Annotated in this window: 90 protein-coding genes (1 of these 90 running past the window's edge); 40 read left to right on the top strand and 50 right to left on the bottom strand. The window is 43.0% G+C overall.

The window, feature by feature from the left end; genetic code table 11:
- Both QO187_RS00450 and QO187_RS00445 read right to left on the bottom strand, forming a co-directional pair.
- Positions 1 to 206: the 5' portion of a YbeD family protein gene (locus QO187_RS00450; RefSeq protein WP_057762424.1), read on the bottom strand. The gene continues 85 nt to the left of window position 1, outside the view; the window shows 206 of its 291 coding nt (coding positions 1–206); its start codon is at positions 204 to 206; the stop codon falls past the left edge of the window.
- Between the two features lie 541 nt (positions 207 to 747).
- Positions 748 to 1,707, bottom strand: coding sequence for a bestrophin family protein (locus QO187_RS00445; RefSeq protein WP_101204779.1), 960 nt, complete (start codon positions 1,705 to 1,707; stop codon positions 748 to 750).
- A 694-nt stretch (positions 1,708 to 2,401) separates the two neighbouring features.
- On the opposite strand from QO187_RS00445, the gene QO187_RS00440 reads away from it, so the two are divergent.
- Complete coding sequence (locus tag QO187_RS00440) at positions 2,402 to 3,901, top strand: SulP family inorganic anion transporter (RefSeq protein ID WP_371546621.1); 1,500 nt, start codon at positions 2,402 to 2,404, stop codon at positions 3,899 to 3,901.
- A gap of 272 nt (positions 3,902 to 4,173) precedes the next feature.
- Here the strand turns inward: QO187_RS00440 and QO187_RS00435 are convergent, their stop codons facing one another.
- The 7 genes from QO187_RS00435 to QO187_RS00405 form a co-directional block, all read right to left on the bottom strand.
- On the bottom strand, positions 4,174 to 4,482 hold the full coding sequence (locus QO187_RS00435; protein ID WP_101204781.1) for a helix-turn-helix transcriptional regulator: 309 nt from the start codon (positions 4,480 to 4,482) through the stop codon (positions 4,174 to 4,176).
- Between the two features lie 543 nt (positions 4,483 to 5,025).
- Positions 5,026 to 5,556 (bottom strand): DUF2798 domain-containing protein, encoded by a 531-nt coding sequence (locus QO187_RS00430; RefSeq protein WP_205963279.1) that lies wholly within the window; start codon positions 5,554 to 5,556, stop codon positions 5,026 to 5,028.
- 30 nt (positions 5,557 to 5,586) lie between these two features.
- Positions 5,587 to 6,381: a siderophore-interacting protein gene (locus QO187_RS00425; RefSeq protein WP_134292143.1), complete on the bottom strand. Its 795-nt coding sequence runs from the start codon at positions 6,379 to 6,381 to the stop codon at positions 5,587 to 5,589.
- A 16-nt stretch (positions 6,382 to 6,397) separates the two neighbouring features.
- Entirely contained in the window at positions 6,398 to 6,841 is a 444-nt protein-coding gene (locus QO187_RS00420; protein WP_134292144.1) for a MarR family winged helix-turn-helix transcriptional regulator, read from the bottom strand.
- A 352-nt stretch (positions 6,842 to 7,193) separates the two neighbouring features.
- The gene (gene rpoD, locus QO187_RS00415; RefSeq protein ID WP_371546618.1) at positions 7,194 to 9,116 is read right to left on the bottom strand and encodes an RNA polymerase sigma factor RpoD; all 1,923 of its coding nucleotides are present in this window, start codon (positions 9,114 to 9,116) and stop codon (positions 7,194 to 7,196) included.
- A 530-nt stretch (positions 9,117 to 9,646) separates the two neighbouring features.
- A complete protein-coding gene (locus QO187_RS00410; protein WP_371546615.1) occupies positions 9,647 to 11,830 on the bottom strand; it encodes a DNA primase in 2,184 nt (727 codons plus the stop codon).
- A gap of 139 nt (positions 11,831 to 11,969) precedes the next feature.
- Positions 11,970 to 13,151, bottom strand: a complete 1,182-nt coding sequence (locus QO187_RS00405) for an outer membrane protein assembly factor BamD (RefSeq protein WP_160022955.1) — start codon at positions 13,149 to 13,151, stop codon at positions 11,970 to 11,972.
- Between the two features lie 750 nt (positions 13,152 to 13,901).
- On the opposite strand from QO187_RS00405, the gene QO187_RS00400 reads away from it, so the two are divergent.
- Both QO187_RS00400 and QO187_RS00395 read left to right on the top strand, forming a co-directional pair.
- Positions 13,902 to 15,137 carry an RluA family pseudouridine synthase gene (locus QO187_RS00400; RefSeq protein WP_227543644.1) on the top strand — a complete coding sequence of 412 codons (1,236 nt, stop codon included), beginning with the start codon at positions 13,902 to 13,904 and terminating at the stop codon, positions 15,135 to 15,137.
- A 40-nt stretch (positions 15,138 to 15,177) separates the two neighbouring features.
- A complete protein-coding gene (locus tag QO187_RS00395) occupies positions 15,178 to 16,056 on the top strand; it encodes a polyphenol oxidase family protein (protein WP_134292149.1) in 879 nt (292 codons plus the stop codon).
- 234 nt (positions 16,057 to 16,290) lie between these two features.
- On the opposite strand, the gene QO187_RS00390 is transcribed toward QO187_RS00395, so the two are convergent.
- Complete coding sequence (locus QO187_RS00390) at positions 16,291 to 17,544, bottom strand: YeeE/YedE family protein (protein WP_134292150.1); 1,254 nt, start codon at positions 17,542 to 17,544, stop codon at positions 16,291 to 16,293.
- 803 nt (positions 17,545 to 18,347) lie between these two features.
- On the opposite strand from QO187_RS00390, the gene QO187_RS00385 reads away from it, so the two are divergent.
- The 5 genes from QO187_RS00385 to guaD all read left to right on the top strand — a co-directional run bounded on the left by QO187_RS00385 (position 18,348) and on the right by guaD (position 26,698).
- A complete protein-coding gene (locus tag QO187_RS00385; RefSeq protein ID WP_101204790.1) occupies positions 18,348 to 18,965 on the top strand; it encodes a flavodoxin family protein in 618 nt (205 codons plus the stop codon).
- 773 nt (positions 18,966 to 19,738) lie between these two features.
- Positions 19,739 to 21,445, top strand: coding sequence for a xanthine dehydrogenase small subunit (locus tag QO187_RS00380; RefSeq protein WP_101204791.1), 1,707 nt, complete (start codon positions 19,739 to 19,741; stop codon positions 21,443 to 21,445).
- Between the two features lie 95 nt (positions 21,446 to 21,540).
- Positions 21,541 to 24,114, top strand: a complete 2,574-nt coding sequence (xdhB, locus tag QO187_RS00375) for a xanthine dehydrogenase molybdopterin binding subunit (RefSeq protein ID WP_101204792.1) — start codon at positions 21,541 to 21,543, stop codon at positions 24,112 to 24,114.
- Positions 24,107 to 25,078 (top strand): XdhC family protein, encoded by a 972-nt coding sequence (locus QO187_RS00370; RefSeq protein ID WP_101204793.1) that lies wholly within the window; start codon positions 24,107 to 24,109, stop codon positions 25,076 to 25,078. The genes xdhB and QO187_RS00370 overlap by 8 nt, the downstream gene beginning before the upstream one ends.
- Positions 25,079 to 25,300: 222 nt before the next feature.
- Positions 25,301 to 26,698 (top strand): guanine deaminase, encoded by a 1,398-nt coding sequence (gene guaD / locus QO187_RS00365; RefSeq protein ID WP_101204794.1) that lies wholly within the window; start codon positions 25,301 to 25,303, stop codon positions 26,696 to 26,698.
- Between the two features lie 110 nt (positions 26,699 to 26,808).
- Here the strand turns inward: guaD and QO187_RS00360 are convergent, their stop codons facing one another.
- The 6 genes from QO187_RS00360 to uraD all read right to left on the bottom strand — a co-directional run bounded on the left by QO187_RS00360 (position 26,809) and on the right by uraD (position 32,057).
- Entirely contained in the window at positions 26,809 to 27,336 is a 528-nt protein-coding gene (locus QO187_RS00360) for an ureidoglycolate lyase (protein WP_101204795.1), read from the bottom strand.
- Positions 27,336 to 28,448 carry an allantoicase gene (alc, locus tag QO187_RS00355; RefSeq protein ID WP_101204796.1) on the bottom strand — a complete coding sequence of 371 codons (1,113 nt, stop codon included), beginning with the start codon at positions 28,446 to 28,448 and terminating at the stop codon, positions 27,336 to 27,338. Before alc ends, QO187_RS00360 begins: the two co-directional genes overlap by 1 nt.
- 113 nt (positions 28,449 to 28,561) lie before the next feature.
- A complete protein-coding gene (puuE, locus tag QO187_RS00350) occupies positions 28,562 to 29,542 on the bottom strand; it encodes an allantoinase PuuE (protein WP_101204797.1) in 981 nt (326 codons plus the stop codon).
- Positions 29,543 to 29,622: 80 nt separating this feature from the next.
- A complete protein-coding gene (locus QO187_RS00345; RefSeq protein WP_101204798.1) occupies positions 29,623 to 30,978 on the bottom strand; it encodes a urate hydroxylase PuuD in 1,356 nt (451 codons plus the stop codon).
- Between the two features lie 111 nt (positions 30,979 to 31,089).
- Positions 31,090 to 31,458 (bottom strand): hydroxyisourate hydrolase, encoded by a 369-nt coding sequence (gene uraH / locus QO187_RS00340; RefSeq protein WP_101204799.1) that lies wholly within the window; start codon positions 31,456 to 31,458, stop codon positions 31,090 to 31,092.
- A 77-nt stretch (positions 31,459 to 31,535) separates the two neighbouring features.
- Positions 31,536 to 32,057: a 2-oxo-4-hydroxy-4-carboxy-5-ureidoimidazoline decarboxylase gene (uraD, locus tag QO187_RS00335; protein ID WP_101204800.1), complete on the bottom strand. Its 522-nt coding sequence runs from the start codon at positions 32,055 to 32,057 to the stop codon at positions 31,536 to 31,538.
- Positions 32,058 to 32,580: 523 nt separating this feature from the next.
- Between uraD and QO187_RS00330 the strand changes: the two genes are divergently transcribed.
- On the top strand, positions 32,581 to 33,246 hold the full coding sequence (locus QO187_RS00330) for a TetR family transcriptional regulator C-terminal domain-containing protein (protein ID WP_057759606.1): 666 nt from the start codon (positions 32,581 to 32,583) through the stop codon (positions 33,244 to 33,246).
- 142 nt (positions 33,247 to 33,388) lie between these two features.
- On the opposite strand, the gene QO187_RS00325 is transcribed toward QO187_RS00330, so the two are convergent.
- The 5 genes from QO187_RS00325 to tolQ all read right to left on the bottom strand — a co-directional run bounded on the left by QO187_RS00325 (position 33,389) and on the right by tolQ (position 38,978).
- Positions 33,389 to 34,795 (bottom strand): nucleobase:cation symporter-2 family protein, encoded by a 1,407-nt coding sequence (locus QO187_RS00325; protein WP_101204801.1) that lies wholly within the window; start codon positions 34,793 to 34,795, stop codon positions 33,389 to 33,391.
- Positions 34,796 to 35,275: 480 nt separating this feature from the next.
- Positions 35,276 to 36,568, bottom strand: coding sequence for a translocation protein TolB (locus QO187_RS00320; RefSeq protein WP_371546603.1), 1,293 nt, complete (start codon positions 36,566 to 36,568; stop codon positions 35,276 to 35,278).
- Between the two features lie 136 nt (positions 36,569 to 36,704).
- Positions 36,705 to 37,727, bottom strand: coding sequence for a cell envelope integrity protein TolA (locus tag QO187_RS00315; RefSeq protein WP_371546600.1), 1,023 nt, complete (start codon positions 37,725 to 37,727; stop codon positions 36,705 to 36,707).
- A 73-nt stretch (positions 37,728 to 37,800) separates the two neighbouring features.
- Positions 37,801 to 38,259 carry a protein TolR gene (gene tolR, locus QO187_RS00310; protein ID WP_160021950.1) on the bottom strand — a complete coding sequence of 153 codons (459 nt, stop codon included), beginning with the start codon at positions 38,257 to 38,259 and terminating at the stop codon, positions 37,801 to 37,803.
- On the bottom strand, positions 38,256 to 38,978 hold the full coding sequence (gene tolQ, locus QO187_RS00305) for a protein TolQ (RefSeq protein ID WP_160021948.1): 723 nt from the start codon (positions 38,976 to 38,978) through the stop codon (positions 38,256 to 38,258). Before tolQ ends, tolR begins: the two co-directional genes overlap by 4 nt.
- A gap of 628 nt (positions 38,979 to 39,606) precedes the next feature.
- Between tolQ and QO187_RS00300 the strand changes: the two genes are divergently transcribed.
- The 3 genes from QO187_RS00300 (at position 39,607) to QO187_RS00290 (ending at position 45,610) form a co-directional block, all read left to right on the top strand.
- Positions 39,607 to 40,902, top strand: a complete 1,296-nt coding sequence (locus tag QO187_RS00300; protein WP_101204806.1) for an NCS2 family permease — start codon at positions 39,607 to 39,609, stop codon at positions 40,900 to 40,902.
- A gap of 740 nt (positions 40,903 to 41,642) precedes the next feature.
- Positions 41,643 to 44,906 carry a bifunctional proline dehydrogenase/L-glutamate gamma-semialdehyde dehydrogenase PutA gene (putA, locus tag QO187_RS00295; protein WP_101204807.1) on the top strand — a complete coding sequence of 1,088 codons (3,264 nt, stop codon included), beginning with the start codon at positions 41,643 to 41,645 and terminating at the stop codon, positions 44,904 to 44,906.
- Positions 44,907 to 44,917: 11 nt separating this feature from the next.
- Positions 44,918 to 45,610, top strand: coding sequence for a 1-pyrroline-5-carboxylate dehydrogenase (locus QO187_RS00290; RefSeq protein ID WP_101204808.1), 693 nt, complete (start codon positions 44,918 to 44,920; stop codon positions 45,608 to 45,610).
- A gap of 192 nt (positions 45,611 to 45,802) precedes the next feature.
- On the opposite strand, the gene QO187_RS00285 is transcribed toward QO187_RS00290, so the two are convergent.
- Positions 45,803 to 46,975: a cupin domain-containing protein gene (locus QO187_RS00285; protein WP_101204809.1), complete on the bottom strand. Its 1,173-nt coding sequence runs from the start codon at positions 46,973 to 46,975 to the stop codon at positions 45,803 to 45,805.
- A 190-nt stretch (positions 46,976 to 47,165) separates the two neighbouring features.
- On the opposite strand from QO187_RS00285, the gene QO187_RS00280 reads away from it, so the two are divergent.
- Positions 47,166 to 47,351, top strand: a complete 186-nt coding sequence (locus tag QO187_RS00280) for an NF038104 family lipoprotein (RefSeq protein WP_057759633.1) — start codon at positions 47,166 to 47,168, stop codon at positions 47,349 to 47,351.
- A 213-nt stretch (positions 47,352 to 47,564) separates the two neighbouring features.
- Here the strand turns inward: QO187_RS00280 and purB are convergent, their stop codons facing one another.
- Entirely contained in the window at positions 47,565 to 48,956 is a 1,392-nt protein-coding gene (gene purB / locus QO187_RS00275; protein WP_101204810.1) for an adenylosuccinate lyase, read from the bottom strand.
- Positions 48,957 to 49,168: 212 nt separating this feature from the next.
- Positions 49,169 to 50,395: a tRNA 2-thiouridine(34) synthase MnmA gene (mnmA, locus tag QO187_RS00270; protein ID WP_101204811.1), complete on the bottom strand. Its 1,227-nt coding sequence runs from the start codon at positions 50,393 to 50,395 to the stop codon at positions 49,169 to 49,171.
- Between the two features lie 260 nt (positions 50,396 to 50,655).
- Between mnmA and ispF the strand changes: the two genes are divergently transcribed.
- The 5 genes from ispF to QO187_RS00245 all read left to right on the top strand — a co-directional run bounded on the left by ispF (position 50,656) and on the right by QO187_RS00245 (position 56,277).
- Positions 50,656 to 51,159: a 2-C-methyl-D-erythritol 2,4-cyclodiphosphate synthase gene (gene ispF / locus QO187_RS00265; RefSeq protein ID WP_101204812.1), complete on the top strand. Its 504-nt coding sequence runs from the start codon at positions 50,656 to 50,658 to the stop codon at positions 51,157 to 51,159.
- 257 nt (positions 51,160 to 51,416) lie between these two features.
- Positions 51,417 to 51,767 (top strand): Grx4 family monothiol glutaredoxin, encoded by a 351-nt coding sequence (gene grxD, locus QO187_RS00260; RefSeq protein ID WP_057759647.1) that lies wholly within the window; start codon positions 51,417 to 51,419, stop codon positions 51,765 to 51,767.
- A 267-nt stretch (positions 51,768 to 52,034) separates the two neighbouring features.
- Complete coding sequence (locus tag QO187_RS00255; RefSeq protein WP_101204813.1) at positions 52,035 to 52,583, top strand: hypothetical protein; 549 nt, start codon at positions 52,035 to 52,037, stop codon at positions 52,581 to 52,583.
- A gap of 600 nt (positions 52,584 to 53,183) precedes the next feature.
- On the top strand, positions 53,184 to 55,079 hold the full coding sequence (mnmG, locus tag QO187_RS00250) for a tRNA uridine-5-carboxymethylaminomethyl(34) synthesis enzyme MnmG (protein WP_101204814.1): 1,896 nt from the start codon (positions 53,184 to 53,186) through the stop codon (positions 55,077 to 55,079).
- Between the two features lie 238 nt (positions 55,080 to 55,317).
- Positions 55,318 to 56,277 carry an AEC family transporter gene (locus QO187_RS00245; RefSeq protein WP_101204815.1) on the top strand — a complete coding sequence of 320 codons (960 nt, stop codon included), beginning with the start codon at positions 55,318 to 55,320 and terminating at the stop codon, positions 56,275 to 56,277.
- Positions 56,278 to 56,387: 110 nt separating this feature from the next.
- Here QO187_RS00245 and QO187_RS00240 read toward each other — a convergent pair whose 3' ends face one another.
- The 5 genes from QO187_RS00240 to katG all read right to left on the bottom strand — a co-directional run bounded on the left by QO187_RS00240 (position 56,388) and on the right by katG (position 64,136).
- A complete protein-coding gene (locus tag QO187_RS00240) occupies positions 56,388 to 56,552 on the bottom strand; it encodes a hypothetical protein (protein ID WP_156410686.1) in 165 nt (54 codons plus the stop codon).
- Between the two features lie 48 nt (positions 56,553 to 56,600).
- Positions 56,601 to 57,602 carry an LLM class flavin-dependent oxidoreductase gene (locus tag QO187_RS00235; RefSeq protein ID WP_101204816.1) on the bottom strand — a complete coding sequence of 334 codons (1,002 nt, stop codon included), beginning with the start codon at positions 57,600 to 57,602 and terminating at the stop codon, positions 56,601 to 56,603.
- Between the two features lie 346 nt (positions 57,603 to 57,948).
- Positions 57,949 to 60,423, bottom strand: a complete 2,475-nt coding sequence (locus QO187_RS00230) for a membrane-bound PQQ-dependent dehydrogenase, glucose/quinate/shikimate family (protein WP_101204817.1) — start codon at positions 60,421 to 60,423, stop codon at positions 57,949 to 57,951.
- Positions 60,424 to 60,627: 204 nt separating this feature from the next.
- Positions 60,628 to 61,557, bottom strand: a complete 930-nt coding sequence (locus QO187_RS00225) for a LysR substrate-binding domain-containing protein (RefSeq protein ID WP_057759664.1) — start codon at positions 61,555 to 61,557, stop codon at positions 60,628 to 60,630.
- Positions 61,558 to 61,952: 395 nt separating this feature from the next.
- Positions 61,953 to 64,136 carry a catalase/peroxidase HPI gene (gene katG, locus QO187_RS00220; protein ID WP_101204828.1) on the bottom strand — a complete coding sequence of 728 codons (2,184 nt, stop codon included), beginning with the start codon at positions 64,134 to 64,136 and terminating at the stop codon, positions 61,953 to 61,955.
- A 783-nt stretch (positions 64,137 to 64,919) separates the two neighbouring features.
- On the opposite strand from katG, the gene QO187_RS00215 reads away from it, so the two are divergent.
- From QO187_RS00215 to QO187_RS00195, 5 genes are all read left to right on the top strand, one after another.
- Complete coding sequence (locus QO187_RS00215; protein ID WP_101204818.1) at positions 64,920 to 66,836, top strand: MFS transporter; 1,917 nt, start codon at positions 64,920 to 64,922, stop codon at positions 66,834 to 66,836.
- 50 nt (positions 66,837 to 66,886) lie between these two features.
- The gene (gene prmC, locus QO187_RS00210) at positions 66,887 to 67,759 is read left to right on the top strand and encodes a peptide chain release factor N(5)-glutamine methyltransferase (RefSeq protein WP_101204819.1); all 873 of its coding nucleotides are present in this window, start codon (positions 66,887 to 66,889) and stop codon (positions 67,757 to 67,759) included.
- A 47-nt stretch (positions 67,760 to 67,806) separates the two neighbouring features.
- Complete coding sequence (locus QO187_RS00205; RefSeq protein WP_371546733.1) at positions 67,807 to 68,610, top strand: ThiF family adenylyltransferase; 804 nt, start codon at positions 67,807 to 67,809, stop codon at positions 68,608 to 68,610.
- Positions 68,611 to 68,780: 170 nt separating this feature from the next.
- On the top strand, positions 68,781 to 70,124 hold the full coding sequence (locus QO187_RS00200; protein WP_101204821.1) for an AarF/ABC1/UbiB kinase family protein: 1,344 nt from the start codon (positions 68,781 to 68,783) through the stop codon (positions 70,122 to 70,124).
- Between the two features lie 126 nt (positions 70,125 to 70,250).
- On the top strand, positions 70,251 to 71,516 hold the full coding sequence (locus QO187_RS00195) for a YbfB/YjiJ family MFS transporter (RefSeq protein WP_371546586.1): 1,266 nt from the start codon (positions 70,251 to 70,253) through the stop codon (positions 71,514 to 71,516).
- On the opposite strand, the gene QO187_RS00190 is transcribed toward QO187_RS00195, so the two are convergent.
- A complete protein-coding gene (locus QO187_RS00190; RefSeq protein WP_201571451.1) occupies positions 71,513 to 72,001 on the bottom strand; it encodes an Lrp/AsnC family transcriptional regulator in 489 nt (162 codons plus the stop codon). The genes QO187_RS00195 and QO187_RS00190 overlap by 4 nt on opposite strands.
- Before the next feature lie 221 nt (positions 72,002 to 72,222).
- Here QO187_RS00190 and leuA point away from each other — a divergent pair, with 221 nt between their 5' ends.
- Positions 72,223 to 74,007: a 2-isopropylmalate synthase gene (gene leuA, locus QO187_RS00185; RefSeq protein WP_160021915.1), complete on the top strand. Its 1,785-nt coding sequence runs from the start codon at positions 72,223 to 72,225 to the stop codon at positions 74,005 to 74,007.
- A 217-nt stretch (positions 74,008 to 74,224) separates the two neighbouring features.
- On the top strand, positions 74,225 to 74,860 hold the full coding sequence (locus QO187_RS00180; RefSeq protein WP_201571455.1) for a hypothetical protein: 636 nt from the start codon (positions 74,225 to 74,227) through the stop codon (positions 74,858 to 74,860).
- 129 nt (positions 74,861 to 74,989) lie between these two features.
- Here the strand turns inward: QO187_RS00180 and accC are convergent, their stop codons facing one another.
- The 5 genes from accC to tnpA form a co-directional block, all read right to left on the bottom strand.
- On the bottom strand, positions 74,990 to 76,351 hold the full coding sequence (gene accC / locus QO187_RS00175; protein WP_201571460.1) for an acetyl-CoA carboxylase biotin carboxylase subunit: 1,362 nt from the start codon (positions 76,349 to 76,351) through the stop codon (positions 74,990 to 74,992).
- A gap of 125 nt (positions 76,352 to 76,476) precedes the next feature.
- Complete coding sequence (gene accB, locus QO187_RS00170; protein ID WP_101204416.1) at positions 76,477 to 76,899, bottom strand: acetyl-CoA carboxylase biotin carboxyl carrier protein; 423 nt, start codon at positions 76,897 to 76,899, stop codon at positions 76,477 to 76,479.
- 240 nt (positions 76,900 to 77,139) lie between these two features.
- Entirely contained in the window at positions 77,140 to 78,507 is a 1,368-nt protein-coding gene (locus QO187_RS00165) for an MATE family efflux transporter (RefSeq protein ID WP_201571461.1), read from the bottom strand.
- A 385-nt stretch (positions 78,508 to 78,892) separates the two neighbouring features.
- The gene (locus tag QO187_RS00160) at positions 78,893 to 79,372 is read right to left on the bottom strand and encodes an EVE domain-containing protein (protein WP_201571848.1); all 480 of its coding nucleotides are present in this window, start codon (positions 79,370 to 79,372) and stop codon (positions 78,893 to 78,895) included.
- A gap of 158 nt (positions 79,373 to 79,530) precedes the next feature.
- Positions 79,531 to 79,929: an IS200/IS605 family transposase gene (gene tnpA / locus QO187_RS00155; protein WP_201571847.1), complete on the bottom strand. Its 399-nt coding sequence runs from the start codon at positions 79,927 to 79,929 to the stop codon at positions 79,531 to 79,533.
- Positions 79,930 to 80,003: 74 nt separating this feature from the next.
- Here tnpA and QO187_RS00150 point away from each other — a divergent pair, with 74 nt between their 5' ends.
- Both QO187_RS00150 and hemW read left to right on the top strand, forming a co-directional pair.
- Positions 80,004 to 81,311 (top strand): RNA-guided endonuclease TnpB family protein, encoded by a 1,308-nt coding sequence (locus QO187_RS00150; RefSeq protein WP_201571846.1) that lies wholly within the window; start codon positions 80,004 to 80,006, stop codon positions 81,309 to 81,311.
- Positions 81,312 to 81,449: 138 nt separating this feature from the next.
- The gene (gene hemW / locus QO187_RS00145) at positions 81,450 to 82,760 is read left to right on the top strand and encodes a radical SAM family heme chaperone HemW (protein ID WP_201571854.1); all 1,311 of its coding nucleotides are present in this window, start codon (positions 81,450 to 81,452) and stop codon (positions 82,758 to 82,760) included.
- Between the two features lie 101 nt (positions 82,761 to 82,861).
- Here hemW and QO187_RS00140 read toward each other — a convergent pair whose 3' ends face one another.
- Positions 82,862 to 83,002, bottom strand: a complete 141-nt coding sequence (locus QO187_RS00140) for an entericidin A/B family lipoprotein (RefSeq protein ID WP_101204419.1) — start codon at positions 83,000 to 83,002, stop codon at positions 82,862 to 82,864.
- Between the two features lie 257 nt (positions 83,003 to 83,259).
- On the opposite strand from QO187_RS00140, the gene QO187_RS00135 reads away from it, so the two are divergent.
- Positions 83,260 to 83,820: a tRNA (cytidine(34)-2'-O)-methyltransferase gene (locus tag QO187_RS00135; protein WP_201571845.1), complete on the top strand. Its 561-nt coding sequence runs from the start codon at positions 83,260 to 83,262 to the stop codon at positions 83,818 to 83,820.
- A gap of 135 nt (positions 83,821 to 83,955) precedes the next feature.
- Here QO187_RS00135 and QO187_RS00130 read toward each other — a convergent pair whose 3' ends face one another.
- From QO187_RS00130 to tusD, 4 genes are all read right to left on the bottom strand, one after another.
- Positions 83,956 to 84,300: a TusE/DsrC/DsvC family sulfur relay protein gene (locus tag QO187_RS00130; RefSeq protein WP_227673282.1), complete on the bottom strand. Its 345-nt coding sequence runs from the start codon at positions 84,298 to 84,300 to the stop codon at positions 83,956 to 83,958.
- 8 nt (positions 84,301 to 84,308) lie between these two features.
- Positions 84,309 to 84,638: a hypothetical protein gene (locus QO187_RS00125; protein ID WP_201571843.1), complete on the bottom strand. Its 330-nt coding sequence runs from the start codon at positions 84,636 to 84,638 to the stop codon at positions 84,309 to 84,311.
- A 54-nt stretch (positions 84,639 to 84,692) separates the two neighbouring features.
- Positions 84,693 to 85,016: a hypothetical protein gene (locus QO187_RS00120; protein WP_101204423.1), complete on the bottom strand. Its 324-nt coding sequence runs from the start codon at positions 85,014 to 85,016 to the stop codon at positions 84,693 to 84,695.
- 67 nt (positions 85,017 to 85,083) lie between these two features.
- Positions 85,084 to 85,551, bottom strand: coding sequence for a sulfurtransferase complex subunit TusD (gene tusD, locus QO187_RS00115; RefSeq protein WP_201571842.1), 468 nt, complete (start codon positions 85,549 to 85,551; stop codon positions 85,084 to 85,086).
- 408 nt (positions 85,552 to 85,959) lie between these two features.
- On the opposite strand from tusD, the gene glnE reads away from it, so the two are divergent.
- The 6 genes from glnE (at position 85,960) to QO187_RS00085 (ending at position 94,341) form a co-directional block, all read left to right on the top strand.
- Positions 85,960 to 88,824 (top strand): bifunctional [glutamate--ammonia ligase]-adenylyl-L-tyrosine phosphorylase/[glutamate--ammonia-ligase] adenylyltransferase, encoded by a 2,865-nt coding sequence (gene glnE / locus QO187_RS00110; RefSeq protein ID WP_201571840.1) that lies wholly within the window; start codon positions 85,960 to 85,962, stop codon positions 88,822 to 88,824.
- Positions 88,825 to 89,187: 363 nt separating this feature from the next.
- A complete protein-coding gene (locus QO187_RS00105; RefSeq protein WP_201571838.1) occupies positions 89,188 to 90,117 on the top strand; it encodes a branched-chain amino acid transaminase in 930 nt (309 codons plus the stop codon).
- A 106-nt stretch (positions 90,118 to 90,223) separates the two neighbouring features.
- Complete coding sequence (locus tag QO187_RS00100; RefSeq protein ID WP_102092851.1) at positions 90,224 to 91,060, top strand: glycosyl transferase; 837 nt, start codon at positions 90,224 to 90,226, stop codon at positions 91,058 to 91,060.
- Positions 91,061 to 91,133: 73 nt separating this feature from the next.
- Positions 91,134 to 92,000: a glycosyltransferase gene (locus tag QO187_RS00095; RefSeq protein WP_201571836.1), complete on the top strand. Its 867-nt coding sequence runs from the start codon at positions 91,134 to 91,136 to the stop codon at positions 91,998 to 92,000.
- A 65-nt stretch (positions 92,001 to 92,065) separates the two neighbouring features.
- Entirely contained in the window at positions 92,066 to 93,160 is a 1,095-nt protein-coding gene (locus QO187_RS00090) for a glycosyltransferase (protein ID WP_201571834.1), read from the top strand.
- A gap of 47 nt (positions 93,161 to 93,207) precedes the next feature.
- Positions 93,208 to 94,341, top strand: coding sequence for a glycosyltransferase (locus tag QO187_RS00085; protein WP_102092854.1), 1,134 nt, complete (start codon positions 93,208 to 93,210; stop codon positions 94,339 to 94,341).
- On the opposite strand, the gene QO187_RS00080 is transcribed toward QO187_RS00085, so the two are convergent.
- The 4 genes from QO187_RS00080 to QO187_RS00065 form a co-directional block, all read right to left on the bottom strand.
- Entirely contained in the window at positions 94,338 to 95,105 is a 768-nt protein-coding gene (locus QO187_RS00080; protein WP_102092855.1) for a hypothetical protein, read from the bottom strand. The genes QO187_RS00085 and QO187_RS00080 overlap by 4 nt on opposite strands.
- A gap of 83 nt (positions 95,106 to 95,188) precedes the next feature.
- On the bottom strand, positions 95,189 to 96,202 hold the full coding sequence (locus QO187_RS00075) for an NAD-dependent epimerase (protein WP_201571833.1): 1,014 nt from the start codon (positions 96,200 to 96,202) through the stop codon (positions 95,189 to 95,191).
- On the bottom strand, positions 96,202 to 97,368 hold the full coding sequence (locus tag QO187_RS00070; protein WP_201571832.1) for a nucleotide sugar dehydrogenase: 1,167 nt from the start codon (positions 97,366 to 97,368) through the stop codon (positions 96,202 to 96,204). The genes QO187_RS00075 and QO187_RS00070 overlap by 1 nt, the downstream gene beginning before the upstream one ends.
- An 83-nt stretch (positions 97,369 to 97,451) precedes the next feature.
- Positions 97,452 to 98,462 carry a Stealth CR1 domain-containing protein gene (locus QO187_RS00065; RefSeq protein ID WP_201571831.1) on the bottom strand — a complete coding sequence of 337 codons (1,011 nt, stop codon included), beginning with the start codon at positions 98,460 to 98,462 and terminating at the stop codon, positions 97,452 to 97,454.
- A gap of 260 nt (positions 98,463 to 98,722) precedes the next feature.
- Between QO187_RS00065 and QO187_RS00060 the strand changes: the two genes are divergently transcribed.
- Positions 98,723 to 99,895: a glycosyltransferase gene (locus tag QO187_RS00060; RefSeq protein WP_227673281.1), complete on the top strand. Its 1,173-nt coding sequence runs from the start codon at positions 98,723 to 98,725 to the stop codon at positions 99,893 to 99,895.
- A gap of 52 nt (positions 99,896 to 99,947) precedes the next feature.
- Here the strand turns inward: QO187_RS00060 and QO187_RS00055 are convergent, their stop codons facing one another.
- The 4 genes from QO187_RS00055 to aspS all read right to left on the bottom strand — a co-directional run bounded on the left by QO187_RS00055 (position 99,948) and on the right by aspS (position 104,793).
- On the bottom strand, positions 99,948 to 100,805 hold the full coding sequence (locus tag QO187_RS00055) for a hypothetical protein (RefSeq protein ID WP_201571830.1): 858 nt from the start codon (positions 100,803 to 100,805) through the stop codon (positions 99,948 to 99,950).
- Positions 100,806 to 100,901: 96 nt separating this feature from the next.
- Positions 100,902 to 101,702, bottom strand: coding sequence for a glycosyltransferase (locus tag QO187_RS00050; protein ID WP_201571829.1), 801 nt, complete (start codon positions 101,700 to 101,702; stop codon positions 100,902 to 100,904).
- A gap of 150 nt (positions 101,703 to 101,852) precedes the next feature.
- Entirely contained in the window at positions 101,853 to 102,899 is a 1,047-nt protein-coding gene (locus tag QO187_RS00045; RefSeq protein ID WP_201571828.1) for a lysophospholipid acyltransferase family protein, read from the bottom strand.
- Between the two features lie 67 nt (positions 102,900 to 102,966).
- The gene (gene aspS / locus QO187_RS00040) at positions 102,967 to 104,793 is read right to left on the bottom strand and encodes an aspartate--tRNA ligase (protein WP_201571850.1); all 1,827 of its coding nucleotides are present in this window, start codon (positions 104,791 to 104,793) and stop codon (positions 102,967 to 102,969) included.
- Positions 104,794 to 105,167: 374 nt separating this feature from the next.
- Here aspS and sohB point away from each other — a divergent pair, with 374 nt between their 5' ends.
- From sohB to QO187_RS00015, 5 genes are all read left to right on the top strand, one after another.
- Positions 105,168 to 106,148, top strand: coding sequence for a protease SohB (sohB, locus tag QO187_RS00035; protein ID WP_201571827.1), 981 nt, complete (start codon positions 105,168 to 105,170; stop codon positions 106,146 to 106,148).
- Positions 106,149 to 106,406: 258 nt separating this feature from the next.
- The gene (locus QO187_RS00030; protein WP_227526716.1) at positions 106,407 to 107,657 is read left to right on the top strand and encodes an acyl-CoA dehydrogenase family protein; all 1,251 of its coding nucleotides are present in this window, start codon (positions 106,407 to 106,409) and stop codon (positions 107,655 to 107,657) included.
- Positions 107,658 to 107,898: 241 nt separating this feature from the next.
- Positions 107,899 to 109,143 (top strand): phosphotransferase family protein, encoded by a 1,245-nt coding sequence (locus tag QO187_RS00025; protein WP_201571826.1) that lies wholly within the window; start codon positions 107,899 to 107,901, stop codon positions 109,141 to 109,143.
- Between the two features lie 48 nt (positions 109,144 to 109,191).
- A complete protein-coding gene (locus tag QO187_RS00020) occupies positions 109,192 to 109,956 on the top strand; it encodes a histidine phosphatase family protein (RefSeq protein ID WP_201571824.1) in 765 nt (254 codons plus the stop codon).
- 122 nt (positions 109,957 to 110,078) lie between these two features.
- Entirely contained in the window at positions 110,079 to 110,948 is an 870-nt protein-coding gene (locus QO187_RS00015; RefSeq protein WP_201571822.1) for an SDR family oxidoreductase, read from the top strand.
- A gap of 89 nt (positions 110,949 to 111,037) precedes the next feature.
- Here the strand turns inward: QO187_RS00015 and QO187_RS00010 are convergent, their stop codons facing one another.
- Entirely contained in the window at positions 111,038 to 112,738 is a 1,701-nt protein-coding gene (locus QO187_RS00010; RefSeq protein WP_201571820.1) for an AMP-binding protein, read from the bottom strand.
- A 641-nt stretch (positions 112,739 to 113,379) separates the two neighbouring features.
- The gene (locus QO187_RS00005; RefSeq protein ID WP_102092208.1) at positions 113,380 to 115,077 is read right to left on the bottom strand and encodes an AMP-binding protein; all 1,698 of its coding nucleotides are present in this window, start codon (positions 115,075 to 115,077) and stop codon (positions 113,380 to 113,382) included.
- Between the last annotated feature and the right edge of the window lie 266 nt (positions 115,078 to 115,343).

Raw genomic sequence — 115,343 nt, 5'->3', positions numbered from 1 at the left:
ACCCGTGCTGAGTGAAAACGACCCGTTTTAGACGGCTTAACTTCGATAGACGCCAAATCAAAATCAGGGAATTGGCTACCCAAAATTAGCTTCACTTCATTAAGCAAACTCTCACGCTCGCCTTCATGACCGATGATGCTCAGTGGGTAGTTCATCGGGAACTCCCAAAGCTCTGGGTTTTGAATATCAGTCTTTTTGCCTACCAATGCGCCTTTATTTGGCGTCAGGTCAGTGACTTTAACTGACGGCTGATTGCTGGTTGGGTTATTTGTGCTGTTGTCGTTGTTGTCTTTTGAATCATCACTCATGATATGAGCCTCGCTTATATAGGTAAATAGGAAAAAGTTAATCAGTCATTAGTAGTAAATAAGTAAGTAACTAACATTAAGTCATTCGAAAATCGCTGCTATATGCATTCAATTAGTTAGACATCTGCTCAAATCATGCCAAAAGCATAACGCAAAAATCTGAGACAGGCTCAGTATGGTCGTAAGTGGCACTTAAATCAGTCAAGCTATAGTCGATTCAATTTAAAAGTAGTACAAGGCAACCGAGTGTAGATGTAACTGTGATACTTCAAGCGAGGTTAACGCTGTCATACTTTTATAGTGGAATGGCTATATTAGGCAGAGAATATATGCACTGTTTATAGTGGTCTATAGGTGATTATTCAAGTGAAGTCTGTATTTAGTCCGTTTCATCTTGAAGTAGTAAGCTAAATGGCTTTTATTAAAACTATTATAAAAGCTATTGCAAATAGCCATTGATAGGAGTGATATCAGGCGGAATATCCGTCTCTCCCAATGCTTCTCTTAGATTAATCTCGATAGTGCGTGACAAGGCAGTCAAAGGTAACTGGTTAGCGGCCAAACCAAAAGGCTCTTCTAACTCTTCACTAAGCGCATCCAGACCAAAAAAAGTATAAGCAATCACCGCACAAACCAACGGGGTTGCCCAACCGAGTGATGCCACCAAACCGAAGGGCAACATAATGCAATATAAATAGGTCGTGCGATGTACCAGCAGCATGTAAGCAAAGGGCAGTGGTGTGTTATGAATGCGCTCGCACGCTGCCAGTACAATTGTCATAGAGGTCAGGCGTTCATCCATATTTTGTATGACTTGTTCCGATACCAGTCCTTGACGCCGAATATCGCCAAGCTGTTTACCCATTAGGCGCATTATATAATCAGGTACGTTTTTCGCTTGGCGCATACGGTCATGGTGTATCGCTGCAACAAGAGGCTCGATATCCGCCCAAGGTGGCGTACCACGCAATCGGTGGCGCACAGCATGGGCAAAAGAAATGGTCAGATATACCATCGTTCGCTGAGTATCGTGTGCAGTCGCATTGTCATCCTCGCCATCATCTATGGCATTCGCATCGTCATCATCTATAAAAGACAGCACTTGGCGCGTTAAGCTACGAGAGTCATATACCAGCTGACCCCACAGTCCGCGCGCTTCCCACCAACGCTGATAACTGGCATTGTTTCGAAACCCAAGAAACAACGATAAGGCAATCCCGAGCAAGGTAAACGTTGCCATACCATAATAAGGAAACGAGTCAGGCATCCAGTGCTGAATAATCGTGATGAGCGTACTAAGAATAGTAATCAGCAAAATTTGCGGATAAATTTTTGGAATGATTGATCCACGTAGAGTGAAAAATATCTTAAGGGCATTGGGTGTTTGCCGGACAATCATGTCAGTTTCCTAGCGATGGGGTATATGTAGACACTATTAAATGTCACGTGTGATTCTAATATAGAAATGAGTTCTGTAAAGCCCAAAAGGCTATAAATTTATTCAAACTAAAGAGTAAGGTGATTACTTAAGCTTGATAATTGAGATAGCTATAGGAGTTAAATCCTCGCCAAAAGAGCGATGTTTTTATTAATCTACTTTATGTATGTTAAAATGATGCAAAATATCACTTCTTAACTCTATAAAAGCTGCCACCACAAAGATGAATACGCCACCCTAGCTGTACCCCTCCTCAGTAATGATTGCTTCCTATAGCAATTACTCTTATAAAGCGTCTGACGCTTTTTCTTGTGCGCACGCACTGCTTTAACGTTTGTATCACTATTCGATATATCTAGTGGATCATAAAAATTATCCCACTAAAAATATGTTATGACGATAACTCGATAACTATGCTCGTTCACATTTTTATATTTATCATTTGATAGGCAATGGGCAACGTGTCTGGATATCAAAGGGTATAAACAGAGATGTGCCTAGATAGCAAAGGATCTAAATAAAGATGTGTCAGACTTTTCATGTGAGATGATTTTTAACTACTTTTTAGATACTTTCCAATTAGATATTTTCTAAATAATGATTAGATACCTCGTTTATTGACAGACTAAAGCAGTTCCCCAAAACTGAGTTAAATATGTTAAATACAATTAAAGAGCATTGGCTATCCAATGTGAGAGGCGATGTCTTGGCTGGCATGGTCGTCGCTTTGGCGCTTATCCCTGAAGCGATTGCGTTTTCTATCATTGCCGGTGTCGATCCCCAAGTAGGGCTTTATGCCTCGTTTTGTATCGCGGTAGTGATTGCGTTTGTCGGTGGTCGTCCAGCGATGATTTCGGCGGCGACTGGTGCGATGGCGCTACTAATGGTGACGCTGGTCAAGGATTATGGATTGCAGTATTTGTTAGCAGCCAGTGTGCTGACAGGTGTTATACAGATTATCTTTGGCTTCTTAAAGCTAGGTAATCTAATGAAATATGTGTCGCAATCCGTAGTGCTCGGCTTTATCAATGCCTTGGCTATTTTGATTTTTATGTCACAGGTTCCTGAGCTGATGCCGCAGGCAGGTTCAAACCTAGTACACGTATACGGTCTTGTGGCGCTAGGTCTAGTCATTATCTATGGCTATCCATATATTCCAAAGATCGGTAAAGTGATTCCATCGCCATTGGTCAGTATTGTACTGGTCACGGCTATAGCTATCTTATTAGGTGCAGAGGCTCGAACCATCAATGATATGGGTCAGCTACCTGATACCCTGCCGATGTTTTTGATACCTGATATCCTGTTGAACTTAGATACGTTGATCATTATTTTCCCGTACTCTATCAGTTTGGCGATAGTGGGCTTACTTGAGTCTATGATGACCATGACTATCGTAGATGATTTGACCGATACCAAAGGCGACCGTACGCAAGAGTGTAAAGGCCAAGGTATTGCCAATGTGGTTAGTAGCTTTTTTGGCGGGATGGCAGGCTGTGCGATGATTGGGCAGTCGATCATCAACGTCAAATCAGGCGGCTATACACGTCTTTCTACTTTAGTGGCAGGCGTATTTTTATTATTGATGGTAGTGTTCTTAAGCGATTGGCTAAAGATTATTCCAATGGCCGCATTGGTCGCTGTGATGATTATGGTGTCTATCGGTACTTTTAACTGGGGTTCATTTAAAGAGCTAAAAACCAAGCCGCTGCAAAGTAATGTGGTCATGATTACGACCGTTGCTGTGGTGGTCGCAACGCATAACTTGGCCTATGGTGTATTGATTGGTGTATTGCTCTCAGCACTGTTCTTTGCCAATAAGATTGAGCGCTATATGAGCGTGCATAGTCACATGGATGAAGCAGCGCAAACGCGTTATTATCGAGTTGACGGACAAGTGTTTTTTTCATCAGCAGAGCGTATGATTGACTCCTTTGATATTAAAGAATCTGTCTCTAAAATAGTTATTGATGTATCGCGCGCGCATTTTTGGGACGTGACAGCAGTCGCCGCCATAGATAAAGTCATCATTAAATTTCGCCGCGAAGGCACGGAGGTAAAGCTCATCGGTTTGAACGAGGCGAGCCAAGCGATGATAGATAATTTCGGTGTGCATGATAAACCAGATGCTGAGCAAAGCTTAGGTGCGCATTAAATTAGCTATGTATCAATAGTGTCATATTGATAAATACAAAAAAGCTGAGTATATCTCGGCTTTTTTTGTGCAGATTAAAACCTGATTAGAAGACTATATTCTTTTATGGATAAATATCTTAGAAGCTAATAGGACGGCAGAAAGGAAGGGGTAGCTAGAAGGGAAGAAGTAACAGGTTTGGATGATGCGGTATGGAGATAGTTAATCGTTATATTGAAATATCTAGATGTTTTGTAACAAAGAAAAATAGCTCTATAGATTATGAGAATTTTTTAAAGCTTCAACAGCTCTTTTTCAACTTCATTGAGAAATGCTTCGATATTAGCTTCATGACGCTGATAAAACGTCCATTGTCCATGGCGTTCGGACGTAACCAATCCTGCTTTTTTTAACACACCCATATAGTTTGAAATGGTTGATTGCGACAATCCAGCTTTTTCTTGGATGTAGCTGACGCATACACCATCCAGATTAGCATGCTCTGGTAATGACGCTGGAAAGTTTGATCTGTCTTTCAACCACTTTATGATTTGGCGACGCATGGGGTTGTTAAGTGCAGATATTATGTTTTCTGTATTCATAAAATGTGTGATATCGATACCTAGTTAATAATCAACAACTGTCAGAGTGGAACATTAGGTTTTTAGTTTACTCATTATAAGTATAAACACTAAAGCGGTGTAGATTCTATTTACCGCCAATGTGCCAACCATATACAAATAAACGGCTACTAGTAGGATACTGCTTATAACTAGCGTTTATATTCTGACTATACGTTTCTATAACAGTAGAGTATACAGCCAAAACTAAATTAATTATGACAGTTGTACTGTCTAGTCATCGGAATATTGTCGAATAGTAACAATATATGATGGACAAAAAAAGACTGTTTCAAATCGAACTTAACACTAAACGTTGTTACGCCTGACTTATTAAATACACGTTATTTCTTTGCCAAACTAGCAGTAAAATAGTATTAGAAAGCTTCTGACATAACAAGGGCGTGTTGAATATTCAACACGCCCTTGATGCTTTATGTTCTTAAATTTTATTAAGCTTTTTTATTAATTTGGTTAGCATCGCGGTAGAGTACCGAAAAACCTAATAAGCATAGTTGTGATATCTTAGCTTTTTAGAAATGCCTCAATTTTTGGTTTAATAGTCATAGAAACAATGACCATTAATGTCAATCCTACTGGTAATGCAACTAGAAATCCTTCTAACCAGCCATTCAAAAATGCTGTCTGATTAGCAAAACCGATCGTCTTTGAGGCAGTACTAAAGGCCAGCATAGACTCCATTATGCAAGCCATCACTACACCTGTGATGAGATTGCGTTTGTACGCTTTGGTATTAGGTAGCTTGTGATTAATAAATTTTGTGACCAGACCCATCAGTAAGAAGCCAATCGGCATAATCGCATACGCTGCAAGTAGCGCTCTAGACCAGTCTATAAAAAATGTATCGGAATATCCGACATTCATATAGGTCATCACACCTGTTAAGAGACCACCTATGACAGTCATTAAGGCAAGTATTAATAACACTTTGTAGAGCAACGGTGTTTTTTTAGTGCCATCATTCTTAGCGCTACCACTTTTAGAACCATCAATGAGCAGGGTCTCGGTATTTACTGGCATAGCATTTGGAGCCATCGTTATTTTCCTATCATAAAGAGCGTTTAATTAGTCGGTGTTTTTTTCTGCCTGTCGATCGCTTACAGATTGGTCTTCTGCAACACCTGCTTTCCAATAAGAAAAGGCATATAGCTCATCCTTAGACCACTGTTGCTCGACCTTTAGGTAATGACGAAGGGCTTTGACAGATGAGAATTCGCTAGCGATATAAGCAAAACGGCTCTGCTCTGCAGTTGGCAAATCGAGAGATTTTACTGTGTCGATTAATTGACTGCCTTGCGTTGGATCTGGGTTATGTAACCATGTCATGGTGATATTGGCCGCTGTCGACAACTCTTGCTCATCTTCTGCACCGTGTACTTCGATGATGCATTGACCAGTCGCGCTGGCAGGCAAGGTTTCTAGTATTGAGCCGAGCACTGGTATCGCTGTGGCATCGCCAATCAGTAGAAAATTATCTGCATCGGGACAAAGCGCTTTGGTTTTAGGCTTCATTAAGATGCCAATCTCGTCACCAACCTCAGCATGAGTAGCCCAGCCTGAAGCGGGCGCCTCGTCACCATGAGCGACAAAATCAATCCAGATCTGTTGTTTTGCTACATCAGCGCCGCGATGAGTATAAGTGCGAACAACGAATGTAGTATTGTCATTTAGGTCAATTGGCTGAGCTTTATCGACAGGAATAAGCACTTTGTTGTTTGCGCCAACTGTCATGGTCGCGATATTGGCAATAGTATCTGCTTGGCCTGTGAGGTATATACGAATGTAGTGCGAAGTAATCATTTGCTTGTGAGCAACGGTCATGATTTCACGCACTGGTTTTTGATTTATTGTGTTATTCATATGGATCTTTCCTTACTTATTTATCGATAGTCTTGCTGGTGCTAACGTTGTCTATCATGGTGCGACTGACACGGAAAAATAAGGCAAGCTCTACGAGGCTTAAATCTTTCGTTAATTGCTGTCTTGTCCATTCTTCTGCTGCATCAAGCTTTGTCATAACCTCTTCGCCTTTAGGGGTCAGCTGTAGTAACTGGCTGCGACCATCAAGCGGGTTGTCTGTCTTTAATATTAGCTCAGCCGCCAATAGGTCATTTAAGGCGCGGGTGATTTGGGCTTTGTCTCGCTGCATGTGTTTAGAGATAGATAGCGCAGTGCTATTCGGGTTATAGCAGACACCTTTTAAGGTTCTGATATTAGTCACGGACAACTCGACACCTTGCTGACGAATGCCTTCTAGCAGTAGATTGGTATAGGTATGCATCAATTGATGTAGTGTTTCGCTCAATGAATTGTTAGACATAAAAACTCTTTAATATAGTTGATAGAAGCAACTATATAGAATAAGGTTGATAGTGTCAACTATAAAGTGGTTTTTGAAGGAGTGTGTTTATCTAAACTTGGATAATTTTGAATAAGAGAAGATAGTAGAAGGTAAAGTAAATAGGGGTGTATATTGAACAAGGAGCGCTTGGGCTAAAGAGATTTATAACTAGAAGACTTTGTAATTAATAAGCTTTGTAATTAACAAATGCTGTGATTAATAAGTTCTAGAATTAAAAAGCAGGCATAAAAAAAGCTGAGATATACTCAGCTTTTTTATTTTTAACGATTATCAAAAGCCTATTAGCTAGGCTCAATATTTTTCTGAAAATTTAGTCATTTTCAAGGAAAGAGCGCAAGTGTTCAGAGCGTGATGGATGACGCAATTTACGCAATGCTTTTGCCTCGATCTGACGAATACGTTCACGCGTCACATCAAACTGCTTACCAACTTCTTCTAGCGTATGATCCGTTGGCATATCGATACCGAAACGCATTTTTAAGACACGTGCTTCACGCTCAGTCAGGTTACCCAGTACATCACGCGTCGCTTCTTGTAGACCAGCAGCCGTTGCATCATCCACAGGACTTGAGATTGTACCATCTTCGATGAAATCACCTAGGTGTGAATCTTCATCATCACCGATTGGGGTTTCCATAGAGATAGGTTCTTTGGCAATCTTAAGCACTTTACGGACTTTAACTTCGTCCATCTCTAAGCGTTCGCCTAATTCCTCAGGCGTTGGCTCGCGACCCATTTCCTGTAGCAACTGACGTGAGACACGGTTTATCTTGTTGATGGTCTCAATCATATGCACAGGAATACGGATGGTGCGCGCTTGGTCAGCGATAGAGCGAGTAATCGCCTGACGAATCCACCAAGTAGCATAGGTCGAGAACTTATAACCACGGCGATATTCAAACTTATCAACGGCTTTCATCAGACCGATGTTACCTTCTTGGATAAGATCCAAGAACTGTAGGCCACGGTTGGTATATTTTTTGGCGATAGAGATAACTAAACGTAGGTTAGCTTCAACCATCTCTTTTTTCGCGCGGCGAGCTTTTGCTTCACCAACTGCCATACGACGTGCCACATCTTTCATATCGTGGATTTTCATGTCGAGCTGCTGCTCATAATCACGGATACGACGTTGAAGTAAAATGACGTCATCAGTGACTTTTTCTAGCGTACCAGCAAATGCAGGCTTACCTTTGATACGTTCAATCAACCAATCAACATTGGTTTCATTGCTAGGGAAGGTCTTACGGAACTCTTCACGCGGCATACGACCACGGCGAATCACCAAACGCATGATTTGACGCTCTTGCTTACGCACGTCGTCATAGACGTCATGCATGATCGCCATGACTTGATCTGACAAGCGGTTGTTTAGCTTCAACATCATAAAGCGTTCAGCAAGTAGGGCATATGCTGTATCAGCCTGTACGCTACCACGGCCATAATCAAGCAATGCTTGCTTGGCTTTAATGAATAGATGCTCAATCTCTTCTAGACGCAAACGAACCTCTTCTGGATCAAGGCCGCTGGTTTCTTCTTCAGCTTCTTCTTCAACGTCGTCTTCGTCTTCGTCTTCCTCATCAAGCGCGGCTGCTTTCGCATTGACCTTAGCTTTGATAACCGGTGGGTTTTCTTTTTCTTCTTTGATGCGTTCACGCTCTTCTTTCGCCGCTTCCTTTGCTTCTTGAGCTGCGATTTTGTCTTCTTCGGTCTCAGGGTCTAAGAAACCAGTGATGACGTCAGATAGCTTTTTTTCGCCGTCTTGGACTTTTTGATACTCGTCAAGGACAAACTGTACGGTACCAGGCCAGTAAGACATGGCATGCTGTACATCACGAATACCTTCTTCGATACGCTTAGCAATGGCAATCTCACCTTCGCGAGTTAGTAGGTCAACCGTACCCATTTCACGCATATACATACGTACAGGATCAGTGGTACGACCAGGCTCAGTTTCAACAGAGGCGAGTACTGCCGCTGCCTCATCTGCTGCCATATCATCATCACTTGAATCATCGTTCATCAAGATGTCATCGGCATCAGGAGCTGATTCAAAGATTTTGATACCGACATCGGTCAGCATTTGCACAATGTCTTCGATCTGATCGCTTTCGGTAATAGAGTCGGGCAGCTGGTCATTCACCTCAGCGTAGGTAAGATACCCTTGCTCTTTGCCCATTTGGATTAAGGTGGCCAGTTGAGATGTGGACTTAGAAACTGACTTATCGTTCATAAATACTCGCTTACTTGCATCGGACATTTTTATATTGTGACTCGCTATCGCTCGCTCTTTGCGTTGATCTTATCAATCGATTGATCAAAATATGGCGTAGAGGTTGTCAATAATATCAAAAATGAGTTGATATGAATAAAGGCTCAAAACACTACAATAACAATGCTGATAAACAGCTAAAAATTAGAAAAGCTAAAAAGACTTCAATACAGTACCTAAAAAAATATAGTACTTAAAATTTAATACTCAAAAATAGTATCTAAAAGCGGATACGTAAAAATAATACCTAAAATTTGTGCTTAACGATGCATGCTCACAATCATTCACTAAGCAGTGCTGTCAATATACAGCGACACAGTTTAACACAGACCACAGTCGTCAAGCACGAGCTAGTGATAGCTACCGACCATTTTTTACTGATTATTTGTCATCAGCTAAATGATTTGGGAGCGACTCATGCTACTGGGCATAATCATTAGTAGTGGGGGCAGCTGCTAGACTTTTAAAGGGTCGACATTTGAAATTAAACATTAAGACTGCACAGTGACCATCTGTGCCGATTGCTCTGCCTGCTGTGCCCGTAGCCAATCATTTAATAATTGGGTTTGTTTACGAACGATCGCAAGCTTAATATGATCTGGGTTCTGTATCAGCTCTTGTATTTTTTTCTTCATGTTGCGATCAAGCAGCTGGCTGACTAGCTCTTCGATTAAGCCATCAAGCCCCAAAATATTGCGCGCAGTTAGCGCTTTGTAGAAGCCGCCCCAATTACGGCTAAGCATATCTTGAGTCGCAGGTCTTACGTTTGATAAGATAAAATGCGCCGCTGCATTGACGTCTTTTGGTAGGTAATTAAGACAGCGCTTGATAGTGCTTACGATGTCTAGCAGAGCAGCATCTTGCAAGTCTTCCCACGCAAGCGGACGCAGTGTATCAGGTGATGCTTTTTGTTTGATATGAGCAGGTAGGTGTAAGCCATTAATCCCTGACTGTTGCCAAATCGACTCAATAGGGTCGTCGATTAACGCGCGCGGCTGAAACAAAAAGCACAGCTGCAATTGCTGACTGATGGTCATATCACCATCAAAATCTAGCAGCGCATCTTTGGCCTCGACATTCTGACTGCGCCTACCGCCAAGCTTTTGATAAACGTCATTGTTGAGCAAATAGCGAAAGCTACTGCCTTTGGGTAAGGCGGTCGTCAACGAGCGTACTTGGGACATGAGCTTGGCTTTGCCTTCAGCCAGACTCATGTCATAACGCTCACTCAAATACGCAAAAATATACTGTGATAGCGGCATGGCATTAGCGATTTGCTCACGCATGGCATCGCTGCCCTGACTCTTAATAAAAGTATCAGGATCATGATTGTTCGGCAGGGTTAAAAACCGCAGTTCTTTATCATCGGCCAATACAGGCAGTGCAACTTCAAGTGTACGCCAAGCGGCTTTTTGGCCTGCACTATCCCCATCAAAGCTCAAAGTAAGCGTTGGATTGAGTGTCAGTAACCGCGATATTTGGCTTTCATTAATCGCTGTGCCCATCGAGGCGATTGCCCCATAGATACCCGCTTGATAAAGGGCGATCACATCCATATAGCCTTCGACCACCAGCCAGCTGTCTGCGCGCTGCTGACGCGATTCATAATAGCCGTATAGTACGTGCTGCTTATGAAAGACGGGCGAGTCTGAGGAGTTGATATATTTAGGTTTTACTTCGTCATCGAGCGCTCGACCGCCAAAACCAATAGTGCGGCCTTGGTTATCACGAATTGGGAAGATGACTCGGTCGCGCAATAGATCGTAGTCGCGGCCAGACTCTGATTGACGTACCAATCCTAAGGCTTTTAGACCATCAATATCCTGCGGAAATTGATGCTCAAGATGCTGCCAACCAAATGGCGCATAGCCCAGACCAAAGGTCTCAAAGATGTCTTCGGTGATACCGCGTGATAAAAAGTAGTGCTTGGCATGGGGATGCGTGGTCAGATTGTGCTGATAAAACTGCTGGATTTGCTCTAGCAGCTCATATAGATTGCCATCTTTATCATCGTTTTGGTCAATACCATGAGCGTCCTGCATACCAGCGCTAGTATCGGTATCTGTCAGCCAAGCTGGTGGATAGCCACTATCATCTGCATGGTTTGGCGTATACGGCTCTGAGGAATACGAGTCCATCGAATAGGGCGCTGAATCATAAACGTCTAACGGTGGAAAATTCTCGTAGCCTTGATTGTCATCATAAATGGGCTGGTCGATGTAGTTTTGGTCGCTTTGGGCGACATTGTTTTGATGACTGTCTTTATGTGCACCATCTTGATTTACTTTGCTATGTTCTACAGTTGGGTTAGGTACATTGTGCACAGGCGGCGGTGCAATAGGTTTGGGTGCGCGACGTTGATAACTAACGTTTTGCTGTTCTTCTTTGGGTACTTCAATGCCTGTTTGCTTTGATAGTTCATTAACAGCTTCAATAAATGTCAAATTTTCATAATCACGCAAAAAACTGATGGCATTGCCACCGACGCTACAGCCAAAGCAGTGATAGATGTTTTTTTGTGGATTGACATAAAAGGAAGGCGATTTTTCACCATGAAAAGGGCAGCAGCCTTTATATTCACTACCAGCCCGTTTAAGCGTGGTGTGTTTGCCAATGATGCTGATCAGGTCAGCTTGGCTATTTAGTTGTTCAAGAATATGGTTAGGAATGCTCATACAAAAAACAGTTTACCATAGGTCGATTATGTTGGGGCAGAGGTAATAAGGTGCTGCTAGAAAAATAAGGCCAACATAATGTTGACCTTATTATCAATGAATACAGACTGTGTTAGTTAGGCTAAAAGACTTAACGTAATCAATTATTATCCATATCATTCACACTGTCGTCATTTAGTGTAGTGCGACGTGTCGGATTGGTATTTAGTGGATCGACGTTGGCTTCTCTTGCAGTTGAGCCAGTACTTGATTGGCTGGTCACGCGCTCAGCTGACGCTTCAGGCAGACCTAAGCCTACGCTAATACCATTACGCGCAGCAGCATTATTGGCGACTGAAGTATTGGCAGGCGTCGTGTTAGTCCCTGCTAGTCTCAACTGGGCTGCATTACGAATCATTTGTGTCTTGGTGGCGCCGTTATACTCGCCAGACGCGACTGATTTGTCAGTCGTGTTCGAACGACCAAGCTTGCCAAAGGTAATCTTATTGAGCCAAGTACGGTCACGTTTGGTGCTTAATTTCACACTACCATTACTGGTTAGCATTTCTGGATAGTTGATCTGCAACAGTGTTTTGTATTCATTGGCCAAATCGGTTAGACCAAGTTTTTCATGGCTATAAGCTAATACCGCAAGAGCATCTGGGGTTGACTCACTTAGCGGGTAATACTGGAATACCCACTTGGCACGGTTAACCGCTGCTACATAAGCTTCACGCTCGATATACCAATTGGCTGCACTCATTTCGCTCTCAGCAAACTGGTTATAGATGAACGTCATACGCTGAGCGGCATCTGGTGCATACGGGCTGTTTGGATATTTATTGATAAGCTCTTGGAAGTTGGCAAAGGCAATACGCAAATACGCGGTATCACGCTCAGCTTGGTTCAGTTTAAAGAGCTTTAGGCTTTCAGATGAACCTTCCATATTGGCAACGCCGCGCACATAGTAGGCGTAGCTGACTTGTGGGTTAGACGGGTAGAGACGGATAAACTGCTCAGCACTTGCTGCCGCCATCTCATACTTGTCGCCTTCGTATTGTGCATACATCATATCAAGCAAAGCTTGCTCAGCGTACTGTCCGGTTGGGTAGAATGTACGCAGATTGGTCAGCTCTTCGATACCTTGGATATAGTGACCTTTGTCAATCTGATTGACGGCCTCCTTATAATACCCTTGCTCTGATTTTTCAGCTGTTTCTACTGCCTCGCCATCTTTGGCGCCAGTTAGATTTTTGAAAGTCTGGCAACCTACCAGATTGACGCTAAGCGCCAGTAGGGTTATTGAGGACAGTTTGATAAACGTATTGCCAACAGCTTGCATACTTCTTCTCCGACACAAGACGCATAATAGCAGCGGCGCTATCATGCTATATAAAAGGTTAGTGATAAAAAACGACGCTAAATAGTCAGCGATCCACCAGCAAAAATTTTTTATCGAATGCAGTTTTTGTTATGACGTATTGTACTGATAGATTGGGTTCGATACATAGCGCTTGTATAGTAAGTCTGTCATAGACCACATGCATTTAACCATAATCAAACGGTTTAAATGGCAAATACGATCAACAAAACCCAATGCTATTTTTATACTGTATCTAAATACGGCATTCGCATACAGTGCCATAGCATACAGCAAAACATGGCTATACTTTATAGAATAACATTTGCTACGTCTATTTTTTCGCCATCTATATTGTATAGGCAGTTTAACATGAGCGGCTGTCACGAGCGATATCGAATGTCGCTAGCATGAGTAAATATACAGTAAATTACAGCAATGTCATGTTCTAGAGAGTTAAGCGATGCATCTTACAGCCCAAAGGTATGCTCAAAAATTATCAGATAGCATGCAGCTTCTATAGGGCTTATGCGTGTGACATGATACACTAGAGCGATATTGTCTCCGCTTTTTTGTACCTTGAAGATTGTTATCTGCTATTTATAGGTAAATGACGATAATCAAAAAACGACAATTTTTTATACTGCTATTTATAATACTATCTTCGAAGTCACCTCACAAAACACTGTTAGGGACTTTTCCATGTATCAATCCGCTATGAATAATGATGCCATGACTACCAATTTATCACCGAATCAATCGCTAGATACTGATTCATCAGCACAAGAGTCACCAATGCCAAATGAAGTTTTGAACAATAATGAGCTACCTGATAATCAACCAATGATGAGTGAGCAAGTGCATGATGATGCTCTTGATAATGAAGAGTTGCTCATCGATGATGGTAATGATCTGAACGATAGCGACATTGATGATAATGATATTGATGACAGCGATATGGATGGTGACGACGATGAAGTCCCAGTAGCGGGACAAGCTGTACCAGTGATTGTAGATATGACGCATGTAGTCACAGAAGATCAAGCTGGTCTGCGTATTGATAAGGTCGCCTCACAAGCGTTTTCAGACTTTTCGCGTGTACAATTACAGAACTGGATTACTGACGGTAGTCTGCTCTATAACGGCAGTGTCCAAAAACCGAAAGTCCGTGTCAAAGCAGATGACGTATTGCATCTATCAACGACGTTACAGCAGCATGGTGAAGACCAGCCAGAAAACATAGATATCGATGTTGTCTATGAAGACGACGACGTATTAGTAATCAATAAACCTGTCGGTATGGTGGTTCATCCAGGCGCGGGTAATCAAAACGGCACCTTGGTCAATGCATTGCTATATCATTATCCTCAGCAGCATCATTTACCGCGTGCAGGTCTCGTACACCGTATTGATAAAGACACCTCTGGATTGCTATTGATTGGCAAAACCAAACCTGCTCAGATGGCACTGATGGAACAACTAAAAGACAAGTCTGTTTATCGTCACTATAAATGTGTCGTAGCAGGGGACCAAGCAAGCTTATCTCGTCATCGTCGTATCGATGCGCCGATTGGCCGACATCGCAATCAGCGTACTAAAATGACGGTGATGACCGCTGGCCGCGAAGCGGTAACGCATCTACTAAATGTCACGCCATTGAACGAAAACTACTGTCTACTAGATGTGGGGCTTGAGACTGGACGTACGCATCAAATTCGTGTGCATCTAAGTCATATTACTTATCCATTAGTCGGTGATCGTGTCTATGGTGGACGTCGTCAGTTGCGCTCTGGATTGACAGAGGCTCAGCGCCAAGCTATTAATAATTTCCCGCGCCAAGCATTGCATGCCTATACGTTAGGATTTGTGCATCCGACGACAGGTGAGGACATTGAAGTCACGACGCCACTACCTGAAGATATGCAAAAACTGATGGCCGTACTAAGCGACGGTTATTATGAAGAGTAAACGCTAACATTTACTAGATGAGAGGTGAGAGCGAGCAGCCATGACGAACACGTTCCCAATGACAATGATTGCGCAAATTGATGATGTGGCTGTTTTTCAGACAGCTGCTTTTGCGCATGATGATATTGATGACTCTGCTGCTAAAAACCAGCGTACAGGGTTTGAGGGTCAGTCAAATTATGGCGAGCTGAATTTAGGCCTTCATGTCAATGATAATGCACTGCAAGTATTAGATAACCGCATGAGTCTATTGGCTGCTATCAATGAGCAGCTGACAGGTAAGTCTGCACAGAACGAGCAGCATGTGGCTATTAATCGCTTACATTGGGTCAGTCAGGTTCATGGTAAACGTATTCATGATGTCGATGCTACTACGTTGAATATGGCGCCAATGTCTGCTGATGCGATGGTCAGTCAACAAAGCGGTCGCGGTCTGGCAATCATGACGGCAGACTGTGTACCGATTGTCTTATATCAACCTACCAGTGGCAAAATCGCAGCGATTCATGCAGGCTGGCAAGGATTGGCCTGTGGTGTGATACAAGAGACTGTCAACCGCTTTACTGATTCAGGCCCTATACAAGCTTGGATAGGAGTGTGTATCAGTCAGGAAAACTATGAAGTAAATACAGACGTTCGCGATAAGCTATTGGCTGGGTGTATAGCCAATCAGACGTTGCCAGAGGCCCATATCGATAACTTTGTGTCGCTATTTTCTATATCGTCTTATGATGACAAAATAAAGCTGGATTTACCGAAGCTTGCTGCCATGCAGTTAGAAGCTGCCGGTGCTATAGTTGTGAATGACTTGCCTGTTGACTGTAGTTACGCAAATACTCACTATTACTCGTATCGCCGTCAGACTCATATGCACCAGCCTGCCACGGGTCGGATGGCACTAGTCATCGTTCGTTGTTAGCAGCTTTATAGTCAGCGAACTACTAAACCGCTACGGTGTTACCCTTCCTAGAGGTACTATATGTACAATCTACGGTCGGCTGCCTTGTAGCTGTTTTAGATTTCTTTAACTATATAATAATGAGTAGTGGAAACAAAGTGATAAACAATAAAAAAACAGCAGATTATTCTGCTGTTTTTTATTTGAGTGCTACATTTGTATTAATACAAGGTCTGTATTAACACGAAATTTGTATTAACAAACGGAGTCGCTAGATTTCGGCACTGATAGGCCAAATAGAGGACGTAAATACAGTGCCAAGAACGTACCTGCCATTGCCAGTATGCCCCAGATATAACCATGTAGGCTAAAAGAAGCGATACCACCAAAGTAAGCACCGATATTACAACCGAACGCGAGACGTGCGCCATATCCCATCATCAATCCGCCAATGACTGACGCTGCAAAGTTACCTGCAGTAATTTTAGTAAACTTAAACAAACCACCAGCAGCAGAGGCGATAAACGCGCCAATGATGATGCCAATATTCAATACAGTGGTTGAGTCAGCAAAGATAGAGGCCTCAAGCGCTGCTGCATTAGCACCTTGCCAATAGCCCCAGCTTGCCACATTCATGCCAAAGCCGCTTGCAATTTTAGAGCCCCATAATGTAAATGCCGAGGTAATGCCCCACGGTTGACCACGTGTAAGTAATGTCAGACCGTTAAGTAAAGCCAGAACGATTGCGGCAGCAAATAGCGGCCAAGAACCACGGAAGATTCGTTTCCAGCCAGACTCAGAAGGTACGGGTGCCATCTTTGGTGCGTTTCTTTTTTTCTCAACGACTAATGTTACCCATGCGATAATGCCGAATATGGCTAGCGACACCAGCCATGCCCCTGTATATCCAAGACCTGTAGAAGTTGCCAAAGAGAAAGGTGCATAAGCGGGCATCTCTTCTGTCCAGAATGGCAAGTGATAAGCACCAATCGTGGCACCCACTATGAAGAAAATAAAGGTGATGAACATAACAGAGCGTCCACCGCCTACTGCATAGAGCGTACCAGAGGCACAGCCGCCACCAAGTTGCATGCCGATACCAAATACAAATGCGCCTACGACTAGACTGACCCCTAATGGCGCGACATAACCTGCGACAGGACCGCCAAATAGCGTCGTGCCATAAGCAAGGATTGGCGCAAATAGCGTAACAGCCACTGCCAACATTAGCATGTGTGAGCGCATCGCCTGACCGTTGCCCACTGACATCATACGTCTAAAAGCAGAGGTAAAGCCAAAGCGGGCATGAAAAAGGGTATAGCCTAACAAAAGACCTATCCCAAGTAGCAATGATTGAGAGATATGTTGAGTGGCTAATAGATACGCGAGCACTATCAATCCTACGATGCCACCACCCATAGTCAAGGGTTTTTGCGGTGCATTTAAGGCCAGCTCATCTCTGACGATAGGATCTTTTGTGTCGTTTACAGGTTGAACGAGAGTAGTCAAGGTAATAGCTTCCTTATCCGATGATGTTATCAGATATCATTTTTATAAGAATTTATATGAGTATAGTTGCGCAGGTTTGCAGAATTGGAAACTGTACGGCTGTTAATTCGATTGATTTGGTTTAGCAGTAAGAAGCGCTACATCATAATCCTATTGTCATTAATGTAAATACGAAGTGGTTAGAAAAAGTAGAATTAGTATATGATGATATGGAATAAATAAACCGCTGTGTATATGACCTTATATCAATAGTTATCAATAGTTATCAATAGTTATCAATAGTTATCAATAGTTATCAATAGTTATCAATAGTTATCAATAGTTATCTATAGTGCTGATAATTATAGGTTTATTAGGTATCAGGAATTTGTTTGTGTCACATTATCAGTTAACGCGACTGACCCATTTATACAAAATATATTAAAAGTATATGTGATCTGATTAGCCAGACTTTAATAAATAACTTAAAAACAAAAATACGTCTGATACAATGGGCTTGAATTCAATGAAGGTCGTCGCATATATACTGGTATGTATACGCTGACGTATAGAGACTATGTAATTAAAGACAGTGCAGTTAAAGACTATGCGATTGCTCTATCATTATTGATGTTTTTACCAGTTAAATTGACTCAAAGAAACGTTGCTCGGCTCGATTCTATTGTATCGCCTGAAAGCTTAAGAGCTTGAGCTATCGATAAGCATTTATTGTGAAAGTGAGGCCACTAACTATCGATTGTGGCTAAGTATCCAATATTTTGTAAGTTTTACTATTCAACCAATTATTTATTATTAGAGTACGTATGAATACACCTGCTAAATCGTCTAACACCTCTACATCTACTGATAACACGCCTAATGTCTCAATCGCTGTTATCTTCCATAGTAATTATGGTCATACCAAGCGTGTCGCTGAGGCGATAGTACAAGGTGCGCATCAGCAATTGCCAGCCGCGCAAGCCAAGGCTGTCGATGTGTATGATGTTGATTGGGATTATTTAGATCAGGCAGATTTGCTGGTTTTTGGTAGCGCAGTGTATATGGGCAGTGTGACGGCTGAGTTTAAGACCTTTATGGATGAGACATCCAAGCGTTGGTATCATCGTAAATGGGAAGGCAAGTGGGCAGCAGCGTTTGCCAATTCGGGCGGTCTGAGCGGTGATAAACTTGCTGTATTGCAGCAGATTTCTCTATATGCGATGCAACATGGTATGAATTGGATTGGTCTGCCATTGATGCCAACAGGTCATGAAGCTCATGACTTAAACCGTCTGTCTAGCTTTTTGGGTTTAATGACTCAATCGCTTGATGGTCCACCTGAAGAGACACCAGGTTCGGGCGATATTGATACTGCTATTTGGTTTGGTGATCATCTGGCCAAAACGATTATTAAGCATCAACCAGCTGATGCTAAGCTATAAAAACAGCTAGAACCGACAGAGCGATCGAATAAAAAAGCAGACATTATTGATGTCTGCTTTTTTTGTGCCAATTTTTATTGAGCGATAAGTGCGATCAAGCGCTAGGCTTTTATTGAGCAATAAGCTTAGTAGGGGCGGGCTTCACGGGGATAGGACTGTCAACGAATTGAAATGATTGACAACCTCCTAGTAGCATCGTTGCTACTAGCAAATAGGTAAAGGCAAATGACTTCATAGTAATATCTCAAAAACGATTTCAGCCCAACGATATATCACGACTAATCATCATTAGTAATAATAGTAGTGTAGAGTCAGGCTTATTTGCAGACATTATATATAAAAATCAGCTGCTGATAGCAGTTTAAAGGAGATATATGTATTCGGTACTGTTCTTACGCAGGCTATCTCGCTGTTTGTAATATGGCTTATCTAACGCTCAGCTTTACTCGCTATATATAAAATTAGCCAACTGTTTGATAGTACCTATAGGCATTTTAACGGGTTGTGTTATAAATAAGAATAGTGATAATATGTTGAAAGCTGACCAAATAGTCAAGTATCCTATAGTACGAGTTTTCTAACAAATTTGTTCGATGAATGCTCATATTTGCAACCAGCTTACTTGATATAAAAAAGTGCGTTGTGCTGATTTTTTTATCTCTTAAGAATGTGTTAGCAAGATACAAACCAAGTGCTTACGTTCAGCATTTGAGCCATCAAATTCTTTAAGCCTTATGCTTATCTTCATTATTTTATTTTAGCCGAGTCTTGCTATGATTAGTTTTTACTTAAATGGGAAACGCCACGAGCTAACCCAGCTTAACCCTAATACGACGGTGCTTGAGTATCTACGATTGCATGAAGGCCAAACGGATACGAAGGAAGGTTGTGGTAGTGGTGATTGTGGTGCCTGTACTGTGATGGTTCAGCGCCTGCCTAATGCTAGCCAGCCAGCGCTTAGTGATGAAAATGGCGACGAAAAAAATGCTACGCCACCGTTCTATACGATTAACTCTTGCATTACGCTAGTGTCGCTCATGGATGGTCATCATCTGATGACGGCTTCTTATTTGGCAGATAATCCTGAGCATCATCCAGAACGTGCTCTGCTGCATCCAGCGCAGCAAGCGATGGTTGAATATCACGGGTCGCAGTGCGGTTTTTGCACGCCTGGGTTTGTGATGTCGCTGGCTTGCGTTTACGAAAACAATCGTATGCAGACAAGTCCAGAAGCAGCAAGTCAGAACGATGCCAAGCAATTAAGTTACGATGAAGTGGTTGCATCAATATCTGGCAACTTATGCCGCTGTACAGGTTATCGTCCGATTATCGAGGCGGGCCTACTGATGAGCGATATCGGTCAGCAGAGAGAAGCAGAGCAGTCGGCGGTGAAAGACTTGACGATCAGTCTCACAACAGATGCTATGGCAAGTACAAAAGAGTCGATAGTCTCTGAACATGTGCCAGCTGAAACTAAATTAAACAATGCAGAGTCGAATGATATTGCACCTGCACTTAATGATGCTGGGCGACAGTTATATATGCCCAAGTCACTAGATGAACTTAATCAAGTATTAGCGGCCAATCCACAGGCTACGATTTGGGCAGGTGGTACGGATTTGGGACTGAGTGTAACCCAATATTTGGTTGATCACGAGGTCATTATCCAGCTTTCAGCTGTCGAGGCATTAAAGTCATGGTCATTATTTGACGCAAAGTCTGACCCAAGCAATGAAGACTCGAATAACGAGCAAGCTCCTAGCCAAATACTAATACTAGGTGCTGGCATGAGCTATCAGCAGATGTTGCCTGTGCTTAAGCAGTATTTCCCAAGCTTTGCTCAAGTATTTGAGCGTATTGCCTCTCCGCAAATCCGTAATATGGGTACCATCGGCGGTAATATAGCCAACGCTTCTCCAATTGGTGATTTACCACCGATTTTATTGGCGTTAGATGCGTCAATTCATCTGCGTCATTGCGCGCCTAATCGTAAAGAATCAGATAATAGCAATGAGATTTATACGGATGAGATCATACCTTTATCAGAATTTTTCTTAGATTATAAAAAGACCAAACTGCAAGCAGGCAGTTACGTAGTCGCTATTCATATTCCTCTGATGCATGACAATCAACACTTATTTATTCATAAAATTAGCAAACGCTACGAAGATGATATTTCAGCGTGTCTATTGGCTGCGCGAATCGATGTATCAGCAGATGGCATGACGATAGAGAATGCAAAGCTTGGGCTTGGTGGCATGGCTGCCATACCGTTATTAGCTACAACCTGTCAGCAAGCGCTCGTTGAGCAAGCGGCTGAAGTTGCGAGTTTTGAGCAAGCAGCACAAGTCTTGTCTGCAGACGTTACGCCTATGACCGATGTCAGAGCCAGCCGTGAATATCGCTCACATGTGGTACAGCGTCTACTGGTGAAGTGCGGTAAGCAATTGGTAGCAGGTAGACAGACTGAGACTGCTTAATTAGCAGAGTTGTAAATTGCTAATACCGCCTTATCGTTATATTTGCCAAGAATAAAAGAGCATTAATAAAAGCGTCCTAATAAAAGAGATCCGCCATGAGCCATCATTCGTCTTTATTTGACAGTTATAGTATCCGCCGCGTGCGTCCGCCAAAAAACAAAATTGGTACCTCGGCTAAGCATGATAGTGCGATTAGCCATGTCATGGGGACGGCGACTTATGTGGATGATATTGCAAAACCGCAAGGCACGCTACATCTGGCAGTAGGTAAAAGTAGCCACGCTCACGCACGTGTATTGAGTATGGACTTGAGCGCTGTTAGAGATGCGGATGGGGTGGTAGATGTCTTAAGTTTTAAAGATTTGCCTGCGCAGACGGATATCGGTGCGGTGTTCGACGGTGAGCCACTGATGGTGGATGACATCACAGAGTATGTGGGTCAGACGTTATTTGTAGTAGTAGCGAGCAGTCATCGCGCTGCCAAAAAAGCGGCTACCAAGGCAGTGGTGGAGTATGAGCCATTGCCAGCAGTACTTAGTATTGATAAAGCGCTAGAGCAAGAGTTGTTTGTGCGTCCGAGTCATTTTATGAAGCGTGGTGACGCGGCGACTGCACTTGAGAACGCACCGATTCGCATTGAAGGTCATATTCATATGCGCGGGCAAGAGCACTTTTATCTCGAAGGCCAAGTGTCTTATGTGGTGCCTTGTGATGATGGCGGGTTAGAGGTGTACACGTCATCGCAGCATCCAAGCGAAGTACAACAGCTGGTCGCCGAAGTGACGGATTTACCATTTCATGCGGTAAACACAGTCGTGCGCCGTATGGGTGGTGGGTTTGGTGGTAAAGAAACGCAAGCCGCTGCTTGGGCGTGTCTATGCGGTATCATCGCCAAACGCCATAATGTCCCTGTCAGTATGCGTCTAGATCGTCAGGATGACATGGTGGTGACGGGTAAGCGTCATGAGTTTGCCAATCGTTACAAAGTCGGCTTAGACAAGTCTGGTCGTATATTGGGCGTTGATATGCAACTGGCTGGTTTGTGTGGTTACGCGCCAGATTTGTCTGATGCTATTGTCGATAGAGCAATGTTCCATTGTGATAATGCCTATTATTATCCAGCTGCTCATGTAGCAGGTCATCGCTGCAAAACGCATACCGTATCCAATACTGCCTATCGAGGGTTTGGTGGTCCGCAAGGTCTAATGACTGCTGAGTATATGATGGACCATATTGCCTATACGCTAGGGCAAGATCCATTACAAGTGCGCTTAGCAAACTTATATCAAGATGGTCAAAGTACCCATTACGGTCAGACGATTGAGCATTTTGATTTAGCGACCATCATGACTAAGTTGGCAGACGATTGCGATTATGACAATCGCCGTCAGCAAATCCTAGAAGCCAATCAAAAAGCTGCCGCTGAAGGCAGTGACAAACGCTTGGGTCTTGCTCTAACGCCAGTAAAATTCGGTATTTCATTTACGGTGCAGACGCTTAATCAGGCAGGTGCATTGGTACATATTTATACTGATGGCAGTATCCACCTCAATCACGGCGGTACGGAGATGGGGCAAGGGCTATATATTAAAATCGCCCAAATTGTTGCCAATGAATTTGACGTTGATCTGGATACAGTCAAAGTATCAGCGACGCGTACCGACAAAGTACCTAATACCTCACCAACTGCCGCGTCATCAGGTACAGACATTAATGGCAAGGCAGCGCAAAATGCTTGTCTAAGCATTAAAGCTCGCATACTTGAATTTGCTGCTGAGCATTTCGACGTAGCGCAAGAAGACATACGTTTTGAAAAAAATCATGTCTATATTGGCGATAAAGAAACGCTGACTTTTGCTGAGATGATTCAACTATCGTACCAAAACCGTATCAGTCTATCGTCCACTGGCTACTATAAAACGCCGAAGATATTTTACGATCGCTCTAAAGCATGGGGACGTCCGTTCTTCTACTTTGCCTTGGGTGCAGCCTGTGCTGAGGTTGAGATTGATACCTTGACGGGCGAGTACAAAGTACTACGCTGTGATTTGTTACATGATGCAGGACAATCGATTAACCCTGCCATTGATATTGGGCAAATTGAAGGGGGTTTTGTGCAAGGTATGGGTTGGCTCACGGCAGAAGAGCTGATCTGGAATGATAAAGGTAAGCTCGCATCTGATAGTCCTGCTAATTATAAAATTCCAACCGCGCATGACTTGCCTAAGCAGTGGAATGTCAAATTGTACGATCGTAAAAACGAAGAACAAACTATCTATAACTCTAAAGCCGTTGGAGAGCCGCCGTTTATGTTGGCAGCCAGTGTTTGGTGTGCCCTTAATAATGCAGTCGCGAGCCTTGGTGATTATAAAAAGAATCCAGAGCTGACCATGCCTGCGACGCCAGAAGCGGTCTTAAAAGCAGTGATGCGCATGCAAGGCACATCGTGGGATTTAACAACTAAAGTAGATACAGATACGGTTGATAGTTTAGTAAAAGGCGCAGAAGAGAACAGTGACCTATACAACGAGAAGGCAATGCCGCAAGACGTACGTCATGCTAAAGACATCGATCCAAAAGAAGTCGAAGGCAAACAAACTGATGACCAGCCTAACGCGATAGAACATCCAAATGTAGCAGGGGCAAGAGGTCCTGCGCACAGTGAATGAGTCGTTAGCACCGCCAGCCGTCTGGTACGAAGGTCTAGCGCGATATCAGCAGCGAGGTATCGCTCACGTGTTGGCGACGGTCGTAGCCGTAAATGGATCTGCGCCTCGAGCGCTCCAGGCAAAGATGATCGTCACGCAAGATGGCATCGTAGATACGCTGGGCGGCGGCGGCCTAGAGCACGATGTTATCAACACGGCACGGCAACTACTGAACGGTGAAATAGCGGCAACGGTATCAAAAGAAGTCAAACCCAAAGTTGCTGAAACTAATGATGACAGTACGTCAGTATCCTCTAAAGCGGTGCGCCGTGATGCTGTCTACACCAAGCACTACCCGCTAGGTGCAAAGTTGGCACAGTGTTGCGGTGGTAGCGTAACTGTTATGTTCGAATGCTTCAATGTAACGCCGCCGATGTCAGTACTAGTGTTTGGTGCAGGGCATGTAGCATCAGCGCTAATGACCATCCTCGCTGAGCTACCTTGTCAGGTAGATTGGGTGGACAGTCGCCCAGAGATGTTTAAGCGGTACTTAGTTGATGAATCTACTACTAATCCATCCACACTTTATAACTTACCAGTGCATATCCGTCCGCATATCGATGATGAGCCTGTAGATTTTGTGCGCCCATTTATCGAGCAGGGTGGTCAGCGTTTTATTCTGGTTATGACTCATGACCATAGTGTTGATTTTGAGTTAGTACGGGCGGCATTAGATACTATTTCTGATACTAGCTCGTCTGAGGAACAATGTTCAGATACTTTGACACCTTACATAGGTTGCATTGCCTCGGCAACCAAAGCCAAGCGTTTTAGAGATCGTTTGATGCAGCGTGGCTACAGTGAGCAACTGGTCAATCAGTTGGTTATGCCAATTGGATTGAAAATTGGCGGAAAAGAGCCGATGGCGGTGGCGGTTTCTATCGTGGCACAGCTCCTACAACAGTATCATCAAGCTATTTCTTGAACGGTTCCCTTCATATAATTTTTATACTTGTTATTAAATCATTGGTGGTGTGTCAAAAAGTATGCTGATTAAAACTTGAACAGTTTTTGAAGCCTTGAAAGCCCTATAGAATCAGAGAACTTAGCATAGATTTTTTATTGGCTTCTATCGCCAGCATACTTTTTAGAACACCACCAAATCATTAAAACGCTCAGGACTACCAAGCCATTGTGAGATCTACGAATGACCCTACATATTTATCAAGCTCGACTGCTGCACTACTTGACCGAAAGCGATCGTACTGAGCGTACAACCTCTGATCATTTACAGACATTAGCTGTGGAACGAGACATTACGTTGCTACCAGTGATTGAAGGTGTACAGGTTTATCCTGAATATATCGCTGATGGTGCGCTTGTCGTAGATGGTGTGACAGGGTGCATTGTAGAGTATGGTCGTAGTGAAACTATACTGTCAAAGTATGCAAATGAAGAGGGTAGGCTAGCAGTCAAGGTGCATGACTATCGCGATAAATTGATCATGCCAGGTTTTATCGATACTCATGTACATTATCCGCAAATAGATATGATTGCTGCTTATGGTGAGCAATTACTTGACTGGCTTAATAATTATACTTTCGTCACCGAGGCCAATTTTGGCGATCCAAAAGTAGCGCATGATACGGCACAGTTCTTCTTAAACCAGCTGCTGGCAAATGGTACGACGAGCGCCATGGTGTTTTCTACCAGCCACCCTGAATCAGTGAACGCATTTTTTACTGAAAGCCATCGGCTCAACACCCGCATGATCACAGGCAATGTCTTGATGGACCAAAATGCGCCTGATAATTTGTGTGTACCTGCTGAGCAAGGTATTCGAGACACCCAAAACATCATTGATAATTGGCATGAGCGTGGTCGTCAGCATGTAGCGATTACCCCGCGCTTTGCTATTACTTCGACACCCAAGCAACTACAAATGGCAGGTGAGCTGTATGCCAGTTACGAGAGTGTTTATCTGCAGACGCATCTAGCAGAAAACCGTGATGAAATTGCCTTTGTGAAACAACTGTATCCCACTCATAAAGGCTACCTAGATGTCTATGATACGATGGGATTACTGGGTCGACGCACCACCTTGGCACATGGTATTCACCTTGAAAAATCGGAGTATGAACGCTTACGCGATACTGGTACGCAGATATCACACTGTCCGACGTCCAACCTGTTTTTGGGTAGTGGATTGTTCGATTTACCCAAGACGTTAAGTTATACTGGTGTCAGTATCGCCACTGACGTTGGAGCAGGGACAAGTCTGTCGATGCTGACGACTCTGTCAGAAGCGTATAAAATCCAACAACTACAAAGCAATCAACTATCCGCTCATCAAGGGCTGTACCAAATTACGTTGGGTAATGCCCAGTCGCTATTATTGGACAATAAAATCGGTAACTTTATGCCCAATAAAGAAGCAGATTTTGTGGTTATCGATATGGGTGCAACGGAATTGCTTGAGCGACGTATGGTGCAGACCAAAACACTGGAAGAGCAGTTGTTTGTACTAATGATGCTAGGCGATGATAGAGTAATTGATCAGACAGTCATCGCTGGCGTGAGTCGCTATCGTAAATCTATGTCTTGATAAACTAGCGAAAAATATGAATAACGAAAAAGCCCCGTTTATGTTAAACATAAACGGGGCTTTTATTGGTTTGATTTGTGCTTATGGGATAGCTTGGCGGTGTTCATTTTCTAACTGACGTTTTCTAATTCAATAGACACATGCCAATCCGTGATATCAATCTCATGACAGTTATCACCCTCGCCATTGATACGATCAATAACTAAAAAGTCACTGTCACGCCCGAGAGCGAGTAGAGGGTGATGCCAGACATTGGTATCATACTGTACGGCTTGATTAGATTTTGCATAAAACACTGCTAGATCATTAGCTGAATGCGGCGGCACGCCAGCTTTGGCGACGACGACAATATAATCTTGCCCCTCCATAGATACAAATGCCTGTGTTCCAAGCGGATGGTATTCCATGACCGAGAGTGCAATCGGATTCTCACGTTTCTTGGCCCGAAAGATACTCATACCAACTGAGCCACCATCAAGCTGACTTTTGGCAAGTGCATGATGGCGAACCGCATAGCCATTGTTGATCTCATAAGTGTTGTCAGCGGTTTGCTCACAGGTATCATAGCGCTCGATGACCGAGCCATAAGGTGCAAAATTTGCTTTGGTCAAAGGTATCGCTGTTAATGTGACAGACATTATTTTGCCTCTTTACTATTAGTGTCAACCTCAGCAATCCTGCCATACACGCGTACACGGCTGATGCCGCCATCTGGGAAGATATTGACCCGAATATGAGTAACGGGTTTATTAAGTTGAAGCTTGTCTTTACCAAAGTTATGAACGGCATTGGCATTGGTTTTCTGCGGCTCAAGCAATGTCTCCCAAAACATACTCTGAGTCACTAAGGTTTGTTCGGGTGTATTTGGTGAGTAGGCGGCTTGAATCGAAACTTTATCAGGATAGTTGCCTTTGAAATGTGCCGTATCTATCTCGATAGCGTCAACGATACCTGCTTGACCTAGCGCGATAATGCACCAGTCATTGCCTGGCTCACGGCGACGACGGGTCTCCCAGCCATCACCCATATTAGGTGCTTTAGTCGGTAGTAGTAAATTACTAGCCGCACCAAAATGTGCGTCGTTACTAGCAATGGCACGACCACCATTTAACGCGCCTGCCAAGTCAAGTGTCTCGCCTTGTGTATTTAGGCTGGCATCAAGTTGGATATCACCATAGACACGTAGTCGGGCAACGCCGCCATCTGGATAAATATTCAAACGAATATGGGTCACGGTTTGCCCATGATCAATCTCGACAAGCTCATGATTGTGACCTTGCAATGGGGTCATACCTACTAGCGCCTGCCAATTTTTACCATCCCAGTCTTTTTTGCTTAGACTGGCAAGCTCAGTTTCATCTTGCTGTAGCAGATCTGGCGCGTATAAGGCATCGACACTGGCGGAAGAGGGGAAGTTACCTGTAAAATGACTGGTATCGATATCTAGACCAGCTATTTTGGTTGGGCGCGCCAGTTGAATCACTAAATAATCGTAACCCAAATGGCGCTTGCGACGTGTTTCCCAGCCGTCCATCCATTTACCGTTGTCATCGAACTTACCAACCACAAAGATAGGCGCATCAGGATTTAGAATACGGCTTTTATCCGCAAAAAAATCATCGGTGGCGAATAGCGATTTTGCGCCCAAACGACTGTCGGCGACGTTTGATTTTTTGGTAAATGCTGGCAGGGCATCAGGTAGATTGTTTGCAGAGATAATTTGTCCAACTGCTGAAGTATTTTGACTCACAATGATTCCTTTTTAATAACGGTGTGTGTTGATAGTGTGGGTGCTATCTTATTTATTAATCTATGCCAATTCGTACGCGCTTAGCTAAGCAGAACTAGAACAATAGCCTAAGCTTACATCCAGTTAGCAGTGTTGTCTGACGTAGCAGGATGGTTTTCGTACCAGTGTTTAGCGATATCATCACGGCGGCATATCCATACGTCGGGCTTATTGGTGATATAACTCAGAAACTGCTTTAGCGCTTTGATGCGTCCTGCACGCCCAATAATGCGGCAATGCAAGCCAATGGTCAGCATTTTAGAGGTGTGTGCGCCTTCTTCGTATAAGGTATCAAAGCTGTCTTTGAGATACTGATAGAATGGTTCAGCATGGGTGAATCCCGGGCTAGAAGAAAAACGCATGTCATTGGTCTCTAGGCTATAAGGGATGACCAAATGTGGTTTACGCGTGATCATATTGCCGTCTTGGACCTTTACATTGAGCCAATACGGTAACTCATCACCGTACGAGTCAGAGTCATAGGTATAGCCGCCTTGCTCGGCAACCAGTTCACGAGTATTTGGACTATCGCGTCCTGTATACCAGCCGAGAGGTTGTCCGCCTAGCATACGTTTAAATATTTGGGTAGCACAGCGAATGTGTTCGCGCTCCGTCTCACGGTACATATCCTGATAAGTAATCCAGCGTAGACCATGACTGGCAATTTCATGACCATCTTCTAATACACGCTCGATGATATGCGGGGTCTTTTCAGCAGCGGCAGCACAGGTAAACGTGGTGATTGGCACGCCGTACTCTTTGAATACATCTAATACACGCCATACACCGACACGGCTACCGTATTCGAATGCAGATTCAATAGACTGGTGACGGTTGTTAAATTCTGGTGTGCCTAAGATATCAGACAAGAAACGCTCTGATTGCCCATCGCCATGGATGACGCTATTTTCTGCACCTTCTTCGATGTTTAATACAAATTGTACGGCGATTTTTGCGCCACCTGGCCAGTTCGCTTTTGGTGGGTTGCCAGCATAGCCTTTTAGGTCGCGGGGATACGTACTGATATCAAAGTCACTGGTAATTTTTTTGCTCATTATCTATATTCCTATATCGCTAGAGCCTTAGATATTTATTTAAATATTGCTTGTAAAGGACAGTTATTTTTTATCAAAAATTAAAGTGATGATGCATAGGCCACGAGCTGTTGGCGCTCCGCATCCGTCAGCTGAGTAATATTACCAAGCGGCATATAGCCAGTCTGTACCGCAGTGACGATTTTCGCTTTATGAATTTTTAAGTCTTCTGGTGTTTGCAAAATGATTCCTGCTGGCGGCGCGGCAAAGCCTTGCTGTGTCGGTTGTACCGCATGACAGGTGCTACAGCGCGTATGCACGACATCCATCATGGCGTCATCTGCTGACGCGCTCACTGGTACGGCTTCAGCAATAGCGGCATCATTGTTAACGCTATTAGTAGCATTACTATTAGAATTGGTATTAGCGTTAGCAACAGCATCAGTGCTTGAGTCAGTAGTCGCGCTTGTAGCTGGCGGCGTGCTATCAGTTGTCGTAGGTGCTACTGAAGTAGTAGCAGGCATTGCTGGCGCTGGCTCAATCGGCTCAGGTCGCATCCAGATAATTAATAATACAGTTAATACGGCTGGAATGACCAAGTAGCGCGGTTTTTTATGACCCAAATGCTTTTGGTTAAAGTAATGACGGGCAGTCGCGGTGATGATACCGACGAAGACCAATACCAACCAACCTTTCTCATGAGCATACATCATTGGGTAATGGTTGCTGATCATGGTAAAAATCAGCGGTAGGGTAAAGTAGTTATTCATCAGTGAGCGATTTTTGGCTTGTAATGCCAATTCAGCCACTTCTTTACCTGGTTTTTCGCCGCGACGCACACAGTCAACGAGCGCACGCTGAGCCGGCATGATACCGAAGAATACGTTACCTACCATCACCGTGCCCAAGATGGCACCGATATGAATAAACGAAGCGCGATCACTAAATAGCTGATAAGAGCCCCAGCTCGCGATGACCAGCAAGATAAAAATCAAGGTACTAAAGATAAACGCGTTTTTACCCAAATGACTGCGTACGATCACTTCATAAATGAAGTAACTGCCAAATAAGAAAAGCAAGCTGGTGGCAATGGCACCGATACTAGTAAACGGCACTTTGCTTGGGTCAATTAGGTAGGCAGTTGCATTGGCATAATAGACGATAGACATCATCGCCGCACCCGTCAGCCAAGTGGTATAAGCTTCCCATTTAAACCAATGTAGCGTCTTTGGCATCTCTTCGGGTTCGAGTTTGTATTTGGCAATCTCATAAAACCCGCCGCCATGGACGGCCCAAAGATCACCCGAAATGCCTTTGTCTGTTTTCCACTGTGGCGGTTTGCGTAGACTTAGATCTAGCCACACAAAATAAAACGATGCACCAATCCATGCCACCCCAGCGATAACATGAAACCATCGGAAAAATAAACTCAACCATTCGAGAAGATAGGCGCCCATGTAATAAATGTCCTTTAATATGACAGTGTCTTAATAAAATGTCTTGGTAATTTCTTTTGATAGTATTTCTTGAACACTAATAACAAAGCAGAGAGCTAAACAGCGCCAAAGCTACGATCCGCGATAGGTACTATAACCGTGCGCACTAAGCAGAAGTGGCACGTGATAATGACTGGCATCGTTTACCACAAAGTCGATAACCACTTGCGGGTAAAATGCTGTCAACTGCTGAGCATTAAAATAAGACTGAGTATCAAACGTTACGGTATAGCGGCCAATATTTAGCTGATGCTCTGTGCTATCGATGGCTGTATCAAACTGCCAAGCGTCTGGTGTGACACGGCCATCACTATTGGTTGTGCCATGTGCCAATAATGTGGCGGCACCGTTGTCTCGTATGCGGTGTAAGGTAACGGCGACATCAGCCGCAGGTTTGCCAAGATGAGTGTCTAAGATATGTGATGATAGGGTGGCAGACATAATGCTTCCTTTAAATTTGTGAGAAATATAAATAGGATAAAAATGCTAGTCTAACTCTGCGACTACTATTTGCCTGTCTAAGCATTGTCTAGTAGTTTGTTTAAACGTAGACGCGTAATTTTATTTTGCTCAGCGGCTGCATTGGCAAGCTCTGTGGCACGATCATTAGGCAAGCGCGCTAATAGTAGATCCAGCATTTGCTGCGCGCTTTTACCCGTCGCAAAGACAATAAAAATAAAACCAAATTTATCAAGATAGTCGCGATTTCCTTTGGCAAGTGCTTCGAGGACTTCGTCTGCTGCATCGTTAGCGCCTGATTGTTCGTGTGCGGCGCTACTTTGTGTGTTGCGGTATTTCTCTTTTAGAGATGCTACGTTGCCGATTTGTGGATGCCCATCAAACGCTTCTAATAAGTTAGCCTCATCATTTTGTACTTTGTTCCAGATAGCGTCGCTACTTGTTAGCAGTGCATCAACGTCTACAAAAGGGCGGGCGTCTGCAAGCTTATAAGCCCAGCTTTTACTGGTGCAGCAAGTCAATAGCTGAGCGATGGCGACTTCTTGTGATAAATCGTTGAATTGCGCTAAGGTTAAGCTCACGATGACATCCTTTTCTAATAGGGTAGCCCGTTATCTGTGTCGGGCGATAAATGTTTGATAGAGGTTTATACCTTATGGTTATTTGCATAAACTTACAGGTATAAGCAGTAATCTTGATAAGCAGCGGCTGTTTCAGTTTTATGGCTGCTTTGATTAAGCTAATCGCTATTAATTTGCATAAAATCAAAAGTCGATAATCTATGTGTTCGTAGTCAGAGCTTTGGCGCTTATATACGCTTTGCATAATTTCAAGTTATAGTGAACTGACAATATGAAACAGATTTGCTAAGGAAACACTGATATTTTGGCCGTCTAAAACGTCTGGCAAGAGGTAGTTAATGACGGCGTAATTGATTTACAGTTCCCATTTTGCTAAAACCTGACTAATTGGTCAACTGTTTTGTGCGAAATATTTTTATTTAACAGGTTATGCTGCTCAAATCTATGTGTTTATATAAGAATACATAGCAAAATATAGCGACTATTTTGTCGAACCTGTCTCTTAGAGTGAGATACCACTGCTATGACTCAAAACAATCAAAAGGAAGAAACCTCAGTGACTGATACGCCCTCGCACCGTAGCCAACAAGCCATTCGCGCACAGAATCAAGCGCTTATCTTAGCGGCAGCTGAAGAAGAGTTTGTGCTTCAGAGCTATCGCGGCGCTACGATGCAGGGCATTGCTGATAGAGCAGGCTTACCTAAAGCCAATGTTCACTACTACTTTAAAAATAAAAAAAACCTCTACATGGCAGTGCTACGCTCGATCATTCAAGAATGGAATGAAGGCTTGGTAACCATGACAGTAGATAGCGACCCAAAAACAGTCATCGAAAAATTCGTCCGTACCAAGCTACATCAGGCATTTGTCAATCCAAGTCGCCATAAATTATTTGCGATTGAAGTCATCGGTGGTGCACCGCATTTGCATGAATTTATGTCCACTACGATGAAGGAGTGGGTACACGATAAAGCGCAGGTAATGAAAGAGTGGCACAAGCAAGGAAAAATTGGGATTACTGATCCTCTACAACTACTGATTTTGATTTGGGCGACTACCCAACGTTATGCTGAATTCGAGATTGAAATCGTTGGATTGATGGATAAGACGGCGTATGACGCAGCAGATGAAGCGCGTGCGGCAGACTTTCTGGTGCCTTTTATTTTAAAAGGCTGTGGCCTTGAATGATAACAAGATAGCTATTTGACAAGGTTCCTATTTAATAAGTCAGGTGCTTAATCAGCGAAGTGCACAGATTGTTTCTATTTTTCTGTGCACCTCGCTTAATGCTAAACACTTCGATATATTTAACCCTAGCTTTCGCTTAGCATTAAGCGACTTCTTGCGTTGGTTCTAAGTTGTCTTTTGCGTGCTGTGCTTTAGTATCAAACTCGATGCCATAGTTTTTGGGTAAAATCATATCAAGCGTGATTGCCACAATCCCTGCCATCGTTACTGCTGAGCCAAAGATATTTTGAAAGAACTGCGGCGTTTGTGACAGTACGTCAGGGACAAAGGCGATACCCGTTGCCAGACCCAGTGAGGTGGCAATGATTAAGACATTACGATGCGTAAATTGCACGGTAGATAAGATACGAATACCAGCAGTCGCTACCGTCGCAAACATCAGTAGCGTGACGCCGCCAACGACAGGCTTAGGTAATTGCGTAAAAATAGCACCAAGCACAGGGAACAGCCCCATTAGGCATAGAATACCGCCCACATAGAAACCCACATAGCGACTGGCAATACCCGTCATCTGGATTACACCGTTGTTTTGGCTAAAGGTCGTCACGGGGAAGGTATTGAATACTGCAGCAATCAGAGAGTTAACACCATCTCCTAGTACGCCGCCTTTGATGCGTTTCTCATAGAGAGGGCCTTTGATCGGTTCACCTGATATCATTGAGGTCGCCGTCAAATCGCCTGAGGTCTCGATACTGGTAATGATATACATAAAGGCAATAGGAATAAAAGCTTGCCAATCAAAACCAAAGCCATATTTAAAAGGGATCGGCACCGTAAAAAAAGCCGCTTCAGAAACCAATGAGAAATCGATATGTCCCATAAATACGGCCGCGATAAGGCCAAGCATCAAACCGATAAAGATGGCGCTTGAGCGAATGACTTTATTATTGATGATGCTAATCAGTACGACACTTGCCAGCACACCACCGCCCAAAAGTAAGTTCGGAATGCTACCAAAATCTTCAGCACCAAACCCACCTGCTAAGTCAGTCAGACCTACCTTAGTTAATGACAAGCCAATCGTGACAATCACGCAGCCTGTAACAATAGGATTCATAAAGGACTTAAGTTTGGTGATAAATTGACTCAAAAATATCTCAACAAATGCACCGAGAAATGAAACACCAAAAATAACTGATAGAATCTCTTCTGGGCCACCGCCGCGGTTTTTTACCACAAACCCTGCTGTCAGTACCGCTGCCAGAAATCCAAAGCTGGTGCCTTGTAACGCCATGAGACCAGAGCCAACAGGACCTACTTTACGGGTCTGAATAAAGGTTGCAACGCCAGATACTATCAATGACATACTGAGAAGGTAGGGGATATGCTCTCCTAAACCTAATGTGCCACCTATGATAAGAGAGGGTGTGATGATACCTACAAACGCTGCAAGTACATGCTGTATAGCACCTAAAAATGCTTTGATGGGGGTAGGACGGTCATGCAGTCTATACAGTAAGTCGGTATTCGCTGGAACGTTTTCACTCATGGTGGTTTCCTCCTAAAATAACTGCTTAGTACCCGCTTGACTGTAGATATCAGACAATGTGGTAGATCACGAGATCAAAGTCTTAACCCAATCCTTGACTTGTTTTTTATCGATGTAAACAATAGGATACGCATCCGTCTGTAAGATAAACAATGAAAATAGCTAATATATGTTGGCTAATATTTGAACAACCTGACCAATTAGTCAGGTCTATTTAGGGTATAGGTAAAATACAAATCATTGCAATGTTTTTTTTGATACTAGTGCGTTTACAGGTTTGTTACGAAGGAGGGAGGGTTATGTAATATTGGAAGGTAGATCAAAGACGAGGGGTGTTGACCATTTAGAATATATAAGTACTAAGATCTATCGTTATATCTATTGCTGTTTTTTAATCAAAAAAAGCCCCAACCATAACGACTATGATTGGGGCATTTCAATTTTGCTTACTTGATATTTATTCTACTATAACCAAAATTGCTACTTTGGGCTTGATGACCATACGGGTGAGCGGATAACGCCTTGTCCTGACTTACCAAACGCTTCGCCACCATTGAGGGACTTGATAGTCAGCACGCCTTTTCCGCCTTGGGTCGATGCGTAGACCACGCGTTTACCGTTTGGTGAGAAGCTTGGAGCTTCGTCGATACCTGTATTGCCAAGATTGGTAGTGATAGCACCATTGCTATTCATAATAGCCGCTGAGCGTCCACTCAAAAAGGCAATTTGTGTACCGTCACTGCTAAACTGTGGACTGGTCGCATAACCTCCATTTGAAACTTTAATGGTTTGTCCCGTGGCAAACTCGTAGCGATAGACTTGCGGCTTGTTAAAGCCAGTTTTATCACTGACAAAAACGAAAGATTTGCCGTCTGGTGCATAGCTTGGTTGTACTTCACTGCTTGGTAAATTGGTAAGCCTTCTAGGTGTACCGCCGCTGGCACTCATCTCATAGATATCAGCGCTACCTTCAAAACTACTAGAGAATAATATCTTGCTACCATCAGGAGAGAACGAGGGGCTTAGGTTACTACCTGAAAAAGGCGTCAGAGCAGTTGCACCGCCGCCACTGACGTTCTGCACGTAGATAACAGGATATGATTTCTCACGTTGTACCGAGTAGGCGATACGGTTGCCATCAGGTGACCATGCTGGTGAGAAGATAGAGCCTGCCACTTCAGTAATGGTTCTAGCGTTTTCGCCATCAGCATCCATTACTTTGAGACGAGAGATCTTTTGTTTGCCAGTTCCTGTTTCTTCAATATAAGCAATGCGTCCTGAGAAATCCCCTGGAATACCAGTAATCAGCTCGTACACTTTGTCTGCGATGACATGACCGGCATAACGCATACTTTCCCTATTATTGTCGGCGGTTAGGCTTTGCTTGCCTTCTATCACACGACCAGATTTGACATCGATGACTTCATAATCGGTGATTATTTTGCCACGATTGGTACGCGTACTGCCGACAACCAGATACGGTATGCCCATGCTTTGCCAAACAGGTAATGTACCTGTCAGCTCTTTACTACTGTGTGGCTGCTGCGGTAGATCTTGATTGGTTACTTTTAGCTCGGTTTTACTCAGATCATTTAATATAATCGGTGATAAGACAGAGTCACCCGCAAACGATACAAACGCGACTTGGTTTTGTTGGACAGGAATCTCATAGTCCAATTCTAGTACAACAGGTGCAGCGAGCACGCTTTGCGATATCAGCAATGCTGAGGTACTGGCGAGTAATGAGGCTAGTAATTTTTTTGGGGTACGCATGGGTAAATGGAGCTCCTAAAATTAGTATGATATTCATTTTTTATTTAATGAGACAAGCATCTAGATGAGGCAGCAACCTATGCGAGACAAGCCGCTTAACGTCACGTTACCAATATTATAAGAACCTAGCAACTGATTAATTGCTGCCTTTAAACTGTATGGTAAAAGTCGGGTATTTAGGGTCATCAGCATCAATCGGGAGGCTGCCAGTATTGAGTACCGCTTGTCTGGCCGCTTCGTTGACCGTGCTATCAGGTCCAGAGGCAGTCACATTGATCACATCGCCATTTTCATTGACAGTGATGGTCAGGGTGGCGCGTTGAGTAGAACCTCGCGCGGCGGTAGGCGGCGTATAGTTACGCTTGATTAAATTGATAATTTCGCTGTTGCTGGCACCGCGACTGCCACTGGCTGCAGAACGACTACTGCCCTTGGACGTACTAGAGGTTGACGTATCACCAGACACAGTAGACTGCCCATCTGATAGGCTAAAGGTTTTTCCTGCATTGCCAGAGCCAGCAGTATCAATCTCAATATTGCGATCGCTAGCAGTGGGACGTTTTATCTTTGGTGGATTGTTTTGCTTTTGACGAAACTCTCCCAGCCTTTTTTGTTCTTCTATAAGCTGGTCGCGTTTGCTTTGATCGACTTGGTCAAGCTCTTCCATAGCGGACTCGTCTAACTGCGCTGCCCACTCAGCCATTTTGCGCTCATACTCTTGATTTTGCTCAAGAAGACGTTGTTGATGGTCTTCGCTCATCAGTATGGGTTGACCAGCTGGCTCCTCAGATCGTATAAATACAGGCACGCGCTGAGAGCTTGACTGACTTGGATTTTGCGCACTGACGCTACTACCAGATATTTCTGGCTGGGCACTACTAGACGAATCGCTAGTGCTACTATCCATCTGCATCGCACTGGCTGCTGCACGGTTGGCCAGTATTTGTCCTTGCATTTCAGCAAGTTGCTCAGGAGACACCATGACCGTCTCAATACTACCAGCAGTCTCAACTTCAGTGGTTTGATAGTTATAGACCAGTATGCCAATGACAAGGCCATGCGCTAGTAAGCTTAGCAACGTCGGCAGTGTTAGCCCGTTGCTTTCTGGTTCGGTAGGTACATAGACGGCAGGAGCATTATGCATGGTAAGGATACTCATGAACGTGATTTGTCAGATGGATTACTAGGATTGGCTATTATGATATAAGACATTTACTAAAGGACGCTTATCACTATAAAGAAGGCGTGGGTAGTGGTGCACCGGTTAGTAACCCAACTTTTTCGATACCTGCTTGTTGCAAGGTTGCCATGAGCGTCATGATGGCACCGTACTGATTGTTTTGATCGGCATTGATCATCACCTGTACTGGTTCAGCATTATTATTATCGCTCTGAGACTGCAGGTTAGACAATGTATTAATCAGCTCAGGCTCACTTACTGGCACGTCGACATTGCTTTCATAGCTGATAAAAATATCACCCTTGTCAGTCAACGAGACAATCACAGGTAACTGGCTTTGACTCATGGTATTGGTTTGCTCTTTTGGCAAATCAACATCGACGCCTGTAATCAGCATCGGCGCTGTCACCATAAAGATCACCAGTAGCACCAGCATGACGTCAATGTAAGGTACGACGTTCATTTCTGCATTAAGAGCTTTTTTTTCACGGCCGTAGGGGTTTGGTTTCATAGCCCTGTCACCTGACCTGCATTAACTTGGGTTTCTTTACTAATAGGCGCTTGTACGCTGGTCTCACGCTGTAGCATGCCTGTCATTTCATCACAAAATAAGGCACGCGAGTCATATAGTTGGCTCGATTTTGCTGTGAAGTGGTTGTATGCCAATACCGCAGGGATAGCGGCAAACAAACCCATGGCTGTGGCAATCAGTGCTTCGGCGATACCGGGAGCGACAGAGGCGAGGGTAGCTTGTTCAGTTTGAGACAGTCCCAAGAATGCATTCATGATGCCCCACACTGTACCGAACAATCCGATGTACGGAGCAACGGAGCCAATGCTGGCTAGCGTCGTCAGTCCCGACTCTAGCAATTGCTGCTGGCGACCTAGGCCGACGCGTAGCTTGCGTTCAACACCATCGATAATGTCGTCTTTAGGTTGACGCTTTTTATGCATTCTTAGGTATTCTGAAAAGCCCACATAAAAAATCTGCTCAAGTCCCTGACGATCAGGAGAGCCTTGAATGCCTTGATATAGTTTGGCCAAGTCTTCGCCTGACCAAAACCAAGTCTCAAATTGTTGATCAAAGTTTTTGGCTGTACCAAGTCGAGCACTCATGCGAAAGATAATAACCCAGCTGAGTAAAGAGGCTAATAACAATAGTGCCATCACAATCTGCACCAATAGACTGGCTTGGGTAATAAGACCGACAATATTTAATGATTCAGGCATGTAATGGACTCACGAATAATTGATAACAGCTGGCTGGAATAGTGGTATCCGAACCAGACAACCCCTAAACAAACACTATTTACTTTTTATTATTTAATACGCAGCACGTTTCTTCACTAAAAATTTGTAACTGTGCTTAGAAAAATGCTGCAACAGTAAGTATCGCGATTTAGGTATCGGTATAATAACCCCCTAGTTTACTTCTAAATGAGAGAAAGGTCATTATTAATGTGTTAAACGACTATTTAGTTGGGCTACTACTGATTCATTCAATAGTTAGTTGGATAACATGGATAATGACCGAGCAAACACTTACTACCTAAAGCTCATGAGTCAAACCGAATATTTCCTCAATGACGAGTAGAAAGTAGTTTTTCGAATAGCGTCGAGCAGCATGACTATATATAGCTTTTCATGTGGCTTTTCTGACCGATAGTCTTGAAGTCTCTCAAAATCCTATTTTGTACGAGATAGACATTATCAACGATTGAGTTTGTAAGATAACTGGTCTAATATGTTACGCTTTGTTACTACATTATTCTTATTGTGGCATCGTTATTTTTTCGCTGAGGTCATGTTCAATTTTAGGTAATGATGACTTTTTATTAGCCAGTCGGGGGCGACACTTATGAATGCAATTGAACGCTATTTTGGGATTAATGGTGAAAATACCACGATCAAAACAGAAATCATCGCTGGTATAACCACGTTCTTGACGATGGCTTATATTATCTTTGTCAACCCTAACGTCTTAGCCGATGCAGGTATGGATAAAGGGGCAGTATTTGTAGCGACCTGTATAGCAGCAGCAGTAGGTTGTTTCATCATGGGTATCTACGCCCGACTACCAGTTGCGCTCGCACCAGGTATGGGTCTTAATGCCTTCTTTACCTATGGTGTGGTGCTTGGTATGGGCTACGCATGGCAGACAGCGTTAGGTGCGGTGTTCTTGTCTGGTTGTATCTTCGTACTATTGAGTCTATTCAAGATTCGTGAAGCAATCATTAATGCCATTCCAACGTCTCTCAAAAACGGCGTAGTCGCTGGTATTGGTGCGTTCTTGGCGTTTATTGCATTGCAAAGCGCAGGCATCATCGTCAATCATGATGCAACCTTAGTTGGCCTTGGTGACATGACATCATTTGGTCCTGTCATGGCTTCATTAGGTTTTGTTGTTATCATTGGCCTGTCTTATAAGAGAGTCCCAGGTGCGGTAACCATTGGTATTTTATTGGTTGCACTGATTAGCTTATTAATGGGCTATACGCAGTTCACAGGTATCATCTCTTCACCGCCTTCTATTGCACCGACGCTTATGCAGTTAGACATTGCTGGTGCATTTGATGTGGGCATGATCAGTGTTATCTTTGCTTTCTTATTTGTCGATTTGTTTGATACTGCTGGTACTTTGATTGCTACCACTAGCCAAGCAAAATTAACGGACAAAGATGGCAATATCCCGAACATGGGCAAAGCACTACTTGCTGATTCAACAGCGACAGTAGCGGGTTCTTTACTGGGTACTTCATCGACGACTAGCTATATTGAGAGTATCTCTGGTATTGCCTCAGGTGGCCGTACAGGCTTAATGGCTGTTACGGTAGGTGTGCTATTCCTGTTCAGTATTTTCTTCTCGCCGCTAGCAGGTATGATTCCAGCTTATGCAACGGCTGGCGCTATCTTTTATGTAGCCGTACTTATGATGGGTACCCTAAAGGACATTAACTGGAGCGACTTAACAGAAGCAGCACCAGTGGTCGTGGTATTGCTATTCACACCGCTTACATACTCTATCGCTGACGGCATCGCACTTGGTTTTATTACCTTTACGGCTGTAAAAGCAATTGCAGGCAAGTTTGCAGATATCAGTATCGCTGTCTGGATTTTGACTGCTATATTGTTGTTCAAGATTATTTTCTTATAATGCAAGGCGTTATAAGACATTAGATAGTGTCTTAAACAAGAAACCCTCCTTATCATTTGATGACAAGGAGGGTTTTTCTTTGTCAGTAAATAAGCCTATCGTCTTGATCTAAGCCCTGTATGCTCGATGCTAATGTTTGGTATTTTTGTTACTGGTGTTAAGCAGCGTGATGACAAACTATAGGCAATAGCAAACAAAAAAACGTAACCAAAGAGTCATAGTCAGTAAATTGCTTGTAAGTTATTGTTATTTAGATAGAAATTAATTATTTGAAAATGATTAATTTCGTTAGTTTGAAAAAAAATTTCGTGATATTATAGCCGAGTTAAGCGCATCACCTCAATCAACGCCGTAGAGGTTTTTCTTACAGTGAATTAGCATCATCAAAGATGACAGATTTATAATTATTAGAGCGATTTTTCGGTTCAATAAGGCGATATTTGGTCATCACACTCCTTTCACTACTAACAAGAAGAAGGCACTAATGCCGCTTAGCTTTTCGTTGTTGCCTTTGTATTGTTAACGTAGCCCGTTTAACAGTCGAACGACCTACTTAACCGTCTCCAGCCTATGCTGGATTTTTAGTTTTGTGATGGCGCCGTTTGGTCTTTTGATTATTGCTGTGAATATCCGTCAATAACCACTATTTTTTGATAGCGGTTATGAGCAGTTATACAGGACGATCAGACTTCCTAAAGCACCATTTATTATGGTTTTTAAACGATAGTTATGGAGTTATTATGAACCCAGTAGACCAGTTTACCCCGCAAGAGCCGATCTTGTTTAATCCTGTTGATATGCTGTCGCCTGAGTATCTCGCCCAGTCAGCAGAAGCGCTAAATAAACGTATTTCGCCACTATATAGCGCAGATGAAGAACGTTGGTTGTCTGAGTTATTGCCACTTGCCAAACCCAGTATAGAAGAACGCGATGCTGCTGCTGAGCAAACGCGCAAACTGGTCGAGCACGTACGTAATGATGGTAAAGCCGTCAAGATGGTTGACTCATTATTGCTTGAGTATAGCCTCGATACCCAAGAAGGTATCTTGCTAATGAGCTTGGCAGAAGCCTTGATTCGTGTGCCAGACAACTATACGGCTGATGCGTTGATTCATGACAAAATGAGTGTGGCAGATTGGAAAAAGCACATCAAAAATGACAATGGCTTTATGGTCAATGCTTCTACTTGGGGCATGATGATGACTGGTCGCGTTGTCAGTATTGACAGCAGCACCACTGCATCAGGTTTCTTGGATCGCATGACTAAGAAGATGGGTGAGCCTGTCATTCGCAGTGCGATGCAAAAAGCCATGCGTATCATGGGCCATCAGTTTGTATTGGGCGAGACCATCGAAGACGCCAATAAAAACAGCCAACCATATCGTAATAGAGGCTATACCTATTCATTTGATATGTTAGGTGAAGCGGCGATCACGCATAAAGATGCGGAAAAATACTTCAATGACTATCTACATGCGATCAGAGCTACGGCCAACGTAAAAGTCAAAGAAGGCATGCCAAAGCCGTCAGTGTCTATCAAATTATCAGCACTACATCCTCGCTATGAAGCCACGCAAGAAGCGCAAGTAATGGGCTTATTGCGTCAGCGCTGCCTGCTATTGATTGAAGCGGCACGTGAAGTCAATGTCGATATCAGTATTGATGCTGAAGAAGCAGATCGCCTTGAGATTTCTCTAAAACTGTTTGAGTCTTTGTACCGTGATAATTTAACGGCGGACTGGGATGGTTTAGGTATCGTTGTACAAGGGTACTCTAAACGTGCTATCGCTGTATTAGCATGGCTGGCTCGTTTGTCTACTGAAGTCGGTGATCGTATACCAGTACGTCTAGTAAAAGGCGCTTACTGGGATACTGAGATCAAACTTGCTCAGCAAAAAGGTCTATCAGGCTATCCCGTTTGGACACGTAAAGAAGGTACGGATACTGCATACCTTGCTTGTGCGCGCTTCTTATTGTCAGACCATCTGCGCGGTCTAATCTGGCCACAGTTTGCGACGCATAATGCGCATACACTGTCATCAATCATGACCATGAGTGCACATAGAGACTTTGAATTCCAACGTCTGCACGGCATGGGCGATGCACTTTACGATCATATTTTGCAAGCTTATGAGATTCCTGTACGTATCTATGCGCCAGTAGGTGCACATAAAGACTTGCTACCGTACTTGGTACGCCGCTTGCTTGAGAACGGTGCCAACAGCTCGTTTGTTCATCAGTTGCTAGACAAGTCTTATCCAATCGAAAAGCTAACAGTGCATCCATACGACAAGCTGCTTGGTAATGCAACATTGCACAATCCAGACATCCCGTTACCGTTAGAGATTTACGGTGAACGTCGTGCAAGTTTTGGCCCTAATATCTTTGTAGAGTCACAATGGTTGCCGTTCAAATCAGCTATTGATAGCCATCTGCATAAGACATGGTCAGCAACCTCTATTATTAATGGTAAAGCTGTTGATACCTATGAAGTAGATGGTCAAACGAATCAGCTTGATAAGCAGACTGTACTTGCGCCTTGGAATCATGAAGTTAGTGCTGGTGAAGTAACTTATGCCAATGCTGAAGTGGCTCGCCAAGCGATTGACGTTGCTGTTGCTGGTCAAGATGTATGGAAAAATGTACCAGCAGCTAAGCGTGCTGAGATATTACGTAAGATTGCTGAGCTATACGAAGAGAACTACGCTGAGCTAATGGCACTATGCCAAGTTGAAGCGGGTAAAACCATGCAAGATGGCATCGATGAAATCAAAGAAGCCGTTGATTTCTGTCGTTTCTATGCTGACGAAGCAGAGCGTCTAGATGACGTCGTACATGAGTTCACAGACTTGGCTGGTAAGCAGTCTCGTCAAGTGTATAAAGCACGTGGCACTTTCGTTTGTATCAGTCCATGGAACTTCCCATTGGCTATCTATACGGGACAGATTGTAGCTGCACTTGCTGCAGGTAACACCGTAGTAGCGAAACCTGCTGAACAAACCAGTTTGGTAGCTCACTTTGGTGCCCAGTTGATGTATCAAGCGGGTATACCTGCAGAAGCATTGCAATTGGTCATTGGTGCAGGCGACGTAGGTGGTGCTTTGACGGCTGCTGATAATATCGCAGGTGTGATATTTACAGGTTCTACTCAAACAGCCCAACGTATCAACCAAAGCCTAAATGATCATGCACAAAACAGTGGCGAATTGCCGGTCTTTATCGCTGAAACTGGCGGTCAAAACGCAATGATCGTTGATTCAACAGCACTGCCAGAGCAAGTCGTTAGAGATGCGGTACTATCAGCATTTGGTTCAGCAGGTCAGCGTTGTTCAGCTTGTCGCATATTGTGTGTACAAGAAGAGATGGCGGATGATTTAATCGAGCTGTTGCAAGGCAATATGGCTGAGCTGTCTGTAGGTAATCCTCTATATGCTGCGACAGATGTAGGTCCAGTAATTGATGCGGATGCTAAGCATGGTTTAGAGGCGCACATCGAACGTATGAGTGCTGAGCCGACTGCTACTATTTTGGCACAGACGCCGATGAGCTCAAGCTCAGTCGTCAGTCAAGAGAAGTCTACTTTTGTATTGCCAACCGCAATCGAAGTGAAGAGCATCGATGTGATCGGTGGTGAGCACTTTGGCCCAATCCTACACGTACTACGTTATCAAGCGCGTGATTTGAATAAGCTGATTGATGCCATCAACAATACAGGCTTTGGTTTGACGTTAGGTATCCATAGCCGTATCGAAAATACTGTTGAGCACATTGAGCGCCGCGCATTTGTCGGTAACACTTACATCAACCGTAACCAAATCGGCGCGGTCGTAAACGTACAGCCATTTGGTGGTTGTGGTCTATCTGGTACTGGTCCTAAAGCTGGTGGCCCGCACTATGTCGCGCGTCTCATGCAACTTAGCTCAGAATCAGTCAATGCTGAACAGTCAGCTGCTCATATGACAGCAACTGAAACCCAAACTACCACTCAAACAGAACTCGCATAAGGAGTAGCAACATGGCGACTGAATTCAAAAAAAATCATGCCCAGGTTTGTGAATCTTGGCGATTACTCGGCGCAGTCAACCGCGCAACGTATCTACAAGCAGCCATTCCAAAACTGGCATTGCTCACTGGTGACGCTAATAAAGCAAAGCGTTTATTCAACCATTTGTTGAGCGCTGCGCCTAGCTTGGATGAGATGCATCGTATGACAGGGGCAACAGGCGAGTCCAATGACTTGTATGTGACTGGTCGTGGTAAGACGATGGTCATCGGTGGCGAAACTGCTAGAGCCATGGCAGTATTAGGTCAGCTTATCGCGGCATTGTTGACAGGTAATGAAGTTATATTGCATTGCCCAAGCCAAGATGAGATGTGTAATGAAGCTGCTAAGATACTGCACGACACAGGTATCAGCGAAGATGTATTGAGTGTGGCTAACGATTCGCAAACAGTCACGCTTTTATATATCGATCGTCTAGCACAAGTGGCTGTCTCTGGTAGCCGCAGCGAAGTGCAAGCTATCAGTCAAGAGCTTGCCAATACTGACGGTATTTTGACACAGGTTATCAGTGTCACTGATATGGAAGGTTTGTCAGAAATGCTAACGCCTGATTATCTGCATCGTTTTGTCACTGAGCGAGTCAAGACTATCAATACCACAGCAATCGGTGGTAACGCGAGCTTGCTTGAGCTTGGTACAGAGTAGAAGAACTGCATTAATTACGAATCCGCTTAGCTTTTATACCAACTTTCATAAAGACTAAGCCGTGTTTGGTAGCGCTATAAATGCCAAACTAGTAACTGTATAAGATGTATAAGAAAAAACCGCTATCTGAGTAATTATCAGATAGCGGTTTTTTTTATTTGCGCTGTTTGGCTGAAATTTGATTATGGAATTTTATTCGGCAATATCCACCCATACCCAGCCGTTCTCTAGCCATTCGCTCAAATCATCTGCATCAACATCGGTGACGTCTCTATGTTGTAATGCTTCACCATTGGCCAAGCGTACTAGTAATGCTATCGCCGCTTCATCGAGCCCATCGATACGTTGACCATTGGCATATAGCACGGTGCCATCAGTGGTCTGGCTATAGAGTAGGCGGTTGCTATAGTCCGCCTGCAATGTGGCCCCTTCTGATAGCGCTTGCATTAGCTCATCGGTATCTAACGTCTCTTCTGGCATCAGCGCATCATATTGACGCTTACTAACCACCTCAGAGACTGCTTGGCGAATCATGTCATCACCGCGATCAGACTGTAGCATCGCCAGCAATTGCGCCTTGATAGCGGCAATACTATCTGCTTGCAATTCACCTGACGCTTGTAGTGCTTGCGGTAGTAGCATCGGGATAAATAGCTTGCTGTCATTAGTCGCAATATCGGCCACACTATCGATGATTTGCATCAGGTTTGGACGGCGGCAACCAAACGAGAAAGTCAGACAGTCATCTTGTGCCACACCGAAATGTGATAATTTAGGCGGTACATAAAGGACATCACCTGCTTCTAGTATCTCATCAAAGATCAGTTCGCCCATGTCGTCAAATAAACGCAGCGGCTCATCAGCAACAAACTCTGTCTGGTCATCACAGAATTTGCCTAGTTGCCAACGTCTAGAGCCATAGCCTTGTGCCAAAAACACATCGTAGTCGTCATAATGTTTACCAACCGACCCACCTGCTGGCGCATAAGAGACCATGATGTCATCGCGCTGCCATTGCGGAATAAAGTCAAATGCTTGCCACAACTGACCAAGTTCTGGTGACCATTGTTCAAGATTTTGTACCAATACGGTCCATTGCTCTGGTAGGTTTTCAAAATCAGTCTCACTCAGTGGGCTTTTTTTGAGTTGCCACTGTGCCTGACCTTCTTTTTTACTGGCTGCTTGTGTCAGCAGTCTTGCGCTAGCATCTTCTTCAAGTGCAAGACCAATCATGTCATCTGGCTCAAACATATCAACTAGCTGCGGCAACCCTTGCTTAATAAGCAGTGGCTTCTTTTGCCAATATTTAGTCAGGAATTGCTTAGGCGTGATAGAGTCGGGTAAACAAAGAGGAATAGAAGTCATTGATAAATCCATATTTTGGCGGTGTACAAGATTAATAATAAGGGATGCTTTATAGGAAGGTTTTAATAGTTTAAGATTGTCATCTATTTGATGTCTATTATTTTGGTGACGTTTATATAGTACATATAAGCAATAACGATTATCAAAATAATAGCTGTCAGCAGAGCACCCACTCAATCGTAGGAACGTTATGAAAAAGCTGCATTTTGTTGTCATCATCGCTAGCGTATTTTTGCTACAGGCCTGTGTCCATAAAATTGTCACAGTACCCGCAAAAATCGCTTATAAAACTACCAAAGGCGTGGTCAAAGGAACCGTTGCTGTGGGTAAAGCCATCATACCGGGCGACAGTGATGACGATGATGATAAAAAATAAAACCTTACTTATCGACTATGGGTTTTGAATCAAAAGCAATCGAATCAAAACCAGTCATAGTATTCAAAGTAAGGTTACTGTTTATTCAGACAATAGCTATTAAGATAATAAGTGAATAAGATAAAATTACTATCAAGATAGGAGCGAGTAAATAATACTAGGCGCTCCTACCTTTCTAGACTGATTCCATTATCAGTATGCTCTTATTAGCTATTAAAGCTTGGCAATCCATTCTTTAATAGCGCGTGCTTGCTCAGCGGCATTACCGATATAAGTAGCAGGCGTCAATGCACGTAGACGTTCTTTGTCCACATCACTAACTGCTGATAGCTCATCACTTTCGACAAACGTTAGCATGGCTTCACGAGTCATGGCATTACCACGAGTCAAGGCTTTTAGCTTTTCATACGGGTTTTCAACACGGTAGCGACGCATGACCGTTTGAATCGGTTCTGCCAACACTTCTTGTGCTTGATTCAAATCATCATTTAAACGCTGTGCATTTAGCTCAAGTTTACCCACGCCTTTTAAGCAAGCGTCAAACGCAATCATGCTTTGGGCTAGGCCAACACCGATATTACGCAACACTGTTGAGTCCGATAGGTCACGCTGCATACGTGAAATTGGTAACTTCTCACCCAAATGGGCTAGCATCGCATTGGCAACGCCTAAGTTACCTTCAGAGTTTTCAAAGTCAATTGGATTAACTTTATGCGGCATGGTAGAAGAGCCAACCTCACCGTCTTTTAGGCGCTGTTTGAAATAGCCTAAGCTAATATATTGCCAGATATCACGGTTAAAATCGATCAAGATGGTATTGAAGCGCTTAACGGCATCAAACAACTCAGCGATATAGTCGTGTGGCTCGATTTGAGTCGTATAAGGGTTAAACGTTAACTCAAGACGCTGATTGATAAACGCTTCAGCATGGCTCTGCCAGTCGACGTCAGGATACGCTGAAAAATGCGCATTATAGTTACCAACGGCGCCATTGATTTTACCTAATAGCTCTACTTGATTGATTTGCTTGATTTGACGGGCTAGGCGGTAGGCCACGTTTGCCATCTCTTTACCCAATGTCGTTGGACTGGCTGTCTGACCATGTGTGCGTGATAGCATTGGCTGATCAGCATGAGCAATAGATAAGTCGACGATGCTATCAGTCACTTGCTGCATTTTCGCAACGACCAGCTCGCGGCTGTCTTTGAGCATCAATGCATACGATAGGTTATTGATGTCTTCACTGGTACAGGCAAAGTGAATGAACTCAAGTGAGTCAATCAAGGCATCCTGACCACGGAACTTGTCTTTGATAAAGTACTCAACCGCTTTTACATCATGATTGGTCGTCGCTTCGATGTCTTTGATAGCTTGGGCATCTGCTTCGCTAAAATCATCAACGATTGCATTCAAAAAAGCGTTGGTCTGGTCATCAAATGCTGCTAATTCACCAATTGCGCTGTTGTCAGCCAAAGACTGCAACCAGCGAATCTCTACCGTAACGCGAGCTTTGATTAGACCAAATTCAGATAAATAAGGACGTAAGCTGTCAGCCTTTGATGCGTAACGACCATCAATTGGAGAGAGAGCGGTAAGTGGGGTCATGGTTATGCCTCAGTAGTTATGAAATAAAAAACTGCAAGAGTCTGGATAAAAAATTACCATATAATAAACGACGTCGAAATCGTTGCGCGTAATATAGCAGAAATATAATATTAAAAAAGCGGTCTATGCAAATAAAGCGATGTTGACGTTCGTTAAAATTATGTTATTCACTGCGTCAACATCTGTGCTTTAGGTTGGGTCTTAGGAATCAATTAAAATCCGCAAGGTGCATCGATAGATTCAATCACGCCGCCGCCCAGACATACTTCATCGATATAAAATACCGCTGACTGACCAGGGGTGACGGCGCGCTGTGGCTCATCAAATACCACACGCACTTCGCTGCCATCAGCATTGATCGCAAATACGCGACACGCTTGGTCTGGCTGGCGATAGCGAGACTTTTCCATACAGGCTAGACCTTCGTCGCTAAACACATCCGCAGGTGGTAAACCATCAATCCAATCAAGCTTATAGGCTTTTAGCTCGTTGCTCATTAGCATGGGATGTTCATGCCCTTGACCGACGATTAAACGGTTTTTCTCTAAGTCTTTTGCCAATACAAACCACGGTTCTTCAGGACGGTCTTTAACCCCGCCAATGCCGATGCCGCCGCGTTGACCCAATGTGTAATACATGAGGCCATCATGAGTACCGATGACTTTATTATCATCAGTAAGTATCTCGCCTTTTTGGGCAGGCAGGTATTGCTGCAAGAAGTCTTTAAAGCGGCGCTCACCAATAAAGCAGATACCCGTAGAGTCTTTCTTTTTAGCCGTCGCTAGGTCATGCTTTTCAGCTATCTGACGTACCACTGGCTTTTCAAGCTCACCAACAGGAAATAGCGTTTTGGCGATTTTGTCACCGCCAACCGCATGTAAGAAATAGCTTTGGTCTTTATTGTTATCAAGACCGCGTAAGAGCTGAGCAACCTCGTCACCTTCAGCATTGGTATAGTTCACACTGCGGCGCGTGTAGTGACCTGTAGCGATATAATCTGCCCCAAGGGTCAACGCATAGTCCAAAAACGCCTTAAACTTAATTTCTTTATTGCACAAGATATCAGGGTTTGGGGTGCGTCCTGCTTTATATTCCGCCAAAAAGTGCTCGAATACGCGATCCCAGTATTCCATAGCAAAGTTGGCCGTGTGCAGCTTCATACCGATTTTGTCACATACGGCTTGCGCGTCTGCTAGATCATCCATCGCCGTACAGTATTCGGTGCCGTCATCTTCTTCCCAGTTCTTCATAAACAAGCCTTCGACCTTGAAGCCTGCCTGCTGAAGTAATACGGCTGATACAGAAGAATCGACCCCACCTGACATACCGACAATCACATGCTTGGTGCTAGGATTTTCGACATCAGCAAGTGTTAAAGGGCGATGAGCATTAAAAGACTCAGAAACGGTTGTGCTTGAAGTATCTTGTATGGCTGACATAAAACGGCTCAACTATTTATACGTTATCCAAAGTACATATTGACGCTAAAAATTATGCAATCACTACAATACGTAGTCTTAGCACCACAACGTCAGCTTGTCTTTTGGATCTGGTATTATGATAAAATAAACACCATATTATACCAGTTAATTGAAACTGGTGGCGACCGATGATGTCTGGCTACTAGTAAAACCACTTTGAAAATTCAGATAGTGGTTTTGAATTATTTTAATCACCTTTAACTCATCTTGGAATAATAATGATAAAAATTGGTCAAGGTATCGATGTTCATGCTTTTCATAATAATGGTCAGCAGCAACAATATGTCATTCTAGCAGGCGTGCCTATTGAGCATACTCACAGTTTGCTGGCACACTCTGATGGTGATGTGGTCTTGCACGCATTGGCTGATGCGCTTCTTGGTGCTTTAGCACTTGGCGATATCGGGCAGCATTTTCCCGATACCGATGCGGCACATGCTGGATTGGATTCACGAGTATTGCTGCGTTATGTTTATAGTAAAGTGCAAGAGGCTGGTTATAGCCTAGGTAATGCTGATATTACGGTAATGTGCGAGCGTCCAAAGTTAGCGCCGCATAATCCAGCAATGCGCGCTAATATCGCTAGCGACTTACAAACAGATATTAGCAATATCAGTGTAAAAGCGACCACGACTGAAAAATTGGGATTTACGGGTCGTCAAGAGGGCATCATGGCCAATGCCGTGGTATTATTAGTCCCTAATACTGTTGAACCTACATAGATCGAAATTCGTGCTTGTAATACAGCGGCAGTCGCCCCATGTATCAGCCACGTCTTTATACAATTATTTTTATATAAATAATCAGGTGGTGTGTCAAAAAGTATGCTGATTAAAACTTGAACAGTTTTTGAAGCCTTGAAAGCCCTATAGAATCAGAGAACTTAGCATAGATTTTTTATTGGCTTCTATCGCCAGCATACTTTTTAGAACACCACCAATAATCATTTTAATGAACCGCTTTATCAATAGGAGCTTTTATGAGTGAGCAAACCCCAAACACTGCTGCAAACGACGTTGAACAATTGATCCGTGATCAAATCCGTGACAATAAAGTCATTATCTACATGAAAGGCACACCGCAATTTCCACAGTGTGGCTTTTCAGCGCGCTCTATCGAAGTGTTGACTCAGATTGGTCGTCCATTTGCGTTTGTAAACATTTTAGAAAACCCAGAAATTCGTGCAACGTTGCCAAAAATCGCTAACTGGCCAACGTTCCCGCAGTTATGGATTGATGGCGAGCTAATGGGCGGATCAGACATCATCTTACAAATGTATCAATCAGGCGAGCTAAAGCCATTGGTTGAAGCAAACAGCCCTGCTGCTTAATACTTGAAAGTGTGAATTGGATGTCTTTAATGTCCAATTAGCCTTTGCAAGACACGAGCACAGCAAACCCAAGTAGTCATTTGATGGCTATTTGGGTTTTTTTATTGTCGCTATTAGTATCGTTAGTACCGTATTTATTATTGTCCCTATTAGTGTTTCCACGCGCCTATGTCATTAGGCCTCGTTGTTTTTATAGGATTTACCCCCATATAGTGTCCAAGATACCAGCGATATAAATAATAATTATCAGATGAGTAAGAGAGCTTTATGAATAACCAAACCAGCGAACAATTAAATGAGCAAAGAGAAGCGGCTGAACAGGCAATGATCGAAAAACGCCGTGAACGTTTAAAAAATGAATCTACACGCATTATTGAGATTGCTAATACTGAGTCATACTCAGCACTTAAGTGTATTCATCAGCTTAGTGTGGCGGGCGGTGCAACTGAAGCGACATATGTGGCTATCGAGCAGCGCATCGTTGTAGACCAAGATCCTGCAGGTGCTTATCATTTGGCACTGTTAGCACAGAACACACCAGATTTGCCAATCGATGCCCGTCAGCTTATCGAATTGGTAGTCAACAAGGGTGATAACCATCAGCGTTTAGCATTGCTCAAAAACTTACCATTACCGCCAGTTGAGCTCATCAAAGCGCAGATTTTGGCGAGTGATGATGGTGAAGCGATTGGTCAAATGAACGCCTATCTACAGATCAATCCAGAAGGGTATGGTAGCCATCATATGCTGTCTAGTGGGCAGTCAGATCAGATCGTACCGCTTAGCCCTGGCAACAATAATCAAAATGATGATTAAAACAGTAACTAAGGCGTGTCTTCAATTCATCCGATAGTCATCTAAATGGGCTAAAAATGGCTAAATCTTGCCAAACATCGTCAAATAGCTGTTTAATATCCCGATATTATCTGCGCTATTTTTCTTGTTTGACGGCAATTTATCTCATTTTTATCACCATTTTTGAAATAAAGACACGCCCTAGTAAGTCAACAACTAACAAGACAGTAACCAGAGTGGAGAACTTTTCGCTTAATTTTAATAGTTTTTGTTCTAACGTTTTTTAAGTATCAAAAAATTGTTATAATTATGGGTTATTCAGGGCGTGTCCTTAATCTGAACAAAAGCATCTGGATGGGCTAAAAATGGTTAAATATTGCCAAACTATGTCAAATAGCTGGTTAGTATCCTGATATTATCTGCGCTATTTTCCTTGTTTGGCTGCAATTTACCTCATTTTTATCACCATTTTCAAAATAAGAACACGCCCTAACCAATTATGAACGACTTATCTGAGTCGTTACCTTTTTATAAATTCGACTGACGTTTATTTGCTGACTGTTCTCTTATTTGAACATAGGATATGGCAATCAGCAGCGTTATGAGTCAAGTGAGGCACACATGCAATACCCAAAACATTACGACGTGATAGTGATAGGCGGTGGTCATGCTGGCACAGAAGCTGCTCTGGCGGCTGCACGTATGGGCGCACAGACCTTATTGTTGACGCATAATATCGAGACGCTCGGGCAGATGAGTTGTAACCCTGCGATTGGCGGTATTGGTAAATCGCATTTAGTGCGTGAGATTGATGCGCTAGGCGGTGCAATGGCGCTGGCAACGGACAAAGCGGGTATCCAGTTTCGCGTACTAAATAGTCGTAAAGGGGCTGCCGTTCGTGCCACGCGTGCGCAAGCAGATCGTATCTTGTACAAAGCGGCTATCCGTCATACGCTAGAGAACCAGCCAAACCTAGATATATTCCAGCAAGCCGCTGATGATATCTTGGTAGAGAATGGTCGTGCAACGGCTGTTGTGACTTCTACAGGTATTGTCTTTAAGACCGAAACAGTCGTATTGACCTCAGGGACTTTCTTGGGCGGTGTCATTCATATTGGTTTAGAGAATTCAAATGGTGGCCGTGCAGGGGATCAGCCTTCTATCAAATTGGCAGATCGTTTACGTGAGCTTAAACTGCCAGTTGGTCGTCTGAAGACAGGTACGCCGGCACGTATCGATGCGCGTAGTGTTGATTTCAGCGTGATGACTGTACAGCCGGGTGATACGCCATTGCCAGTGATGAGCTATATGGGTGATGTGTCTATGCATCCTGAGCAGGTCAACTGCTATATCACCCATACTAATGCGCGCACCCATGATATTATTCGCGAAAATTTAGACCGCTCACCGATGTTCTCTGGCAAAATCGAAGGTGTGGGTCCGCGTTATTGTCCATCTATCGAAGACAAAATTCATCGTTTTGCGGATAAAGACAGCCATCAGATTTTCATCGAGCCAGAAGGTCTGACCACGCATGAGCTATATCCAAATGGTATCTCAACCAGTTTGCCATTTGATGTGCAGTTAGACTTTATTCATAGTATGAAAGGCTTAGAAAACGCCCATATTACTCGTCCAGGTTATGCGATTGAGTATGATTACTTTGATCCGCAAAACCTAAAACCAACGCTAGAAACGAAATCTATCGATCGTCTGTATTTTGCTGGCCAGATCAATGGTACGACGGGCTATGAAGAAGCGGGCGTGCAGGGTTTATTGGCAGGTACAAACGCAGCATTGGTCACCACTAATAATAGCGAGTTTGACACGTGGACACCACGCCGTGATGAAGCGTATCTCGGTGTGCTTGTCGATGACTTGATTACCCACGGTACTACCGAGCCGTATCGTATGTTTACGAGCCGTGCAGAATATCGCTTGCTCTTACGTGAAGACAATGCCGATCAGCGTTTGACAGAGACTGGTCGTAAGCTAGGTCTAGTAGACGATATACGCTGGCAAGCCTATCAAGAAAAAATGGAAGCTATCGCGACAGAAACTTCACGCCTAAAAGATATGTGGGCCACGCCTGCTAATGCTTTAGGTAAGCAAGTAGCCGAGCAAACAGGTGAAGTGCTGTCTAAAGAGTCGACTGCCTTTGATTTGCTAAAGCGTCCGCAAATACATTTTGCTGATATCGCGGCTATCACGGACTCAACTGTTGATCCACAAGTAGGTGAGCAGATAGAGATTTCTGTTAAATATGCAGGCTATATCGATCGCCAGCAAGAAGACATCGATCAGATGAAACGTCTCGAGAATACCGCACTACCGATGGACTTTGACTATAGCGTCGTATCTGGACTATCAAATGAGATTGTACAGAAACTCACGCAAGTCCGTCCTTCGACTTTAGCCCAAGCCGGACGAGTGAGTGGGGTTACACCTGCCGCCATTCAGTTATTGGCGATGACGGTTAAAAAGCATAAAAAAGCAAAAGCTGCATTGGACTCATAATAGCTATGCAATAAAGCCTTTTATAATAAAGCACTTATAGTTAAAAAGCCCGTAACGACATTTCGTTACGGGCTTTTGTTTGTCAAAAAAACCGTTAGTTTTAAAAGAAAGTCACATGTAACCTTGTCCTACTTACTACTTTGTATCTATACTAGGTCAGTAAATTTTCTTATTACTTGTTAATTTGTCTCGCTGATGTCCATATATTCATGGGCTTGTCACCGAACTGAGTCTACTTATGATTGATGCTATTGTTTTTGCTATTACCATTGTTTTACCCAACCTTGCCTTAATGTGGTTGGGTTTTTTTATGCAACGACGTGGTGAAGCAAGCCAAACTTTTATCGATCAGGCATCAAGTTTTGTCTTTAATTATTGCTTGCCGTGTTTATTGTTTTTTAGCGTGGTTGATAGCGACGTCGATTATGGTAAGCAAATTACGCTTATCCTTGTTGGTATCTTAGTGACGTTTATATTATTTATTGGCGCAGAGTTCTATGCCAAACGCTTCGTCAAGCGTCCTGAGGACCAAGGCGTGTTTGTACAAGGCGTATTCCGTAGCAACATGGCCATCATTGGCCTTGCAACCGTGGCCAACGCTTACGGCGCACAAGGATTGAGTATCGGCGCTGTCTATATGGGCGTGGTGACGATACTGTTTAATATCTTAGCGGTTATTACTCTAAGCCGTGTATCCAAAAGTGTGGATGATACATGGATTAGTCGCGGGACGATGATTGTGAAAAAGTTACTGACCAATCCTCTAATTTTGGCATTGGTTGGGGCATTCGTCTATAAAGCACTGCCATTGCCACCACTTACAGGGGTGATTCATACGACTGGCGACTTATTAGCAGCGGTGGCTCTGCCGTTAGCCCTGATCTGTGCGGGTGCTAGTATTAACCTAAAGTCTATGTTGCACCCTTCGGGCTTATCCATGCAGGCAAGTATTGGTCGGATTGTCATTGCACCATTGATTGCGATCGCTGTTGGGCTCGGGTTTGGGTTGTCAGGTGTGCATATGGGGGTGTTGTTTTTGATGGTCGCATCACCAACAGCTGCAGCCAGCTATGTCATGGCAAAAGCAATGGGTGGTAATGATGTATTGGCGGCTAATATTTTGGCATTTACCACTGTTGTCGGCATGTTTGGTATGGCGATTGGGGCAGCGACGTTACGTGCCCTTGGATTAATGTAATACAGATTTTATACTATCTTTAAATAAGTAAGTACTTTCGCCTTATCTAATTTTAACAGCATTAAAAAAGCCCTCTTTTCAAATAAGAAAAGAGGGCTTCTGGTATTAATCTAGCGTTCGCTATTACGCTTGTCTTCACGGCGCTGCTTGCGCTTTGGACTAGTACGATAGGTTAAATAACCACCGATAGCCATAACTGCAAGAAAGGCAACGATATACATAAATATCGACGAGCCAATCATGAGCGATGCACCGATAATGGGAGTTGCTTCCATGTCAAAAATCCAGTTAAGGTTCATCAATAATTATGCAAGTGTCTCATTTCATTGTAAAGTAAATAAGTTTAGCTCCGGTGTAAGTTCAAGTGAACGGATACGGGCAGCTTGGTCATATATATTGGCCGTCACAATCAGCTCATCTGGCTGATAGGTTGCCAAAAACGCAGCGAGTCTTGGTTTGACCGTGTCGACAGAGCCAATGAATGATACTGACAATGCATTGTCTACCATCATTTTCTCTGCTTGACTCCAGATACTGTCCATATCGTGGGTAGGCTTAGGCATTTGACCTGTTTCGCCACGACGCAGACGTACAAAACTCTGCTGTGCTGAAGTAAAATGATACTCGGCGGTCGCATCATCATCAGCCAGCAATAAGTTTGCAGCTAGCATCACATAAGGCTTATCTAGATAGACAGACGGTTTAAACTGTTCACGGTAAGCCTCAATTGCTTGCCCAAGCATTTGCGGGGCGAAGTGAGAGGCAAACACATAAGGTAGTCCTAAATGTGCAGCCAAAGTCGCACCAAATAGAGAAGAGCCTAATATCCAAATCGGTATGCCTGATTTTGTGCCAGGGAATGCCTGTACAGGGCTGCCATCTGTATCATTACCTAAGAAATACATCAGCTCTTGCACATCTTGTGGAAAGCGTTCGGCATCTTTCATTTGTCGACGAAGTGCCTGAAACGTCGCACCATCAGTACCAGGTGCACGGCCTAGGCCTAGGTCCACACGGTCACCATATAATGCCTGCAAAGTACCAAACTGCTCAGCAATCACGAGAGGGGCATGGTTCGGTAGCATAACGCCGCCAGCACCAATACGGATACGGTCGGTTTTACTACCGATATGCGATAGTAGTACTGAGGTGGCTGCACTGGCGATGCCCGGCATATTGTGATGCTCTGCCATCCAGTAGCGGTTTAAGCCTGATTTTTCTGCTTGCTGCGCGGTTTCCACTGTTTGGGCGATGCCTTCAGCGATGGTTTTGCCTTGAGGTACAGGCGCAAGATCTAAAAAAGATAAAGGGATTTTATTACTCATAAATGTTCCAGTAGTGTGTAAATTATTTTCTACTGATATGCTTATAGACAGTGGTAGTTTCAAGTGCCGCTAGTCACTGTTAATGAATCATAACAAAGTCAGTTAACTCTGTTGTTAAGCTCGCTTAACAATTATTAAGGTGTATTTATACAGGTTGTCGTTGGTCAAAATAAGCGATAAATAAACCATAAGTAAGGTAATAAAAGGATTTAGCAGCATTACACTATGGCATTAAAAAAAGATGGCATTAAAAAAAGCAGGCAACCTAGGTTACCTGCTTCTCTAATTGGTCGATTATAAGATAATGATAAATTAAATAATCACTATCTTAAGAACCAATGCAACATTATTTATCTTGGTCACCAAGCTTGTAAGCTAAGACATAATCACCAATGGTTGTGCCAACTGAACCATGACCACCTGCGACCAATACGACCATTTGCTCACCTTTAGAGTTCAAGTAAGTCATTGGCGTGGCTTGACCACCTGCTGGAATACGAACATTCCATAGCACGTCGCCATTTTTTAAGTCATAAGCTCGGAAGTTGTTTTCTGTCGCCGCTGACAAGAATGCGACGCCGCCTTTAGTGATGATAGGTCCACCGATACCAGGTACGCCCAGTTCCAGTTTGATAGGAATAGGAGACAAGTCTTGTACCGTACCATTTTTGCGCTGATAAGCGATATCACCTGTGGCTAGGTCAGCACCAGCGATTGTGCCCCATGGTGGCTGCTGACAAGGTACGCCTAATGGTGACAAGAAGGGCCCCAATTCTACTGCATAATCTGCACCTTCATTGGCATTGACGCCTTGCTCGCCTTTATTGGTTTCTGCATCGCCCAACGTGTCTCTAGGAATGAGTTTTGAGGTAAATGCCAAGTAAGTCGGCATACCAAACATCACGCCATTCTCAGGATCGACTGCAATACCGCCCCAATTAAAGGTACCAAAGTTACCAGGATAGACCAAGCTACCATTGGTTGATGGCGGGGTATAGCGACCATCATAGTTGAGCTGATTGAACTCAATACGGCACATCATTTGATCGACGAGACTGGCACCCCACATGTCTTTTTCAGTCAGTGGTTCAGGCTCAAAGCTCAAGCCAGAATAAGGCTGAGTTGGCGCTGCGTGCTCTCCCGCTATGAGATAGCCTTGCGGTGCAGGACGTTCTTTAATCGGTACAATAGGCTCACCCGTTGCGCGGTTCAAGACGTATACATCACCTTGTTTGGTTGGCACAACCAGCGCAGGCTGTACACCATCGGCCGTATCTAGATCAAGTAAGGTTGGCTGAGCAGGCGTGTCCATGTCCCAAAGGTCATGATGCACAAACTGCTGAACCCAGCGTGCTTCGCCAGTCTCGATATCTAGAGCGACAACAGACGTTGCATACTTTTCTTCAGCGGCATTTCGATAACTACCTAGCTGATCTGGCGTACGGTTACCCATAGGGAAGTAGGCCAATCCAAGCTCTTCATCGGCAGTAGCGACTGACCATGAATTTGGCGAGCTGGTCTTATAAGTTTGGGTTGGATCATTGACATCGAAAGGCGCTGTATTATCAGGATCGCCTGAATCCCAGTTCCAAAGAAGCTCACCGGTATTGACATCATACGCACGGATCACACCAGAAGGCGAGTTGACGTCATAGTTATCATTGACAGCACCGGCGACGATGATGGTATCGCCCGCGATGACTGGTGGTGACGTAGAATAATAGTAACCTGCTTGATTGAACGGCATGTTATGCATCAAGTCTAATGCACCATCATCACCAAAATCTTGGCAGCGTTGCCCAGTATTTGGATCGAGTGCATACAACTTCGCATCAGACGTTGGGATAAATATCTTGGCATCGCATTGCTTAGATGCATTTTCAAAGGTATTACCAGCAATTTTCTGTACTTGCACGGGGCTGGTCGCTTGACCCGCATAATAAGATACGCCGCGACAGGTTTGGTGCTGACGTTGTAAGTTTTCCTCTACTTGAGGATCAAACTTCCACAGCGTCTCACCAGAGTCGGCATCTAGCGCTAGTACCCAGTTGTGAGGGGTACATAAGTATAAACCGTTGCCAATCTTTAATGGTGTTGCCTGATAAGTGGTCTCACCGACATCGTTAGGACCTTTGACATCACCTGTTTGGATTTGCCATGCCAGTTCTAAATCTTTGACGTTATCGGTATTGATTTTATCTAGAGGTGAGTAGCGCTGACCATAATCAGTACGACCATACGCGCTCCATTCGCCATCTGGCGTTTGCTGACCGTTTGATAACGGATCACCAAGGTTGGCTGAGGTCTCATCTGAGCTGACGTTTTGCTCGTCATCATTTGCAGCAGTCAAGTTAAGCTCACCGAGTTTGTCAGTGGCATTATTAGCTAGACTACCAAAAGAGAGTAGTGCACCTACGATTACGCTTACGAGCAGTCCCCAATAATACAGAGGGCTTTTCTTAACGTTGTTTATAGTTGGTGTGCTATTTGAAGCTACTTGAGTTTTAGGCCCACGCATTTTGTTGGATACCCATGGCAATAGCATGAGCAAACCAAATATAAGCGGGAAGCCAACTCGAGGTGCTAGCGCCCACCAATAGAACCCAGATTCCCAAAGTGCCCAAGCCATGGTCGCTACGATAAATAGCGCATATAACCCGTAAGCACTCCAGTGTTTTTTGAACAATAAAAAAGCTGTCGTTAGTATAATGACGCCAGCAATGAGGTAGTAAGGACTACCGCCTAAGGACAATAAATAAGCGCCGCCAATGAGTAGAGGGGCGGCAAAAATTGCCATAATGATCGCTACGAGTTTTTCCATGAGCGGTATCACCTGTTTACAAAAGAGCAAGTTAATATGTATTGATATTTAGTCACAAATCAATTTCATTCGACCAAATATCAATACAAGTGTGAATAATATATAAAAGAAACATTGAATAACGTTCTAGAATCTATTTTATCATCCACAGCTCAGTCTAGTAAGGGTGAGCAAGTCTGAGATACTTTATTTAACAAATGCTCATTAATTTGCAAATTGCTTTTGGCATAGCTCCATGAATGCGCGACCATATTGACGGATTTCTGCATCATCACGTACCGCCATCCAACTGGTAAAGCGACCAAAATGATCGACGGGGATGGCCGTCAGGTTTTGATAATGACTTGGCTCAAATGCCATTTCTGCGATGATACCAATACCTAGGCCTAGACCGACATAGGTGCTGATCACATCGGCATCGAGCGCCGCTAATACGATATCTGGCTCCAGCCCTGCTTCGTCGAACGTCTTGTCAATCGCGCCGCGTCCTGTAAAACCACCGTGATAGGTCACAATCGGATAGCTGGCAAGTGTGGGCAGGTCAATAGACTCTTGGCTAGCCAGTTCGTGATCACTTGGTACGATAACGCGATGCGTCCAGTCATAGTAACGGTAGCATCTAAGATAATTATTATGTAGCAAGGACTCAGTAGCGATACCGATATCGGCTTGACCACGTATGACCATCTGAGCGATGGTCTCAGGATCTGCTTGTTGCAAAATCAAATTTACCTTAGGGAAACGATCTTTGAACTCTTTAACCACTTGCGGCAGTACATAACGCGCTTGTGTGTGAGTGGTGGCAATCGTCAGCGTACCGATATTAGGATTATTAAAGTCTAAACTGAGGTTTTCAATGGTACGAATTTCAGCAAAGATAGACTCGATATGAGGCATAAGCGCTGTGCCCATAGTGGTCAGTCCCGTCAGGCGTTTGCCTTGGCGCACGAATACTTCCGTCTTTAACTGGTTTTCTAACGCAGCAATATGCTTTGATAAGCTTGATTGACTGGTATGTAGCACGGTCGCCGCCTGGCTTAAGTTATAACCGTTAATCACCGTATGCCATACTGTTTCTAGCTGTTTGAGCTGAATCTGCAAATGCCGTTGGTTGACCACTACGTCGATTGCCATAACTTAATCCTATTGTATAAATATACAAACCTCGTCTGTATATGAAAGTAAAAATGTCTGAACATACAGTAATAAAGTAGTGTAAAACAAAGCTATTATTCTTGTATATAATAAATAGCTATCAATTTATGATAATTATGAATATAGAATTTGTATTTTGCAATGCTAAAAAATTATTCGTTCAGTAAATGCTGCTTAGTCAGTAAGCGTTGTTTATCCAGAGAAGCCATTTGACCTAACAACTTATAAAGAGCGGTCACTATTAAGCATAAAAAACTAAGCATAAAAAAACAGCTACCTTCTGAAAGATAGCTGTTCGTCAGTTATAAAGTTATTTATTACTATTAATATTTACTACTATTAATTAGTCGGTATTGACCAACTTCAAACTTGGTTTATTTTGCAATATCAAAGCGATCTGCATTCATAACCTTGTTCCAAACGCGGACGAAGTCACGAACAAATTTCTCTAAGTTATCATCTTGCGCGTATAGCTCAGCATAAGCACGTAATATAGAGTTAGAGCCAAATACCAAGTCTACGCGGCTTGCTTGCCATTTGACGTTTCCTGTACTACGCTCACGTACCTCGTAGCTATTAACAGTATTGTCGGCTGCTTTTACAGGATGCCATGTGTAGTTCATGTCTGTTAAATTGACGAAGAAGTCATTGGTAAGCACGCCCGCACGTTCAGTAAAGACGCCATGTTGGCTTTGACCATGGTTGGTATCAAGCACTCGCATACCACCAAGCAATACGACCATCTCAGGTGCTGTCAATCCCATTAACTGCGTGCGATCAAGTAGCATCTCTTCTGGCGATACTGCGTAGTCGCCCTGAATCCAGTTGCGATAGCCATCATGTAGCGGTTCTAAATCAGCAAAAGATTCGGCGTCAGTCATTTCAGCGTCAGCATCGCCGCGACCTGGATTAAACGGTACAGTAATATCTACGCCTGCATCGTTTGCTGCCTGCTCAATAGCGGCGTTACCAGCCAATACAATAAGGTCTGCTAAGCTAACGTCTTTCTCAAAGCCAGACTGAATGATTGTCAATGTCTCAAGTACACGCTGTAATTGTTCTGGCTCATTGCCTGCCCAGTCTTTTTGTGGAGCTAAACGGATACGTGCACCGTTGGCACCGCCGCGATAGTCGGAAGCGCGGAAGGTACGAGCGCTGTCCCATGCTGTAATGATCAACTCACGACGACTAATGTCACTGTCTAAAATCTGTGCTTTTAGCGTTGCAATATCATCAGCAGTCAAGTCCGTATTACCTGTAGGAATAGGGTCTTGCCATACAAAGTCTTCGCTCGGTACGTCGGCACCTAAGTAACGAGACTTCGGTCCCAAATCACGGTGAGTCAGTTTGAACCACGCTCTAGCGAATACTTCATCAAAGTACTCTGGGTTGTTATGGAACTTCTCTGAAATCTCACGATAGATAGGATCTTTAATCATCGCCATATCAGCATCAGTCATGATTGGGTTGCGGCGTACACTTGGATCATGCGCATCTAAAGGACGGTCTTCTTCCTCAATGTCGACAGGTTCCCACTGCCACGCACCAGCTGGACTCTTAGTCAACGCCCATTCATGGTTGAACAACAAATCAAAGTACTCATAGTTCCACTCAGTTGGATTCGTGGTCCAGGCGCCCTCGATACCACTTGAAACGGTATCACCTGCATTACCACGACCTTTAGGATTGCGCCAGCCTAGACCTTGCTCTTTGACGTCAGCGGCTTCTGGTTCATCTTCTAGTATCGTCGCATCACCATTACCGTGACACTTACCAACCGTGTGACCACCAGCGGTTAGAGCAACGGTCTCTTCGTCATTCATCGACATACGACCAAACGTAGTACGGATGTCTTGTGCGGTTTTGATTGGGTCAGGATTGCCATCAACACCTTCTGGGTTGACATAGATCAACCCCATTTGCACAGCAGCTAAAGGATTTTCTAATGATTCGCGCTCTTCATCACTGTCGTAACGGTTTTTGGTAGCAGCTAGCCATTCGCGCTCAGAACCCCAGTAGATGTCTTTTTCTGGATGCCAGATATCAGCACGACCACCAGCAAAACCTAGGGTTTTAAAGCCCATAGACTCATAAGCCATGTTACCTGCCAAAATCATCAAATCGGCCCAAGACAATTTATTGCCGTATTTTTTCTTGATTGGCCACAATAGACGACGGGCTTTATCAAGGTTGACGTTATCTGGCCAGCTGTTCAATGGCGCAAAACGTTGGTTACCAGTATTAGAACCGCCGCGACCATCAGAACGACGATATGTACCAGCTGAATGCCATGCCATACGAATCATCAAACCACCATAGTGTCCCCAGTCAGCTGGCCACCATTCTTGCGACTCAGTCATTAGGTTTTTTAAGTCAGTCTTGACCGCTTCTAGATCTAGCTGTTTAAAAGCTTTAGCATAGTCAAAGTCTTCACCCATTGGGTCAGTCTTTTTGTCTTGCTGGTGCAATATGTCTAAGTTCAGGGCGTTTGGCCACCAATCTGTCGCAGCAGATGCAGTGGTAGTATGTGCCTGATGCATAACAGGGCAGCCACCCATGCTCGGACGCTCAGGCTCATGCGTGTTATCAACGTTTTCGCTATGGATCGTTGGGCCTTGACCATCACCCTGATCATAGGTTGTGTTAGTAGGCGCATTATTATTGTTGCTTTCGTGATCTACAGGACAACGAGCAGCATCTGGGGCAGTGTTTTTGTCGGTGGTGTTATTGGTTGAGTCGGACATGGTATAACTCCTAGGCTATGATAATCGAAAGAACAAACCGTGAATCTCGGTAGTCGTTGTTTATGTACAAAGCATAACTAAGCTGAGTGGATTTATAAAACTAATATATAAGAATTATAAGTTTTAAATTACCAATCATAAAATACTTGATGTTTTGTTTATCTCAATCATTATTAACGCCCTTGCTTATCATCGCCAGTTAAGAGTAAACCAATAGAGTGCACCTAACCAATCAAGCCTGCGTCAGTTTTACTACTACCTTTATATTACCTATAAATAATGTCATTGTCAGACATCCTTCAAAATAGAAATTAGCAATAAAAAAGAGAGCTAAGATAACCTTGGTAAAACACTGCGGTTTTTTGCGTTACGATTAAGAAATATAAGCGATTGTACATGGCCTGCAATCGCTAAGTTAATGCAAAAACATCTAGTCAAGATAAAGGTTCTCAAGTACCATAACTGGATTTTGTTGTAATCATAATATTGGTGCAACGTAGAGCAATTTTTATCGATCCTTTTGTCGATAACTGATTCTAAAGATTGATAAAAATTGTGCGCGGTTGTGTTCTTTGTCTGAATTGTTGGTGAGTTATTATGTCTGCTGTCAAATCTGTACCGCCCAATCAACCAATTGCCAAAAAGTCATGGGGCGAGGCTACAAAAGCTTATCTCGATCCTCGTGTCATTATTATGCTGTTTTTGGGGTTCTCAGCGGGTATACCTATTCTGCTGATTTTCTCAAGTCTGTCGCTATGGCTGAGAGAAGCAGGCATTGATCGTAGTGTCGTCACTATGTTCAGCTGGGCAGCACTGGGGTATTCGTTCAAGTTTATTTGGGCGCCATTGATTGATGCGCTCCCTGTACCGTTTTTGACCAAGTGGCTAGGGCGTCGTCGTAGTTGGATGGTGGTATCACAGCTGCTTATCGTGCTGGCAATCTTTTTGATGGCAAGGGTAAATCCTGTTAGCGAAGATGTCTTGGTTTATATGGCAGGCGCGGCCGTGCTGCTTGGGTTCTCTTCTGCGACGCAAGATATCGTGATTGATGCGTACCGTATTGAGCTTGCGCCGCCGTCTATGCAGTCTATCTTGTCCTCTATCTATGTGTCAGGCTACCGTATCGGTATGATTGTCGCAGGGGCAGGCGCGTTATATTTGGCTGATTATTTCGGCTCAAATGAGACGTTTTATAGTTATGAAGCATGGCGCAATACCTATTACATCATGGCAGGAGTCATGACGTTAGGGGTATTAACGACGTTTGCTAGTTATGAGCCAACCGCTGAGACCCTGCAAAGTAAAAAGCAGAAGGGTAACTTAAAAGTATTCCTAATTTATTCGGCGTTACTGCTTATCCCAGGTCTGCTGTTTGGTGTTATTTACTTGATTAATATTTTGATCAATACAGTATTTGATAGCACAGTGGCCTTGATACCACTAATGGTAATGCCAGCGATTAAATTTTACTTTTTAGCATTGGTCGCGTGCGCGCCATTGTTATTACTGTACTTTATTATTAATCAACCAAAAATCATTAACAAAGCCCCGTTGGTCGCTGAAACTCGTGAAGACTACGTCAGACTGGTAGCGTTGTTTGTATTTTCAGTGATTGCCTTTATCGCTGCTTATATATTGATGGGACAAGTCTTACCAGAGTTCGAAGGCGCGTTTTCTAGTTTCTTTGTAGAAACCTTGCACTTGTTAGTAAGCCTAGGCGCGGCAATGGCAGCAGGTTATGCACTAGTACAAGTAGGACTGGTGAAAAAAGAAGTGGCCATGGCAACATGGATCGAGCCTGTCTTAGATTTTTTCCGACGTTATGGCAAAAAAGCCCTGCTACTATTAGCCTTGATTGGTCTATACCGTATCTCAGATATCGTCGCAGGCGTGATCTCCAACGTCTTTTATCAAGATATGGGCTTTAGCAAAACAGATATCGCCAATGCCGTAAAACTGGTCGGTGTGATTATGGCAATTGCAGGTGGCTTCTTGGGCGGGATTTTGGCTCAGCGTTTCCGTATTATGCATGCCATGATGATTGGTGCGATTTTAGCGTGTGCGACCAACCTGTTGTTTGTGGTATTGACATACAACCCAGGTAGCCTGCCGATCATGTATATGGCAGTGATATTTGATAACTTGGCTGCGGGCCTTGCGAGCGCTGTATTTATCGCTTTCTTATCAGCACTAACCTCGATTCGCTTTACCGCGGTACAGTATGCGATTTTTTCCTCACTGATGACGCTAATACCCAAAGTAATGGGTGGTTATTCTGGTGCTATCGTCGATAATATGGGTTATCCGTTTTTCTTTATCTTTACCTTCGCTATTGGTATTCCAATTTTGGCACTGATTTACTTTGTTGATAGACATATTATCATTGGTGATAACGATGATATTTATGGCGATGATAATAATGATGGCAGCGGCGGCAATAGGGTAGGTGACAAACTGAGCAAAACCAATCCTAACCTGACCGATACCAAAGAGCCACCACGCGCATCAGAGTAGGCTAAACAGTATTTTACCTTTATTCATTCACTGTTATTTAAGAGCTATCTATGACCATATCGACCATTCGTCACATCAAGCAGCACATCCAGCAATTGACGAATGGCGATGTACATAATCAGCTACCATCGTTTTGGTTTACGGACTGGTTGCTGTATGTCATTGATAAGCCTGCGATAGCGTTGATGATGGATGAAGATTATCAGCTGACTGCTAGTGAGCTTGCTCAGTTCAACGCTGGTGTGGTAAAAATGCAGCAAGGCATACCGCTCGCGTACCTGACTGGGCAGCAGGAATTTTGGTCGATGAGCTTTAAGGTAAACGAGCATACTTTGATTCCTAGGCCTGATACCGAGGTATTAGTTGAACAGATATTAAACTGGATAAACGCTCAGCCAACGCAACTTAGTAATAAGCGATTGCTAGACTTGGGGACAGGGTCAGGTTGTATCGCTATTAGTCTTGCCCATGAGTTAAAGCACGCTAATTGGCAAATCGTGGCGGTTGATTTATCGTCAGAGGCGCTTAAAGTGGCTCAGTACAATGCCGTGAGCAATAATGTTGCCAATGTTGAATTTATCCAGAGTGGTTGGTATCAAGCGTTACCTACTAACGATGAGCCGCAGTTTGACGTGATTGTATCAAACCCTCCCTATATTGACGAGACAGACGAGCATTTGGCAGGTCTAACAGCTGAACCGATTAGTGCGCTCAGTGCACCCAATCAGGGTTTAGCTGATATCGAGCATATCGTCCAGCAAGCGACGACATATCTATGTACAGGTGGGTTATTGGCTATTGAACATGGCTATGATCAAGGTGATGCGGTTCGGCAGCTGTTTCTAGACAATGGTTTTGAATCAGTACATACCGTAAAAGACTACGGTGATAATGATCGCGTTACGCTAGGGCAAGTCCAGTAGATGGTTTTTTGGTAGTAGATTTCTTTGATTATAGGTTGTAGATGAATATGGTAGAAGAGATGGTACAGCTATCGGATGATGAGCTGCTCCGTTATGCTCGGCAAGTTTTATTAGACGGTTGGGATATGGACGCTCAGCTGCGATTAAAGACAGCACGTGTGGTCATAATAGGGGCAGGCGGCCTTGGTTGTCCTGCGTCTGAGACATTGGTACGGGCTGGAGTGGGTCACGTCCATCTGATTGATGATGACGAGATTGAGGCGAGCAATCTACAACGGCAAACGCTGTTTTTGCCAGAAAATATTGGTCAGTCTAAAGCACTGACCGCAGCGCATATGTTAGCGCGCATCAATCCTTTGATAGAGGCTCGCGGCACAGTGGCACGATTGGATGAAGACAACGCTTATGCATTGCTCGATATGGCAGCCTGCAAGCCTGACTTACTCTTAGACTGTACGGATAATTTTGCCACGCGCGACATCATCAATCGTATTAGTGTACGCTACCAGATTCCTCTATTGTCTGCGTCGGCAATTGCGATGCAAGGGCAGTTAGCACTGTTCGAACCTCAGCTCGATACTGGTTGCTATCATTGCGTGTTTGGCTCCGTAGTGCTTGACGAAGCCGCTGACGAACGTACGTGTGCCAACTCTGGTGTGCTAGCCAGTACCACTGCCGTCATGGGTAATCTACAAGCCAATACTGCACTGCAATATTTAGGATTAACCAAAAATCTACTGACAAACAAGCTGCTCATATGGGATGGTAGTCAGATGCAGCAGCGGCTGATGGGCTATCGAAAAGACTCACAGTGTCCTGTCTGTAGCAGTCCTATAGTCAACTCTCTATAAATTGGATACGGTGTTAAGCTTGCTTAGTCTACGAGTTGTAGTACTTTCACCTGCCTTCCTTGTATCCAAATTATATCGAACCGACTATAACTGAATAATCTGATTTTAACGCATTTTTATATTGTATTGCCTATCTTCAAACCTCCTTCTTATTACCATAGTTGTTTTTTATGAAAATTCATCGTCCGCATTTATTAAAGCATACTTTTAATGTCATGAACCGTGTTCGCCAAACAGCGAGTGTGGCAGGTCTGTCTGCGCTAAGAGTGGCAAAAGGTGAGAAACCTGACGCGATGCTACTCAAAGAAACCTTTGAGCAGTTAGGTACGACTTATATCAAAATCGGTCAGTTTATCGCCAGTACACCGTCGCTGTTTCCACGTGATTATGTCAAGGCTTTCCAGAGCTGTTTGGATCAAACCACGCCATTGTCTTATGCTTATATCGAGCAAGTTCTGACAGAGGAGCTGGCGATTGATGGTATGACGCTCGCTGATAAGTTTGCTCATATTGACTCAAAGCCACTGGCCTCTGCCTCTATCGCTCAAGTTCATGCAGCTCGTCTGCACAATGGCGATGAAGTGGTGCTAAAGGTACAAAAACCTGGCGTCGAGACCATCATGCAGACCGATTTGGGTGTATTACATGGCGTAACTAAGCTACTTGAAATCCTGATGCCATCGATGAAATTTGCGAGTATTGCGCCGATTATCGATGAGATTCGCCTGCGTATGCTTGCCGAGACTGACTTTATCGCTGAAGCACAGAATATTCGAGATTTTCAGCAGTTTTTAGCGGTATCAGGTAATACTCGTGTCGTTGCACCAACCGTCTATGAAGAGCTGACTACCAAGCGTGTGCTAACGATGAGCCGTCTATATGGCGTCTCTATGGTCGATGAGTCACTCATGCGTCAATACTGTGCAGATCCTGCTCAAGTCATGGCAGATACTTTAAATACATGGTTTGCCAGTCTTATGCTGTGCAATAGTTTCCATGCTGATCTGCATGCGGGTAATCTAATGCTATTGACTGATGGCCGTATTGGATTTTTGGATTTTGGTATCGTCGGTAAGCTCAAAGCTGAGAGCTGGCGTGCGTGCATGGGCATGATGCAAGCCATGCAAGACAGTGATTATCAAGCCATGGCTCGCCATATGATTGATATGGAGATGACGCATGGTGGCAATAAAGTTGATGTGACTGCACTAGGGAATGACTTGCAGCGTATGATGACAGCTATCATGGCAGAAGATAAAACCTTTACCAGTGGTGTACCGTTTAATAGTAAAGAACAAGCCGATGAGCTGAATAAAATGATGCTTGAGATTGTCGAAGTTGGTAAACGTCATGGCATCCATTTCCCACGCGACTTTGCTCTATTAACCAAACAGATGTTGTACTTTGATCGGTTTATGCGTACGCTAGCTCCAGACATGGACATGTTTAGCGATCAGCGGGTACAAATGCTAGGGCAAGATACGGTAGAGACGCCAGCGTTAGATGTATCATAGTTTTTCTAGTACTTTATGACGAATTAATATATCTAATAACTTCTCTATATCTGCGTTTATTTATTACTGCTTCTGACTGTCTAACACAAAGGATTGTGTGCTAATTGCCGCAAAAATGGCTCTGTCATGATGACTGCTTTTAAAAGCCGTATGGTCCCGACGATTACCAACGAAGCTGCCATTGCCTGTATCGGTATGTACTGCATGGCAGTCGTTATGGGCTATGGCCGCTTTCTGTTTACCGCCACCTTACCTGATATTATGGTGCAATTGTCGCTATCAACGACGATTGCAGGCTGGCTGGCATCAATCAATTATATCGGCTACTTTATTGGCGCTCTTATCGCCATGTTTGTGCCTCAGCGCTCGACATGGCAAGCGATGACGCTGTGGGCGATTATCAGTGTTGTCACCACGATGTTACTCGTCATACCAAATATGTCGCTCACGCTATGGTATATTATTCGCTTAATTGCAGGCATGGCAAGTGGCGTGGCGATGATTCTAAGCTCATCTTTTGTGATTCAAAACCTTAGCTCTGAGCGCCGTTCTGTATTGTCAGCAGTCCATTATGCAGGTATTGGCGTTGGCATTAGCGCCTCTGCCATCGTGACGTGGTGGCTATTAAAACTAGGCTATCACTTCGATGTAATTTGGCTAGTCGCAGGTGTCACCAGTTTACCGGTTGTATGGCTACTGTATGCGATAAAGCCAAGACAAGTACGGGCTGTTGATTCACAGCAGATTGATGCCAAGCAACACGTGTCAGTGCACCAGACCTATGTAAACTTTAAACGCTCCTTATACGAAGCAATTTCTGGACACCATAAAGCGCTTACTTTACTTTTTGTCAGCTACGTACTGGCAGGGTTTGGTTATATCAGCTCAGCAACTTTTTTACCCGTTATGGCAGCACAACGTCTAACAACACAGACGTATGCTGGACTCATGATTTGGTTGGTCGTTGGTATTTTTGCGATGTTGTCAAACCCCCTATGGGGCGCGCTTGCCAAACGTATCGGTGAGATAAAAACCTTAATGGGGCTGACGGTATTGCAAGCATTTGGGATGTGCTTGCCGATATGGTTTGATGGTGCATTTGGATTATATGGCAATGCTGCGATTTTGGGATTGACCTTCGTCGGTATGGTATCGATGACACTGACACTGTTTAAAAACATCAATCCTGCCTATTCTAATTTACTGATTGCTTTGGCAACGTTGGCTTATGCATTGGGGCAGTTTTTGGGACCTTTGGTGACAGTGGCACTGGCAGGGAGAGATGGCAATTTCAATGCAGGGTTGCTTGTCGCTGCTATCGGATTAATGATCGGATTTGTACTATTGGTATGGTTTCGTCGACAGTCGCCAAAGACAGCTAAGCTCGTCTAAACCACGCTACGGCTAAATACTTCTCGTAATTCAAAACTGGTATGAACTTGGGCCACGCCTTCGATACGATTGAGGCGATGCAATAAAAACTCTTCGTAATGTGTCATATCACGTACCCTGACCTTAATCAGATAGTCTTCCGTGCGTCCTGTGACAATACTACAGCTAATGACTTCCTCAAAGCTCTGAACTTTGCGTTCAAACTGCTCAAAACGTTCTGCTGTATGTTGATCCATACTAATAGCGATAAACACGGCTAGCGGATAGCCAAGTTTTTGCGCATCGGTTTTGGTATGGTAGCCAGTGATAATGTTCGCATCTTCTAAGCGCTTGATACGACGTGCGCAAGGGGTAGCAGACAGGTTGACGCGCTCAGCGAGTTCAGTAATGCTCATACGCGCCTGTGTTTGCAATAAGCGTAGCAACTGTCTATCTATCTCGTCTATATCTGCAGTTCCTGTACTATCAATATGATTGTCTGGCATTTCTCAAGCCTTAATAGTGAATTTATTCGATTATAATGTCTAAATTGTGTTTTTCCACTAAAACAACAGAAAATAAAGTAAAAGAAAGCAGGTTTCTCTCTGTGAAACTTTGATATTATTATGGTATGAACACTAGTTATCTCGTATGATAAATACTGATCTAATCAACAGCTAATCGCCTAGCTAAATATATAAATAACCATATCATCTAAGGATTGATTATGTCTGACCAAGCCACGCACACCGCAGCCACAGGGACTGCAAAGATCACACCAAAAAGTGCCGCTTTTGACTTCCGTAAATACCGTCCATTTGCATTTGCGCCATCGCTGCCAGATCGTACTTGGCCAAGCAAAACAATTGAGAAGTCACCGATATGGGCAAGTGTGGATCTGCGTGATGGTAACCAAGCACTGATTGATCCGATGACCATTGAACAAAAAATGCGCTTCTTTAAGACTTTAGTAGATGTGGGTTTTAAAGAGATTGAGATTGGTTTTCCGTCAGCGGCGCAGGTAGAGTTTGACTTTGCGCGTAAGCTTATCGAAGAAAACCACGTACCTGAAGATGTGACGTTACAAGTATTGGTACAAGCGCGCGAGCATTTGATTGCCCGTACTTTTGAATCATTAAAAGGTGCGAAACGTGCGGTTGTCCATGTCTATAACTCAACCAGCCGTGTACAACGTGAAAAAGTCTATGGCAAAGATAAAGCTGAAATCAAAGAGATTGCTATTGCAGGTGCTAAGCTATTGCAAGAATATGCAGCAAAGTACCCTGAGACAGATTGGGTATTTCAGTACTCGCCAGAGAGCTTTAGCCAGACAGAGACTGAATATGCTGTAGAGGTTTGCGATGCAGTGTGTGACGTGTGGCAACCACAGCAGGGTCAGGAAGTTATTTTTAACTTACCAGCGACTGTTGAGGCCTCTATGCCTAATGTCTTTGCTGATCAAGTAGAGTACTTCTGCCGCAATCTGGCCCAGCGCGAGCATGTGATTGTGAGCTTGCATACTCATAATGACCGTGGCTGTGCGGTAGCTGCCGCCGAATTGGGCGTGCTTGCGGGCGCGGATCGTATCGAAGGCACATTGCTTGGTAACGGTGAGCGTACAGGTAACATGGATATCATGGTCATGGCCATGAACTTGTTTAGCCAAGGTATCGATCCTGAGCTTGATTTTAGCAACATGAGTGAAATCGTACAGGTGGTGAGCGAATGCAATAATTTACCATTGCACCCTCGTCATCCTTATGTAGGCGAGTTGGTCTTCACGGCATTTAGTGGCTCACATCAAGATGCTATCAAAAAATCTCTCGACTACAATGAAAGTAATCAGAGCGAAACAGACAATGTCTGGGACGTGGCTTATCTACCCATTGATCCTGCGCATATTGGGCGTAGCTATCAAGATGTGGTACGTATCAATAGCCAGTCGGGTAAAGGTGGCGTCGCATATATCTTGCAGCGTAACTATGGTTTCAACTTACCACGTTGGATGCAGATCGACTTTAGCCGTGTGGTACAAAAGCAAGCTGAAGCGGCGGCACGCGAGCTGCAGAATGATGAAATCTTGCAGACCTTTGAAGATACTTATTTGCAGCAAGGTAAGTTTGAACTACTAGACTATAGCGTCAACAATAAAGGCGGCGCGGTTTACTTTAGTGGTCAAGTACAGATGAATAGCGATACCATTGATATTGATGGCACGGGTAACGGCCCATTATCATCGTTTATTGACGGACTTGCGCAGCATACTGGCAAATCACTACATATTATTAACTATGCAGAGCATGCGATTAACCCGCATCATAACAGTGGTAATGGTATCGATGATGATACCAATAGTGATAACAAAACTAATGCCAACGCTGCTGCTTATATTCAGTTAAATGTCGATGGCGAGGTATATTCAGGTATCGGTACTTGTAGCAGTACGGTATCAGCCATGCTAAAAGGGGCATTATCGGCTTTTGCTCAAGCGCTAAACACAGAAGCTGCTTAATATTAAGTAGTCATTAATATCACGCAGAATTCTGTATGCTAATAACGCCATCGCTCCTTGTTTCTAGCAAGTAAAGCGATGGCGTTATTTTTTGCTATAAATACCTATGAAATTCCGACTACAGGTTTATGAGCAATAGCATAATGTTACTTGTGTTTTTGGTGTCTAAGACTTACGCTAATGTATATATTAAAATATTATAAATAAAAGGTTAATTATGGAACCTATTTCATTTGCTTCATTCACGCTAGCATCTATTTTGGCTTCGTTGCCTGCGAATGGTGAGGCTATTACCAAGCCGTCCATCACCACTCATATTAGTCCAGCCATCGCTGGACAGTGGGAAATAGACTTGGACAGCAGCGCTCATTCTACTCACGCCATGATGACCAAGGAAGCGGAAGCTAACCAGTCAGTATCAAATAGTGTGCAACAAGCAAGCAGAGTAGAGCCTAAGGTAATGACGGGCATGGACGGTGGCGTACTGACTCAAAGTGAAGATCGGGTTCTAAACATCAAACCAACTACTAGTAAGAACTTACTTGCGTCAGTTGGTAAGTCTAACCAGTGCCGTGAGCTATATAACTTTAGTGCGGATAATGAGATGTGGTCTGTCAGTGGCAAAGAGTGGACATACGGCCGATATCTGGTTACCCATCGTGAAGAAGGGCTGCCAGTTATTGCGATCAAGACTGTTTATGATAATAATGAAGTAGACTGCTCAGGCAATCAGATCGACCAGACTGATGAAGCGTTAATTGCATTTATTAATCATGATGGTAATCAGATGCAATGGTGTGCTGACCCTGATGGTAACGAGTGCTTTATGAACTTCAATAGAGTGTTACCGTAATCAGATATGCTCTTTGTACTTTACGTATAATTGATAGCTTATTGATGACATAAAAAAACCGCTATATTGATAGCGGTTTTTTTATGTGCTGTTTTAATTAAACTTAGCGAACTCTATAAGTATTTTAGCCTACAAGTCTTTTTTAGCTTTATTCGCAGTCAGCAGCTCTCTTTCGAGATAATGAATGTTTTGCGCTTCACGAGTGAAGTTATCATCCGCCAAAATTACATCACGATGCAAAGGTATGTTGGTTTTGATACCTTCGATAATCAGCTCATCAAGAGCATGTACTGTCTTAGCAATAGCTTGCTGACGAGTTTGACCGTGACATATAAGCTTACCAATCAATGAATCGTAATAGGTCGGTATCTCATAGCCAGGGTATAGATGAGAGTCAAAACGGATACCAGAACCACTTGGCGTGAACAATTGACTGATAGTACCTGGGCAAGGTACGAAAGTCGCTGCATCTTCGGCATTGATACGACATTCGATCGCATGACCCTGAATCTCAATCTCACTCTGACGATAAGACAGGCCGTAACCGGCAGCAATTTTGAGCTGTTCGACAACAACATCAATACCAGTAATCATCTCAGTCACTGGATGCTCAACCTGTACACGAGTGTTCATTTCAATAAAGAAAAATTCGTTATTTTCAAACAAGAACTCAAATGTGCCGGCACCGCGATACTTAACAAGCTCACACGCTTTTACGCAAGCTTTTAAGATTGGCTCACGTACATCATCTGGGATGTCTGGGGCAGGTGCTTCTTCTAGGACTTTTTGATGGCGACGCTGTAATGAGCAATCACGATCATATAGATGGATAGCATTACCATTACCATCACCTAGCACCTGTACTTCTACGTGGCGCGGGTTTTGTAGATAGCGCTCCATATAGACAGTGTCATCACCGAACCATAGCTCAGCTTCTTGTTTGGCGGCTTGTACCTGACCAATTAGTTCGTCAAAGCGTTCAACCACACGCATACCGCGTCCACCGCCGCCAGAGGCCGCTTTAATCAATAGTGGAAAGCCGATATTGCGTGCTTGCTCTTCAGCATTATGCAGGGTCACAGCGCCAACTGAACCAGGTACAGTTGGTACGCCAGCTTTTTTCATGGCGTTAATGGCAGAAACTTTGTTGCCCATGAGGCGAATATGATCAGCATTAGGACCAACGAAGGTCAATCCTGCTTCTTCTACTTGTTCAGCAAATTCAGCATTCTCAGACAAAAAGCCATAACCAGGATGGATAGCATCTGCACCAGTGATTTCAGCAGCGGTTAAGATGGTATTGATATCAAGGTAGCTTTGGTTAGCATTAGGCTTGCCAATACAAATTGCCTCATCAACAAAGCGCAAGTGCATCAAGTTGGCATCAGCAGTAGAGTAGACACCTACCGTTTCGATACCTAGCGCTTTACAGGCGCGGACGATGCGCAGGGCAATTTCACCTCTGTTGGCAATGAGCAATTTTTTTATCATGGGTTCATCCTTGTCGAAGCGTCAGTCATTGACTGAGTTTCGATACATAGCATCATGTTATTTAGCATTGACGCGGTATATATACCAAAAGTCAGCCATAATGAAATAAAGTATGGCAAATATCGTTACGCTTTATAGCGTATGACAGGTTGACCGAACTGTACGACTTCAGAGTTATCTACCAAGATTTCGTCAACAATACCACTTTGAGTCGCTTCAAGCGGGTTCATGATTTTCATGGCTTCGATAATACCTAAAGTATCACCTGCCTGAACCTTTTGACCGACTTTCACAAATGGTGGGTCATTAGGGCTTGGTGCTGAATAGAAAACACCAACCATTGGTGAAGACTCAACGCTACCCGCTTTTTCTGCAGGTTTGCCTTCAACAGCGGCAGCAGGAGCAGCGCTCGCAGCCATCATAGTTGGCGCAGGCGCGTCATAGTGACGAGTTAAGCTAATATGCTCGTCGTCAGAACTGATTTCTAAATTAACCAGTTCACTTTCTTCCATAAGGGCGATGAGGGTGCGTATTTTTTCAATATCCATAGTTTTTATCTGGCCTTGTACTAAATTCGAGAAATAGTGTAACTAAATATTGTCTAATTAATTGCTAATGATACCTAGATTCAGGGCAATGAGCAATCAATGTACAGTTGTTAACTGAGAATTTTTACATATTTTGACGTAAGCCATCTTTTTAGTAAGAAAATATCTACGATTTTTCATAGTCTGTATGATCAAATAACGCTAACAATGATTATAAAATGCAATCCATAAGCAATTGGCTCAACCCCATAGTATAGTTAAGCGTTTTTGCTGATAGCGTAGACGCAAAGTAAGTAAAATAGATGATAAGAACAAACCTGTAATCAACGCCATCCAAAATCCTTGCGCACCAACGTCAGTGAAACGTACTAGATAAACGCCAAGTGGTAGGGCAACTAACCAATAGCAGAAGAGCGTTACCCACATCGGTATAGTGGTATCTTGCATGCCGCGCAATATACCAGCAACGTTAACCTGCCAGCCATCAAATAATTGATAGGCAAGTGCAAAGATAAGCAAATGCATAGACTGGGCTCTAACTTCTGGGTTATCCGTGAATGCTGCTGCCAGTTCTGGTCTGAATAGCCATATCCCAAGCATACAAGTCAAAGCGATCAATACGGTCCATACCAGTCCAGTAGCTTGCACTTGGCGCAGTGCTAATAGGTTTTTTTGGCCAAATCGATTGGAGACCATGATAGTGAGCGCCATGGCGACAGATATCGGTATCATAAATAGCTGTGAGGTCACTGACAGTGCCACTTGATGCGATGCTGTTGCTAGCTCACCCAAGGGACTGATAACGAGTGCGCCTAAGCTAAATAAACTGGCTTCAAAGAAAATAGAGATGCCAATAGGAATACCAAGTTTTAACAGCTTTTTAATCTGCGTACGATTAGGGCTAGAGAAGCCATAAAAAAATCGCGTGCTCACAAATTCGCGACGTTTTGTGAAGCTAGTATAGGCCGCAAGCAATAGGACATTTATCCATAACACCAATGCTGTCGCCACCCCGCAGCCTGCACCACCCATTTCTGGCATGCCAAATAACCCATGAATAAAAATATAGTTCAAGGGAATATCTGCGAGTAGGCCAATGATACTAATGACAGTCACAGGCTCAGGACGACCCAATGCCTCACAATAACTGCGTAGAACAGCATATACAGCGAGCGCTGGGAAACCAAATGAGACACCATGTAAATACTGTGTCGCTATCGGCTGAATGTTTTCTGGGACACCCATAATGCCAAGAACATTGGGAGCCAAATTAACAATGATAAAACCGATAATGCCAATGACACTGGCGGTCCATAGAGACTGCTGCGTGATATGTGGTACTTGTCCGTGCTGATCTTGACCAATCGCTTCACCAATTAGAGGCGTGGTTGCGATAAGCACACCTGTGGCCAATAAAAACAGCGGTAGCCAAATACCAGATCCAACGGCTACCGCAGCCAAATCGAGCGCCGAAACTTGACCTGCCATGATGGCATCGACCACGCCAAGTGCGGCTTGGCAAAACTGAGTGATTAAGATAGGGAGGGCAAGTACGCCTAAACGTAAGCTATAGCTTTTAAAATCTTTGAAAGACAATGGAAAAACCATGGTAAGCAACTTTTTATTCTTTGCGGTAATTGTTATTAAGGTAGTTGTTATTAATAAACAAACACTGCTATCAATCGACTAAGATTGACGCAGCAAGGAGAGTGTAGTGCCGACGATAATACTCCGATAAATAATATGAGCAAGCTTATAATGTTGCATAAGTAGATAGGCAGAGTATGAAAATAAAAGTAAAGACACTAAAATAAAAATAACCCGTCGATCCAAGTAGTGGATTGACAGGTCATATACATAGTAAGATGGTAAAGAAGCCACACTATGATGTCAACGCTTTAGCACCGCTATGTAAGTATTAATCTTAGGTTTTTTGTACTCTATTTCATAGCCAATAGCCAATAGCCAATAGCTCAGAGATGATGTAATAAGTTTACTCCGGCAACAACTCAAGTGTCTCCACCATGTCCATAATTGCTCGCCAATGTTTGGGCTCTAATGGAATCACTGTTAATTGCTGACATCCTTTCCTTAGTAATAACGAATCTTCCAAAGTTGGCAAAAATTTTAGCTCTAATAGTGGTAACACCTCTGTAAAAGCTTGCTCAAAGGTGAGATCGACCATATACCAACGAGGTTCCTCTTCAGTCGCAATAGGATCATAATGACGATGCTCAGGGTGAAACTGAGTAGGATCAGGATACCCTGCTGTAGTAACTGTCATGATACCAGCGACTCCAGACGGCTTGGCGCTAGAGTGATAAAAGAACACTTTGTCACCAACTTTCATATCATCACGCATAAAGTTACGCGCACGGTAGTTGCGAACGCCATCCCAACCGTCGGTACCCAAGCGCTGCAAATCTTCAATACCAAAAAATTTAGGGTTGGATTTCATTAACCAATACGCCATATATCTGTCCTTTGATTTTTTATTTATTTTTCAATTCGTTCTTAAAATTATCGAGGTTTTTATTAACTCACTTTCAAACTTGTCTTGAATAGTTTATCTTAAAAAAGCAAAGAGGACTCCACCTGACATTAGGGTAGAGGTGAATTTCGCATCACTGGCTAACCTCGCTGGTTCTGAATGTATTGCTTAATAATATCTAGTGGCGCACCGCCACAAGAGCTTGCAAAGTAGGAGCGTGACCAAAGCACAGGCTTGGAATAAGCTGCTCTTAAATCAATAAAATCCCCCCTCATTCGTCTACTTGTGACTGACTTCAAGTTATTAACCAATTTGCTTAATTGCACCGTTGGCGGGTACTGGATAAGCATGTGGATATGATCTGCCTCACCGTTACATTCTTTCAACTCAGCATCAAAACTTTTACATACCTCAGCAGCACACTCACTGAAATACTTATGATGCAGCTCACCTAAAACTTTTTCTCGGTACTTAGTGATAAAAACCAAATGAACGTGGAGGTTAAAGGTAGCATGGCGGTTTTTATATACCTCACTCATTGCAATAAATATCCTTAAATGCTAGTATTATAAGCATAATATCAAATACACACTCATTAATAAATAACGCATTTATGAAAATCAACAAAGCGTATAAATTTAGGCTTGAGCCTAATGCAGAGCAGGAGATTGTTCTAAATAATCTTGTCGGCTCTGCACGTTTTGTTTGGAATCAAATACTAGCGATCTCATTTAAGATGTTTGCTAAAGATGAGTTTATCAATGCCACGAACCTCGTTAATAAAATCATGGATCTAAAGAGCAATCCTGATTTCGAGTTCTTAAAAAGCAGCTCAAACGCTGTCTCTTTACAACAAAAAGTACGTGATCTTGCATCGGCTTGGTCACGTTTCTTTAATCCTAAAGTACATGCCAGATTGAAAGAAAATAAAAAGAAACCTCGTAAACCCAAGTTTTTTAAACTGGCTGATGGCACAGAAATCCAGCTACGCCCGTTGATGCCACAATTTAAGCGCAAATCCGATGGGCGTGACTCAATTCGGTTAGTTCAGTTTGATAAATACTGCCGTGTTAAGGGCAATCGAGTAAAACTACCGAATGGCGTGGGCTTGGTGAAGTTTAGAAAATCGCAAGACATCATCGGCACGATTAAAAATGTTACCATTAGCAAGAAATCGGGGCACTGGTATATGTCGTTTGGCACAGAGCGTGAACTGACAGAGAACCCTCGTCACCCCTCTAAAACCGCCATTGGTTTGGACATGGGTATTAGTAAATTACTCACCACCTCAAACGGTGAATATATTAAACCTAAGAATAGCTTTAAAGCCAATCAAATCAAACTTGCCAAATTACAGCGTCAATTAAGCAGAAAGGTTCTGTTTAGCCAAAACTGGAAAAAGCAAAACCGCAAGATTCAAAAACTCCACCATCATATCGCTAACATTCGACATGACTACTTGCACAAAGTCACCACCAGCATCAGCAAAAGCCACGCCATGATTGCTTGTGAAGATTTAAAAGTCGCCAATATGTCGAAATCAGCCAGTGGTACGGTGGAGAACAAAGGTCGTCATGTCAAAGCCAAGTCAGGATTAAATAAATCCATTTTAGATCAAGGCTGGGGCATGATGGTCAATATGCTTGAGTACAAGCAGCAATGGCGCGGTGGGTTACTGATTAAGGTAAACCCACGATACACTAGCCAAACCTGCTCTGAATGCCAGCATATCGCTGTCGATAACAGACAAACTCAGGCAAAATTTGAGTGCATCAAATGTAGGTATGTTGCGAACGCTGATTTTAATGCGGCTCGTAACATATTAGCGGCAGGACATGCCGTTTTATCTGCGGAGGGAGGATGCAGTAAAGGTCGCCCGTTGAAACAGAAAACAAGCGACCTTCGTGAGAAAGTCGCCTAAGAGCGTTTGCTTTTAGAATTCCCCACTTGAGCTTCGCGAAAGTGGTGGGAGTATGTCAACCTAGCGTTACTTTTGATATCGATCATTATTGCTCACTACAAAATAAGTTTATTTATGCCCAAAGTGAATACAGACAGTATGCCAAATGACCTGAATACGTTAAGTCTTACTGAACCAACGACGGATACTATCGAGGTCAATGTGACAGACATTCCATTGTCTCTTTACATTCACATCCCGTGGTGTGTGAAGAAGTGTCCTTATTGCGATTTTAATTCGCATGAGCTACCGATGGACAGTGAGCTATCCATGTATGAAGAATACGTCGATGCGTTACTGCTAGACGCCGCAATGCAGCAGCCTTTAACTCAGGGCCGAAAAATTGGTTCGATATTTATTGGTGGTGGTACGCCATCTTTGCTACCCATTGCTCAGTATCAGCGACTGTTTACTGGTTTACGGTCATGTTTTGAATTTGCAGAAGACATCGAAGTCACGATGGAGGCGAACCCTGGCACGCTTGAGCATGCGCCATTCGCGCAGTATTTAGAGGTTGGTATCAATCGTCTGTCTATCGGCGTACAGAGCTTTGCCGCTGATAAGCTAAAGGTACTGGGGCGTATCCACGATCCTGTGCAAGCGTTATCAGCAATTCGCGCTGCCAAAGCGGCTGGATTTGCACGGGTCAACGTCGACCTGATGCACGGACTGCCGCAGCAAACCATGAATGAAGCGCTAGAAGATATCCAAATGGCGCATGATGCTGGTGCAACGCATATCTCTTGGTATCAACTGACTATTGAGCCAAATACCGTGTTTTACCGTAGCCAGCCTATTTTACCCGATGAAGACAATTTGGCAGATATCGAACAAGCAGGGCAAGCGTTATTGCAGCAATTAGGTTATAGCAATTATGAGGTGTCAGCATGGGCAGGTGCGTTAGACAAACCATGTCGTCATAATATCAACTATTGGCAGTTTGGCGACTATCTAGCAATCGGCGCTGGGGCACATGGTAAAGTGACGATTGGTCGTAACGATAGCAATGGTAGTAACTGGTCAGACGTAAAAGATAAAATGGAAGAGGACTTGTTAGTAGCGTCAGGTATCTATCGCTTTAGCAAATCACGTTTGCCAAAAGATTATGTAGTAATAAATGCAGATACCACAGAGAAGTCTGACATGCACCAGATCACACCAAAAATGGTTGGCTGGCAAGCGATTGATCAAGAGGAGTTAGTAAGCGAATTTATGCTAAACGCACTACGCTTACATGGCGGCGTCGCTTGGTCACTGTTTGAAGAGAGAACTGGATTAACACTTGATAGTATTGCTGAACAAGTGAACAGTCTGGTCAAACAAGGATTGTTGGTAAATAGTGATACGCAGTTGCAACCGACTATATTAGGTCAGCGTTATCTCAATCAGATATTACGCGCGTTTTTATAAAATTGTACTTGAGTGATTGTTTAACAGCAGCGAAGTAAGAACACAAAAAAGGCTTATCAAATAAATGATAAGCCTTTTTAAAAATCTAAAAAAAGCAGACCTTAGATTTTATCTTGTACGTCTTGTGCGCCGCCAGTTACAGCGTTTCCGGCGCTTGATACGTCTTGGCCAAGGCCTTTGAACGTGTTGCAACCAGTTAGAACGAACATAGCAGTTAAAGATGCGATGATTACTTTTTTCATAATAGTATCCTCAAAGATAAATGAATGGTTATAAATAACAACAGTGACGCTAAGTATCTTGCTCAAGTTTCACTGAAGGGGTATTGGATGAGACAGTCATACATAAATGCTATCGCGCTATCCATTACAGACATCATAATGAAAGTTAAAAACGCTGCACAGTATCAAAATGTAATTATTGGCAGTAAACTGTAACTTTCGATTACCTACCGCTCATAAATTTAAATAATAGAGCGCTGAATATTTGTGGAGTAAGAATGACCATCCATATCGTGTTAGTAGCACCAAAAATGCCGAGCAATACTGGCAATATTATTCGACTGTGTGCCAATAGCGGGGCACAGCTACATTTAGTTAGACCATTAGGGTTTGAGCTTGATGACAAAAAGCTACGCCGCGCAGGTCTCGATTACCATGAATATGCTCATTTGCAAGTGCATGACGATTGGATAGCTGCAAGGCAAGCACTACAAGCTGCTGACTGCCATGTCGTTACGGCATTGACAACCAAGCTTAGCAAACCGTTTTACGATTATGACTTTGGTAAAAACTCGGACTCTGACGCATCTGATAATTCTGCTATGCCTAATATTGCGCTGGTTTTCGGTTCTGAGACAGCAGGTCTGGCAGACGATATACGTGAAGATATCGGTGCTAATAATTGGCTAAGACTGCCCATGCTAGCTGACTCGCGTAGTTTGAACTTATCAAATAGCGTAGCCATTTGTTTGTACGAGATATGGCGACAGCAAGGGTTTACAGGCGATGAAGGTCGTAGCGTTGGTTATGAGACATTGACAGTCTATGACCCAAAATAGCTATGTGTTTAAACAATAGCTATAGACTTAGAAATATTTGCGTACTCAATGAGCAGTGAAGTATTAGATACTGCTCATGCACATATGATAATTTTCTAGTGCGCCATCGATTGTATCTTATCGCTTGTAAAGCACTTATAAACAATTTGGTGGTTTGGGTAATCCTGCCAAGCGATTGACATGACGCGCAACCAAACCTGTATTAAACAATTGCTGTAGCTTTTGATTGCTAATATCAAGTTCTGGCAAAGTCTTTTGTAGCCATTTAATTAATGGACGGGTTGCTGGCGCGTGATTAAATTTGTCAAAAAACGCGCGCACTTGTTGCAAAACTTCTAAATGCTCATCGCTCAGATTGACCTCTAGTGTGTCTGCTAATTGCTGTGCGATAGCAGGTGTCCAAATCGTATGGTCACACAGATGACCGTCTTGATCTAATTCGATATTAGCCGCTGATAATGCAGCGTTGTGAGTGGTCATGTCATTACTCATAAGGCAATTGTCACCACTTTGTCAAACTGACTGCTCTGAGTCAGATCGACCCATTCTGCGTCGGTTAAAATAGCAGTCAACTTAGTCTCTAAATTAAGCTTGCCAGTTGTATTTGCTGTTAGCTGTGCGATGTCATCTGCTAATGCGTAAATACCAGCAATATCCTCTATATCGCTATCATTTAAATAAGCATTGAGCCAATCGATGAAAGCAGAGGTAGCACCAAGCAGAAGGATGCTGTCGCCCGTGCGCCAAGTGCGAGACATCTCTTCAGTACTGCGTCTAAGGGTAGCCATCGTGCTATGCAATTGATATAAAGTTGCCATAAAGGTATCCGATTACGTGCTTTATTATTTTATAAATCTAAGTTATATAGCGATTTAAAAGGTAAGTATCTGCTCAAAGTCTTGCGAATTGATGACCTCTGGCACGAGTGTGAGCTGTGATGCCAGATCTGTCGGCAACATACCAGTGACCCAGCCACTAAAGACGTCATCAGGTAGCCAAGCTGCGGGCATATCGTAAAGCTCAAGTGACTGAATCATGCCATGTAGCCGCGAGTCAGATTGCATCAATAAGCCAAAGACTGGCGCATCTAAGAATAGTTGCACCTCATGACCAAATGTCGCTAAAGTTAGCGCAAGCGCACAACCTTCGTAGCTTGCTGCTTCAGTGGGCGTGTGCAGCTGAATTAATAATCTCATTATGTATTCCTAAAAATAGTTACCGCTACTAGTGATCTTAATATACAAACTATCAAGCGACACGCTATCAAAACTGTATCAAACGACAGTCATCCTGCATCATCATCGCAAGCTCACTAAGTCCCACTAACGTAAACCCTGTCGCAAGATTGGTACCGTCAAGCTGATGGCGTGAGCTATTGTCTACATCACTCACACCGCGACTAAGTGCTGTACTGACACAGACAGGCAGGGGTAATTGATACTGCTCAGCCAAAGACTGCCATTCTTTGGTCAAGTCTAATTGATCGGCTGACTGCCAACGCAATCGATTGGCTATATGAGCCGAATCGCCATAAAAGAAGACATTGAGCAATGGTTGTTCAGAAGTAGCATTATCGCTGCCGCCTGTACCTGTACTATTAGTGTCATTGTTATCAATATCATGACTATTCGCTGCGCCATTCAGGTAAGCGCGTGCATAGCGTAACGCCAAGTGTGCCAATGGGTGACTAGGGTCAGCAGTAATCAGTAGTAACGGGGTAGTGGTCGTCATAAGGCGCGGTATCACATATTATAAATAAGAGTTTAAAAATTATGGCCGAGTTGCTATAAATGCTTTGTATAAAGTCATTTGGTCGTTATTATTATAGTGCTTGTGTGCAAATTTGCGTGACAGAAAACAGAGTTTATACTGATAATGCGACGTACAGCGGATCATACTGTCACATCACATAGCGTTATGTCATAAAAGAGAGGTGCGTCGTCTCTATCAAAGATGTTTATGCTAACATAAAGCGCCGCAAACCAAATAGAGTCACTGTTATTTAACGTGGTTTTATCTCAAGTGTAGGCACACTGAGTATTATTATTTGATGCTGTGACTGCCTCGTAAGAAAAAACAATAAACTTATGAGCTAGGTTCACGTAGTCTTACCATTCTATGTAAGGAGTTTTTGTCACTATGTTACCTGCTATGCCCTCACGTGTGAACAATGGTACAGATTATCAGCCTACCGTAGAACAACTGCAAGTCCTGCAGACAGCGAGCGAATTTGCTTATCAGATTTGGGAAAGTCGGACCGTTTCATGTCAGACGTTTTTGCGTAGCTATCCATTGAATAGTACGCTGACCCGCCAGCAAATCGATGATCTGATACAAGATTATACGCTAGATGAAAACTATCAACTCGCTGATGAAACCAAGGTCATGAGTGGTCTGCGTCACTTGCGCACGCTACTGATGATGCGTTGGATTTGGCAAGATGCTTTGCAGACGATTAGTCTGGAGCAGTTGACCGATGAGTTGTCTGAGTTTGCAGATGGCTGTATCTCTTTTGCTAAAGATTACACTTATCAGCACTTGGTTGCTAAGTATGGTGAGCCGACCTTTATCAATGAACAAGGCAATATACAAATCGATGATATGGCGATTATGGCCATGGGTAAACTTGGTGCGCAAGAGCTGAATTTATCAAGTGATATTGATCTAATCTTTGTACATCAAGCGCGCGGCGAGACCAATGGCAATAAGGCAAAAGGCACACGTAGCATAGATAATAAACGCTTTATGACCAGATTGGGCCAAGGCATTATTAAACTGCTTGATAACAAGACCGCTGACGGTTTTGTCTTTCGAGTAGATATGCGCTTACGTCCATGGGGCGATGGTAGTGATTTGGCCATTCATCTGTCCGCATTACAAAAATACTTTACGATGCATGGCCGTGCATGGGAGCGTTTTGCTTGGTTAAAAGCACGCGTAGTCGGACAAATAGACCAGCCATTTTATGAAGAAATACAAGCGCTGATTAAGCCATTTGTTTTTCGTTATTATGTGGACTACAGTGCGTTTTCAGCATTGAGAGAAATGAAGTCTCTTATTCAAAACCAAGTTGCACAGCGTGAAGACTTGGACAATATCAAGCTTGGTGCGGGCGGCATTAGAGATATTGAGTTTATCGTACAGGCCTTTCAGCTTATCTATGGCGGCCGGCATCCACAGCTACAAATCAAACCTTGCTTGCAGGCGATGCAAGTATTGTGTGAGCTTGGCTATCTGGAGCATTCAACTTACGAGCAGCTACAGGCAGCATATCGGTTTTTGCGCCGGCTTGAGCACGCTATTCAAGCGATTAATGACCAACAGACCCAGCGCTTACCACACGATGAGCAGTGGCAGCATAATCTAGCAGTGACGCTGAATTTTGAAAACTGGCATGCCTTATTAGATCAACTTAATCGTCATCGCGACAGTGTCAATGTGCCGTTTGAGCGTATGGTTACTGAGCGCCAAGTACCTGACAACGAAGATACCGACCTAGAGCCAGAGCACTTAGATGAGCAAATTGCCCGTTTAAATGAAGTGCTAACAAAAGAAAATCGCGAGGTACTACAGAATTTTTGGCAATCAAAAATGGTGGCTAATTTAAGTGATGAAGCCAGAGAGCGTTTAGACGACGCATATCCTGTCATTGTCCATGCGTTGTTAGCGCATCAAGAACAGCAGCAACTTGCCAATACTGCTTTACCAAGATTGATCTCACTGCTTGAAGCGATTTGCCGTCGTTCTATCTACTTGGTCATGATTGCTGAAAACCCCAATGCAACGATTGAGCTGATTCCAATGCTGTCTGCCAGCCCGTGGATTGCAAAAGAGTTGGCTCAGTACCCTGTACTATTGGATACATTTTTGCAGCAGCGTTATCGCCATCTGCCAGATAAGCGTGAGCTACGTGATATCTTGCGTCAACAGTTGCTACGCGTCGAGCCAAACGATGAAGAAGAGCTGTTGAGCGTCCTGCGACTGTTCAAAAAGAATCAGGTGTTGGCTGTCGCTGCTAGTGATGTATTGGCTGAGCGTCCGATTATGAAAGTGTCAGATTCATTGACTTATATCGCTGAGGTCGTATTAGAAGCCGCATTGGAGCGCGCTTTTGCAGAGATTGTTAACCGTTATGGGTATCCTATTGGCCAAGATGGCGACCCAGTCACTGAAGCGGACTGCGGCTTTGCAATTATCGGTTATGGCAAGCTTGGTGGCTTAGAGCTATCGTATTCTTCAGATTTGGACTTGGTATTCTTACACAAGATAAAAGAGCAAGGCATGACCACTGGTGAAAAATCAGTCAGTGGTATGAAGTTTGCCGCGCGTCTTGTACAAAAGCTGATGAATTATCTCAATACTCAAACCCGTGATGGCCGTGCCTATGAGATTGATATGCGTCTGCGGCCTTCAGGAAATGCTGGCATGATGGTGGTGTCTTGTCATGCGTTTGAAACCTATCAAATGGATAAAGCATGGTCATGGGAGCATCAAGCGTTGGTACGTGCTCGTGCGATTTGCGGAGACAGACGAGTCACTGCACGCTTTTGTGATATTCGCCGCGATGTATTGTCGTTGCCACGGACACTGGATCAAGTACGTAGTGAAGTCACCAGCATGCGTATCAAAATGCAAAAGCATCTAGGCACGAGCCAATGGCAGCAGGAAGCGGGCAAGTTTCATCTTAAGCAAGATGCAGGCGGTATTGTAGATATTGAGTTCTTAGCACAGTTTGCCGTATTGGCTTACTCGCATGAATATCCAAGTTTGACCAAATGGAGCGATAATGTGCGAATTTTTGCAGAAGTTGCTTTGCTTGGTATTTGGAATGATCAAGTCTGTCAGGATTTGACCGATGCCTATCTAAGGATTCGTGCTGCCACGCATCAGTTAGCACTATCAGAGCAGTCTTTGCTCGTTGATGAGTCATTGTGGCAGGAGACGCGAGCGTTAGTACAGTCACAGTGGCAGCATCTCATGGGCGTAGAGACAGACGACGAGTAATATCGAAACTTGTATGATTAAGGCCTTGCCGATAGTCCAAGAGACGCTTAAACTGTCATGCGTTACTATGAATAAAAACTATCAATGAAAGCTATAAACGAAAACTATGGATAGAATTGGTAGCTAGGAACGATATAATTAAAAACCATATAGTGCCAAACCAAAAGATTTCATTTGCCAAGACGGCCAGTGATATAATCGGTCACACATCATCATAATACTGTCAGTCGTTTGTCATAATGAAGCTGTTGTTTAGGCAATAAAAATTGACGCTGCGGTGTTATCATACGATGTTGATCAATACTGTTAAATAAAACCTACCTAAAAAAAGTTAGACGTCAGTGCTAGCATAAGGACAATAAAATGAATATGGCAACACAAGATGGTAAGCTTTGGATGAATGGCACAATGATCGAACAGCCAGATGCTAAAGTTCATGTGCTTACCCATAGCTTGCATTATGGCATGGCTGTGTTTGAAGGCGTGCGTGCTTACCAAACCGCTGATAATCGCACGGCTATTTTTCGCCTAAAGGAACACACCGAACGTCTACTTGGTTCGGCAAAAATCTTTCAAATGGACGTGCCGTTTGATGCGGCCACGCTAGAGCAAGCACATAAAGATGTGGTAAAGCAAAATAACTTGGCAGAAGCCTATATTCGTCCGCTTATTTGGGTAGGTGCAGAAAAGCTTGGCTTATCTTCACGTGACAATAGCATCAATGCTATGGTTGCTGCATGGCACTGGGGTGCATATCTTGGTGAGGAAGGTATCAAAAATGGTATCCGTGTAAAAACCTCTTCATTCACGCATCATATGCCAAACGTCACTATGTGTAAGGCAAAAGCCTCAAGTAACTATCCTGTGTCTATCATGGCCAACCAAGAAGTCACTCGTAATGGTTATGACGAAGCTATCTTGATGGATCCGCAAGGGTATGTGTGTCAAGGCGCTGGCGAGAACTTATTCTTGGTAAAAGATGGCGTGCTACATACGCCAGATTTGGCGGGCGGTGCACTTGATGGTATCACTCGTCGTACTATCCTTCAGTTCGCGGCTGATCTAGACATCAAAGTCGTTGAACGCCGTATCACTCGTGATGAGTTCTACTTAGCAGACGAGATATTTATGACAGGTACCGCTGCTGAAGTGACGCCTATCCGCGAATACGATGATCGTACTATCGGGAATGGCGGCCGAGGACCATTGACTGAGAAACTCCAAATCCTATACTTTGATGTGGTTCATGGTCGTAACGAGCAATATATGGATTGGTTAAGCTTTATTGACTAATAAAGTCGTTAGTTTAAAGACCAAAAAGGCTGAACATAATTGTTCAGTCTTTTTTTTATGCTAATATAGCCATCATATTTATTCTTAAGATTAAAGTGAGCAGTCCATGCCAATAGATTCTAGTACAGCAGATAATAAAAATATCAAACAAATTATTTGTATTAAATGGGGTACAAAGTACGGGGCTGATTACGCCAATAAATTGTATGGTATGGTATCTCGCAATATTACGCCACCGTTTCGTTTCGTCTGTTTTACCGATGATACCACCGATGTACGTCCAGAAATCGAATGTCAAGAATTACCACCATTAGATGTCACCATGCCAACCAACACACTTGGCAAGTGGCCAAAATCACGTTTGTGGGGTGAGAAGTTAGGTGATTTGACAGGGACAGTATTATTTGTAGATTTGGATGTGATTATAGTAGATAGCCTCGATCCTTTCTTTGAATACGGCGAGCCAGACGATGTTATTTTGTCTTATAACCCGAGTAACCCATTAGAGCGCCTAGGGCAAACGTCTTGCTTTAGATTCAAGATAGGGTCGCTTGTCTCATTGCAAGAGAAATTCAAAGCTGATCCACAAGGTATCGCTGATGAGTATCGTTTTGAGCAGCGCTTCGTCACTCGTAATGCGCCAGGCGGTGTCAAGCTGTTTCCAAAGGCATGGGTCGCGCACTTTAGACGCAAATGCCGTCAACCGTTCCCACTTAACTACATCAAAGAACCAAAGATCCCCAAAGGCGCTCGAATTGTTATTTTCCCTGGCGACTTATATCCTACACATGCGATTGAAGGTAGATATAATAAAAATGCTGCTAACAATGCCAAAGATCACTTAAAAAGATTGACTGAGCCCAAAAATCTAAAAAGACCGCTACGTCACTTGCGTCATTTTATCTTGCCAGTAGGGTGGATCGAAAAGTACTGGAAAGAATAGGTCCCATTATATAGTTGAGTATTATCGCATTGCATTAGCACAGATAAATATTAGTCAGTGAACGGATAAAATTATGAATACAGAAGATACTATTAAAGTCTTTGTTGGTTGTGACCCAAATAACTGTGATCTAGAGCAGATGATGGTATTAGATTATAGTATTCATAAACATACCAGTGTACCCGTTGAGATAGTATGGATGCAGCTGTCACGCGATCCTAATAGCTATTGGTATTCTAATCCTGAGACTGGAGAGGGTTGGAATACCACTAAATGGTCAACGCCTTTTTCAGGCTTTCGCTGGGCAATTCCAGAGTACTGTCAATACTCTGGTCGTGCCATTTACATGGACGCTGATGTCATTATTTTAGATGATTTGGCAAAGCTGTGGCACCATCCTATTGAAGGACAGTCTGTTGTAGCTGCTAAGACTAATGCGGATATGACTCGGTTGTGTACATGCGTATGGGATTGCAAGGCGGCGAAAAACATTGTCCTACCAATTAAAAAACTCAGGAAAGATCCCAAAAGCCATAAAGAAATGATGGCTGTATTCAAACATAATAATCAGCTCATTGAGCCTTATCAGGATAGTTACAATTGTATAGATGGCGAAAACTTAGCGCTAGAAGATATTAGGATTTTGCATTATTCAGATATGGGTACACAGTTCAGTCATAAATATTCATTACCTAGAGTCAGTGAAGAAGGTATTGAGCATTGGTTTGACGGTGAAATAATGTCGCACCCAAGGCAGGATTTATCTGAGGTTTTTGATGAATATTATAACGAAGCACTTGCTGCTGGATACGATTTAGACAGTTATAGGGTAGAACCTTTCGGTCATTTTCCTAAAAAATCTCAAGAAGGTTATACCGGTAATAAGGTGACTCGTCCACACGCTTCTAAATCATTTTTTTCGAAGCTATTTAAACGCTAGTTTTTTAATGAAGCAATGATAAGCCTTTTTAAGAAGGTGAAAACTTACTCCATAGGTTATCGTGTATGAAGCAGCATAAAAAAACAGTGTTACTCGTTATTAATTGTCTACAAGGCGGCGGTGCGGAACGTGTCGTATTAACATTGGGGCAAGGGTTTTATGAATTGGGCTATGAAGTACATATTCTAAGATTTAAGCCGTTAGTACAGTATGACTTAAGTCCGAATCTTAACTACCATGTACTTAAGTTTAAGCCGTATAAACTGATACCAGGGGCACAAAGACGTGACCATATTTTTGCACGTGCTGTTGATAAATACGTGTCGAAAAATATCGGTCAGCCTGACATCATACTGTCCAACCTAGATCGTGCCGATAGCATTTTAAGTAATAGTAAACTGCCTAATATCACTTATATTATTCATAACACAGTATCACTACTCTATAAATTTAATAAAAATCACGACGCTGAGCAGTTAAAGCAAAGAATGATAGATATATATGCCAAGCATCCTTGTGTGTGCGTCAGTGAAGGCGCTCAAAAAGACTTTATCAAAAGCTTTGGTCATATTACGCCAACCACCGCCATTCACAATCCAATTGATAAAAACAGTATTCAACAACAAGCCGATGCTTTTGTCCCTGACTACCAGAACTATATTATTCATGTCGGGAGTTTTAAAGATGCCAAGCGTCATGATGTATTGGTAAATGCTTATGCAAAAACAGATCAATCTATGCCGTTACTGCTCTTGGGTCAAGGGAAGCATAGAAGTGAAACAGAGCGACTGGTAACAGAGTTAAGCCTAGAAGACAAAGTAATATTTTTAGGATTTCGTGATAATCCCTTTCCTTATATCAAAAATGCGCAGTTTAAGATATTGACCTCTGACTGGGAAGGGTTTGCTCTGGTCATTGCCGAAGCTCTCGTGCTAGGTACTCCTGTTATCAGTACCAACTGTCCATCAGGCCCAAGTGAATTGCTACCAGAACATAACTTAATGCCGATGGGTGATATTGATGCCATTGCCGAAAAAATGCAGCAAGCGATGAGTAATCCGCAAGCGTTTCATGCGCCATTCGATGAAGCGCTGCTACCAGTCAAAATAGCAGAAAAATACGTAGAGTTTGCTGAACAAGTCAATATTATGCATAAATAGTTCCAAATATTTTATACTCACAATGTCCATTTCTAAGAAAATTTAAAATGATTAATAGTGTTATTAGAACAAGAAAAAAAGAAGTTAAAAATAATAAAAAGAAAGTACTCTTAGTCATTAACTGTCTACAAGGTGGCGGCGCTGAACGTGTTGTTCTGACTTTAGGACAGGGATTCTATGATTTGGGTTATGAAGTACATATTTTACGGTTTAAGCCCCGTGTAGATTACGAGCTTAATCCAAAACTAAACTACCACTTTATTGATTTTAAGCGTTATAAACTGATACCAAAATTAGAACGTCGTGACAAAGTTTTTGCGTTCGTAGTCGATCGTTACATTTCAAAAAACATTGGTCAGCCTGATATGATACTGTCTAATCTAGATCGTGCAGATAGTATTTTAAGCAATAGCAAACTACCTAATATATTTTATGTGATTCATAACACAGTGTCTTTGTTATATAAATTCGATAATACGAATGCTGCTGACACACTAAAGTCAAAGATGATTAACATCTACTCCAAGCATCCTTGTATATGTGTCAGTAAAGGTGCTGAAAAAGATTTTGTTGAAAGCTTTGGTAATATTACGCCAACGATTGCCATTCACAATCCAGTCGATAGAGATTACATTCAAAAGCTAGGTGACGTATTTACTCCTGAGTACCAAGATTATATTGTTCATGTGGGGAGTTTTAAAGAAGCGAAACGTCACGATGTGCTGCTAAAAGCATATGCTCGAACAGATCAGTCTATGCCACTATTACTGCTAGGTAAAGGAAAGCTGAAAGACGAAATAGAGCAATTGGTAGTAGAACTCAACTTAGAAGAAAAAGTAGTATTTTTAGGTTTTCAGGAGAACCCTTTCCCTTATATAAAGCATGCTAAATTTAAAGTGCTAACCTCTGATTGGGAAGGTTTTGCCTTAGTGATTGCCGAAGCTCTTGTATTAGGAACCCCTGTTATCAGTACAGACTGCCCATCAGGTCCAAGTGAGTTACTACCAGATAACAACTTAATGCCGATGAGCGACGTAGATGCTATCTCTGAAAAGCTTAGCTTAGCGATGAAAAATCCAGAGCAATTCTTTTCTGAGTTTGATGGGTCGCTTTTACCTATCACAATAGCCAAAAAGTATATTGCATTCGCATCTGATTCTAAAATCAAAGAATATTCTTAATTCAACCACCACTTAGACCAATCGTCTCTGTGTAATGCTCGTAATGTGGCAAACGCACTATCAGTATGCTGTAGTTTTTCGAAAACAGATAACAGTATACTAGTGGCCAATTTATCAACTTTCTGAAATTTATTATAGCGTTTTCGCATATTTCTCAAGCTATCATCGGTACCGATACGAAAATAAGTAAGACCATCGTACAGAGGCAAGTCACCGGCATAAAGCATATCGGTTTTTTCAGTTAGCAATGGCATAGATTTAGCATTAGTGGATAACTGCAGAAAGTTTTTGGTTTCATAAGTACGTAAAGTATTCATTAGAGTTACGACATTCATCAAGATAGCTGCTCTATGAGTATTGTTTGAATGATCAATAAACGTATCGCAAGCAGAGACAATCCAGCGCAACGACAGATGTGTCAATAAATAGTCGCTCTCTGCTTCCCATAACTTTTCAAATTCAGCGAATGTTTTATCTATTTTGTACTTACGGCGCATTAGTATAATAAGCGTGTTGTGATAAAAGCAGAGCTCAGACTCACCAAGCGATTTGTATTTCAAGTTGTTCAAATGGTTCTCTAAATCTGTGCTTTTACGCTCATTGGTTAACGCTTCAATATCACACATTGATTCAGTAATGGTTGTTGCTTTCATCTCATCAAAGCTTCTATCATTATAGGTTTTGATAATCTTACCCGCATTCAATCTTTTTTCGCTTCGAAAGATCAATAGCAATTTTCTCTGCCAACTTGAAGGTGTAGCCATGTTATCAAAATCCTCTAAAAATATATAAAGATATTAGCGCCGTAATCTCTATAATATAAGTCTTAGAGATCATTGTTGTTTGTTTAGACTGAATAATACTGTTTATACCAATCGACAAATTGTTTGATACCTTCTTCTATACTAGTTTCAGGCTTAAAGCCAATATCTTCTACTAACTCATCTATGTCTGCGTAAGTAATCGGTACATCACCTGCTTGCATAGGCAATAAATTTTCTTGCGCTTTTTTGCCACAAGCGTCTTCAATGGCAGTAACAAAACGGCGCAAAGTGACTGGCTGATTATTACCAATGTTGTAAATCTTGTAGGGAGCAGTCGCTGTCGTAATAGTAGAATGCTGGGGAGAAGGGGCCTTATTAATTATACGAATAATGCCGTTGACGATATCATCAATGTAGGTAAAGTCACGCTGCATATCACCATTATTAAATACATTAATTGGCTCACCAGCTAGAATTTTCTTTGTGAACGAAAAATATGCCATATCAGGTCGACCGTAAGGACCGTAAACGGTGAAGAACCTTAACCCTGTTGTAGGGATATTATATAAATGGCTATAGCTATGTGCCATAAGCTCGTTGGATTTTTTGGTGGCGGCATATAGGCTGATAGGAAAATCAACACAATCAGTAGTGGTAAATGGCTGCTTTATATTCATACCATAAACAGAGCTAGAGCTCGCGTAGATTAAGTGTTTTATATCGTGGTGACGACAGCCTTCTAGAATATTAACAAAGCCAACCACATTTGAGTCGATATACGTATTAGGGTTTTCGATAGAGTAACGCACACCTGCTTGGGCACCTAAATTAACAACCGTATCAAATTGGTAGGTTGCAAAAAGCTCAGACATAGCTTCACGATCAGCCAGATCTAACTTAATAAACGTAAAAATTTCTGGATCTGATATCTCACCTAATATTCTCAAACGCGCTTCTTTTAGATCTGTATCATAATAGTCGTTGATATTGTCGATACCAACGATACAGTAATCCCTAGCAGATAGATCTATTTCTAGTATCGCCTTGATTAAATGAAAGCCAATAAAACCTGCCGCACCAGTGACCAGTATTTTCATTAGTCGCTCCCAAATAGATCGCGAGTGAATACTTTGTCTGCGACATCTTTTATATCATCAGATAAACGGTTTGCGACAATGACATCACTCATTGATTTGAAGGTGTCTAAGTCCTGAATCACACGCGAATTAAAGAAATCATCTTCTTTCAATACAGGCTCGTAGACAACGACTTCTATACCTTTTGCCTTGATACGTTTCATGATGCCTTGTATCGCAGATGCTCTAAAGTTATCTGACCCACTTTTCATCACTAGGCGATGTATTCCCACGATTTTTGGCTGTCTTTCGATGATTTTATCTGCAATAAAGTCTTTGCGGGTTCTATTAGAATCAACAATGGCTTTTATCAGGTTGCTTGGCACTTCATCGTAATTTGCTAATAACTGCTTAGTATCTTTGGGCAAACAGTAGCCGCCATAACCAAATGAAGGGTTATTATAATGGTTGCCAATGCGAGGGTCTAAGCCAATCCCTTCGATGATTTGTTTGGTCTCAAGTCCAAAGGTTTGCGCATAAGTATCAAGCTCATTAAAATAAGCCACGCGCATCGCTAAATAAGTATTAGAAAATAATTTGATCGCTTCAGCTTCAGTAGACTCTACAAATAATAGCGGTGCATCTTTTTTGACTGCACCCTCGAGTAACAGATTGGCAAATATTCGAGCCTGCTCAGACTGTGCGCCTACAATGATACGTGAAGGATAAAGGTTGTCATGTAGTGCCTTACCTTCGCGCAGAAACTCAGGCGAAAAAATAATGCGATCAGTCGCATAACGTTCTCTGATACTGGTTGTATAACCAACTGGTACTGTGGACTTTATAATGATAGTCGCTTGTTGATTCACTAACAGCACTTGCTCAATGACGGCTTCTACTGTGGAGGTATTGAAATAATTGGTCTTTGTATCATAATCAGTTGGCGTGGCAACGATGATGAAATCTGCATCTTTATAAGCTTCTTTGGCATTCAGCGTTGCAGAAAAATTGAGCTCTTTATGCAATAAAAAATCTTCGATATCTGTATCTTCGATAGGAGACTGCTTGGCGTTTAACAAGGCTATTTTTTCAGCGATGACATCGACAGCAACGACTTCGTTATGCTGTGCTAACAGCATTGCATTCGATAAGCCTACGTAGCCTGTACCTACTACTGCTATTTTCATAATATATCCAAGTAATTTTTAAGCTTTTATTGGTTTAAGTCAAGAATGAGTAATCATCATTATAGTTTAAACTTGGTCTGAATTCATTTGGGGACAGTATTTGTGGTATCTAACACGGAATTAGGCAGATAATCCAAGAATTTGTGCCTCATGGCTTGGCTAACTTTTTTATATAAACCTGACTCAAGAAGATCCAAACTTTGAATACAACCATATTTAACAGTTTTATCTTCTAAGGCAAGAATAAAATCTTCTACACTATGCTCATTTTTTAGATAGTTGATAGAGATATTAGGTTTTAAGTGTGCTTCGCCTTTTTGAATTTTTAGATGATTCATCAGTGTTATAGGATTAACTTGGGCGACATCTCTGAATTTATATTTTATCTGCTCAGTCAATAGTTGCGGATGGTTCAATAAATGGGACTTTAAGATATTTTTATCGACAATATGAGGGTAGTGATGAATTTCAAAAAACTGATTCATGCCCAGTATTTTAGCACTTAACATTTGCGCGATAGTATGTCTTGGCTGTATCGGTGTACCAAACAATTTAAAGCGTGATTTTCGAAAATTGAGCTTGGCATTCAAAGCAGCACTTTTACGCCATTCACCGTGAACGATTAGCTTCTCACTGTCTAAAAAGTCATCTATCGCCACTGGTTGATTAAAAAAGAAATCATCGTTCATATAGATAAAATAGTCAGACAGTCCTTTGATATTCCAAATCATCGTCTCAATTGATCGAGTGTTGAAGGTCGGTAAAAATTCCTCATAACCCGAAAATATGTCCTGATGATCAACGATGCGTATTTTATCTTCTGAGCAAATACCTTGCTTGGCAAACTCATCGACGAACGCTGGCTTTTGTTGATCTGTGACAATATATATATGACGACAAAAAGGCACATATTTGATGATAGAAGCAATATTATAATATATCTCATCGTCGCTGGCGAAACGCGTGTCAGTTATTGCGTCAGATGCCACTTCTTTACTTGGCTTATACTGTTCTCGCTTTTGTTTGAGTATAGGGTCTGCGCCATCTACCCAAGCAATGACGACATCTAATGTGTTTTCATTAGGCTGCTTCATAACTAATCCTGTTCTTTGCGGATACACATCTATGTTAGTAGCGATATTAGACCAGCTATGATATTTGCTGATGCGATTATTAACAAGGTTTAATCGATTTAGATAGTTAGACTAATTATAATTTTTTATAGAGATACCGTTAAATCCTGCTCGTACTTTACTGAGTAAATGCCGAGCACCAGCGGTAGGTGAGACTAGCATATAAAGTCAGAACGCTGCAATAATTATGACCATAGTTGCATTCATTTGGCTAACCTATCATGCCTATACCGTTAAAAAATCAAGCTGAGACACTAATGCCATCTATTATTCTGTTTATGTTAAAAGCGCTTGAAGGTCGCGGTGCTGAGCGTATGGTTACGACTTTGGCAAGCGCTTATGCAGATATGGGCTATCGTACTCATATCCTATGCTTGGAAGCGACGCAAGATATGCTACTAGACGCTCGTGTGCAATATCACATCGTGCCATATGATGAGATGTTTTCTGAGCAAAATCTCGACCCAGAATCTACGCAAGCACAAGCCTATGAATCAGTCGCTAAACGTATTGATGGTTACGTACGTAGCCAAATAGGGAAGCCAGATTTGATACTGGCTAATATCTATAAGATAAACTGGATTATGGCATATAGTCAGTTGTCAAATATCGTAAATGTACTGCATACAGCACTATCTAAGCAGTTCCAAAATCAGTTATTAGAGACGCCAGTACAGACTATAAGTCATTTGAAAATGGTCTATGGCGCTCATCCTTGTAGCTGTGTGAGTAAGGGTGCACGCCAAGACCTGATTGATCTTATAGGAAATATTACCAAAACCACAACAATCTATAATCCTTGTGATGCTGCTGATATAAATACCAAAGCAGCAGCATCTAGCCATCTTGAACATTTTGGCTTAGTAGATAAAGAGTACATTATACATGTCGCCTCATTTGATGACATGAAAGGTCATCGAGACTTGCTACAGGCGTATGCCAAAACAGAACGAAAGCTGCCGTTAGTACTAGTGGGTAAAGGTAGGCTTGAATCAGAGATTAAACAGTTGGCTGTCCAACTAAATATTAGCGATTGCATTAAGTTTTTAGGCTTTCAGACCAACCCTTATCCGATCATTGCCTCAGCTGCACTGATGGTACTCACCTCTAAGTTTGAAGGCTTCGGATATGTCATCGTAGAGGCGCAAGCACTGGGTGTACCAATAATCAGTACGGATTGTCCTTTTGGGCCAAGAGAACTATTACCTGAGCAAAACTTGATTGCGGTAGGTGATATTGATGGCTTGGCGTTACTCATCGATCAAGCCATAGACAACCTTACAGATTATATAGTGCCACTAAACCAGCAGTTGCTGCCTGAACATATTGCAAGACAGTACTTAGAGTTTGGTTCTGTTTTGGATTCAGATAAAATGAGGGTTTATAACGTGTAGTGGTTCTTAATTAAACGCAATTAAGTCGAGGTTATTAATTGTGAGTCATTAACTAGAAAGTGTCGAATAGCGATTTAGAGATAGGAGAATGATTGATGACAGGAACACCATGCGATTGATAGATTCTGCCGAGTAAGTTAAACGAAGGAATAATGCGCTCGTTCATGACTTTGCTGAGCATACTTGGTGCACTATTGTTTTTATTTTCATAAAATCGTGGTTGCTTACTGTTGAGCAGATCAATACCGTACAGATGAATACTCGCTGCTTGACGCGAAAACGCCAACTGCGCCGCTACATAAGCGACAGTACCTGCTTCCACAAACCCATGAGTAATGTTAAGAGAGACGCCGATGTCAGCCGCTTTATGATCGCTATCAATAATAAAGTTTGGATTATTGATAAAGTACGATAGCGGCATTTTTTTATTGAGTAATTTTTTCTTAAAGATAAGCTTATTAAAAGATAGCTTGTTTGACTTGACTCCCCATGGCCTATCCACTGGGTACAACACTCGCATGGCATGATGGTACGTTCGCATAATATCAGGGTGCGTGGTGGCCATCGCTTCAAAGACAGCTAATGTTGCATATAGAGGTTGACCCTTATAGTACTGCTGTAAAATCTCCGGCTGATGACTGATAAAGCGCGCATCACTGATGACGTAACCAGCAATATCGGTAAACTGATGCTGCCCAATCAGGCTGATACTGCCATTGACAAAAATAGTAGGCGTATCTAGTAGCTCTGATAACGGCAGCTGCTGTATAGATGGCCCTGAGGCGATAATATTGACGTCTTTTCCATGCAAGCTCTGTTCAGGTTCATTGGCATTAAACGCATTGATAATGATGAGCTCATTATCAATATTGAACCCAGCGGTAGCAGGTAATCTCAAATATAGCGCCATACTATTTTCCAGTCGTTTATTTCACCTATCTTATATCTTAATACACTGCCTTTACGCTAATTATAAATTGTCTACATATGGTTAATTACTAAGCATTTATTGCCAATGGTCTTTTAACCATGGGCTTGGCTTCACATGTCGATACCATTTACCGCCACTACCAGAAATCGCATCGGGCGGGTTGATCTCACCGTGGAAGATAACGATTTTTGCATCATCCGGCAGAGTAGGTGTGCGCACAAAGTTAAAAGGAATCGGCGCAATACATTGGTACTTAAAGCTGACACACCATGTCTTATCCCAATACTCTAAGTGGTGATGCTCACGCAAATAGTTAGAAAGGTAAGCCTGCTCGTGACGTACTTGGGTGCGAATAGTTTCAAAGTTTCGCTCAAAATTAGACAGCAAATCAGGATAGGTATTCATACCAATATTGAAGCGATAAACAGAGCTATTGCCAATCATACGCCAAGGTTTTTTCCAGTCGCGGATGATGACGACACTGTCTTCATGCACTGCTTGATAAGTAAAAAACGCATCGATATTATCGACAATGACGATATCAATGTCTAAAAATAGGGCCACACCTTTTAAATCATACAGCTCAGGTTTAAAAGTAGTCAGTTTTTTCCAACCACGTTCAGGACCTGCTGGTAAATCCATATCGGGTATCGGATAACAGGCAATCGCAGGGTCAATACCTGTGCTGTCATCGGTCAAGCAAACCATTTGGAAATCTAAGGTTAAATGTCGACTAACCATGTTGTAGAGACGATTGACGTATTCAGGACCATATTTGTCGCCCCATTTCATACAGATGATATAACGCTGTTCAGCAGCATTTGTGCTAGTCTGATTAGGATCTGTAGATGAAGTCTTAGTTACGTCAGATGTCATAATGCACTCGTATTGAGATAATAGTCAGATAAATGAAGGATTAATAAAAGTAAAAGAATATAGAGTTCAGCCAATATTAGCATAGCTGTGACTGATGGAACGTTTAAACTGATAGTACGTCTAAATAGTGCAACGTTAGGTTGGTGATGACTAATGATTGTCGAGCTTAGTGTTATCATTTTTAACAGCACTATCGTTTTTAGCATTGTCGATTTTAACGTTGTCGATTTTAACGTTGTTATTTCGAACGCTATCGTTGATATCGCTATCAGAACGACTAGAAACGCTAGAATGGTGAGATTGGATAAAGGCTGCTAAAGTCTCTTTATCTTTTCGGTAAGGGTTGCCTAAGTTTGGTATACGCTTAAAACGTCGATAGCCCCACATATAATGACTGTAGTTGTCTGTAATCATACGCTCCATGGCTTGATTGAGAGCATGAGTTGCCACTTCGGCGTTACGGTCGTATAAAGCAGGATTATCGAGTTTGTAGCAGTAGATATCAAAACCGCGTCCATCGGTACGGCGAATACAAGATAAGCCAACCAGCACACATTTGGTTTTGCTAGCCAGTTTAGAGGCAAGGGTGCTGGTCAATGTTTTGATACCAAAGAACGGAACAACAACACCGCCTGATGGCTCTGGAACGTGGTCTGGCAGTACAATACTAAAACCACCTTGCTTGAGCGTTTTAAACACGGCTTTAACGCCGCTACCATCAGTAGGTACCAAAGTCGCGTTAAGTCGCGCTCGACCCTGAAGGATAAACTCGTTAGCGAATTTGCCGTCAACTGGCTTATACATAATGGTTGGCGCACCAAACTGGTTGAGCCAAGCATTCATCATCTCCCAAGTGCCGAGATGCGGGACGATAGCAAGCATGCCATTTGGATTGTCAAGACCTTCTAAAAAAATGTCTTTATTATGGACATCACAAATCTGAGCGATACTCCACTCAGGAGGCATCGCCCAGCTTTTTATAGATTCAATACTGGTCAAACATTGATGATAGATGATGTCTTTAGTCAGCGCCCGTTTTTGCTGCTCAGACAGTGTGTGAGTAATCAGCGCCAGATTGATCTGAATGGTACGCATGATACTTAGACTGGGTATCTTAATGATAACCCACGCAACAAAACGTGCCAGCATCTGCAGTACAGACAATGGCACGACTTTGAAAATATGATACGGATTCATGACCACTCACATGGTAATGAATCACGTAACAAGCACTGTAGACAGCAACCGCGCATCATCAAACGATTTATTCAGCAGGCTTGCTGGTATCAGCTTGTGCTTTTTCACGCACACGGATACCAAGCTCACGTAGTTGTTTGCTATCAACGCCAGCAGGTGCTTGAGTCAGTGGGCAATCAGCCGTTTTGGTTTTTGGGAAGGCGATAACGTCACGGATAGAGCTTGCGCCTACCATCAACATAATCAAACGATCCAAACCAAATGCTAGGCCGCCATGCGGTGGCGCACCGAATTTTAGAGCATCAAGTAAGAAACCAAATTTGTCTTCAGCCTCTTGCTCACCAATACCTAAGGCTTCAAGTACAGCTTGCTGCATATCGTAAGTATTGATACGTAAGCTACCACCACCAATCTCAGTACCGTTCAATACCATGTCATAAGCGATAGATAAAGCAGATTCTGGATTGTTTTTCAACTCTTCAACTGAGCCTTTAGGCTTAGTGAACGGATGATGCATCGACGTCCAGCGACCATCGTCAGTTTCTTCAAACATTGGGAAGTCAGTCACCCAAAGTGGTGCCCATTCGCAAGTCGTCATTTCAAGATCTAGACCGATTTTTTGACGTAATGCACCAATCGCATCATTCACGACACTGACTTTGTCCGCACCAAAGAAGATAATGTCGCCATCTTCTGCAGCAGTACGCTCGATTAAGCTTACCAGTACGTCATCAGTCATGTTTTTGATGATTGGAGACTGTAAGCCAGACTCTTTATCCACACCGTTGTTAACGCTGCTAGCGTCATTGACTTTGATATAAGCCAAACCGCGTGCGCCATAAATACCAACAAACTTGGTATAAGCATCGATTTGCTTACGGCTTAATGATGCGCCACCAGGAATACGTAGAGCAGCCACACGACCTTTAGGATCGTTAGCAGGACCGGCAAATACCTTGAAGTCAACGTCTTTCATCAAATCTGCAACGTCAACCAACTTTAGAGGAATACGTAAGTCAGGCTTGTCTGATGCATAGTCACGCATGGCTTCTGCGTAAGTCATGCGAGGGAATTGCTCGAACTCAACGTCCATCATCGTCTTAAACAAATGCTTGATAAGACCTTCGTTGATGTTCATGATTTCTTCTTCGTTCAAGAAAGACGTCTCAATATCCACCTGAGTAAATTCAGGCTGACGATCGGCACGTAAATCCTCATCACGGAAGCATTTAGCAATTTGATAATAACGGTCAAAACCTGACACCATCAATAATTGCTTAAATAGCTGTGGTGACTGCGGCAAGGCAAAGAAGTTACCTGGACGGGTACGTGATGGTACAAGATAATCACGCGCACCTTCAGGCGTTGCACGAGTCAAGATAGGCGTTTCAACATCCAAGAAACCATGATCGTCTAAATAACGACGAATCGCTGAGGTTGCCTTGGCACGGAACACCATACGTTCTTGCATTTGGGGACGACGCATATCAAGATAACGATACTTTAGACGCAGGTCTTCAGATACAGTTGTTTTTTCGTCATTCAATGGGAATGGCGGCGTTTCAGACTTAGCCAGTACTTCAATTTCTTTGCCCAATAGCTCAATCTGGCCACTGGTCATATTATTATTTTCAGTACCTTCATAACGGCGACGTACGCGGCCAGTTATCTTTAGCACGTATTCAGGACGTACAGCATCTGCTGCTGCAAAAGCTTCTGGGGTATCAGGGTCGACCACGACCTGTAAGATACCAGCGCGGTCGCGCATGTCTAAGAAAATCACGCCACCGTGATCGCGACGACGATGTACCCAGCCTACGATACTAATGGTTTGCTCAAGCAAGCTCTCGGTTACGGCTCCGCAATACTCGTCTCGGTATTCGCTATGCGTCATAGTGCTTTGCGTCATAATATGGTTATCCAGTTATCAGCCCAATTCGAAGTACAATAATGCAGCCATTGCTGTGCGTTTCAAGCTATTTGCAAAAAAAACACACAAACAACGCGATTAAGACATATGGTCATCACGTTGGCTGCAGAAAATTTGATATAAACGCATATTATGCCTAATCTGCCTTTGTTATACAACCAGCTGAGTTCAATCAAAGAACGGGAGTCTGCAAGTATCTGACGTATTTATTCAGTGATATTTATATTGGGTTAAATATTGTCATCATGCTTGAAAACACCGCTTAGTGTGCACATATCAACCGCACGCTAATAAAAACAGCCATATCAATATATTTACTGACTTGAGGATTTGTAACCATGCTATTTCATCCCCCTAAAAACCCTGTTGAGCTTAAAATACGCCACTTGAATGATGCTCAAAAGCAGCGCCGTGAAGATTTGATGGAAGCCACCCAAGGCAAAGCTGCCCTCAAACAGTTCAAAAAAGTCATGGCCAAAAAAGCCAAGCAAGCATTGAAAGCAAAAACTAAAAATAAGAAAAAACATACCGATCATAAGGCACAAGTTTTTGTGCTCGATTTTGACGGTGATATCAAAGCAACTGCGGTCAAACACTTGCGTGAAGAAATCAGCACTTTAATTAGTACCGCAAATAAAGGTGACGAAGTTATCGTACGTCTTGAATCAGGCGGTGGTCTGGTACATGGTTATGGTTTGGCCGCAGCGCAATTGGTTCGCCTGAAAGATGCTGGTTTAAAACTGACTGTTTGTGTTGATAAAGTGGCGGCAAGCGGTGGTTATATGATGGCCTGCGTTGCAGACAAGGTAGTAGCTGCACCATTCGCTATCATTGGTTCAATCGGTGTGGTGTCACAGTTGCCAAACTTCCATAAATGGCTAAAAAACCATGACGTCGATTATGAAATGTTTACCGCTGGTGACTATAAGCGTACGGTGACTGTATTTGGTGAAAATGATGCCGAAGACCGTGCCAAATACCAAGAAGAACTAGAGCAGACGCATGAGCTATTCAAGCATTTTGTTAATACATATCGTCCAGAACTCGATGTTGCCAAAGTAGCTACGGGTGAGCATTGGTATGGCGAAGATGCGTTAAAGCTTAACTTAATTGACAGTCTACAAACTTCAGACAGCTATATTTTAGAGCGTATGGAAGACAACGAAGTGTACGCACTTTATTCACGTCAGAAGCCGACGTTAGCAGAAAAGCTAGGATTGGCTCAAGCAGCAGAAGCGACACTGAGCATGGCTGTAGATAAATTACCTGATGCACTTGCACGTTTTGATTTGAACAGCCGCCTAAATATTCTGAAATAATGTTAGTTATCATTATGATAGTTAAATAATGGTATTTCAGCGCTCAGAAGTTTTTGGATACATTGTTTATATTTTGTAAAAGGCGTGGCCTAGCTGGTCGCGCCTTTTTGCTGTTTATTGACAATTGCTGTGTTATAAATGTAGCACACGGAAAACAGTATACGTGCGTACACTAAAGCTCTAGTAGAGCTTTTTATCAACATTTGATTTAGACAATCAATAAAGAAAAGGAAGTCATTTATGTCTAACGACAATTTAATGTTTACCGCAACAGAACATGGTCAAGCCATGCATGCCAAAGTCAAAGCGTTTATCGAAACGAATATTGAGCCTATCGAAGCCCAATTCTGGGAAGATTGTCATAAGAAAAACCCTGATGGTAATTGGGAAAACTGGGAATGGCCAGAAGCCTACGAAAACCTGCGCAAACAAGCACGTGAAGAAGGCTTATGGAATTTATTCCTGCCAGATGACACACTAGGTGCAGGACTGTCAGTCACTGATTATGCGCCTATTGCAGAATTGACTGGTCGTAGTTTGCTAGCACCTCATGTATTTAACTGTAATGCACCTGATAGCGGTAACATGGAGCTGTTATGGCGCTACGGTACTCAAGAGCAGCAAGACAAGTGGCTTACCCCAATCCTAGAAGGTAAGACACGCTCTGTATTCTGTATGACTGAGCCTGACGTGGCGTCAAGTGATGCAACCAATATGCAAGCAACAGCCGTAGTAGATGGTGATGAGATTGTCATCAATGGTAGTAAGTGGTGGTCATCTGGTCTTGGCGATCCAGCAGTTGATGTCTTGATTGTGATGGCATATACCGCGGATGAAAGTGCAGACCGTCATCATCAGCATTCGATGGTACTTGTGCCAGTCAACACACCAGGTGTAAATATTAAACGTATGCTTAAAGTGTTTGGTGATTATGATGCACCGCACGGCCATGGTGAAATTAGCTTTGAAAATGTGCGTGTGCCAGTCAGCCACTTTATTGGTGGGCCTGGTAAGGGATTTGAGATTGCGCAGGGTCGTCTAGGGCCAGGCCGTATTCATCATTGCATGCGCTGTATCGGTGCTGCCGAAAAATCTCTTGAGTTAGCGGTCAAGCGTGGTATGTCACGTACTGCCTTTGGTAAGCCATTACTACAATTGGGTGGTAACTTTGAGCGTATCAGCGAAGCCCGTATCAAAATCGACCAAGCACGCTTGCTCACATTGTACGCCGCCCAAAAAATGGATGCTCAAGGCACCAAAGCCGCATTGACGGAAATCTCTGCTATCAAAGTAGTGGCGCCAACTGTGCTACAAGAAGTCGTTGATATGGCGATTCAGATTCATGGTGGTATGGGCGTGTGCCAAGATACATTACTACCGAACTTCTACGCGCAAGCACGTGTACTACGTTTGGCAGATGGTCCAGATGAAGTACATAAAACCATGATTGCCAAACTAGAACTAAAACGTCAGGGCTTTAGTCGTTCTGCTAAATCTGACAAAGCTTAGTCTTAAGTTTAATCTTAACAAACGGTTGTGTGAGTTAGTTTCGATTTGCTCACGCAACTATCAAGAATAAGCCAATCAAAATGCTAATTAAGAATTCACTATTAACAACTTAGTAGTGAATTTTTCATCACTAGAGCGAGTCCTCATTTCAAAAATAGTGAGAAGAATGAGATAAATTGAATTGAGAACTAGCTCGCATATCTGTTATAAAAATAAATGACCACATGATAAGGAATGTCTCATGGCAACTGATAATAAAGTACTAGACAAAGGCGGTGCCGTACGCGAGGGTGAAGAGCTTGATGCCAAAGCAGTCAGTGAATGGCTTCGCGGTCAAGGTGTCGGCGTAGTAGGCGAGCCTAAGGTCACTCAGTTCTCAGGCGGCGCATCAAACTGGACGTATCGACTACAGTATGAGGGTGAAGATAAAAACCAAGACCTCATACTACGTCGTCCACCAAAAGGTACCAAGGCAAAATCTGCCCATGACATGGTGCGTGAGTACACCGTTCAAAAAGCGTTAAAAGATGCTTATCCTTATGTACCTGAGATGATTGCGCTATGTACGGATGAAGCTGTTATCGGCGCTGACTTTTATGTGATGGAGCGGATGGAAGGTATTATCCCTCGTGCAGAATTACCAGAAGGTATTGATCTAAATCCAGAACAAACGCGTCTGCTTTGTACCAATGTATTAGACGCTTTGGTAGAGCTACACCAGATAGACTATACCGAGCATTCTGATTTGGTCAATTTGGGCCGCGGTGAAGGTTACTGTGAACGCCAGATCAGTGGTTGGGATAAACGTTATGTTAAAGCAAAGACGCCAAACGTACCGAGCTTTGCACTGGTTAGACAATGGCTTGCTAAGCACACGCCTGCTGATAGCAAAACTTGTATCATTCATAATGATTGGCGCTTTGACAATGTCATACTTGATGCGGATGAGCCGACCAAAGTTATTGGCGTGCTCGACTGGGAGATGGCAACCCTTGGTGATCCATTGATGGACTTGGGTAGTGCGTTGGCTTACTGGATTGAAGAAGATGATAATATCATCATGCAGCAGTTCCGTCGTCAGCCAACACATTTAGAAGGCATGATGACGCGCGATGAAGTGGTTGAATATTATCTAAAACAGTCAGGTTTAGAGATAGATAATTGGACCTTTTATGAAGTGTTCGGATTGTTCCGCCTCTCAGGCATTATTCAGCAAATCTACTATCGTTATTATCATAAGCAAACCACCAATCCAGCTTTCAAAAACGCTTGGCTCGTTATACATGTCATGCATGCTAAATGTTTGAAATTAATTGCGCAATATGAAGGCGAAGCCTTATTCAATGCGCATGTGCAGCCGCATTTAGAAGACATAGGGGTAGATGCTGCTGCTATCGAGCAGTTACCAAGCCCTGTTCAAAAAGTGGTCAAAAGTATTTTACCAAAAGGTTATTTTGCAAAAGCACCTGACTCTCCTGAAGCGTAAGCATTCAGCAAACCGTACTTTAGCAAATATGATAAAAGGTAATAATTTATGACAACCATACTTTTAGCACGTCATGGCCAAGCGTCTTTTGGACAAGAAAACTATGATCAACTCTCAGAGCTGGGCAGTATTCAAGCCCAAATGTTAGGTCAGCACTATGCAGCTACGCAGCGCCGTATTGATGCCATATTTACTGGTAGGTTGGTTCGACAGCAAGACTCAGCACGTCATTTTTGGGAGCGTTACCAATCATCTGTACATGTTAATAATAGCAATGGCACAGCTGTTGCGCCCGCAATCAACTTTGATCAGCCTGATAGTTATATTTTGCCGCAATTTGATGAATTTAATCATAAAGACGTGTTCGTTAAGTCAGCAGAGGCATCTGGTAATCGATCTGACATCTCAGCTGAAATCGCCAAAGCAGAATCGCCAGCGACACGACTGGCAGAGCTATTTGATCAAGCGATGCGACGGTGGCATGCTGGTGACAATGATCAAGACTATCTTGAAAGTTGGCCACAGTTTAATAATCGTGCACAGCAAGCCCTTGAACAAGTACGTACAAAAGTAGCAAGCATGAGCTTAGGTCAGGACAGTACCGTGCTCGTATTTACTTCAGGCGGTGTCATCGCTGCAATCACTGCACAGTTATTGCGACAAGGCAGTCAGACTGCTTATCAGCTGAATAAAAGCTTGGTTAATACGGGTGTGACCTCTATTACTTTAAAGAATCAAAGTTCTCGCTTGTTATCTTTAAATGAATACAGTCATTTATTCTCTGATGGCAAACCGTTTGTGACATGGCGATAAATTTACATATGATTTGCGAATAAGGTAGTGTCATATCTGCTTAAAGTATAAGCCTTATCGACGTTTATACTAAAAAGTTACCAATTTGATTCTGTGCAATATCGATATACAAAGGACGGTACATGCAAAATAAATTAATAAAATTGGTTGCTAAAAGTGCGCGCCATAGCAAAAACCAGATAGTAGGCGCGGTTCGACCTGCAAGCTATCTAAAAGACTTGAGTCAGCAGCAAGTAGGCAAAGGTAAAACGGTGCTTATCACAGGTGCCAGTTCAGGTCTGGGCGAGGGTATGGCCAGACTGTTTGCTAGCCTTGGCTACAACTTGGCTATATGTGCGCGTCGCATTGATCGTTTAGAGCATTTAAAATCGGAGATGATGGACAAGTATCCTGATATCCGAGTTGAATGCCAAGCACTAGATGTGAGTGATTATGATACGGTCTTTCAAGTATTTGATGCTTTTGCAGATAATTTCGGTAGCATTGAGCGAGTAGTGGTCAATGCTGGTATTGGTGATAGCCGCCGCATTGGTAAAGGGCATTTTGAGACTAATCGTCGCACTGCCGATGTCAATTTTGTCGCCGCACTGGCACAGTGTGAAGCCGCCATGAATATCTTCCGTGCTCAGAACAATGGCCATTTGGTCGTGATATCGAGCATGTCAGCCATGCGCGGATTGCCTAGGCATCTGACGACCTATGGTGCAAGTAAAGCTGGTTTGGCTCACTTAGCAGAAGGCATTCGCGCCGATATGCTTTTGACCAATCTTCCTATCAAAGTTTCTACAATTTACCCAGGTTATATTCGCACTGAAATCAACGAAGGCTCTAAGCCATTACCGTTCGAAGTCGACACAGATACTGGTACTAAAGCTATTGTCGCAGCTATTGAAGCGGGTGTGGATGAAGCCTGTGTGCCGAGCCTGCCTTGGTCCATGGTCAGTCATGCCATGAAGCATTTGCCATTACAGGTGATGAATAAACTAAGCTAATCAAATTGGTTTTCCTAAGGTAGAAAAGAAGAAGCCCACTACAATAATAGTGGGCTTCTTCTATTTACTCTGAAATAGCAGGGCAAGTATTACAACGTTTGAGGGTTGTTTGACATATGCTGTTCACGCAGCTTTTGACGCAGTACTTTACCAACGTTACTCTTTGGTAGTTCGCTAACAAACTCAATATGACGTGGACATTTATAACCAGTCAAATTTTCAAGTGCGAATTCCTTGATGACTTCTTTAGTGACGTTATTATCAGCAGGTACGATATAAATTTTAACCGCCTCACCTTGATTTTCATCAGGAATACCAATTACGGCACAATCGACGATACCATCACAATCGAGCATAACTGACTCGATCTCATTCGGGAATACATTGAATCCTGAAACCAAAATCATGTCTTTCTTACGATCTAGTAGAGTAAAGTAGCCTTTCTCATCCATGCTAACGATATCGCCAGTGCGGAAGTAGCCATCGCGAGTAAAGTCATTGCTATTGTCTTTATTAAAGTATCCTGACATGACGTTTGGACCTTTGATACACATCTCGCCTGATTGATGCATGCCAACACGCTCACCGTTTTCGTCAATCACGATAATATCGACACTCGGTACAGGTATACCAATAGTACCGTTGAACTTGCGATCAGTGATAACGTTGGCAGTACCACCAGCCACACCTTCCGTCATACCCCAACCTTCAACCATGGGGCAACCAGTCACTTCTAACCAACGTGCTGCGGTTTGCTCGGTTGCCGCCATACCACCTGCTTGCGTGATACGTAGCGAGCTAAAGTCTAAGTCTTTAAAGTTTGGTTGGTCAAGTAACCCTTTAAATAGAGTGTTTACAGCAGGGAAGATGTGGAATGGTTGTTTTGATAACGTTTTAATAAACCCAGGCATATCGCGCGGATTAGGCACTAGGATAAAGGTATAACCTGAACGCATACCAAGCAGACTTAGCATGAAGGCAAAAATATGATATAGCGGTAAGGCCATAACCATATTGATATATACTTCATTGATACCTGAGGTCACAGGACGATACCATGCCTCTGATTGCATAGCAGCAGCAACGACATTACGTTGTGTTAGGATAGCACCTTTAGATAATCCAGTCGTACCACCTGTATATTGCAAGATCGCTTTTTGTTGTAGGGTGGTTTTTGGTGCTTGAATCGGTAGGTTTTTTCCCTTTTTTAATACTTCAGGGAATTTAGTGACATTGTACTTAGGATCGTTCAGGTTGTATTTTGGAACCAAGCGTTTGACCTGACGGATGACTGTATTGACCAAAATACCTTTTAAACCCATCATATCGCCCATTTTTGACAGCACGATACGTTTGATATTGGTTTCTTCAATGACTTGTTCTAAAGCTTGAGCAAAGTTATCCACAACAAAAATAACCTGAGCGCCCGAGTCGTTCAATTGATGACGTAGCTCACGGCCTGTATATAGCGGATTGATAGGTGTACAAACGTAACCTGCACGCAGAATACCAATCATAGTCGGTAGGTATTGTGGAACGTTCGGCATCATAAGAGCTACTACGCTACCTTTAGGTAAACCTTGAGCTTGTAACCATGCTGCTACTGCCAGTGAAGCGTTATCAACATCACCATAAGTATGCGTCACACCCATACAGATAGTCATCGGATGCATACGAAAGCGGTTAAAACACTCTTCATATAACTCTATGAGGCTTTCATACTGATCAGGATTAATCGTCTTGGGTACATTTTCTGGGTATTGAGCAAGCCAAGGTTTATCTACAGTCATGATTAGCGTCCTTAAATATTAAAATAAATTAAGGCTCTATAAAAAAGTAGTCACATCCATGTCAACAATTTAAATCGCTGTTCCGTTAGCAAGAAATTGTCGAGTGCTATCCTATATGTTCACATACTGCTAAAATACGGGGCCCTTATAAAGTTTGATTTAATCACAGAGCATAAATAGCTCATCAGATTAAAAAACCAATTAATGTTTTGGTAATGAAAATAGCTACTAGTAATGCTGCTAATCAATCGATATGAATCATAATTATATAAGATCAAAATAACAGAAAGTATAGTGACACATTTTGGCAATACATTAACATAACTACAACCGTGCCTGTTATTCTTATACAAGAACTTGATAGTTTACAGTTAAATTTGATAAATGAAACAATATATGTTGAATAATCAGAAAATACCTAGACAAATAATTTACTTTCTTATCAAGTAATTAACATGAAATTTATTCAAAAAATGTCATATAACTGAATATGAAAGTAGATTTGTAGTAATTATAATAGAGAAATTTTATAGTTGAATGACAGAAAATAAATATACAAAAAGGGCATCTTACAATTACTGTAAGATGCCTTTAGTAAAAATAAATTCATGTTTTTAGAATTTTTTAAAAATTGTCTCTATTTATACTTGAGGGTAGTCTGCATTGTGTTTTTCACGCAATTTTTGACGCAGTACTTTACCGACATTACTCTTTGGTAAGTCGCTCACAAACTCAATGTGACGTGGACACTTATAACCCGTTAGATTGTCTAACGCAAAATCTGTAATCACTTCTTTGGTAACATTATTGTCTTCAGGTACTACGTATATTTTGACCGCTTCACCTTGATGACTATCAGGAATGCCAATTACCGCGCAGTCAAGAATACCATCACAATCAAGCATCACGGACTCAATTTCGTTTGGAAATACATTGAAGCCTGAAACCAAGATCATGTCTTTTTTGCGATCTAGCAGTTTAATATAACCCTTGTCATCCATGCTGACGATATCACCAGTGCGGAAATAACCATCACTAGTAAAATCAGCACTACTGTCTCTATTCAGATATCCAGAGGTTACGTTAGGGCCTTTAATACATAGCTCGCCCCCTTCGTTTAGATCTACATGCCTGCCGTCTTCATCGATAATAATAACATCTACGCCAGGTGCTGGCACACCGATAGTACCGTTAAACTCACGATTGGTAATAACGTTGGCGGTGCCGACTGCAACGCCTTCTGTCATACCCCAACCTTCGATCATCGCGCAGCCAGTTACTTCTAACCAGCGATTCGCAGTTTGCTCAGTAGCCGCCATACCACCAGCTTGTGAGATACGTAAAGAGCTAAAGTCCAAATCTTTAAAATTAGGATTATCGAGCAGCCCCTTAAAGAGGGTATTTACTGCAGGGAAAATATGGAATGGTTGTTTTGATAAGGTTTTAACAAATCCAGGAATATCACGTGGATTAGGTACTAGTATAAAAGTATAGCCTGAGCGCATACCAAGTAGGCTAAGCATGAATGCAAAAATATGATAGAGCGGCAGCGCCATTACCATATTGATATACACTTCGTTGATTTCTGACGTAATAGGGCGAGTCCATGCTTCTGATTGCATTGCTGCTGCTACGATATTACGCTGTGACAAAATAGCGCCTTTCGAAAGGCCTGTGGTACCACCTGTATATTGCAAAAATGCTTTTTGATCCAAAGACATTTTTGGTTGCTGAAAAGGTAGGTTTTTACCTTTTTTCAATACTTCAGGGAACTTAGTGACATGGTATTTAGGGTCATTGAGATTATACTTGGGTACTAAGCGTTTGACCTGACGAATAATCGTATTGACCAAAATACCTTTCAAACCCATCATATCGCCCATCTTCGATAGGATGACACGTTTGATAGCCGTTTCTTCAATGACTTGCTCAAGCGCTTGGGCAAAATTATCGACCACAAAAATTGCTTGGGCACCAGAATCGTTAAGCTGATGGCGTAATTCTCGGCCAGTATATAGTGGGTTGACAGGGGTGCACACATAGCCTGCACGCAGTATCCCAATCATAGTTGGCAGATACTGTGGAACGTTTGGCATCATGAGAGCGACGACACTACCTTTTGGCAAGCCTTGATTCTGTAGCCAAGCAGCGACTGCCATCGAAGCATTATCGATATCACCATAAGTATGAGTCACTCCCATACAGATGCTCATTGGGTGCCCACGGAAGCGATCGAAGCATTCTTCGTACAGCTCCATGATGCTGCTATATCTATCGGGATTAATGGTTTTTGGCACACCGGCTGGATATTGAGAAAGCCAAGGTTTGTTCGATATCATAGTTAGCATCCTTGCGATTTGATATAGGCTAAAGTATTTTGAAAAGGTAGTTATCAATCTATCAATGGTACAAAACACCACTTATTTAGGTGGTATATACCATCTTCAATAGCATCCCTGTCTATTGATTAATAGCTAGTTTTTTTGCTGCTGTCACAGCATTTTATTCAATGAGTATTTATATAAAGCACCCCACTCTCAACTTCGAAAGTGATTGAAAAAAGAAGAGCACCTCACTAATCTATTGTTTTCGACCAAGAATACAA

This window comes from Psychrobacter sp. Arc9 (assembly GCF_041431295.1).
GTDB lineage: Bacteria > Pseudomonadota > Gammaproteobacteria > Pseudomonadales > Moraxellaceae > Psychrobacter.
Note: the sequence above shows the minus strand (reverse complement) of the source record. Positions and strands in the feature narration are given on the sequence as shown.

Coding starts and splice junctions, on each gene's coding strand:
- QO187_RS00445 (WP_101204779.1), bottom strand. CDS start 1,707: ATGATTGTCCGGCAAACACCCAATGCCCTTAAGATATTTTTCACTCTA.
- QO187_RS00440 (WP_371546621.1), top strand. CDS start 2,402: ATGTTAAATACAATTAAAGAGCATTGGCTATCCAATGTGAGAGGCGAT.
- QO187_RS00435 (WP_101204781.1), bottom strand. CDS start 4,482: ATGAATACAGAAAACATAATATCTGCACTTAACAACCCCATGCGTCGC.
- QO187_RS00430 (WP_205963279.1), bottom strand. CDS start 5,556: ATGGCTCCAAATGCTATGCCAGTAAATACCGAGACCCTGCTCATTGAT.
- QO187_RS00425 (WP_134292143.1), bottom strand. CDS start 6,381: ATGAATAACACAATAAATCAAAAACCAGTGCGTGAAATCATGACCGTT.
- QO187_RS00420 (WP_134292144.1), bottom strand. CDS start 6,841: ATGTCTAACAATTCATTGAGCGAAACACTACATCAATTGATGCATACC.
- rpoD (WP_371546618.1), bottom strand. CDS start 9,116: ATGAACGATAAGTCAGTTTCTAAGTCCACATCTCAACTGGCCACCTTA.
- QO187_RS00410 (WP_371546615.1), bottom strand. CDS start 11,830: ATGAGCATTCCTAACCATATTCTTGAACAACTAAATAGCCAAGCTGAC.
- QO187_RS00405 (WP_160022955.1), bottom strand. CDS start 13,151: ATGCAAGCTGTTGGCAATACGTTTATCAAACTGTCCTCAATAACCCTA.
- QO187_RS00400 (WP_227543644.1), top strand. CDS start 13,902: ATGACTACCAATTTATCACCGAATCAATCGCTAGATACTGATTCATCA.
- QO187_RS00395 (WP_134292149.1), top strand. CDS start 15,178: ATGACGAACACGTTCCCAATGACAATGATTGCGCAAATTGATGATGTG.
- QO187_RS00385 (WP_101204790.1), top strand. CDS start 18,348: ATGAATACACCTGCTAAATCGTCTAACACCTCTACATCTACTGATAAC.
- QO187_RS00380 (WP_101204791.1), top strand. CDS start 19,739: ATGATTAGTTTTTACTTAAATGGGAAACGCCACGAGCTAACCCAGCTT.
- xdhB (WP_101204792.1), top strand. CDS start 21,541: ATGAGCCATCATTCGTCTTTATTTGACAGTTATAGTATCCGCCGCGTG.
- guaD (WP_101204794.1), top strand. CDS start 25,301: ATGACCCTACATATTTATCAAGCTCGACTGCTGCACTACTTGACCGAA.
- QO187_RS00360 (WP_101204795.1), bottom strand. CDS start 27,336: ATGTCTGTCACATTAACAGCGATACCTTTGACCAAAGCAAATTTTGCA.
- puuE (WP_101204797.1), bottom strand. CDS start 29,542: ATGAGCAAAAAAATTACCAGTGACTTTGATATCAGTACGTATCCCCGC.
- QO187_RS00345 (WP_101204798.1), bottom strand. CDS start 30,978: ATGGGCGCCTATCTTCTCGAATGGTTGAGTTTATTTTTCCGATGGTTT.
- uraH (WP_101204799.1), bottom strand. CDS start 31,458: ATGTCTGCCACCCTATCATCACATATCTTAGACACTCATCTTGGCAAA.
- QO187_RS00330 (WP_057759606.1), top strand. CDS start 32,581: ATGACTCAAAACAATCAAAAGGAAGAAACCTCAGTGACTGATACGCCC.
- QO187_RS00325 (WP_101204801.1), bottom strand. CDS start 34,795: ATGAGTGAAAACGTTCCAGCGAATACCGACTTACTGTATAGACTGCAT.
- QO187_RS00320 (WP_371546603.1), bottom strand. CDS start 36,568: ATGCGTACCCCAAAAAAATTACTAGCCTCATTACTCGCCAGTACCTCA.
- QO187_RS00315 (WP_371546600.1), bottom strand. CDS start 37,727: ATGAGTATCCTTACCATGCATAATGCTCCTGCCGTCTATGTACCTACC.
- tolR (WP_160021950.1), bottom strand. CDS start 38,259: ATGAAACCAAACCCCTACGGCCGTGAAAAAAAAGCTCTTAATGCAGAA.
- tolQ (WP_160021948.1), bottom strand. CDS start 38,978: ATGCCTGAATCATTAAATATTGTCGGTCTTATTACCCAAGCCAGTCTA.
- QO187_RS00300 (WP_101204806.1), top strand. CDS start 39,607: ATGAATGCAATTGAACGCTATTTTGGGATTAATGGTGAAAATACCACG.
- putA (WP_101204807.1), top strand. CDS start 41,643: ATGAACCCAGTAGACCAGTTTACCCCGCAAGAGCCGATCTTGTTTAAT.
- QO187_RS00290 (WP_101204808.1), top strand. CDS start 44,918: ATGGCGACTGAATTCAAAAAAAATCATGCCCAGGTTTGTGAATCTTGG.
- QO187_RS00285 (WP_101204809.1), bottom strand. CDS start 46,975: ATGACTTCTATTCCTCTTTGTTTACCCGACTCTATCACGCCTAAGCAA.
- QO187_RS00280 (WP_057759633.1), top strand. CDS start 47,166: ATGAAAAAGCTGCATTTTGTTGTCATCATCGCTAGCGTATTTTTGCTA.
- purB (WP_101204810.1), bottom strand. CDS start 48,956: ATGACCCCACTTACCGCTCTCTCTCCAATTGATGGTCGTTACGCATCA.
- mnmA (WP_101204811.1), bottom strand. CDS start 50,395: ATGTCAGCCATACAAGATACTTCAAGCACAACCGTTTCTGAGTCTTTT.
- ispF (WP_101204812.1), top strand. CDS start 50,656: ATGATAAAAATTGGTCAAGGTATCGATGTTCATGCTTTTCATAATAAT.
- grxD (WP_057759647.1), top strand. CDS start 51,417: ATGAGTGAGCAAACCCCAAACACTGCTGCAAACGACGTTGAACAATTG.
- QO187_RS00255 (WP_101204813.1), top strand. CDS start 52,035: ATGAATAACCAAACCAGCGAACAATTAAATGAGCAAAGAGAAGCGGCT.
- mnmG (WP_101204814.1), top strand. CDS start 53,184: ATGCAATACCCAAAACATTACGACGTGATAGTGATAGGCGGTGGTCAT.
- QO187_RS00245 (WP_101204815.1), top strand. CDS start 55,318: ATGATTGATGCTATTGTTTTTGCTATTACCATTGTTTTACCCAACCTT.
- QO187_RS00240 (WP_156410686.1), bottom strand. CDS start 56,552: ATGGAAGCAACTCCCATTATCGGTGCATCGCTCATGATTGGCTCGTCG.
- QO187_RS00235 (WP_101204816.1), bottom strand. CDS start 57,602: ATGAGTAATAAAATCCCTTTATCTTTTTTAGATCTTGCGCCTGTACCT.
- QO187_RS00230 (WP_101204817.1), bottom strand. CDS start 60,423: ATGGAAAAACTCGTAGCGATCATTATGGCAATTTTTGCCGCCCCTCTA.
- QO187_RS00225 (WP_057759664.1), bottom strand. CDS start 61,557: ATGGCAATCGACGTAGTGGTCAACCAACGGCATTTGCAGATTCAGCTC.
- katG (WP_101204828.1), bottom strand. CDS start 64,136: ATGGGTGGCTGCCCTGTTATGCATCAGGCACATACTACCACTGCATCT.
- QO187_RS00215 (WP_101204818.1), top strand. CDS start 64,920: ATGTCTGCTGTCAAATCTGTACCGCCCAATCAACCAATTGCCAAAAAG.
- prmC (WP_101204819.1), top strand. CDS start 66,887: ATGACCATATCGACCATTCGTCACATCAAGCAGCACATCCAGCAATTG.
- QO187_RS00205 (WP_371546733.1), top strand. CDS start 67,807: ATGGTAGAAGAGATGGTACAGCTATCGGATGATGAGCTGCTCCGTTAT.
- QO187_RS00200 (WP_101204821.1), top strand. CDS start 68,781: ATGAAAATTCATCGTCCGCATTTATTAAAGCATACTTTTAATGTCATG.
- QO187_RS00195 (WP_371546586.1), top strand. CDS start 70,251: ATGATGACTGCTTTTAAAAGCCGTATGGTCCCGACGATTACCAACGAA.
- QO187_RS00190 (WP_201571451.1), bottom strand. CDS start 72,001: ATGCCAGACAATCATATTGATAGTACAGGAACTGCAGATATAGACGAG.
- leuA (WP_160021915.1), top strand. CDS start 72,223: ATGTCTGACCAAGCCACGCACACCGCAGCCACAGGGACTGCAAAGATC.
- QO187_RS00180 (WP_201571455.1), top strand. CDS start 74,225: ATGGAACCTATTTCATTTGCTTCATTCACGCTAGCATCTATTTTGGCT.
- accC (WP_201571460.1), bottom strand. CDS start 76,351: ATGATAAAAAAATTGCTCATTGCCAACAGAGGTGAAATTGCCCTGCGC.
- accB (WP_101204416.1), bottom strand. CDS start 76,899: ATGGATATTGAAAAAATACGCACCCTCATCGCCCTTATGGAAGAAAGT.
- QO187_RS00165 (WP_201571461.1), bottom strand. CDS start 78,507: ATGGTTTTTCCATTGTCTTTCAAAGATTTTAAAAGCTATAGCTTACGT.
- QO187_RS00160 (WP_201571848.1), bottom strand. CDS start 79,372: ATGGCGTATTGGTTAATGAAATCCAACCCTAAATTTTTTGGTATTGAA.
- tnpA (WP_201571847.1), bottom strand. CDS start 79,929: ATGAGTGAGGTATATAAAAACCGCCATGCTACCTTTAACCTCCACGTT.
- QO187_RS00150 (WP_201571846.1), top strand. CDS start 80,004: ATGAAAATCAACAAAGCGTATAAATTTAGGCTTGAGCCTAATGCAGAG.
- hemW (WP_201571854.1), top strand. CDS start 81,450: ATGCCAAATGACCTGAATACGTTAAGTCTTACTGAACCAACGACGGAT.
- QO187_RS00140 (WP_101204419.1), bottom strand. CDS start 83,002: ATGAAAAAAGTAATCATCGCATCTTTAACTGCTATGTTCGTTCTAACT.
- QO187_RS00135 (WP_201571845.1), top strand. CDS start 83,260: ATGACCATCCATATCGTGTTAGTAGCACCAAAAATGCCGAGCAATACT.
- QO187_RS00130 (WP_227673282.1), bottom strand. CDS start 84,300: ATGACCACTCACAACGCTGCATTATCAGCGGCTAATATCGAATTAGAT.
- QO187_RS00125 (WP_201571843.1), bottom strand. CDS start 84,638: ATGGCAACTTTATATCAATTGCATAGCACGATGGCTACCCTTAGACGC.
- QO187_RS00120 (WP_101204423.1), bottom strand. CDS start 85,016: ATGAGATTATTAATTCAGCTGCACACGCCCACTGAAGCAGCAAGCTAC.
- tusD (WP_201571842.1), bottom strand. CDS start 85,551: ATGACGACCACTACCCCGTTACTACTGATTACTGCTGACCCTAGTCAC.
- glnE (WP_201571840.1), top strand. CDS start 85,960: ATGTTACCTGCTATGCCCTCACGTGTGAACAATGGTACAGATTATCAG.
- QO187_RS00105 (WP_201571838.1), top strand. CDS start 89,188: ATGAATATGGCAACACAAGATGGTAAGCTTTGGATGAATGGCACAATG.
- QO187_RS00100 (WP_102092851.1), top strand. CDS start 90,224: ATGCCAATAGATTCTAGTACAGCAGATAATAAAAATATCAAACAAATT.
- QO187_RS00095 (WP_201571836.1), top strand. CDS start 91,134: ATGAATACAGAAGATACTATTAAAGTCTTTGTTGGTTGTGACCCAAAT.
- QO187_RS00090 (WP_201571834.1), top strand. CDS start 92,066: ATGAAGCAGCATAAAAAAACAGTGTTACTCGTTATTAATTGTCTACAA.
- QO187_RS00085 (WP_102092854.1), top strand. CDS start 93,208: ATGATTAATAGTGTTATTAGAACAAGAAAAAAAGAAGTTAAAAATAAT.
- QO187_RS00080 (WP_102092855.1), bottom strand. CDS start 95,105: ATGGCTACACCTTCAAGTTGGCAGAGAAAATTGCTATTGATCTTTCGA.
- QO187_RS00075 (WP_201571833.1), bottom strand. CDS start 96,202: ATGAAAATACTGGTCACTGGTGCGGCAGGTTTTATTGGCTTTCATTTA.
- QO187_RS00070 (WP_201571832.1), bottom strand. CDS start 97,368: ATGAAAATAGCAGTAGTAGGTACAGGCTACGTAGGCTTATCGAATGCA.
- QO187_RS00065 (WP_201571831.1), bottom strand. CDS start 98,462: ATGAAGCAGCCTAATGAAAACACATTAGATGTCGTCATTGCTTGGGTA.
- QO187_RS00060 (WP_227673281.1), top strand. CDS start 98,723: ATGCCTATACCGTTAAAAAATCAAGCTGAGACACTAATGCCATCTATT.
- QO187_RS00055 (WP_201571830.1), bottom strand. CDS start 100,805: ATGGCGCTATATTTGAGATTACCTGCTACCGCTGGGTTCAATATTGAT.
- QO187_RS00050 (WP_201571829.1), bottom strand. CDS start 101,702: ATGACATCTGACGTAACTAAGACTTCATCTACAGATCCTAATCAGACT.
- QO187_RS00045 (WP_201571828.1), bottom strand. CDS start 102,899: ATGAATCCGTATCATATTTTCAAAGTCGTGCCATTGTCTGTACTGCAG.
- aspS (WP_201571850.1), bottom strand. CDS start 104,793: ATGACGCATAGCGAATACCGAGACGAGTATTGCGGAGCCGTAACCGAG.
- sohB (WP_201571827.1), top strand. CDS start 105,168: ATGCTATTTCATCCCCCTAAAAACCCTGTTGAGCTTAAAATACGCCAC.
- QO187_RS00030 (WP_227526716.1), top strand. CDS start 106,407: ATGTTTACCGCAACAGAACATGGTCAAGCCATGCATGCCAAAGTCAAA.
- QO187_RS00025 (WP_201571826.1), top strand. CDS start 107,899: ATGGCAACTGATAATAAAGTACTAGACAAAGGCGGTGCCGTACGCGAG.
- QO187_RS00020 (WP_201571824.1), top strand. CDS start 109,192: ATGACAACCATACTTTTAGCACGTCATGGCCAAGCGTCTTTTGGACAA.
- QO187_RS00015 (WP_201571822.1), top strand. CDS start 110,079: ATGCAAAATAAATTAATAAAATTGGTTGCTAAAAGTGCGCGCCATAGC.
- QO187_RS00010 (WP_201571820.1), bottom strand. CDS start 112,738: ATGACTGTAGATAAACCTTGGCTTGCTCAATACCCAGAAAATGTACCC.
- QO187_RS00005 (WP_102092208.1), bottom strand. CDS start 115,077: ATGATATCGAACAAACCTTGGCTTTCTCAATATCCAGCCGGTGTGCCA.